Origin of the sequence: Rhizobium sp. 0TCS1.26 (assembly GCF_050455525.1) — a bacterium.
GTDB lineage: Bacteria > Pseudomonadota > Alphaproteobacteria > Rhizobiales > Rhizobiaceae > Neorhizobium.
Genome location: NZ_JBCIYV010000003.1, coordinates 1 through 113,689, shown reverse-complemented (window position 1 = coordinate 113,689; position 113,689 = coordinate 1). Strand labels below are relative to the sequence as shown.

The 113,689-nt window shown below is 62.7% G+C and carries 106 protein-coding genes and 1 pseudogene (1 of these 107 cut by a window edge); 35 read left to right on the top strand and 72 right to left on the bottom strand.

Annotation, left to right across the window (positions count from 1 at the left end):
- The 3 genes from AAIH46_RS14705 to AAIH46_RS14695 all read left to right on the top strand — a co-directional run.
- Positions 1-87, top strand: partial view of a LysR family transcriptional regulator gene (locus AAIH46_RS14705; RefSeq protein WP_430306677.1) — the final stretch only. The gene continues 813 nt to the left of window position 1, outside the view; the window shows 87 of its 900 coding nt (coding positions 814-900); its start codon lies beyond the left edge, outside the window; it ends in the stop codon at positions 85-87.
- A gap of 422 nt (positions 88-509) precedes the next feature.
- Entirely contained in the window at positions 510-1,178 is a 669-nt protein-coding gene (locus AAIH46_RS14700; RefSeq protein ID WP_430306676.1) for a DUF3667 domain-containing protein, read from the top strand.
- Positions 1,179-1,209: 31 nt separating this feature from the next.
- Positions 1,210-3,069 (top strand): TPM domain-containing protein, encoded by a 1,860-nt coding sequence (locus tag AAIH46_RS14695; protein ID WP_430306675.1) that lies wholly within the window; start codon positions 1,210-1,212, stop codon positions 3,067-3,069.
- Positions 3,070-3,103: 34 nt separating this feature from the next.
- Here AAIH46_RS14695 and AAIH46_RS14690 read toward each other — a convergent pair whose 3' ends face one another.
- The 9 genes from AAIH46_RS14690 to AAIH46_RS14650 all read right to left on the bottom strand — a co-directional run bounded on the left by AAIH46_RS14690 (position 3,104) and on the right by AAIH46_RS14650 (position 12,623).
- Positions 3,104-3,910 (bottom strand): HAD-IIA family hydrolase, encoded by an 807-nt coding sequence (locus AAIH46_RS14690; protein WP_430306674.1) that lies wholly within the window; start codon positions 3,908-3,910, stop codon positions 3,104-3,106.
- Positions 3,911-3,917: 7 nt separating this feature from the next.
- Positions 3,918-4,823, bottom strand: coding sequence for an ABC transporter permease (locus AAIH46_RS14685; RefSeq protein WP_430306673.1), 906 nt, complete (start codon positions 4,821-4,823; stop codon positions 3,918-3,920).
- Positions 4,820-5,761, bottom strand: a complete 942-nt coding sequence (locus AAIH46_RS14680) for an ABC transporter permease (protein WP_430306672.1) — start codon at positions 5,759-5,761, stop codon at positions 4,820-4,822. Before AAIH46_RS14680 ends, AAIH46_RS14685 begins: the two co-directional genes overlap by 4 nt.
- Complete coding sequence (locus AAIH46_RS14675) at positions 5,758-7,170, bottom strand: alkaline phosphatase family protein (RefSeq protein WP_430306670.1); 1,413 nt, start codon at positions 7,168-7,170, stop codon at positions 5,758-5,760. The genes AAIH46_RS14680 and AAIH46_RS14675 overlap by 4 nt, the downstream gene beginning before the upstream one ends.
- Positions 7,167-7,898 (bottom strand): glycerophosphodiester phosphodiesterase, encoded by a 732-nt coding sequence (locus AAIH46_RS14670; RefSeq protein WP_430306668.1) that lies wholly within the window; start codon positions 7,896-7,898, stop codon positions 7,167-7,169. Before AAIH46_RS14670 ends, AAIH46_RS14675 begins: the two co-directional genes overlap by 4 nt.
- Entirely contained in the window at positions 7,895-8,743 is an 849-nt protein-coding gene (locus AAIH46_RS14665; protein WP_430306667.1) for an ATP-binding cassette domain-containing protein, read from the bottom strand. Before AAIH46_RS14665 ends, AAIH46_RS14670 begins: the two co-directional genes overlap by 4 nt.
- On the bottom strand, positions 8,740-9,699 hold the full coding sequence (locus AAIH46_RS14660; protein WP_430306666.1) for an ABC transporter ATP-binding protein: 960 nt from the start codon (positions 9,697-9,699) through the stop codon (positions 8,740-8,742). Before AAIH46_RS14660 ends, AAIH46_RS14665 begins: the two co-directional genes overlap by 4 nt.
- Before the next feature lie 92 nt (positions 9,700-9,791).
- Positions 9,792-11,360, bottom strand: coding sequence for an ABC transporter substrate-binding protein (locus tag AAIH46_RS14655; protein ID WP_430306665.1), 1,569 nt, complete (start codon positions 11,358-11,360; stop codon positions 9,792-9,794).
- A gap of 240 nt (positions 11,361-11,600) precedes the next feature.
- On the bottom strand, positions 11,601-12,623 hold the full coding sequence (locus AAIH46_RS14650) for an SDR family oxidoreductase (protein WP_430306664.1): 1,023 nt from the start codon (positions 12,621-12,623) through the stop codon (positions 11,601-11,603).
- A gap of 238 nt (positions 12,624-12,861) precedes the next feature.
- Here AAIH46_RS14650 and AAIH46_RS14645 point away from each other — a divergent pair, with 238 nt between their 5' ends.
- The 4 genes from AAIH46_RS14645 to AAIH46_RS14630 all read left to right on the top strand — a co-directional run bounded on the left by AAIH46_RS14645 (position 12,862) and on the right by AAIH46_RS14630 (position 16,495).
- Positions 12,862-13,254 (top strand): ester cyclase, encoded by a 393-nt coding sequence (locus AAIH46_RS14645; protein ID WP_430306663.1) that lies wholly within the window; start codon positions 12,862-12,864, stop codon positions 13,252-13,254.
- Between the two features lie 130 nt (positions 13,255-13,384).
- Positions 13,385-13,936 (top strand): N-acetyltransferase family protein, encoded by a 552-nt coding sequence (locus AAIH46_RS14640; RefSeq protein ID WP_430307322.1) that lies wholly within the window; start codon positions 13,385-13,387, stop codon positions 13,934-13,936.
- Positions 13,937-13,969: 33 nt separating this feature from the next.
- Positions 13,970-14,428, top strand: a complete 459-nt coding sequence (locus AAIH46_RS14635) for an MgtC/SapB family protein (protein ID WP_430306662.1) — start codon at positions 13,970-13,972, stop codon at positions 14,426-14,428.
- 66 nt (positions 14,429-14,494) lie between these two features.
- Complete coding sequence (locus tag AAIH46_RS14630; protein ID WP_430306661.1) at positions 14,495-16,495, top strand: protein-L-isoaspartate(D-aspartate) O-methyltransferase; 2,001 nt, start codon at positions 14,495-14,497, stop codon at positions 16,493-16,495.
- A gap of 63 nt (positions 16,496-16,558) precedes the next feature.
- Here AAIH46_RS14630 and AAIH46_RS14625 read toward each other — a convergent pair whose 3' ends face one another.
- Positions 16,559-17,458, bottom strand: coding sequence for a LysR family transcriptional regulator (locus AAIH46_RS14625; protein WP_430306660.1), 900 nt, complete (start codon positions 17,456-17,458; stop codon positions 16,559-16,561).
- A 123-nt stretch (positions 17,459-17,581) separates the two neighbouring features.
- On the opposite strand from AAIH46_RS14625, the gene AAIH46_RS14620 reads away from it, so the two are divergent.
- Both AAIH46_RS14620 and AAIH46_RS14615 read left to right on the top strand, forming a co-directional pair.
- The gene (locus AAIH46_RS14620; RefSeq protein ID WP_430306659.1) at positions 17,582-18,055 is read left to right on the top strand and encodes an AtaL-like protein; all 474 of its coding nucleotides are present in this window, start codon (positions 17,582-17,584) and stop codon (positions 18,053-18,055) included.
- A gap of 66 nt (positions 18,056-18,121) precedes the next feature.
- Positions 18,122-18,790 carry an NAD(P)-dependent oxidoreductase gene (locus tag AAIH46_RS14615; RefSeq protein WP_430306658.1) on the top strand — a complete coding sequence of 223 codons (669 nt, stop codon included), beginning with the start codon at positions 18,122-18,124 and terminating at the stop codon, positions 18,788-18,790.
- A 16-nt stretch (positions 18,791-18,806) separates the two neighbouring features.
- Here AAIH46_RS14615 and AAIH46_RS14610 read toward each other — a convergent pair whose 3' ends face one another.
- Complete coding sequence (locus tag AAIH46_RS14610) at positions 18,807-19,745, bottom strand: LysR family transcriptional regulator (RefSeq protein ID WP_430306657.1); 939 nt, start codon at positions 19,743-19,745, stop codon at positions 18,807-18,809.
- Between the two features lie 106 nt (positions 19,746-19,851).
- Between AAIH46_RS14610 and AAIH46_RS14605 the strand changes: the two genes are divergently transcribed.
- Both AAIH46_RS14605 and AAIH46_RS14600 read left to right on the top strand, forming a co-directional pair.
- Positions 19,852-20,574 carry an SDR family oxidoreductase gene (locus AAIH46_RS14605; RefSeq protein ID WP_430306656.1) on the top strand — a complete coding sequence of 241 codons (723 nt, stop codon included), beginning with the start codon at positions 19,852-19,854 and terminating at the stop codon, positions 20,572-20,574.
- 110 nt (positions 20,575-20,684) lie between these two features.
- Positions 20,685-21,059, top strand: coding sequence for a DUF427 domain-containing protein (locus AAIH46_RS14600; protein WP_430306655.1), 375 nt, complete (start codon positions 20,685-20,687; stop codon positions 21,057-21,059).
- A 109-nt stretch (positions 21,060-21,168) separates the two neighbouring features.
- Here the strand turns inward: AAIH46_RS14600 and AAIH46_RS14595 are convergent, their stop codons facing one another.
- From AAIH46_RS14595 to AAIH46_RS14555, 9 genes are read right to left on the bottom strand one after another with little or no spacing between them, the layout of a single operon-like run.
- The gene (locus tag AAIH46_RS14595) at positions 21,169-21,831 is read right to left on the bottom strand and encodes a flavin reductase family protein (RefSeq protein ID WP_430306654.1); all 663 of its coding nucleotides are present in this window, start codon (positions 21,829-21,831) and stop codon (positions 21,169-21,171) included.
- Positions 21,821-22,780 carry a LysR family transcriptional regulator gene (locus AAIH46_RS14590; RefSeq protein WP_430306653.1) on the bottom strand — a complete coding sequence of 320 codons (960 nt, stop codon included), beginning with the start codon at positions 22,778-22,780 and terminating at the stop codon, positions 21,821-21,823. The genes AAIH46_RS14595 and AAIH46_RS14590 overlap by 11 nt, the downstream gene beginning before the upstream one ends.
- Positions 22,777-23,448, bottom strand: coding sequence for an aspartate/glutamate racemase family protein (locus tag AAIH46_RS14585; protein WP_430306652.1), 672 nt, complete (start codon positions 23,446-23,448; stop codon positions 22,777-22,779). The genes AAIH46_RS14590 and AAIH46_RS14585 overlap by 4 nt, the downstream gene beginning before the upstream one ends.
- Positions 23,445-24,905 carry a dihydropyrimidinase gene (hydA, locus tag AAIH46_RS14580; protein ID WP_430306651.1) on the bottom strand — a complete coding sequence of 487 codons (1,461 nt, stop codon included), beginning with the start codon at positions 24,903-24,905 and terminating at the stop codon, positions 23,445-23,447. The genes AAIH46_RS14585 and hydA (AAIH46_RS14580) overlap by 4 nt, the downstream gene beginning before the upstream one ends.
- A gap of 13 nt (positions 24,906-24,918) precedes the next feature.
- Positions 24,919-25,845, bottom strand: a complete 927-nt coding sequence (locus AAIH46_RS14575; RefSeq protein WP_430306649.1) for an N-carbamoyl-D-amino-acid hydrolase — start codon at positions 25,843-25,845, stop codon at positions 24,919-24,921.
- A 26-nt stretch (positions 25,846-25,871) separates the two neighbouring features.
- Entirely contained in the window at positions 25,872-26,537 is a 666-nt protein-coding gene (locus tag AAIH46_RS14570; RefSeq protein WP_430306648.1) for an amino acid ABC transporter permease, read from the bottom strand.
- Positions 26,538-26,539: 2 nt separating this feature from the next.
- Positions 26,540-27,217, bottom strand: coding sequence for an ABC transporter permease subunit (locus AAIH46_RS14565; protein ID WP_430306647.1), 678 nt, complete (start codon positions 27,215-27,217; stop codon positions 26,540-26,542).
- Between the two features lie 6 nt (positions 27,218-27,223).
- On the bottom strand, positions 27,224-27,967 hold the full coding sequence (locus tag AAIH46_RS14560) for an amino acid ABC transporter ATP-binding protein (protein ID WP_430306646.1): 744 nt from the start codon (positions 27,965-27,967) through the stop codon (positions 27,224-27,226).
- Positions 27,968-28,023: 56 nt separating this feature from the next.
- The gene (locus AAIH46_RS14555) at positions 28,024-28,869 is read right to left on the bottom strand and encodes a transporter substrate-binding domain-containing protein (RefSeq protein ID WP_430306645.1); all 846 of its coding nucleotides are present in this window, start codon (positions 28,867-28,869) and stop codon (positions 28,024-28,026) included.
- A gap of 301 nt (positions 28,870-29,170) precedes the next feature.
- Here AAIH46_RS14555 and AAIH46_RS14550 point away from each other — a divergent pair, with 301 nt between their 5' ends.
- A complete protein-coding gene (locus AAIH46_RS14550; RefSeq protein WP_430306644.1) occupies positions 29,171-30,040 on the top strand; it encodes a D-amino-acid transaminase in 870 nt (289 codons plus the stop codon).
- Positions 30,041-30,105: 65 nt separating this feature from the next.
- Here the strand turns inward: AAIH46_RS14550 and AAIH46_RS14545 are convergent, their stop codons facing one another.
- The 4 genes from AAIH46_RS14545 to AAIH46_RS14530 all read right to left on the bottom strand — a co-directional run bounded on the left by AAIH46_RS14545 (position 30,106) and on the right by AAIH46_RS14530 (position 34,683).
- Entirely contained in the window at positions 30,106-31,266 is a 1,161-nt protein-coding gene (locus tag AAIH46_RS14545) for a hypothetical protein (RefSeq protein WP_430306643.1), read from the bottom strand.
- A 15-nt stretch (positions 31,267-31,281) separates the two neighbouring features.
- A complete protein-coding gene (locus tag AAIH46_RS14540; RefSeq protein WP_430306642.1) occupies positions 31,282-32,595 on the bottom strand; it encodes an HlyD family type I secretion periplasmic adaptor subunit in 1,314 nt (437 codons plus the stop codon).
- Positions 32,596-32,604: 9 nt separating this feature from the next.
- Complete coding sequence (locus tag AAIH46_RS14535; RefSeq protein ID WP_430306641.1) at positions 32,605-34,290, bottom strand: type I secretion system permease/ATPase; 1,686 nt, start codon at positions 34,288-34,290, stop codon at positions 32,605-32,607.
- 69 nt (positions 34,291-34,359) lie between these two features.
- On the bottom strand, positions 34,360-34,683 hold the full coding sequence (locus tag AAIH46_RS14530) for a hypothetical protein (protein ID WP_430306640.1): 324 nt from the start codon (positions 34,681-34,683) through the stop codon (positions 34,360-34,362).
- 569 nt (positions 34,684-35,252) lie between these two features.
- Between AAIH46_RS14530 and AAIH46_RS14525 the strand changes: the two genes are divergently transcribed.
- On the top strand, positions 35,253-36,848 hold the full coding sequence (locus AAIH46_RS14525; RefSeq protein WP_430306639.1) for a hypothetical protein: 1,596 nt from the start codon (positions 35,253-35,255) through the stop codon (positions 36,846-36,848).
- Positions 36,849-36,950: 102 nt separating this feature from the next.
- Here AAIH46_RS14525 and AAIH46_RS14520 read toward each other — a convergent pair whose 3' ends face one another.
- The 4 genes from AAIH46_RS14520 to denD all read right to left on the bottom strand — a co-directional run bounded on the left by AAIH46_RS14520 (position 36,951) and on the right by denD (position 44,106).
- Complete coding sequence (locus tag AAIH46_RS14520) at positions 36,951-38,651, bottom strand: GAF domain-containing sensor histidine kinase (RefSeq protein WP_430306638.1); 1,701 nt, start codon at positions 38,649-38,651, stop codon at positions 36,951-36,953.
- A gap of 128 nt (positions 38,652-38,779) precedes the next feature.
- The gene (locus AAIH46_RS14515) at positions 38,780-42,058 is read right to left on the bottom strand and encodes a DEAD/DEAH box helicase (protein WP_430306637.1); all 3,279 of its coding nucleotides are present in this window, start codon (positions 42,056-42,058) and stop codon (positions 38,780-38,782) included.
- Positions 42,059-42,232: 174 nt separating this feature from the next.
- On the bottom strand, positions 42,233-43,126 hold the full coding sequence (locus AAIH46_RS14510) for an NAD(P)-dependent oxidoreductase (protein WP_430306636.1): 894 nt from the start codon (positions 43,124-43,126) through the stop codon (positions 42,233-42,235).
- Positions 43,123-44,106 carry a D-erythronate dehydrogenase gene (gene denD, locus AAIH46_RS14505; protein WP_430306635.1) on the bottom strand — a complete coding sequence of 328 codons (984 nt, stop codon included), beginning with the start codon at positions 44,104-44,106 and terminating at the stop codon, positions 43,123-43,125. The genes AAIH46_RS14510 and denD overlap by 4 nt, the downstream gene beginning before the upstream one ends.
- A 173-nt stretch (positions 44,107-44,279) precedes the next feature.
- Between denD and AAIH46_RS14500 the strand changes: the two genes are divergently transcribed.
- From AAIH46_RS14500 to AAIH46_RS14475, 6 genes are all read left to right on the top strand, one after another.
- A complete protein-coding gene (locus AAIH46_RS14500) occupies positions 44,280-45,725 on the top strand; it encodes an FAD-binding oxidoreductase (protein ID WP_430306634.1) in 1,446 nt (481 codons plus the stop codon).
- A 21-nt stretch (positions 45,726-45,746) separates the two neighbouring features.
- A complete protein-coding gene (locus AAIH46_RS14495) occupies positions 45,747-46,466 on the top strand; it encodes a FadR/GntR family transcriptional regulator (RefSeq protein WP_430307321.1) in 720 nt (239 codons plus the stop codon).
- A gap of 148 nt (positions 46,467-46,614) precedes the next feature.
- Positions 46,615-47,775 carry a fumarylacetoacetate hydrolase family protein gene (locus AAIH46_RS14490; protein ID WP_430306633.1) on the top strand — a complete coding sequence of 387 codons (1,161 nt, stop codon included), beginning with the start codon at positions 46,615-46,617 and terminating at the stop codon, positions 47,773-47,775.
- Positions 47,776-47,794: 19 nt separating this feature from the next.
- The gene (locus AAIH46_RS14485; RefSeq protein ID WP_430306631.1) at positions 47,795-48,328 is read left to right on the top strand and encodes a TRAP transporter small permease; all 534 of its coding nucleotides are present in this window, start codon (positions 47,795-47,797) and stop codon (positions 48,326-48,328) included.
- A gap of 1 nt (position 48,329) precedes the next feature.
- Positions 48,330-49,607 carry a TRAP transporter large permease gene (locus AAIH46_RS14480; RefSeq protein WP_430306629.1) on the top strand — a complete coding sequence of 426 codons (1,278 nt, stop codon included), beginning with the start codon at positions 48,330-48,332 and terminating at the stop codon, positions 49,605-49,607.
- Positions 49,608-49,659: 52 nt separating this feature from the next.
- Positions 49,660-50,667, top strand: coding sequence for a TRAP transporter substrate-binding protein (locus AAIH46_RS14475; RefSeq protein ID WP_430306628.1), 1,008 nt, complete (start codon positions 49,660-49,662; stop codon positions 50,665-50,667).
- An 80-nt stretch (positions 50,668-50,747) separates the two neighbouring features.
- Here AAIH46_RS14475 and AAIH46_RS14470 read toward each other — a convergent pair whose 3' ends face one another.
- From AAIH46_RS14470 to AAIH46_RS14455, 4 genes are all read right to left on the bottom strand, one after another.
- Positions 50,748-51,662 carry a DMT family transporter gene (locus AAIH46_RS14470; protein WP_430306627.1) on the bottom strand — a complete coding sequence of 305 codons (915 nt, stop codon included), beginning with the start codon at positions 51,660-51,662 and terminating at the stop codon, positions 50,748-50,750.
- A 7-nt stretch (positions 51,663-51,669) separates the two neighbouring features.
- The gene (locus AAIH46_RS14465; RefSeq protein WP_430306626.1) at positions 51,670-52,872 is read right to left on the bottom strand and encodes a mandelate racemase/muconate lactonizing enzyme family protein; all 1,203 of its coding nucleotides are present in this window, start codon (positions 52,870-52,872) and stop codon (positions 51,670-51,672) included.
- A gap of 160 nt (positions 52,873-53,032) precedes the next feature.
- Positions 53,033-54,865 carry an ABC transporter ATP-binding protein gene (locus tag AAIH46_RS14460; protein WP_430306625.1) on the bottom strand — a complete coding sequence of 611 codons (1,833 nt, stop codon included), beginning with the start codon at positions 54,863-54,865 and terminating at the stop codon, positions 53,033-53,035.
- A 234-nt stretch (positions 54,866-55,099) separates the two neighbouring features.
- Positions 55,100-56,296 carry an aminotransferase class V-fold PLP-dependent enzyme gene (locus AAIH46_RS14455; RefSeq protein ID WP_430306624.1) on the bottom strand — a complete coding sequence of 399 codons (1,197 nt, stop codon included), beginning with the start codon at positions 56,294-56,296 and terminating at the stop codon, positions 55,100-55,102.
- 112 nt (positions 56,297-56,408) lie between these two features.
- Between AAIH46_RS14455 and AAIH46_RS14450 the strand changes: the two genes are divergently transcribed.
- Positions 56,409-57,233 carry an IclR family transcriptional regulator gene (locus AAIH46_RS14450; protein WP_430307320.1) on the top strand — a complete coding sequence of 275 codons (825 nt, stop codon included), beginning with the start codon at positions 56,409-56,411 and terminating at the stop codon, positions 57,231-57,233.
- A gap of 17 nt (positions 57,234-57,250) precedes the next feature.
- Here AAIH46_RS14450 and AAIH46_RS14445 read toward each other — a convergent pair whose 3' ends face one another.
- The 7 genes from AAIH46_RS14445 to AAIH46_RS14415 all read right to left on the bottom strand — a co-directional run bounded on the left by AAIH46_RS14445 (position 57,251) and on the right by AAIH46_RS14415 (position 65,499).
- Positions 57,251-57,748 carry a RidA family protein gene (locus tag AAIH46_RS14445; RefSeq protein ID WP_430306623.1) on the bottom strand — a complete coding sequence of 166 codons (498 nt, stop codon included), beginning with the start codon at positions 57,746-57,748 and terminating at the stop codon, positions 57,251-57,253.
- A 48-nt stretch (positions 57,749-57,796) separates the two neighbouring features.
- Positions 57,797-59,002: an amidohydrolase/deacetylase family metallohydrolase gene (locus AAIH46_RS14440; protein ID WP_430306622.1), complete on the bottom strand. Its 1,206-nt coding sequence runs from the start codon at positions 59,000-59,002 to the stop codon at positions 57,797-57,799.
- Position 59,003: 1 nt separating this feature from the next.
- Positions 59,004-59,882 carry an ABC transporter permease gene (locus AAIH46_RS14435; protein ID WP_430306621.1) on the bottom strand — a complete coding sequence of 293 codons (879 nt, stop codon included), beginning with the start codon at positions 59,880-59,882 and terminating at the stop codon, positions 59,004-59,006.
- Positions 59,883-59,894: 12 nt separating this feature from the next.
- Positions 59,895-60,836, bottom strand: coding sequence for an ABC transporter permease (locus tag AAIH46_RS14430; RefSeq protein WP_430306620.1), 942 nt, complete (start codon positions 60,834-60,836; stop codon positions 59,895-59,897).
- A 96-nt stretch (positions 60,837-60,932) separates the two neighbouring features.
- Positions 60,933-62,459: an ABC transporter substrate-binding protein gene (locus tag AAIH46_RS14425; RefSeq protein ID WP_430306619.1), complete on the bottom strand. Its 1,527-nt coding sequence runs from the start codon at positions 62,457-62,459 to the stop codon at positions 60,933-60,935.
- A gap of 110 nt (positions 62,460-62,569) precedes the next feature.
- The gene (locus AAIH46_RS14420; protein WP_430306618.1) at positions 62,570-63,898 is read right to left on the bottom strand and encodes a GH1 family beta-glucosidase; all 1,329 of its coding nucleotides are present in this window, start codon (positions 63,896-63,898) and stop codon (positions 62,570-62,572) included.
- Positions 63,899-63,972: 74 nt separating this feature from the next.
- Complete coding sequence (locus AAIH46_RS14415) at positions 63,973-65,499, bottom strand: ABC transporter substrate-binding protein (RefSeq protein WP_430306617.1); 1,527 nt, start codon at positions 65,497-65,499, stop codon at positions 63,973-63,975.
- Positions 65,500-65,852: 353 nt separating this feature from the next.
- Here AAIH46_RS14415 and AAIH46_RS14410 point away from each other — a divergent pair, with 353 nt between their 5' ends.
- Positions 65,853-66,800, top strand: a complete 948-nt coding sequence (locus AAIH46_RS14410) for a 3-hydroxyacyl-CoA dehydrogenase NAD-binding domain-containing protein (protein ID WP_430306616.1) — start codon at positions 65,853-65,855, stop codon at positions 66,798-66,800.
- 115 nt (positions 66,801-66,915) lie between these two features.
- Here the strand turns inward: AAIH46_RS14410 and AAIH46_RS14405 are convergent, their stop codons facing one another.
- The 8 genes from AAIH46_RS14405 to AAIH46_RS14370 all read right to left on the bottom strand — a co-directional run bounded on the left by AAIH46_RS14405 (position 66,916) and on the right by AAIH46_RS14370 (position 74,639).
- The gene (locus tag AAIH46_RS14405) at positions 66,916-67,824 is read right to left on the bottom strand and encodes an SDR family NAD(P)-dependent oxidoreductase (RefSeq protein ID WP_430306615.1); all 909 of its coding nucleotides are present in this window, start codon (positions 67,822-67,824) and stop codon (positions 66,916-66,918) included.
- A gap of 29 nt (positions 67,825-67,853) precedes the next feature.
- Positions 67,854-68,789: a 3-keto-5-aminohexanoate cleavage protein gene (locus tag AAIH46_RS14400; RefSeq protein WP_430306614.1), complete on the bottom strand. Its 936-nt coding sequence runs from the start codon at positions 68,787-68,789 to the stop codon at positions 67,854-67,856.
- 17 nt (positions 68,790-68,806) lie between these two features.
- Positions 68,807-69,595: an SDR family oxidoreductase gene (locus AAIH46_RS14395; protein WP_430306613.1), complete on the bottom strand. Its 789-nt coding sequence runs from the start codon at positions 69,593-69,595 to the stop codon at positions 68,807-68,809.
- A 39-nt stretch (positions 69,596-69,634) separates the two neighbouring features.
- Complete coding sequence (locus AAIH46_RS14390) at positions 69,635-70,345, bottom strand: ABC transporter ATP-binding protein (protein WP_430306612.1); 711 nt, start codon at positions 70,343-70,345, stop codon at positions 69,635-69,637.
- A complete protein-coding gene (locus tag AAIH46_RS14385) occupies positions 70,342-71,097 on the bottom strand; it encodes an ABC transporter ATP-binding protein (protein ID WP_430307319.1) in 756 nt (251 codons plus the stop codon). The genes AAIH46_RS14390 and AAIH46_RS14385 overlap by 4 nt, the downstream gene beginning before the upstream one ends.
- 8 nt (positions 71,098-71,105) lie before the next feature.
- Entirely contained in the window at positions 71,106-72,389 is a 1,284-nt protein-coding gene (locus AAIH46_RS14380; protein ID WP_430306611.1) for a branched-chain amino acid ABC transporter permease, read from the bottom strand.
- A 1-nt stretch (position 72,390) separates the two neighbouring features.
- Positions 72,391-73,332, bottom strand: coding sequence for a branched-chain amino acid ABC transporter permease (locus AAIH46_RS14375; RefSeq protein WP_430306610.1), 942 nt, complete (start codon positions 73,330-73,332; stop codon positions 72,391-72,393).
- 74 nt (positions 73,333-73,406) lie between these two features.
- Positions 73,407-74,639 carry a branched-chain amino acid ABC transporter substrate-binding protein gene (locus AAIH46_RS14370; protein WP_430306609.1) on the bottom strand — a complete coding sequence of 411 codons (1,233 nt, stop codon included), beginning with the start codon at positions 74,637-74,639 and terminating at the stop codon, positions 73,407-73,409.
- A 286-nt stretch (positions 74,640-74,925) separates the two neighbouring features.
- Here AAIH46_RS14370 and AAIH46_RS14365 point away from each other — a divergent pair, with 286 nt between their 5' ends.
- A complete protein-coding gene (locus AAIH46_RS14365; RefSeq protein ID WP_430306608.1) occupies positions 74,926-75,660 on the top strand; it encodes a GntR family transcriptional regulator in 735 nt (244 codons plus the stop codon).
- Between the two features lie 26 nt (positions 75,661-75,686).
- On the opposite strand, the gene AAIH46_RS14360 is transcribed toward AAIH46_RS14365, so the two are convergent.
- The gene (locus tag AAIH46_RS14360; RefSeq protein WP_430306607.1) at positions 75,687-76,937 is read right to left on the bottom strand and encodes a M24 family metallopeptidase; all 1,251 of its coding nucleotides are present in this window, start codon (positions 76,935-76,937) and stop codon (positions 75,687-75,689) included.
- 223 nt (positions 76,938-77,160) lie between these two features.
- Here AAIH46_RS14360 and AAIH46_RS14355 point away from each other — a divergent pair, with 223 nt between their 5' ends.
- The gene (locus AAIH46_RS14355) at positions 77,161-78,096 is read left to right on the top strand and encodes a lytic transglycosylase domain-containing protein (RefSeq protein ID WP_430306606.1); all 936 of its coding nucleotides are present in this window, start codon (positions 77,161-77,163) and stop codon (positions 78,094-78,096) included.
- A gap of 125 nt (positions 78,097-78,221) precedes the next feature.
- Here the strand turns inward: AAIH46_RS14355 and AAIH46_RS14350 are convergent, their stop codons facing one another.
- Positions 78,222-79,190, bottom strand: a complete 969-nt coding sequence (locus tag AAIH46_RS14350; protein WP_430306605.1) for an alpha/beta hydrolase family protein — start codon at positions 79,188-79,190, stop codon at positions 78,222-78,224.
- A 160-nt stretch (positions 79,191-79,350) separates the two neighbouring features.
- Here AAIH46_RS14350 and AAIH46_RS14345 point away from each other — a divergent pair, with 160 nt between their 5' ends.
- On the top strand, positions 79,351-79,986 hold the full coding sequence (locus AAIH46_RS14345; protein ID WP_430306604.1) for a TetR/AcrR family transcriptional regulator: 636 nt from the start codon (positions 79,351-79,353) through the stop codon (positions 79,984-79,986).
- A gap of 104 nt (positions 79,987-80,090) precedes the next feature.
- Here the strand turns inward: AAIH46_RS14345 and AAIH46_RS14340 are convergent, their stop codons facing one another.
- Positions 80,091-80,894 (bottom strand): transporter substrate-binding domain-containing protein, encoded by an 804-nt coding sequence (locus AAIH46_RS14340; protein WP_430306603.1) that lies wholly within the window; start codon positions 80,892-80,894, stop codon positions 80,091-80,093.
- A 167-nt stretch (positions 80,895-81,061) separates the two neighbouring features.
- Between AAIH46_RS14340 and AAIH46_RS14335 the strand changes: the two genes are divergently transcribed.
- A complete protein-coding gene (locus AAIH46_RS14335; RefSeq protein WP_430306602.1) occupies positions 81,062-83,356 on the top strand; it encodes a putative bifunctional diguanylate cyclase/phosphodiesterase in 2,295 nt (764 codons plus the stop codon).
- A 21-nt stretch (positions 83,357-83,377) separates the two neighbouring features.
- On the opposite strand, the gene AAIH46_RS14330 is transcribed toward AAIH46_RS14335, so the two are convergent.
- On the bottom strand, positions 83,378-84,274 hold the full coding sequence (locus tag AAIH46_RS14330) for an alpha/beta fold hydrolase (protein ID WP_430306601.1): 897 nt from the start codon (positions 84,272-84,274) through the stop codon (positions 83,378-83,380).
- A 318-nt stretch (positions 84,275-84,592) separates the two neighbouring features.
- Between AAIH46_RS14330 and AAIH46_RS14325 the strand changes: the two genes are divergently transcribed.
- Complete coding sequence (locus tag AAIH46_RS14325) at positions 84,593-84,907, top strand: hypothetical protein (protein WP_430306600.1); 315 nt, start codon at positions 84,593-84,595, stop codon at positions 84,905-84,907.
- Positions 84,908-85,038: 131 nt separating this feature from the next.
- Here the strand turns inward: AAIH46_RS14325 and arsK are convergent, their stop codons facing one another.
- From arsK to AAIH46_RS14265, 12 genes are all read right to left on the bottom strand, one after another.
- A complete protein-coding gene (gene arsK, locus AAIH46_RS14320) occupies positions 85,039-86,229 on the bottom strand; it encodes an arsenite efflux MFS transporter ArsK (RefSeq protein WP_430306599.1) in 1,191 nt (396 codons plus the stop codon).
- Entirely contained in the window at positions 86,226-86,933 is a 708-nt protein-coding gene (arsH, locus tag AAIH46_RS14315; protein WP_430306598.1) for an arsenical resistance protein ArsH, read from the bottom strand. Before arsH ends, arsK begins: the two co-directional genes overlap by 4 nt.
- Positions 86,926-87,348, bottom strand: a complete 423-nt coding sequence (gene arsC, locus AAIH46_RS14310; RefSeq protein ID WP_430306597.1) for an arsenate reductase (glutaredoxin) — start codon at positions 87,346-87,348, stop codon at positions 86,926-86,928. The genes arsH and arsC overlap by 8 nt, the downstream gene beginning before the upstream one ends.
- A 2-nt stretch (positions 87,349-87,350) precedes the next feature.
- Positions 87,351-88,391 (bottom strand): ACR3 family arsenite efflux transporter, encoded by a 1,041-nt coding sequence (gene arsB / locus AAIH46_RS14305; protein ID WP_430306596.1) that lies wholly within the window; start codon positions 88,389-88,391, stop codon positions 87,351-87,353.
- Positions 88,391-88,921: an arsenate reductase ArsC gene (locus AAIH46_RS14300; RefSeq protein WP_430306595.1), complete on the bottom strand. Its 531-nt coding sequence runs from the start codon at positions 88,919-88,921 to the stop codon at positions 88,391-88,393. The genes arsB and AAIH46_RS14300 overlap by 1 nt, the downstream gene beginning before the upstream one ends.
- Positions 88,918-89,274: an ArsR/SmtB family transcription factor gene (locus AAIH46_RS14295; protein WP_430306594.1), complete on the bottom strand. Its 357-nt coding sequence runs from the start codon at positions 89,272-89,274 to the stop codon at positions 88,918-88,920. The genes AAIH46_RS14300 and AAIH46_RS14295 overlap by 4 nt, the downstream gene beginning before the upstream one ends.
- Before the next feature lie 955 nt (positions 89,275-90,229).
- Entirely contained in the window at positions 90,230-91,006 is a 777-nt protein-coding gene (locus AAIH46_RS14290; protein ID WP_430306593.1) for an SDR family NAD(P)-dependent oxidoreductase, read from the bottom strand.
- On the bottom strand, positions 91,003-91,989 hold the full coding sequence (locus AAIH46_RS14285; protein WP_430306592.1) for an NAD-dependent epimerase/dehydratase family protein: 987 nt from the start codon (positions 91,987-91,989) through the stop codon (positions 91,003-91,005). Before AAIH46_RS14285 ends, AAIH46_RS14290 begins: the two co-directional genes overlap by 4 nt.
- On the bottom strand, positions 91,986-93,497 hold the full coding sequence (locus AAIH46_RS14280; protein ID WP_430306591.1) for an amidohydrolase family protein: 1,512 nt from the start codon (positions 93,495-93,497) through the stop codon (positions 91,986-91,988). The genes AAIH46_RS14285 and AAIH46_RS14280 overlap by 4 nt, the downstream gene beginning before the upstream one ends.
- Positions 93,455-94,705 carry a TRAP transporter large permease gene (locus AAIH46_RS14275; protein WP_430307318.1) on the bottom strand — a complete coding sequence of 417 codons (1,251 nt, stop codon included), beginning with the start codon at positions 94,703-94,705 and terminating at the stop codon, positions 93,455-93,457. The genes AAIH46_RS14280 and AAIH46_RS14275 overlap by 43 nt, the downstream gene beginning before the upstream one ends.
- A gap of 50 nt (positions 94,706-94,755) precedes the next feature.
- Positions 94,756-95,355, bottom strand: a complete 600-nt coding sequence (locus AAIH46_RS14270) for a TRAP transporter small permease subunit (protein ID WP_430306590.1) — start codon at positions 95,353-95,355, stop codon at positions 94,756-94,758.
- Positions 95,356-95,410: 55 nt separating this feature from the next.
- Positions 95,411-96,391, bottom strand: coding sequence for a TRAP transporter substrate-binding protein (locus tag AAIH46_RS14265; RefSeq protein ID WP_430306589.1), 981 nt, complete (start codon positions 96,389-96,391; stop codon positions 95,411-95,413).
- Between the two features lie 361 nt (positions 96,392-96,752).
- Here AAIH46_RS14265 and AAIH46_RS14260 point away from each other — a divergent pair, with 361 nt between their 5' ends.
- On the top strand, positions 96,753-97,487 hold the full coding sequence (locus AAIH46_RS14260) for a maleate cis-trans isomerase family protein (protein ID WP_430306588.1): 735 nt from the start codon (positions 96,753-96,755) through the stop codon (positions 97,485-97,487).
- A 27-nt stretch (positions 97,488-97,514) separates the two neighbouring features.
- The gene (locus tag AAIH46_RS14255) at positions 97,515-98,288 is read left to right on the top strand and encodes a GntR family transcriptional regulator (RefSeq protein ID WP_430306587.1); all 774 of its coding nucleotides are present in this window, start codon (positions 97,515-97,517) and stop codon (positions 98,286-98,288) included.
- A 240-nt stretch (positions 98,289-98,528) separates the two neighbouring features.
- Here AAIH46_RS14255 and AAIH46_RS14250 read toward each other — a convergent pair whose 3' ends face one another.
- The 8 genes from AAIH46_RS14250 to AAIH46_RS14215 all read right to left on the bottom strand — a co-directional run bounded on the left by AAIH46_RS14250 (position 98,529) and on the right by AAIH46_RS14215 (position 107,352).
- Positions 98,529-98,939: a DUF3830 family protein gene (locus AAIH46_RS14250; protein ID WP_430307317.1), complete on the bottom strand. Its 411-nt coding sequence runs from the start codon at positions 98,937-98,939 to the stop codon at positions 98,529-98,531.
- Between the two features lie 22 nt (positions 98,940-98,961).
- Positions 98,962-100,386 carry a dihydropyrimidinase gene (gene hydA, locus AAIH46_RS14245; protein WP_430306586.1) on the bottom strand — a complete coding sequence of 475 codons (1,425 nt, stop codon included), beginning with the start codon at positions 100,384-100,386 and terminating at the stop codon, positions 98,962-98,964.
- Positions 100,387-100,395: 9 nt separating this feature from the next.
- Positions 100,396-101,124, bottom strand: coding sequence for an amino acid ABC transporter ATP-binding protein (locus AAIH46_RS14240; protein ID WP_430306585.1), 729 nt, complete (start codon positions 101,122-101,124; stop codon positions 100,396-100,398).
- A complete protein-coding gene (locus AAIH46_RS14235; RefSeq protein ID WP_430306584.1) occupies positions 101,121-104,021 on the bottom strand; it encodes an FAD-dependent oxidoreductase in 2,901 nt (966 codons plus the stop codon). Before AAIH46_RS14235 ends, AAIH46_RS14240 begins: the two co-directional genes overlap by 4 nt.
- A gap of 15 nt (positions 104,022-104,036) precedes the next feature.
- Entirely contained in the window at positions 104,037-104,930 is an 894-nt protein-coding gene (locus AAIH46_RS14230; RefSeq protein WP_430306583.1) for a dihydrodipicolinate synthase family protein, read from the bottom strand.
- A 21-nt stretch (positions 104,931-104,951) separates the two neighbouring features.
- Entirely contained in the window at positions 104,952-105,644 is a 693-nt protein-coding gene (locus AAIH46_RS14225; protein ID WP_430306582.1) for an amino acid ABC transporter permease, read from the bottom strand.
- 69 nt (positions 105,645-105,713) lie between these two features.
- Positions 105,714-106,538 (bottom strand): ABC transporter substrate-binding protein, encoded by an 825-nt coding sequence (locus AAIH46_RS14220; RefSeq protein WP_430306581.1) that lies wholly within the window; start codon positions 106,536-106,538, stop codon positions 105,714-105,716.
- A 172-nt stretch (positions 106,539-106,710) separates the two neighbouring features.
- Positions 106,711-107,352: a GntR family transcriptional regulator gene (locus AAIH46_RS14215; RefSeq protein ID WP_430306580.1), complete on the bottom strand. Its 642-nt coding sequence runs from the start codon at positions 107,350-107,352 to the stop codon at positions 106,711-106,713.
- A 119-nt stretch (positions 107,353-107,471) separates the two neighbouring features.
- On the opposite strand from AAIH46_RS14215, the gene AAIH46_RS14210 reads away from it, so the two are divergent.
- Both AAIH46_RS14210 and AAIH46_RS14205 read left to right on the top strand, forming a co-directional pair.
- Positions 107,472-108,155: a GntR family transcriptional regulator gene (locus tag AAIH46_RS14210; protein WP_430306579.1), complete on the top strand. Its 684-nt coding sequence runs from the start codon at positions 107,472-107,474 to the stop codon at positions 108,153-108,155.
- A 103-nt stretch (positions 108,156-108,258) separates the two neighbouring features.
- Positions 108,259-108,840 (top strand): GntR family transcriptional regulator, encoded by a 582-nt coding sequence (locus tag AAIH46_RS14205; RefSeq protein ID WP_430306578.1) that lies wholly within the window; start codon positions 108,259-108,261, stop codon positions 108,838-108,840.
- A gap of 6 nt (positions 108,841-108,846) precedes the next feature.
- Here AAIH46_RS14205 and AAIH46_RS14200 read toward each other — a convergent pair whose 3' ends face one another.
- Positions 108,847-109,869: a phosphotriesterase family protein gene (locus AAIH46_RS14200; RefSeq protein WP_430306577.1), complete on the bottom strand. Its 1,023-nt coding sequence runs from the start codon at positions 109,867-109,869 to the stop codon at positions 108,847-108,849.
- A 161-nt stretch (positions 109,870-110,030) separates the two neighbouring features.
- Here AAIH46_RS14200 and AAIH46_RS14195 point away from each other — a divergent pair, with 161 nt between their 5' ends.
- The 5 genes and pseudogenes from AAIH46_RS14195 to AAIH46_RS14175 all read left to right on the top strand — a co-directional run bounded on the left by AAIH46_RS14195 (position 110,031) and on the right by AAIH46_RS14175 (position 113,599).
- A complete protein-coding gene (locus AAIH46_RS14195; RefSeq protein WP_430306576.1) occupies positions 110,031-110,906 on the top strand; it encodes an ABC transporter substrate-binding protein in 876 nt (291 codons plus the stop codon).
- A 20-nt stretch (positions 110,907-110,926) separates the two neighbouring features.
- Positions 110,927-111,751: an aspartate dehydrogenase domain-containing protein gene (locus tag AAIH46_RS14190; protein ID WP_430306575.1), complete on the top strand. Its 825-nt coding sequence runs from the start codon at positions 110,927-110,929 to the stop codon at positions 111,749-111,751.
- A gap of 9 nt (positions 111,752-111,760) precedes the next feature.
- Positions 111,761-113,074 (top strand): M20/M25/M40 family metallo-hydrolase, encoded by a 1,314-nt coding sequence (locus AAIH46_RS14185; protein ID WP_430306574.1) that lies wholly within the window; start codon positions 111,761-111,763, stop codon positions 113,072-113,074.
- Positions 113,075-113,173: 99 nt separating this feature from the next.
- Positions 113,174-113,373 (top strand): annotated as a pseudogene (locus tag AAIH46_RS14180) (IS5/IS1182 family transposase); the annotation flags it as partial.
- Between the two features lie 49 nt (positions 113,374-113,422).
- A complete protein-coding gene (locus AAIH46_RS14175) occupies positions 113,423-113,599 on the top strand; it encodes a hypothetical protein (protein ID WP_430307359.1) in 177 nt (58 codons plus the stop codon).
- Positions 113,600-113,689: the final 90 nt, after the last annotated feature.

Below are 113,689 nucleotides of genomic sequence, written 5' to 3'. Positions count from 1 at the left end.
CGGCTCGTGCTGCCCAAGGTCAAGGTTTTCATCTCGGCACTTCGCAGCGTTCTCGATGCCTCCGAGGCTGGCTCGCCCATAGACTGACCGCGATTCGCAATTTCTGAACCCTGATTTGCCGGTCTGACCGATATCGGGGGAGACTTGGTCGACCTCGCTCGGGGTTAATCCCTCGGCCTCGGTTCAGGGCTCTCCACTACGACCCTCTGTCTGCTGAGCAACGACACCGAACTTTGCAGGCTGCAGCGTGGACCCAAATTGCTGCGTAGGGCGTTTGCCGTTGCCGGAAACTTCATGTCCTCCTTGCACCTTGGGATAGCGTGGTGAACGATCAGCCAATTGACGCAATGAAGTTGCCGAAGGACGCGCCAGTCGCTCCGCCTGAGAGCGCGGCTACGGCCGGCAGTCCCGCGTGTCAGATCGGCCAGTCCCATTTCGATCTCCCTCTATGCCGCAACTGCGGGGCAGCGTTGAACGATCTCTATTGCAAGGTGTGTGGTCAAAAGAAAGTGGGACGGCTCGGCGCCGGGCATCTGCGTGACGAGGCCTGGGAAAAGATACGCTGGTTCGAAGGGGATCTCGTCAAGTCGGCGCTCAGGGTCGTGTTTCGGCCCGGCATCGTGGCGCGAGAATACGTCTTCGGCCAACGCAAGAGCCACACACATCCGCTGAAGCTCCTGCTGGCGGCGATCGTCGTGCTGCTCCTCGTGATCGCGCAGACGGATTATCTCGGCACCGACGACGAGACGCTCAGCCGGGCCGTGGAACTGGTCCGCAGCTATTCGAAGTGGTCGTTTTCGCTCGGCATCCTTGCCATCCTGATCGCCTCCAACATCGTGTTCTGGTCGCGCCGCGGCTTCAACATCATCGAGCATCTGGTGCTTGCGACCTACACGCACTTCGTCATCCTGGTCGCCAGCATCCTGTCTCTGTCGCCGCTTCTCCTCGATTCCTCGCGGCAAGCGGTTGCTGCGCATCGCGCCGCCTCCGCTGTCTACATGGGCTGGATCGAGGCGGGCATCGTGTTTCTCGCGTTCGGCCAGTTTTTCGCCATCAGTTGGCGGCAACAATGGTGGTGGCCGGCTCTTGGCGCTGCGGTGTTCTTCGTCGCCAAGCAAGGACTGTTCTATCTCTATGCGCGGGCGGTCATTCGTATCGTCTTGGCACAGATATCCTGATCGAGGTCGACACGAACGATAGGGAGGTTTCATGAAACGTTATGTTCTGCTCTGCGCCAGCGTTGCCGCTGCGTCGCTCCTGCCTCTGCAATCCCAGGCCGCCGGTGCCGGCAACCTCTGGGCAACGCCTCAAGACAAGGCGATTTGCGATCCCATCTTCTCCAGGCTCCAACAGTCGGAACGTGGCACCCTCGTTGCCCAGGCTGAACCGGCCAAGCCTGCCAGCGAGAGCAAGGGAAAAGACCAGCCGAGCGAGGAGGAATTGACGACGCAGCTCAGTGCCATGTTGCAGGCCTGCTCCTACGACGGCAAGGCGCTGACGGTGAAAGCTGCGGCGATGGATGGCGCCGCCGATCTGGAGGGCAAGGCAGCGATCGACAGGATCATGCGCTTCACGGGCCTGCCCCAGAACTTCACCATCATGGAGACCGATGTTCCCAATGCGGCAGCAATGGTCGTGATCGGCAATGACGGATTCCCGAAGCGCGTCATCGCCTACAGCCGCGATTTCATGCGTCAGGTGACGAAAGCGACAGGAGAGGACGGCTGGCCCGGCACGTCGATCCTCGCGCACGAAATTGGCCATCACCTCTCGGGGCACACGCTGATGCCGGGCGGCAGTCAGCCACCGACGGAACTGGAGGCGGACAAGTTCTCCGGCTTCGTTCTGTTCAAGATGGGCGCAACGCTGCCGCATGCCGAGAAAGCGATTGCCACCCTGATCCCCGCGACTGATGGACCGACCCATCCAGGACGAGCCAAGCGTCTGAAGGCGCTGCAGGCGGGTTGGTTGCAGTCCTGCGAGCAGCAGCAGCAATGCGAAGCAGGCGCAGTCGTGGCAGGAAGCACGCCCGCGTCGCAAACCGCTCCGCAGCCAGAACCGCAGCCAGATCCGCAGACTGCGGCGACGGCGGCGGGATCACGTCAGACGCTTGCAGCTCCGCAGGTGGCGAACGCTGCGATGCCGGACATCCCCGGTCCGGGCGACATCGAGATCCCGAATGCCAAGAGCCCGGCAAAGACGATCGGCCCGGCCGTCATTGATCGGCTGCCGCCGCTCCAGGCGGACGCCACGTCGTCGAAGTTCGACCGCTTTGTCTACGACGAGGTGGGAATCTTCGACCCGGCCGTCCGCGACAAGCTGCAGCAGACGGCTTTCGCGTTCGCCGCGGCAGCCAATGTCGAGGTTGTCACCGTCGTGACGAAAGACCTTCGCGGGCGCACGCCGGACCAGTTTGCGCTCGACGTCATGCGTCAGATGCGGGTCGGGAAGATGGACGTCGGCAACGGAGCTGTCCTTGTCATCGCACCAAATCAGAAGCAGGTAGGGCTTGCGTTCGGCCCGGGCCTCAAGGTCCTGTTCGAAAACGATCCCTCGCCACGCAAGCGGCTCGACGACTTCATCAAGATCGCCGATGGCGGCGGCGACCCGCAGCGCGTCAGTTCCACGATTGCCGGCGCCGCCTACCGCGTCATGAACCAGGCCAAGACGCAGGATTGGGTTATTCGCTACCCGGACTTTGCCGCCTATCGTGCCGCCGATCAGAGGAACTCGCAGGATCGCTCGAAGGCGACCGGCTCTTATGATGCGAGTAAAGATCCGGTGGCCAACAAGCTGCTGCGGCTGGAAGCCACGCTCATCGATACCACGCCGGACATCAACGATCGCACGCTGATGGTCAACGCGCCGCGCGCGCGTCAGGTCGGCCCTGCCATGTGGGCTCGCACGCCGGAGGGACAAGACGTGGTTCTCTACGTCAGCCGGGATCTTTCCGAACTGATGCCCGTGCCTCTGGAGCAGGGACGTCGCTATTCGTTCATTGCCCGCGACACCATCCTCAGAACCGGGGCACCGCAACTCGACCTGATCAGCTATGACCTGCTGGAGTAGCTGCTTACTCCAGCGACCGACGCTGGCCGCGGAGCTACGCTTTAACGCGGCCCGCCATGATCGCTTGCAGATCCGTCAGCGTCGACACTGTAAGGTCCGGCGTGATGCCGCTGCCCGACGGATTAGGCACACCTGTTTCGACGAGCACGGCAAACACGCCAGCGCGCTGCGCGGCGACGATATCGGTTTCCAACTGGTCGCCGATCATGATCACCTGCCCATGGTCGATCCCCAGCCGGGCGACGGCGTCCTGGATAAGATGAGGCTGGGGTTTTCCGACGATCAGCGGCTCTGCACGGGTCGCGGCTACGATGGCCGCCAGAATGGACCCGGCGCCCGGCTCGAACCCGCCATCCTTCGGCAGAAGGACATCCGGATTGGTCCCGATCAGTCTGGCTCCGCCCATGACAAGGCTCACCGCCCGGTCCAACCGCGCATAGGTGAACCCCTTGTCGAGGCCGGCCACGACGCAGTCGACGCGCTCCTCGGCGATCTCGAAGCCCGCCTCCACAACGGCCTGCTCCAGGGAGGGAGCACCGAGCACGTAAGCCCGCCCACCCTTCGGCCAGGTCCTGCGCAAAATGCCGCGGGTGCCGGTGGCAGTGGAGATCACCTGGCCCGGATCCGTCAGGACGCCCATGGCGGTCAGCTTGGCCGCCACCTCTTCGGTGGTGCGGGTGGAATTGTTGGTGACGAAACAATACGGAATGCCGGCCTCGCGCCATGCGGCGAAGCTCCGCACCGCGCTCTCGATCGGCGTGTCGCCGCGGAAAACGACACCATCGAGATCGGCGATGATGCCGCGGATGTCGGGCAGGTTCCTGCCGGAAGACTGTGTCATGCGTATCCTATTCGCTCTTGGCCGCTGCTGGGTCGAGAATATCACGCGTCCAATCGCCGATGATGCTGATCGACAGGGTGGTGAGGAAGATCACCATGCCTGCCGGAATGCCGATCCACCAGGCGGTGGCAATATAGTTGCGCCCCTCGCCCAGCGTCAAACCGAGGCTCGTCCCCGGCGGCTGAACACCAAGGCCGAGAAAGGACAACGAGGTTTCCAGCAGCACGATCTCCGGGAAGTTCAGTGTCACCTGCACCACCAGGATGCTCATGATGTTCGGAAGAACGTGGCGGATGTAAATGCGTGCCGGATGGACGCCGAGGGTGCGGATGGCCCCGGCGTAGCCTTGGGAATTGACGCCAATGACGAGGCCGCGCGTGAGGCGTGCATAGGTTTCCCAGCCGAACAGCCCAATGATGACGATGAACAGCTCGAAACTGTTGCCGAAGAAGGCGAGCACCGCAAGCGCCACGATCAGGAAGGGCACGCTCGCCTGGAAGTCTACCAGCACCATGACGACGTCGTCGATCCAGCCCCGGAAATGCGCCGCGAAGATACCCATCGTCGTGCCTACCACAGCACCTATCACTGTGCCGATGAGCGCGATGATGACGCTTGTGCGGACCGCGAAAAGCAGACGGCTAAGAACGTCACGACCAAGTGGGTCGGTCCCCAGGATATAATCGGGATTACCGCCGAGGAAGGCGGGAGGCTTGAGCCGGTTGAGCAGGCTCTGTTCGGCGTACCCGTAGGGTGCCAGCACGTCGGCAAAAATGGCGGACAGCGCCACCACAACCAGCCAGGCGATGCACAGGCCAACCAGAAGCGGGGCACGCGGCCAGCGGATCTCAAGGAAGGGGATGGAACGTGTTGGCCTGAGGCGGCGGTTCCTACCAGCGGACACCTCGCTCATGTCGTGGCCTCCCTCTCTTGCAGGGCGGCGATGCGGGGATCGAGCCAACCGTAGGCGAGATCAACGATGAGATTGACCACGACCATCGAGAAGGCAATCAGGAGAACGACAGCTTGCACCACGGCAAGGTCCCGTTGCGCCACCGAATTGACCAACAGCAGGCCGACGCCGGGATAGCCGAAGACGGTTTCGACCACGGTCGCACCGCCGACCAGAGCGCCGAGGCGCAAGCCGATCACGGTGACGATGGGTATCGCCGCATTCGGCAACGCATGGTGGAGCACCCGATTGCGGTTGCTGACGCCCTTGGCGCGGGCGGTCCGCATGAACGGCTGGTCGAGCACTTCCAGCATCGAGGAGCGGGTGAAGCGTGCCACGGTGCCGGCAAATGCTGTACCCAGCGTCAGGGCCGGCATCACCAGATGCTGCCAGGTTCCGATGCCGGAACTGGGGAGCCAGCGCAACGTCATCGAGAAGCAGAGGATCAACAGGATCCCCAGGAAGAAATTCGGCAGGCTGTGGCCAAGGATCGTCGCGCTCATCGTAGCGCGGTCGAGCCACTTGCCCTTGTTCAGGGCCGCGAATATGCCGGCCGGCACGCCGATGAAGAGGGTGATGGCAAGTGCGAGAAACCCGAGCGCCAGCGTCGCCGGGATCCGCTCCGTCACCACGTCGAGAGCCTCGCGGTTGTCTCTGAAAGAAATACCGAAATCACCGCGCAGGACGCTGACGATGTATCGGACGAACTGCTCGGGCATGGACTTGTCGAGCCCCCACATCTGCCGGTAGGCATCGATCACCGACGCATCGATATCGTCCGGCAGCATGCGCTGGGCAGGATCGCCGGACAGCCGCAGCACGATGAAGACGAACGTGACCGCCAGGAGCAGCGTCACGAGGCAGCGGATGAGCTTGGAGATAACGAATCCGGGGTTCATCGCCAGGCTCCGCTGCCGCTCGTCCAGCCGCAATCGACGATGGTCCTGTTACCGATCTGCCAATAGCTCAGATGCTGCTCATGACCGAGATGGCAGATGGAGTGCAGCTTTTTCTCAAAAGCCGGCGCGGCCGGGCCGCCGACAAGCCCCTCGCCCAGCACCCTGCCCTCCATACCCTCCGCGCCAAGTCCGAGGATAGCCATCACGGTGGGCGCGATGTCGGGAAGCCAGCACGGTACATCGGACTTGAAGCCGGCCTTGAAGGCCGGGCCGGCCCCGGCGAGGACCGTTGAAAGCTCGCCACGGTTCAGGCCGCCATGCATGCCGCCACCGGGCTGGATATGGGCGGAGAAGTAGCATTCATCTCCTGCCGCGTCGGACGGTGGCGTGGCACTCAGGGTGAAGCCGACATCGGGGCCGCGCGGATGACCGTTGCCAACCAGCGACCATGGCATTGCGCCCTCGAGTGGCTTGCCCGCGTCTGCGTCGGCGAAAATCAAGCCGACCCAGTCGAGGTCGCTCAGCACGTCGATTGCTGCCTGCTTGCCGCCGGATGACCTATCGTCAAGGTAGATTCCGTTGAACGAGCCGGTCGACATCCTGCTCGCCCACTGTGGAAGCAGGCGAGCCGGTTCCACCTGGCGAGAGCCGGTGATCTGGCCGTGGTCGGACATCACGATCAGGTTCTCGGGTCCCCGGCCCGCACGCCACAACTCCAGGATTTTGCCGAAAGCTGCGTCGGCATGCGCCTGCGCCTGTTCGGTCTCAGCACCGAATACGCCGAACCCATGCGAGGTGATGTCAGGATCGGAGAGCCACAGGATGCACACGTCTGGCGTCTCGCCGGCATAGACCAGTTCGGTCAGAACCCGCGTGGCGTAATCGATCCGGCCATTGTTGGGCGTTCCGGCCTCGGGAACCGGACCGAAGGCTGCAAGCGCTGCCTCATGCAGCGGGCTGGTGCTGACCGGCGGCCCATAGACGGAGAAAACAGGATGGCCGAGGGTGCGGGCGTTCGGGTTCATCATCCATGTGGCGCCGGGCGTCGCGGTGCTGACCACAGCCATCGTTCGCCCCGCCGCCGCCAATCGGTCTCCGAGCGAAGGCCGGTCGATCAACTGGCCCAGGGCTGCGGCCGCCATCAGGTCGCGATAGTCGGCGGTCTGGAAGGGGCGTCCCGGTGTCGCCGGATGAAGGTATTGGTTGGCGACGAGACCATGGGCAGCAGGCGGGCAGCCGGTCGCGGTACTGGTCACGGCAACACGCGTCTCGCTCGGAAAAACGCTTCGCGAATTGATGAAATCGCTCCCCTCGGTCATGAACCGGGCAAGGTTCGGCATCAGTGAAGGTGTTGCGCGGTCGCGGCGCAAGCCATCGAAGGTGACGATCAGGCAGGAGCCGGCCTTCATGAATTTGCTCCAAGAGCCGCGCGCGCGCCAAGGGGATCATTGACGAGGAACCCGGTCACACCGAGTGCGGCGATGCGACGGAGGTTCTCGGCATCGAAATCGCCGACCAGCCGCTCCGCACCGCTCTGCGTCTTCATCCCCTTGTCGCCAACCGTGCTCCACACCGGAACCGACCGCGCCAACAGCGGCGCCAGCCTCTCTGTGCTGACATCCGCCTCCCAGACCCGGACAATGTTGGCTCCAGCGTCGATAAAGGCTTGTCCCTCGTCGCGGTCGAGCGTCAGCGCGAGAATACGGCTGTGGCCACGGCTGGCCATGAACCTGACGCTGTCGATACGGTGAAGGCCGAAAATGATGTCGCGGCCGACGGCATCGGTCACAAGGCCGTGGAGACGGTAGAGGCTTCGCGGGCTCTCGTCCTTGACGTCGAGCAGCAAGGCGGTGTCGACCGGCACCGCAGCAAGAGCGTCGGCAAACAGAGGCGCGAGGGGTTCGCCGCCAGCCGTCAACCCCGAGAGTGCAGCGTAATCGACGGTGGCGATAGCTTCGTGGCGACCGGCCAGGCGATGCAGGTCCGCATCGTGGACGCAGACGGCGCACCCATCAGCAGTGAAGCGTATGTCGACCTCGACCACGTCGGCTCCAGCTTCGGCGGCCGCGCGCCATGCCGTCGGCGAGTTTTCACGGAAACGGGCGCTGTAGCCACGATGGGCGATGATCTTGATCATGCAGATACCTCAGTGAGTGCCGCCGTCGACAGCGCAGCGTCGCGGGCGCGACGCGCTGCAGGCGAACTGGCGGGAATGGCCGACAAGAGTTTGCGGGTATAGTCGTGACGCGGCGCAGAAAAGAGCGTCGCAGCATCGTTCATCTCGACGATCCTGCCCCGGTGCATCACTGCCACGTTGCGGCTGATGTGACGCGCCACGCTCAGGTCGTGAGTAATGAAGATCATCGACAGGCCAAGCTGTTCACGCAGCGACACAAGCAGGTTGATGATTTGCGCCTGGACCGAGACATCGAGTGCGCTGACCGCCTCGTCGCAAATCAACAGACTTGGACGCATGACGAGAGCCCGTGCGATCACGGCACGCTGCAACTGGCCGCCCGAAAGCTGTTGCGGCACCCGTTGCGCCAGGTTTGCGAGGCCGACGAGGTCGAGCATCTCGATGACGCGCCGGTCGCGCTCGCTCCGCGCCAGCTTCTCGTGGGCGTCGAGTGCTTCGGTCACCTGATCGTAGATAGTCAGGCGCGGATCGACCGCACCTGCCGGATTCTGAAAGACGAACTGCACACCCTGCCGCTGGCGGCGCCAAGGGGCGGACCCGATCCGGGCGTAAGCCTCGCCGCGGAAGCTGACGCTGCCCGAACTCTGGCGGTCGATGCCTGCGGCGATGCGCCCAAGAGTGGACTTGCCGCTGCCGCTCTCACCCACGATGCCGAGCGTATCGCCAGGCGCCAGCGCAAAGCTGACATCGTCTACTGCCGTGAAGAACTTCGCAGGCCGAAACAGGCGCTTTTCCGTCCTGTAGAGGCGGCTGACATTGGTGACGACAAGTCCCTCGTCGCTCATGGCTGGGCTCCGGGGAAATGGCAGGCCACGCGGTGCTCTTGCGCAGCCAGCCCGTTGAGCACCGGCTGCGTGGCACACATCTTTCCTTCCCGCGAGCAGCGCGGCGAGAAGGAGCAGCCGGCGGGCCGGGCGCTTGGTGCCGGTACCGTTCCCGGGATGGTCGCCAGAATGCGTCCCGCCTGCCGTTCCGCGTCGACACGGCAGTTCATCAGAGCCTGGGTGTAGGGGTGCTGCGGTGCCTCGAAGAGCGCGTCGACCGGCCCCTCCTCTACCACGCGACCTGCATACATGACAGCGACCCGATCGGCGACCTCGGCAACCACGCCGAGATCGTGCGTCACCAGAACCATCGCCATGCCGGTCTCGGCCTGCAGCTCTTTGAGTAGCTTCAGGATTTGCGCCTGGATCGTCACATCGAGGGCGGTGGTCGGCTCATCGGCGATCAGCAGACGTGGGCGACAGGCGATGGCCATGGCGATCATCACCCGCTGGCACATGCCGCCAGACAGTTGGCTGGGATAGGACCGGGCATGGCGTTCCGGCTCGGATATGCCGACGCGGTCGAGCAGCGACACGATCTCGGTCTGGCGCTGGCGGGCGGACATGCCGGTATGCAGTGCCAGCGTCTCGTCGATCTGTTCGCCGATCCGCCGAATCGGATTGAGCGAGACCATCGGGTTCTGGAAGATCATCGCCGCATCGCGGCCGCGCATCTGGTTGAGCGGCCGCTCCGGAGAGCCGATGACCTGATGGCCGAAAAGTTCGATGCTGCCGTCCGCAACAAGCGAATCCGAGAGCAGGCCGAGCGTTGCCATGCAGGTAAGGCTTTTGCCGCACCCGCTTTCGCCGACCAGGCACAGTGTCTCGCCGGCAGCAACGGACAGCGACACCTCCTCGACCAGCCGCACCCCATGGCGGCGGATGGCGAGCTGGCTGACCTCGAGGACACGCGACACGGGCCGTGTGTCCGTTCGGCGATGGACCGCAGGTGCGACGGGCTGCTGGGAAGCAACGACGGCGCTTCCCTTGATGTCGGACGACTGCACGATCACTGGCTGGATGCCGTGTCGACTAGGTTATAAGGGCGGAGATCCATATAGTAGAAGGTGTAAGGCTGCCACTTCAGCGACTTGCGCACGCCGTAGGTCTCAAGCGGCTGGTAGAGGATCGTACCGGGGGCGTCGTTCTCCCAGATATCGAGCATGCTCGAAGCGAGCTTCTGGCGAGTGGCAAGGTCTATCGTGGTCTCGAGCTTTTTGCCTAGATCGTTGAAGTCGGCGTTGGCCCAGCTCTTGAACGTCTTCTGCGCCGAGCCGAACGGGCCCCACGCCACCCATAGGCCGCCCAGCGGGTCTGGATAGCGTGTCGAGTTCGACCAGTTGCGGACCATCAGGTCATTGCCCTTGATGTTGTCCAGATCCTCGGTGACGTTCAGCTTGGCATTGATGCCGGCGGCCTTCCACATCTCGACGATGACCTGGGCTGCAGGCACGGCATTCAGGTAATAGGTCGGGTGGGTCGAGTAGACGATCTCCTCGCCCTTGTAGCCGGCGGCAGCAAGCAGGGCCTTCGCCTTTTCAACGTTGTATTCCATGCCGGGACGGCTGGCGTCGAACATGGCGCCGAATTCCGGATACTGGTGGCTCTTCGGCACGATCGCCTTGTTGTCCCAGAGCGCCTGGACCAGAAGGTTGCGATCGATGGCGAGATTGAGGGCCTGGCGAACCCGCGGGTCGGCCAGCACCGGATGCTTCGTGTTATAGACAAGCACGTGCGAGTTGGCGAGCACGACGCTGCGGGTCTCGATGTCGCCGTAGCCGTTGATCTGGGCGATCTGGTCCGGCGCGACATTGGTGATGATGTCGAACTCGCCGCTGACTAGACCGGCGATGCGTGCGGCAGGCTCCGGCACTTCCCGGAAGGTCACCGATGACGCGGTCGGCTTGCCGCCGAAATAATCGTCATTGGCGACAAGCCGGATCTGCTGGTCGGCCTTGTAGTCGTCGAGCTTGTAGGGGCCGGTGCCGACCGGAAAGCGTGGCAGCTTGCCGCCCTCGGCCTGAGCCTGCCAGTCGGCCTTATTGATGATCCACGACGCCCACGACGACAGGCGCTGCTCCAGCAGCGGATCCGGCGCCTTGGTGACGAAACGCACCGTCAGTGGATCGATCGCTTCGACGCGATCAAGGATCGAGAAATAAGCGCGGCCTTCCGGCAGCAACGTCTTCTCGCCGGTCATCCGCTCTGGCGAAAATGTGAAGACGACGTCGTCCGCCGTCAGCGCTGCACCGTTGTGAAACTTGACGCCCGGCCGCAGCTTCATTTCCAGAGTTAGGTTATCGACACGCCTCCAGCTTTCGGCCAGGCTTGGCACCAGCGCTGCACCGCTGCCACCTTCAGCGGACAGAAAGTCGCGACGGATCAGCGTGTCAAAGACCGAGTAGCTGACACGCGTGCCGACGTTCGAAAGTTCCTTCGCCGGCTCGAGCGTCGGCGGCGTGTCGGCAACGCCGATCACGATGTCAGGACGCTGCTGTGCGACCGCCGGCAGAGATATGGCGGAGACGGTCAGTGCAGCAAATGCTGCGAGAAGACGACGGGGAGTGGCAGCTAGCATCGGTGGACATCCCTTGCTGTAAGATGCCCGCTGATTAGCCATGGAGCATAACCGTTCCGCGACACTCCTGTGAAGGATTTGCGTCAGTGCGAGCAAGACGCGTGCCCTGCGCGACGGATGGCTGCGCTTCAAACTGCCCGCCCACCAGACGCTGTCGCCACGTTTCGTCTCGTTCTCGAAGTTGTTCGAGCAGGAGCCGCCGACCTTCGTCATTCCCATCTACTGCCGATAGGGCGTTTATCAGCGGTGGCGCGACAGCCAGTCCGACAGGGCGTCGATAGACCGGCGGCGGCGATGGGAACCGGATGCGACAGCCGCACCGGCAGCCAGGGCCGCGATGGCGGTCAGCGCCAGGACCACGTTTCTCGAGGTGTGCGAGGTCTCCGATCGGAAGCCGCCGTCGATGCCGCCGGCCCTTGCCGGCGGTCCGTAGAGGTTGCCGCTGCTGACCTCGACCCGCGGCGCACGCTCGAAATAGCCCTCCATGAAGCGGCCGAGAGTTCTGGCTGCGAAGTTCGGCGCCACGAGATGGGCAAGCCTCGTCATTGCCGTGACCGAGCCGACGGTGGTGCTTGGCCTGGGCGAGATCGCCACCTCGACGATCGCCCGTGCAACGCGACGCGCGTTGATGACCGGCGGCGGTGCGGTGATTTCCCGGCCGACATAATTCGCCCCGTGGCGAAGCCCCGGCGTGTCGACGAAGGCCGGATAGATGTCGCAGATATGGATATTCGGCTTGTCGGCAAGCTCGGCACGCAGGGCCTCGGCAAAGCCGCGAAGGCCGAACTTGCTGGCGCTGTAGGCTGCGGCAAAGGGTGCTGCGGCAAAGCCTCCGAGCGAGATCATGTTGATGAACACGCCGTGTCCCTGGCGCAGGAAGATCGGCACCACCGCATGCGCATCATTGATGTGGCCGAGCAGGTTGGCGCGAACCACCTGCTCGTGCGCCTCGATCGGCGTTTCATGAAAGCGGCCGACGGCGCCGATGCCGACATTGCTGACCCAGACGTCGATCCGGCCAAACTCTTCGGCTTTTGAGGCAAGCGCCACCACCGCCTGCGGATCCGTGACGTCGGTCTCGACGGCGACCGCCTCGGCGCCCAGCGACCGGCAGGTCTCGGCAACCTTCTCCAGTGCCTCCAGGCTCCGGGCCGCAAGCACAAGCCGGCTGCCTCGGCGGGCAAAGGCTTCCGCGGTCGCCTGGCCAATGCCACTCGACGCTCCGGTAATGACGACGACGGCATGGGCGAGATCGATGGACATGCAAACTCCTGTCGGGCTTCGGGGGTCTGCCGGCACTGAGAGCCTGGCGCGCCGCTAACCGCTCGCCACCTGGAAAGTTGCGCGAGGTCCCACCGCAAGCCGTCCGCAGTTTTCCCGGTCCGTCGCCGGCGACCGCGCGGCTCTCGCTCTTGGAGGCCCGGCTCCAAGCGCTATCTCACACCCTGTCGGTCGGTGACACGGGCGACCGACCCCTCCAGCTTGGGAAAGACTGCTACCGATGGCCGAACTTGCCGATGTCTACCGCGCCTATCTCGATTGTCTCAACCGCCAGGCCTGGGACGAGCTTGGCCGGTTCGTCGACGACGAGGCGCGTCACAATGGCCGGCCGCTGGGACTTTCCGGGTACACGGAAATGCTCGAGAAGGATTACCGCGACATCCCGGACCTGCGGTTCGAGGCAGACCTGATCGTCTGCGAGCCGCCGCGTCTCGCCGCACGCCTATCCTTCGACTGCACCCCAAAGGGAAAATTCCTCGGACTGCCCGTCAACGGACGCCGCGTACAGTTCACCGAAAACGTCTTCTACGAGTTCGCCGGGCTGAAGATCGTCGCCGTCTTGTCGGTCCTCGACAAGGCCGCGATCGAAACACAACTGGCTGGCCGGGATTGAACGCCACGTCCGCAAGCACCCAACCAGATGCGCGGCACATGAAGATCATGGCTCAGCGACGATCGTATCTTGGGGCAGGCACCCAACAACCGACCGAAAGCTGCCACAACTCTTTCAGGATGCAGTCGTGATGAAAGAACCTGCGGCCGCCGGCCCTGCCATCAGAACCGCGACGCCCTCGGATATTCCAGCGCTTGGGAGATTCGGCGCCCAGCTGATGGCGCTTCACCATCAATGGGACCGCGAACGGTTCATCCCCGCAAAGACCGGCACGGCCGATGCCTATGCCGACTGGCTGTCCGGCCAGCTTCGCCAGAGGGACGTGATCATCCTCGTGTCGGAGGTCGACGGCATTCTCACCGGCTACACCTATGCTGGTCTCGAAGGCTACGACTACATGTCGCTGCGCGGGCCGGCCGGCGTCGTCCACGACATCTTCGTTGATTCGTCCGCGAGAAACCGGGGCGTCGGCGGCATGCTGCTGGATGCCGTCGTGGCAGAACTGACGGCGCGCGGCACCGAACAGGTCGTGCTGTCGACGGCCTACCGGAACGAGGCGGCACAACGGCTGTTTGCAGCCGCCGGCTTCCGGCCGACCATGATGGAAATGACGCGCACCGGGACCTCGCGCTCAGCCAAAGGCCCGTCCTCCCCGGGAACTCGGAAAGACCGCAGCAGTTAGGATCCTCCTGATACGCGCTGCATGGGACCACAGATGACGCTGGAGGAAATCGTCTTCCGCCTTGGACTTGCAAGCCTTGCCGGGCTGCTTCTCGGGCTCGACCGGGAATTCCGCGGCATTGCGGCAGGTATCCGGACACATGCGCTCGTCGCCCTGAGTTCGGCCCTGATCACCGTCTCGGCAATGATGATCCACCACGATCTCGCCCTGCACGATGCGCCGGGCAGTGATCCGTTGCGGGTCATTCAGGGGCTGGCGCAGGCTGTCGGCTTCATCGCCGCCGGAGCAATCTTCGTGTCGCGCGGCAATGTGCACAATCTGACATCGGCAGCGAACATCTGGCTGGCTGCTGCCGTCGGCATCGCTGCCGGTGCCGGACAGACCATGCTGCTGATCGTCGGTGTCGGCTTCGGCGCCGCGATTGTCACGATCGTGCGTGTGCTGGAGCGGCTGATCCCCGGGAGCATCAAGTCGGGAGGGGATGAGAGGTGAGCGGCTGGCGCCGGTCACTTGCGTCCGTTACCGGCGGCCGAATGCTGCACCGCGCAGGGAGGCATCATGTTTGACTTCGAATATACCCGGCATCGGATGGTGGAGGTGCAGCTCGCGCGTCGCGGCATACGCGATCCGCGCGTGCTGGATGCAATGCGGCAGGTGCCGCGCGAGCATTTCGTCGAGCCAGGTTCGGAGGAATTCGCTTACGAGGACACGCCGCTCGCCATCGCCGAAGGCCAGACGATCTCGCAGCCATACATGGTGGCGCGGATGATCGAGGCGGCGGAAATCGGTGCAGGCGACCACGTGCTGGAGATCGGCACCGGCTCCGGCTATGCGGCCGCGGTGCTCAGCCGCCTAGCCGCCAAGGTCAGCACCATCGAACGCCACGCACTGCTGGCGGACATTGCGCGAAGACGGCTCGACGCGCTTGGCTGCGACAACGTCACGGTGCGGCACGGCGATGGATCACGAGGCTGGCCGGAAACCGGCGCTGAATTCAACGCGATCCTGGTCGCGGCAGGGGCGCCCGTCACACCGCAGGCGCTCAAGGATCAGCTGGCGATCGGCGGACGCCTGATCATCCCGGTCGGCGAACAGGAAGACCGGCAGATGCTGAAGAAGATCACCCGGCTCGCCGATCAGGACTTCGAGGAGGAAGACCTCGAGCCGGTGATGTTCGTGCCGTTGGTCGGCGCCGAGGGATGGAGCGAAGACGGCACCCGGGCTGCAAGAAATCACCGGGCCGCACGGATCGAGCAGCGGACGCTGCCGCAGATGATCGCCGATGCCGTCGATGCGTTGCCGGATCCCGACGATGCCGGTTTCGGCAGGCACTTCGAGCGCTTCGCCCATCATCGCATCGTGCTGCTGGGGGAGTGCAGCCACGGGACCTCGGAATTCTATCGCGCCCGGGCCGCCATCACCCGGCACCTGATCGAGCATCACGGATTTACCGTGGTCGCAGTGGAAGCCGACTGGCCGGACGCCAGTGCCGTCAATCGCTACGTCCGCCATCTGCCGTCGCCGCGCGCGCAAGAGCCAGGCTTCCAGCGTTTTCCGACCTGGATGTGGCGGAACACCGATGCTGCCGCGCTGATCGACTGGATGCGCAACTTCAACGCCGGCAAGTCGGCCGAAGCGCAGGCGGGTTTCTACGGGCTCGACCTCTACAGCATGAGCGGCTCGATCGCAGCCGTGCTGGCCTATCTCGACGAGGTCGATCCGCAGGCGGCGGCCGTTGCCCGCGAACGTTATGGATGCCTGACGCCCTGGCAGCGGGAGCCTTCGACCTATGGGCGCGCCGTGCTGACAGGCGGCTATTCCAAATGCGAGACGGAGGTCGTGCGGCAGTGCCGGGAACTGCTGGAAAGGCAGATGGAGTACGCCGGCCAGGACCGGGAGGCCTATCTGGATGCCAGCCAGAACGCGCGCCTGATCGCCTCGGCGGAGCGCTATTACCGCGTCATGTATTACGGCGGCGCCGAAAGCTGGAACCTGCGCGACACGCATATGTTCGAGACACTCGACAACCTGCTCAAGGCGCAGGGCCCGAACTCCCAGGCAATCGTCTGGGCGCACAATTCGCATATCGGCGATGCCCGCCACACGGACATGGGCGCCGTGCGCGAGGAGATCAACATCGGACAGCTTTGCCGCCAGCGCTTCGATGGCGATGTCGCGCTGATCGGCTTCGGCACACACACGGGAACGGTGGCTGCAGCGACCGATTGGGACGGCGACATGCAGGTGAAGGACGTGCGGCCGTCGCGCGCCGACAGCTACGAGCGGCTCTGCCACGATAGCGGGTCGGAACGCTTCCTGCTGGACCTGCGCAGTGGCGTGCACGACGCTCTCCGTCAGCGGCTCATGGAGCCAAGGCTCGAACGCTTCATCGGGGTCATCTATCGACCGTCGACCGAACTGCAGAGCCATTATGCGCAGGCGTCGCTGCCGCAGCAGTTCGACGCCTATGTCTGGTTCGACCGGACCAGCGCGGTGACCCCGCTCGGCCCGCAACATGCCAGGCCGGGTGCTCCCGACACCTATCCCTTCGGCCTCTGACGCCGGGACCTGTCCGCCGAAAACCATTCTCGGTCTCTGCTCGACCGAGGCAGCGGAAGGCGATCAGCCCGATGCCGCGACATAGGCTGCGAGCTCCTCCGGCGTCCCATGCGGGAAGCTCTGTTTCAGATGATCCAGGAATGCCGAAACCCGTGCACTGAGCAAGCGCCGGGACGGGTAGAGGGTCCAGAGCGCAATCTCCGGCGCATCCGCATCGCCCCAGTGGACCAGCCGCCCATCGGCCAGATCGTGCGCGACGAGCGACACCGGCAACCGCGCCGCGCCGACGCCGGCGCGGACGGCATCGCGCACCATCAGCAGCGACGACAGGCAAAGGATCGGTTCGACCGCGATGCTCGATCGTCCGGCGGGCGCGATCATGTGCCATGCAGTCGCTCTGTCGCTGGTGCCACGAACGACCGCCGGAACCGCGACTTCGTCCGTTGGCCGGGCCATCTGCGGGCTTGCCACGACCACCAGCCTGTCACGCAGGAAGATGCGGCCAACAAGGCTCTCGTCCGGATCCGGGTTGACACGGATCACCAGGTCATAACCTTCCTCCACCATATCGACCGTGCGGTCTTCCGTGGTGATTTCCAGCCGGACCTCGGGGTACTGAAGCGCGAAGCCGGCAGCAAGCTTGCCCATCGCAGTCTGCGAAAACAGCATTGGCGCGCTGATCCTCAACCTGCCGCGCGGCTGATCGCCTCCGGATGTGATTGCCGCCGCAGTCTCGTCAAGCTCGGTCAGCAGAGCCGCCGTCCGTTCAAATAGTGCCCGCCCCTCCTGCGTAAGTTTCAGCGTACGGGCTCCGCGCTCGAAGAGGCGTATCCCGAGGCTGCCTTCCAGGTCCGCGACCCGGCGCGAGAGCGTCGCCTTGGGTCGTCCGGCGGCCCGAGCGGCTTTGCCAAACCCGCCATACCGCGCAACGAGGTTGAAATCCGACAGTGCGAGAAGATCCATGATCGTTCCACCAGTGAGACAATCCGTCCAGATCTAGCGCCTATCGGACCGAATGTGAACCTAGCACATTGACGGGGCGATCTGGACATCGCCCATCAGAACCCACAGCCAAGGAACACGATCATGATCTACTCAACCGCCACCGTCCCCGTAAATCCGGATGGAGAAGCGCAGCTCAGCCGGGCGCAGGCATGGGCCGGCCTGATGCTCAAGGCCCGCGACGCGCGCGAATTCCTCCCAGCCAACCTCTGCACCTATTGCGAAGTCGTCGAGGACAGCTCGACGCACATCGTCCGCGACGCAACGATTGCGGGCCAGGACCTGCGGGAGATCATCGCTTTCGAGCCGGAGAACAAGGTCACCTTCTTCCAGGTCAGCGGTCCGCGCGAAGGCGCGATCATCAACGAGCTGTTCGAGGATGATGCCGGAGCGCTGCAGCTGCGCTTCTATTGCTACATCGGCCTGCGCGGCAAACAGCCGAACGGCCCGGAAGAAGCCGCCGAACAGGCCTGGCTGGACGGTGACAAAGGCTACCGCAGCGCCCTTCTCTCGACACTCAAGCGTACCCGCGAACTGGTCGCCGAAGGCAGGCTCTGATCATCACGACGAAGATTGACGGGGCGACCTCTAGATGAGGCGTCCCGCTGCCCGAAGGAGGCAATCATGAAGAACGAGACAACTGACATCACCCATACCGAGCCTTTGAAGGTCCTCGTCCTCGGCGCGACCGGCGCCACCGGCCGGTTGATCGTATCTCAGGCGCTAGCCCGCGGCGATGACGTCACGGCGCTGGTCCGATCGAGGGACAAGGCAGGCGATATGTCCGGCGCGAAAGTGATCGTCGGAGACGCGCGCGACGGAAGTGCATTGCGCGAGGCCCTCGCAGGACGGAACGCCGTCATCAGTGCACTGGGAACGCCGGCGAGCCCGTTCCGGGAGGTGACGCTTCTGTCGTCTGCGACGCGGGCGCTGGTGAAGGCGATGAAGGCAGAGCAGGTGTCACGGCTGATCGCCGTGACGGGAATAGGCGCCGGAGACAGTGCCGGGCATGGCGGCCTGCTGTTCGACAAACTGATCTTCCCGCTTCTCCTGCGCAAGGTATATGCGGACAAGAACCGGCAGGAGGACATCGTTCGGGATAGCGGGCTCGACTGGGTTCTCGTCCGCCCGACCGTCCTCAACAACAAGCCCGGCCATGGTACCGTCCGGGCACTCACCGATCTCTCCGGCTACGACGGCGGAACGATCGCCCGCGCCGACGTCGCGCGCTTCGTTCTGGACCAGGCCCGAGCGCCCGAGTGGCTGCACGGATCACCCCTGATCACCTGGTGAGACCGGTTGGCGCGGCTCAATCCGGCGTCGCTGCGGAACCCGATGCCTTGCGATCCTCGGCCACGAGATCGACGAAGGCCCGCAGCGGCGCCGGCATGAAGCGGCTGGAGAAATACAGCCACGGACCTTCGAACTTCAGCCACCAGTCGGGCAGGACCGGCACAAGTTCGCCGCTCGTGAAACACGGATCAAGGAAGTCCTCGAACGTCGCGATGATGCCCCGCCCCTTGCCGGCAAGGTCAATCGCTGCCGGGACAGCGTCGACGCCGATCACCAGTCGGCCAACGGGATCGACGGTGACGGTCTCATCTTGTCGTTCGAACTCCCATTCGACAAGCGCGCCGCTTGAAAAGCGCAGCCGGATGCAATCGTGACCAAGAAGATCGCGGGGATGCCGAGGCATACCTTTTGCCTGCAGGTAGGCTGGCGCTGCCGCGAGTGCCAGGCGTTGCGTCCTCGGGCCGATCGGCACGGCGATCATGTCCTGCGCCAGGTGCTCGCCGTAGCGGATCCCGGCGTCGCACCCCGAAGCCGTCACATCGACGAGACGATCGTCCACCATGACCTCGACGCGAACCTTCGGATGCCTCTCGACGAAACGATCGAGGAGCGGCGGCAGGATGTCCACCATCACCGCGCCGGTGACATTTAGTTTCAGCAGTCCCCTCACCTCGCTCTGCGAGCTGGAGGCATCCTGCAAGGCTGCACGTGCTTCGACGAGCAGCGGTCCCATCCGTTCGGCCAGCGCCCTGCCAGCCTCCGTCGGGACGACGCTGCGAGTGGTCCGGATCAGCAGCGGCACCCCCAGCCGCATCTCCAGCTGGACGATCTTGTCGCTCACCGTCGAGGGCGCCAGCCCAAGCCGCTTTGCAGCCGCGCGAAAGCCGTTCAGCTCGCAGACCGCGAGGAAGATCGACAGATCGTCGAGGGGGGCCTGGTTGTCGTTGTTCGCCATGCCGATCAGACTATCCGATGCGAGCTGTATTATCAAAGCTGGACGAACATCTACATTTCTCTTGGATGCGGCATTCGGAGCCGTCCATTTAATCAGGGACCTAGAGATGACACAGAAGACGATCCTCATAACCGGCGCCAACAAGAGCATCGGCTTTGAAACCGCACGCCAGCTCGGCGCACTTGGACACCGCATCTGGCTCGGCAGCCGTGACGGGGCGCGTGGACAGGCTGCGGTGGAGCGGCTCGTCGGCGAAGGTCATGACGTGCGGCTGCTGGAGATCGACGTCGTCGATGACGGCAGCGTTCGGCAGGCAGTTGGACGCATGCAGCAGGAGGACGGAAGACTGGACGTGCTGATCAACAATGCCGGCATCCCCGGCGGGATGTCCAAGCCCAGCCAGCAGGAACTCGCCGACATCCGCACCGTCTACGAAACCAACGTCTTTGCGCCGATCCGGGTGACGCAGGCGTTTCTGCCGCTATTGCGCTCGGCAGGCGGTGGCAGCGTCATCATGGTCAGCAGCGGGCTCGGTTCGCTCGGCTGGGTCAATGATCCGTCGCACCCGTTCCATGCCGTCAACATTCTCGGCTACAACAGCTCGAAGACCGCCCTCAATGCAGTGACTGTGGCCTTCGCCAAGGAACTGGCTGCCGAGAGCATTCACGTCAACTCGGTCGATCCAGGCTATACCGCGACGGATTTCAACGGACACAGCGGCTACCGGAGCGCCGAGCAGGCGGCGGCCGGCATCGTCTGGCTGGCCTCCCAAGATGGAACGGGGCCGACGGGCGGCTTCTACTTCGATCAGGCCGTCGTGCCCTGGTAAGGGCGCACGTATTTCGCGGCTTGCTGATTGTCCGCAGACGCTGGTCGCCGCCACCGTCTGATCCTATCTTAGTTCTCTATGTCGTAGATCCGGGACGAAAGGACACCCTCATGGCCGACCGGAAACACCTCATTCCCGACGCATCGCATCCCATCACCATCGAAAGATCTTCATCGACGATTGTTCTTGGACGACGGTCGCTGCGCATCGGCGAAACAAGGGACGCTCTGACGCTTGCGGAAGCCTCCTATCCACCCGTCCACTACATACCGCGCCGCGACGTCGACATGTCGCTGCTGGAGCGCTCGGCGCACACCAGCTATTGCCCGTACAAGGGGCAAGCGAACTACTACAGCATCCCAGCACTCGGAGAAGCCGGGCTGAACAGCGTCTGGACCTACGAGACACCTTTCGACGCCGTTGGGGAAATCGCCGGCCATCTGGCTTTCTATCCTGATCGGGTGTCGATCGAGGTGACTGGCTAGACCGCCCCTGCACGGTTGACTGCACCCGCATACGAGATAGGCGGGCTCTGATCGACGTGATCAGTTCCCGTCGCTGCTCCCGCTGCTTGCCCCACGACCCAGCAGTCGGTCATTCGGTGTCGCGCTCCGCGCTTCGACGGAATTCGTCGACCGTCTGCGTACGCACCTCGAACTGCTCCTGTGTTCGGGTGTAGAGGAAGCCGCCGAGCCTGCCGACTGCATCCATCATCGTCTGGTCGACATGCAGGTTCTGTGGGTCGACGGCATCGCTGCGGACGAAGACGCCGAGAACTTCGCCGATGATGATCTCCCGGGCCGGGCCCACCTGCAGCGTCGTATGGCGGCGGCATTCGAGTGCCGCTGGCGCTGCAAGAATGCGCGGGCTGCGGACCATCTGGCCCGGCACCGTGGCGAGCCCCGCCTCCTTCAACTCATCGACATCCGGCTCGAACTTGATCGCACAGATCTCCATCTGCGCCACCAGGCTGGTATCGACGATGTGGACGGTGAATTCGCCGGTTTCGCGGATGTTGCGGGCGGTGTCCTTGAACCGCATGTCGGCATAGTTCTCGACGCCGATGGCGACCAGTGCGGGATCGTGGGTGAGCACGTTGAAGAAACTGAACGGGCCGGCATTCGGCTGCCCCGAGCGGTTCAGCGTCGTGACCAGGGCAATCGGCCGAGGAATGACGGTGCCGATCAGAAGCTTGTACCTCTGCCTCTCCGTCAACTCGGAGAAGTCGAAGTGGGTGTGCCCGACATCATCCATCATTGCGCGAACTCCTGACCGGGCTGGTGCGAACGCCGGCCGTTTCGAAATCGGAAAGTGCCTTTCTCATCTCGGAGATGAAGGCATGCTGGAGCCGCGAGCGCGGAATGCCCTTGCGGGTGATCAGCACGGCCGCCACCTCGATCGGCGGCAGAAAGGACCGCTCGACGATGCCGATCGACCGGTTGAAGGCAGCCGTGTAGGGATCGATGACGGCGTTGGCGATGCCCGCCGCGACAAGCACGGCGGCGGTCGCACAGTAGCGCACCTCGACGCGCGGATTGTAGGCCGCTCCATCGCGCTCGAAGGCGGAGCGCACCATCTGGCCGAGGCGCGATTCGATCTCGAGGCCGATGAAGTCGCTGTCCGCCAGGGTCGCGGCGCTAACCGTATTGCCGTCCGTCTCCTGCCCCTTCGGCAGAACCGCGACCATGTGGGTGCGCGCCAGCACCTCCACATTGACCGCCATGTGCCGATCAAGCCCCAGCGCGAGCCCAAGATCAGCATTGCCGCTTTGGACTGCTTCCACCACATGTTCGAGACGCCGCACGTCATAGGCGACCGATACGCCTTTACGGTCCTTCAGAAAGCGCCGCATGGCGATAGGCGCCACTGTGTGACCGAGTGGCGGCGTGGCAATGACCCGCAGCCGCCCCGAAATCCCCTGGCGCATATCCTGCGCCCGCGACGCAAAACCGCGAAGCAGGCCGAACACCGGCTTGATGTCTTCGTGGAGGGCCACCGCCTCTTCCGTCGGCTGCAGCCGCCTGTGCAGGCGCTCGAACAGGGTCACGCCCGTCTGCGCTTCCAGTTGGCGGATGCCGTTCGACACGGCGGGCTGCGAGATGCCCAGTTGCTCGGCGGCCTCGACTGTCGTGCCGCAGCGCATGATGGCGTCGAAGATTTCCAGAAGACGGATCGAAATGTCGGATTTGGCAGAGGATCCGCTCATCGCGAGCTCGTCACCAGATGTCCGAATGCCATGGCCACCGCCGCCTGCGTCGGATCGATGATGGCAAGGCCGAGTTCTTCCTCCAGCCGTTGTCGATGGCCGGACATCCCGGCGCATCCCAGAACGATCGCACCGGCGCCGAGTGCTTTCAGCTTCTGCGCTGCCCGCAGCAGCAGTCCATAGCTCTCCTCGCCGTGCCCGCTTTCGGCAACACTGACCGAGCCTTCCAGCGCAACCTCGCCGGCCAGCCGGTTATCGACGCCCAGGCGTCGGAGGTTGCGCAGATGCCGCGGTATGGAGGCCTCGGCCACGGCGATGACGCCAAACGTGTCGGCAAGCGCCAGCGCCGACAGGACGCCAGCATCCTGAATGCCATAGACGGGGCGCCGGGTGATCGAACGGGCGAGATCAAGGCCAGGCTGGGAGTAGCAGGCAAGCACGTAAGCCGATGCATCCGGCCGGGCCTCGATTACCGCCGCCGTGTGCAGCGCCGCCTCGTCCACATGCCGCTGGGTGACGACGCCCGGCGGGCCATGGCGGATCGTCACACATTCGATCTGCGGGCCGCCGGGGAAGGAGAAGCCGGACAGTGCCTGGCGCAGGCCCTCGGTGACGGTTTCCGAACTGTTGGGATTGATGACGAGGATGGGACCCAATGCGGCACTCACGGTGCGATCTCCTTGCCGTAGCTTGCAGCCACCTCGAACTCGACCGCGCGGTGGCCGGGCATGGCGCCGGTGTCGACGGGCTTGCGGGCGATGAAGCGGCCTTCGCCACGGGAGGCCTTCAGTTCGCCCCGCTCCACAACGACGCGGCCGTGGTTCATGACCAGCTCCGGCCAGCCGGTGATTTCCATGCCCTCGAACGGGCTGTAATCCATGTTGTCGTGCTGATCCTCCAGGGTCACCCTGCGGGCCTCCTCCGGGTTCCAGATGGCGATATCGGCATCGAAACCGGGGGCGATGGCGCCCTTGCGGTCAAGGCCGAAGACGCGGGCCGCGTTGAGGCTGGAGAGACGCACGAAGTTCCCCAAGGTGATCCGGCCTTTGACGACGCCCTCCGAGAACAGATAGGGGAGACGCATGGCGATCCCCGGCATGCCGTTGGCGATCTTCGGATAGGGCGCGTCCGCACCGTTCAGGAACTTGCCGGTGGCATCGGCCCGGTATGGGGCGTGGTCGGACGAGACGCTTTCGAAGGTGCCGGAGCGGATGTGCTGCCAGAGGCCTTCCTGCGTCGCTTCATCGCGCAGCGGCGGCGAGCAAATATACTTGGCGCCTTCCGTTCCCGGGCGATCCAGGTCATCGCGCGTCAGCGCGAGATACTGCGGGCAGGTCTCGGCGAACAGCTTGGTTCCGGCAAGCTTCTCCCGGCGAACGATTTCCGCGCCGCCGCGCGTCGACACATGCACGATGAACAGCGCCGCATCGACAAGCTTGGCAAGCGAAACAGCCCGGTTGATCGCTTCCTCTTCGGCAAGTTCCGGCCTGCTCAGCGCGTGATACTTGGCCGCGGTCAGGCCGGCATCGGCAAACCGACGGTTCATCCATTTGACCATCTCATTGTTTTCCGCATGCACCATGGTCAGCGCGCCGTGCGTCTTGGCGACCGTCAGGATGTCGAGCATTCCGGCATCGCCGATGTTCATGAGATCGTAGGTCATGAACACCTTGAACGAGGTGATGCCCCGCGCAAATACGCCCGGCAGTTCGTCGAGAACGGCGGGTGTCGGATCGGAAATGATCAGGTGGTAGGAATAATCCAGCACCGAGTTCGGCGCAGCGCGGCTGTCATAGGTGGCGATGACGTCGGCAATCGACTGTCCGCGATGCTGGGCGGCGAAGGGAATGAAGGTCGAATTTCCGCCGAAGGCCGCAGAGACCGAGCCGGAATAGTAATCGTCGGCCGTCATCACACCGGAAGAACTCTCCTGCGCGATATGACAATGTGCCTCGATTCCGCCGGGCATGACGAGCCTGCCGCCCGCATCGATGCGCCTCTCGCCTCCGGCGATGCGGTCGGCGATGGCGGCGATCGTGCCGCCATTGATGCCAATATCCGCCTTGAACATCTCGGAAGGCGTAACGACCGTGCCGCCGTGAATAACCGTCTCGAACTGCATCATGATAAACCGCTCCTCAGACCTCGACGATCGCTCCGGTCTGCGATGTTATCCGACCATAGTGCTCGATGCGACGGTGACGGGCGAAATCGAAGATCGTCGTCTTGCCGAACGCGCATTTGTCGAAGTCGCAGTCCGCGAGGATAAGTTCGTCATCCTCGGTCTGCGCCCGGGCCAGCACGAAACCATCCGGATCGACGATGATCGATCCGCCCATCAAGGGGTGGCCGTCCTCGATGCCGGCCTTGGCGACACCCACCACATAAGTGGCATTCTGATAGGCGCCCGACTGCAGCGAGAGGTCGGAGTGAAACAGCCGCTTCTCCACGCCTTCGGCATCCATCTGGCTGTTCACCGCCGGCGTGTTGTAGCCGATGGTCACCAGTTCCACGCCCTGCAGGCCCATGCAGCGATAGGTCTCCGGCCAGCGGCGGTCGTTGCAGATCGCCATTCCCATGATGACGCCTTCGTTGCGCCAGACGTTGAACCCGAGATCGCCCGGTTCGAAATACCGCTTTTCCAGATGCTGGAAGGCGCGCCCGGTGTCGTACTCGTCATGCCCGGGCAGGTGGACCTTGCGATACTTCCCAACGATCTCTCCCTTACGATCGGTGAGGATCGACGTGTTGAAGCGATGACCGTCCGGTGTCAGTTCCGCGTATCCGAATGTCATCGCAACGCCGAGTTCGCGGGCGCGCTCGAAGAGCGGCATCGTCGCGCCGTTCGGCATTTCGCGCTCGAACCAGGTGTCGACCTCATTCCAATCCGGCATGTACCAGCGGGGGAAAAAGGTGGTCAGCGCCAGCTCGGGATAGACGACGAGTTCGGCTCCCTTGTCGGCCGCCATGTTCATCAGGTCGATCATCCGCGCCACGACGGCTTCGCGGCTTTCCGCCCTCTGGATGGCGCCGAGCTGCGCACCGGCAATGATCATTCGGGTCATGGTGTTATCCTTCCTGAATTCTCTCGTCACGTCGCAAGCTTGCGCTGGAAGCGGCTGACGAGCCGCACCACGGGCCAGAGGATGACGAGGTAGATGAGCGCTGCCAGAACCAGCGGCGAGGCGTTGTAGGTGATCGATCGAGCCATGTTGGCGTTGTAGAGAAGCTCCGAGAGCGACACGACAGAGGCAAGCGAAGTCAGCTTGACGACCTCGATCGTGTTCGACAGGAGGTCCGGCAGCACGTTGCGGATCGCCTGCGGCAGCACCACTGAGGTCAAAGTCTGGGTCTTTGTCAGGCCGGTCGATCGCGCCGCTTCCCACTGGCCCTTGCCGACCGAGAGGATCCCGGCGCGATAGACTTCCGCATAGTAGGCGGAATTGTTGAGAAGGAAGGCAAGCGCGACCGCGGCAAACGGCGAGATCTCGACACCCGCAAATGGCAGGCCGGAATAGATGAAGATCAGCAGCACGAGCGGCGGCAGCGCCCGGAAGATATCGGTAAAGACGATGGACGGCAGCCGCAGCCAGCGGCGCGGGCTGAGATTGGCAAGTGCCACCATCAAGCCGCCGGCAAGACCGAGCAGGATGACGGCGGCGCAGAGCTTTGCCGTCATCCACAAGCCCTGCAGCATCAGCGGCAGCGTCTTGATCATGATGGGAAGGTTGAAGAACTGATCGGCAAGGCTCTGCATCGTCATCTCCCCCGTCGCTGCATCTGCCGGCCTTCATATGCGCGGGCGACGAACACCAGCGGCAGGAAGAGAAGCAGATAGGCGATGGCCGCCAGCGACAGCGGCGTGGCGCTGCCCGAAAAGCTTTGCGCCGTCGTTGCCGCCGACAGGATTTCCGAGACGCCGATCACCGAACCGAGTGCCGTCATCTTGGTGATCGCCAGGACACGGTTGACCAGCGGCGGCGTGGCGAGCCGAACCGCCTGTGGTAGCGCGACGTAGAAGAGCGTTCCGCCGAAGCCGAGACCGGTCGAGATCCCAGCCTCCCACTGACCCTTTTCGACGGACGAGAAGCCGGCCCAGAAGATCTCCTCGGCGAATGCGGCAAGCGTCAGCGCCAGAACGATGAACAGCACCATCGGGCCAGACAGCCGGATGCCGACGCCGGGAAGCCCGAAATAGAGAAGGAGGATCAGAACCAGCGGCGGCAAAGCCCGGAAGATGTCGGCAAAGCAGATGATGAAAAAGTTGCACAGGCGGATCCCGCAGGTGCGCAGGCATGCAAGGGCAAGCCCGGCCGCGACCCCTGCCACGACCACGGCCAGCCCGATCCAGACGGCAACCAGCACGCCCGCCAGGATGTCCGGCAGGTAGCGCTCCATGACGACGGGATTGAAGAAGGTCTGGAGAAAGTTCTGCATCGACGCCTACCGCCTGACCCGCGACAGGAAGGCGCGCGTGCGCTCGGCCTTCGGTGCTCCAAAAATCTCGTCCGGCGTGCCCTCTTCCAGGATGACGCCTTCGTCCATGAACACGACACGATCCGCGGTTTCGCGAGCAAACTCCATTTCGTGGCTGACCACGAGCATGGTCATGCCCTTCGACTTCAGGTCCTTCATGACGGCCAGCACCGATCCTACCAGTTCCGGATCGAGCGCCGACGTCGGCTCGTCGAACAGCATCACGAGGGGATCGAGGGCGAGCGAACGGGCAATCGCCACGCGCTGCTGCTGGCCGCCGGAAAGTTCGGCTGGCATGGCGCTCGCCTTGTGGGCAAGGCCCACCCGTTCCAGCATGTCCATGGCACGGGCATCGGATTCTTCCACCGAACGGCCGAGCGCCTTGCGCTGTGCCAGCGTGACGTTCTTCAGAACGCTCATGTGGGGATAGAGGTGGAAGCCCTGGAAGACCATTCCGACCTTCAGCCGCATCAGGTCGAGGTCTCGCCGCGTTCCGCTCATGATGTTGCGGCCATCCACGACGATGTCGCCACCGGAAGGCTCTTCCAGCCGGTTGCAGCACCGGAGCATCGTACTCTTTCCGGAGCCCGAAGGACCGATCACGAAGACGAGTTCGCCGCGCGCGGCCTTCAGGTTGATGTCCCGCAGGATGATGTTGTCGCCGAAACGCTTCTGCAGTGAAACGATCTCCAGCATGGGCCGGTTGGTCATCGGGCGCTCCCTGACGCTTTCGGCGGCAGGGATCACCCCGCCGCCGGCAGCGCTGCTCACTTCAGTTCGCAGGACGGCTGATGATCGTCTTCGACATAGCCTTCAAGGCCCGGCACGCCATAACCCTTGGTGGGCGTGACGATCGTCGTGCCGGCTGCCGGCTCGACGCCGAACCACTTCTTCGAGAGCTCGGCCATGGAGCCGTCGATCTTCAGGCATTCAATCGCCCGGTCGATCATCTTGCGCCCTTCCAGATCGTCCTTGCGGAAGGCAAGACCCCATACGAGCCCGGTCGGATATTCGTAGGAGAGCTTCACCTGCGGGTTCTGCTTGGCAGCCCACGCGGCAACCGTTGCACCAGCCAGATTGGCATCGGCGCGGCCGGCGACCACGGCAGCGACCGCATCAGTGTTGGTGCCGTAGCTCTCGATCTTCCAGCCGTACTGTGCCTGCCGCTCGCGCAGGAAGCTGTCATAGGCCGAGCCCTTATTGACTGCGATGGTCTTGCCCTTGAGGTCGTCCAGCGATGCATAGTCCGGCGCATTGGCCGGCACGACGAAAGCGAAGTTGGTGTCCATGAAGCCTTCGGTGAACAACAGGTTCGCCGCGCGTTCGGCGTTGACCGTCACCGGAGCGGCCAGAAAGTCATAGGTCTTCGCTTGAAGGGCCGGGATGAGGCCCGAGAACTGCGCCGATGTCAGTTCGATCTTCTTGCCCAGTCGTTCGCCGATCAGGTTGACGAGGTCGACGTTGAACCCTTCGACCTTGCCGTCGAGTGTCGGCATGGCGTGCGGGGCAAAGGTGCCGTCCAATGCCGTCTTCAGAGTTCCTTCGGCATGTGCAGTGCCGATGGCAATACAGAGTGATAGTCCGGCGATACCGGATTTCAACAGGTTCTTCATTCCGTTCTCCTACTGGAAGTGCCGGTTTTCCGGCTTGTTATGGAGCGGATGATTTCACGCTGCCTGCCGCACCGCAATATAATTTCATATTATAATCTGAATTGAATTATTCGGAATTCGTATAGGAAAGGCGGCATCAATCCCGGCAGTTTCCAACGCGAATTCAGACAGTTAAAAGTTATTCCGATCACTGAGAGCTTCGCAAGCCGGACGGGCTCTGAGCAGTCCCAGCAAACCCCTCCCTTGTGCACCGATTTCGGCGATGCAAAAATGGCGACAGGAATTCAACATGAGGACGATGATGAGCAGGACCGTTTACCTGAATGGCGACTGGCACGCGGAAGCGGATGCGAAGGTCTCCGTGTTCGACCGCGGCTTTCTGTTCGCCGATGCCATCTACGAAGTCACGGCCGTGATCGACGGAAAGCTCATCGACTATCCAGGACACGCCGCACGGCTGAAGCGTTCGCTCACGGCCCTCGACATCCCCATGCCCGTGGATGACGATCAGTTGCTGGCGCTCCACAAGGAGATCGCCCGCCGCAACGGGATCACCGAGGGCCTGATCTACCTGCAGGTCTCGCGCGGCTCCCAGGATCGCGACTTCGTCTTCCCGTCGGATCTGAAGCCGACGCTGGTGATGTTCACCCAGGCAAAGCGCGTCCTCGACAATCCGAAATGGAAAACCGGGCTTTCGCTTGAGACGGTCGCCGAAGGTCGCTGGTCGCAGCGCCAGATCAAGACGGTCCAGCTGCTCTACTCGTCGCTGATGAAGACGGAAGCCGCTCGCCGGGGGTTCGACGACGTTCTGTTCGTCGAGGATGGCCATATCACCGAAGCCAGTTCGGCCAACTTCCACATCATCACAAGGGACGGGACGCTGGTGACGCGCGACCTGTCGAACGTTCTCCTTCACGGCATTACCCGTGGCTCGATTCTTGACCTTGCCCAGCGCGCCGGTCTGAAGGTGGAGGAACGTGCCTTCACGGTAGACGAGGCAAGATCTGCCGCCGAAGCCTTCCTCACCTCTGCGACGAGCTTCGTGATGCCGGTCGTCAGCCTCGACGGACTGCCAATCAACGGCGGTGCCGTCGGCCCCCACAGCCAGCGGCTGCTCGAACTCTACATCAGCGAACGTCTGCAGACCGGCGATCCGATCGCGGAGACCTGATCGACGCTGGCCGGACCCGGCCGGCATCGATTCTCCGTGTCCGGTTGGACGTCCGTCATCCGGGCTTAAACGAGATGCAGCGCGCTGCTGCCATGGAAGATGCCGGTGAGTTCCTCGGCTCCGGACAGCGGTTGACCGAGAAATCCCAGGTCGGCGGGCTTTGTGGCATCGGCCATCGTATCGACGGTTGCGCCGATGTCTGAGCCGCCACCGTCATCATAGAAGACCTGGGTCAGGATGCCCTTCTCGCCGTCGGCCCCGCCGAGAACGGAAGAAGGGATCGCGGCAACATCGGACACCGCCCCGGCAAGACCTGTGGTGATCGCGGTGGCGCTCCCGGTGAGCTGCCCCACCAGTCCGTCGGCAGCAAGCGGCGGCGGATCGAAACCCGTTCGGCCGTCGAGAAGATCGATTACCGGGACGGATGAAACGACCTGCGGGATGTGTGCTGTTGCCTCCTGCACATGACCGACGAGGTCAGGTAGAGCGCCGACGGTATCCTGCACTGTTCCGGAGATCGTACCGAGGGTATTTCCAACCGCATCAGCAGCAAGATGTACCCCGTCCCCGATGTCCGACAGGTCGCCGGCGCCGGGGATCTGCGCGCGGATGCCTTCGACGATGTTTGTCGCCGTCTGCAGGATGTCGCGGGCAAGTACGTCGCCGATCCCATCGCCGTCACCGCCCTGAGCGGCGGCAACCACCGACTGGACGGTGGAGGCGATCTGTTCCGCGACCCGCGTCACGACCTCATCGGGGACCGCTGGGACGTCCGATGCGCTGTCGTACGACACGGCGTGGGTTGCCGCCAGGTCAGGCGCACCCGTCTCATGCTGGTCGGCCGCCGGTGCAACAGCAGGCGCTGCGGCAACATAGACCGGCGTGGACGCATCGGTTTGGGAGCCCGGGTGGTAGCCTGACGCAAGCTGCATGCCCGGGACCTGAAGCTGCTGATGAGTGCCGTCTGCGAGCAGTTCCAGACCACGAACGGTCGAACTGGACTGACCGCCATCGTCGGCAGGTCTTGTCCCAATGTCTGTCTTCGGTGTTGGGCTTCTGCCGTTCGCGGCATGTGTTTCGCCCGCCTGCAGCACGCCAAGCGTTGCGGCGCCTGCCGCTGCAAGGAAGGCCGTCGTATCGACCGGCTTGCCGGCATTGAAGACAGAATTGCGCGCCACTTCGTTGCGGTCGCGATACGCCTCCTTTTGCGTCTGTTTCCTGCTCATATCGATCTCCATCAATCAGCGCTCGCGAAAGGAGCCGCTTATCTCATCCATCAATGGACTGGTCAGATAGCTCACCAGCGTCCGAGGCCTGGTCTCGACGATCACCTGCACCGGCATGCCAGGCTGCAGCGAAAGCCTCGCGCGGTCGACGTCGTCGCGGTCGAGAGAGACCTGAACAGCATAGTAGCGCTCTCCCGAGCCAGTCTCGGCGAGACTGTCGGCGGAAACGGTGGTGATCTCGCCGGCAATCTTCGGCCGCATGTTGCGCGGCACGCCGATCAGCCGCACGTCCGCCGCCTGGCCCTTGCGGACGTCGCTGATGTCGGACAGCTTGAGTTTGGCGTCGACGAACAGCGGGTCGTCCTGCGGCACGATCTCCATCAACGAGGATCCTGCCTGGATGACGCCGCCGACGGTGAAGACGGTCAAGCCGACGACGTTGCCGGTGGCGGGCGCGCGGACCTGGGTTCGATCCAGCATATCTTTTGCCGTATCCAGGTTCGGCTGGAGTTCGGCAAGGCTGGCATCGACCTCCTGCAGACGCGTCGTGACTTCCGCCGTCCGCTCCCGCTCGATCTGGGTGATCTTCAGGCGCGCTTCGCCGATCTTCGCCTGCGCTGCCGCGAGATCCGAACGGCGCGCCGAGAGTTCCGCTTGCGCGGTATCGACGCGCCCCTCCAGAGCAAGCACCCGACTGCGCGAGACAGCGCCGGACTGCAGCAGGTTGCGTCCGCTTTGGGCCTCGTTCTTCGCAAGCTCCACCTGCCGCTGCAGGCCGTCTATCTCGGCCTCGAAGCCCCGCGCCTGCTCTTCCGTCTGGCGGATCTGGCTGCTGACTGAATCGACATTTGCGGCATACTGTTTCTGCCGCGCCTGCATGAGGGCAGCCTGATTGTCGATGAGCTGGCGCGCATCGCCTTCGGCCACGGATCCTTCCAGCACTTCGCGGAAGTCCGGTTGCTGGACGCCGTCCCGCTCGGCGATCAGCCGGGCCTTTTCCGCCAGCAACGTCACCCGGTTGTGCTGCAATATGCTATACTTCGCACGGTGCTCGGCATCCGAAAGCGTCATCAGCACGTCGCCGCGCTGGACCATCTGCCCCTCGCGCACCTCAATCGTCGCAACCACGCCACCATAAGGATGCTGGACCTTCTGGCGCCGTCCCTCCACCTGCAGGCTACCGCTGGCGATCACGGCTCCCGAAAGCGGCGCGGTGGCGCCCCAGGCACCGAGCAGCACGACGAAGGCCGCAATGGCAGCCAGCCCGTAACGCGCGGGCCGCCAAGGATTGGAGTAGTCCTGGCGAGACGAAGCCGGTTTGCGAGCCATCACCATCTCCTATGCCGCCGTCACGGGCGCTGCGGGTTCGACCATGGTTTCCTTGATGTGCGCATAGACCTCGTCCGGCGCGCCGTAACGCTCGACGCGGCCCGCCCGCATGAACATCAGCCGGTCCATCACATCGAGCACTGCCTGTCGGTGCGTGACGACGATCACTGTCGATCCATGCTTCTTCAGCGCCTCGATGGCTGCCCTAAGCCCCATCTCGCCCGCCGTATCGAGATTGGCGTTCGGCTCGTCGAGGACCAGCAGCGACGGCGCGCCGATCAGGGCTCGCGCCAGGCCGAGACGCTGGCGCTGACCACCCGACAGACCGACGCCCTCGGGCCCGAGTTCCGTGTCGTATTGCTGCGGCAGGGCCATGATCATGTCGTGAATACCGGCAACCTTGGCTGCACCTATGATCTTCTCGATTTCCGGCGTGCCGAAGCGCGCGATGTTTTCCCGCACCGTACCGGCAAACAGCCCGACATCCTGCGGCAGATAGCCGGCCTGCTGACCGAAGCGCGTATGATCCCATTTCGTGTATTCGATGCCGCCATAGGTCAGGGTGCCGGCGTCGGGACGCGTGGCACCGGCGAGCAGGCGCGCGAGAGTGCTCTTTCCCGAACCGCTGGGGCCGACGATGCCGACCGCACAGCCGGCCGGGATATCGAACGAAACGCCCTTGAGCACGGGCTTCCTTGCATTCGGAAACCTATAGACGATCTCCCGCGCGCTCAGCGCATTGCCGGCTTTTGGCACAATCGTGTGGACATTGCTTTCCGGCATGTCGAAGAGCAGCTTCTTGACCTCGCCATAGCCCAGCCGTGCCTCGGAAAACTGCTTCCAGGCGGCGACGCCCTGCTCCACCGGTACCAGTGCTCGTCCCATGATGATGCTGGAGGCGAAGATCGTCGCCGGTTGGATTGCGCCGTTGATCACCAGCCATGCACCAGTGCCCAGCATGCAGGCCTGCAGCATCAGTCTTGCGAAGCGGATCGCCGAGGAGATCGTCGCGTTCCGGTCGCTGGCGAAGGCTTGCGCCGTCAGCATCCGGTCGCGGTTGTCCAGCCAGTGGCGTTCGATGGACGGTTGCATTCCCATGGCCTGGATGACGTCGGCATGGCGCAGGATGTTTTCGGTAAAGCCATAGGAGCCGTTGGCCGCCTCCTCGGCCATCTTCAAGGTCGGCCGGGTCAGCTTTTCGTTGAGAAGCGCAAGGCCGAACAGACCGATGGCGCCAAGCGTCGCTATGCCACCCAGCAGCGGATGGATGAAGAACAGCAGCAGCAGATAGAGCGGTATCCAGGGCAGGTCGAAGGCGAAGTAGATGCCGGGCCCGGTGACGAAGGAGCGGAACTGGTCGAGCTGGCGCATCTGCTGCGAGCCGCGCGAAAATCCCTGATAGGCGGACTTCGCCACGAGTGCGCGAAACACGCGGCTGGCCATCTGCGTGTCGAACCTGATGCCCGAACGGATGAGCAACTGCGAGCGGGTCGCATCAAGCACCCCCATCGTCAGCAATGCCAGTGCCAATACCAGGGTCAGCAGCAGCAACGTCGTAACGTTCTCGCTCTCCAGCACCCTGTTGTAGATCTGCATGAGATAGAGCGGCGAGCTCAGATAGAGCAGGTTGATGAAGCCGCTGAACAATCCCGCCACCAGGAACTGGGGCGCCAGCTGCCGCAATGCGTCAGCCACTTCATTTCTTGTCTGCATAGTAAGGCCCACCTGAGAGAAGCGGCGGGACCGAAGTCCCGCCGTTCCATTTTAGACGAGGCCGCCGAGCAGACCACCGCCGCTTGAATCGGTGTCGGAGTAGTCGGCGCTGTCGCTCATGTCGCTCGACCAGTTTTCGGTCGGAGCCGACGCGTCGAGGCCAAGGCCGTCCACGAGAGTAAAGTGGCTGTCGTTCGCGCTTACATCCTCGCCGTTGCCGTCAGACGAGTAATCCGACGACGAGAAGCTGAGGATGTCGCCCGTCTCGACAGACAGGCTGGGATCGGTTGCGAAGGACGAAGTATTGTCAGACTCGTTGATCGAGCCGGATTCCTGGCTACCGTTGCTTCCCAGAAGTTCGTCGATAATAGACATGTTATAGTTCCTTACTGGTTCGTTACGTTCGCCACCGGGACCATTCGGTGCCGCTGACATGTATAGAACCAGAGGCCTTACATATTGTTTCCGAAATATTCGCCAAGGTTTGAGGTGATTTTGTGGAGATTACGGCCAAAACTTGATTCACCATATCGAGTATGCCGTAAGCGAGGCGTTTCCGTCCATCGATGCTTCGCGAAGTCGTTCGATACACTGCCGGCCCTGGGGGCCATTGAGGTACATCTACACCCGCAACAACATCTGCGAGTTCCTCCTGATGCGACACGAACTTCCTTGCGCCGTTCGGATATTAGCAACCCAACTGTCAGCTAGGCGTCAGGTTTCGCGCCTAGCCTGTCAAAATCGGTGCCGGAGGAGAATGGCACCGAGGAGGATATCCATGACAACAACCCTTGGCCGGCTGCTGCGTTACGCATAGCCGTATTTCCACGTCCCATGCTCGCACACCCCGTCGCAGCCGCTCGCTGCCGCGCGCGATCAGTTGCGACATGCGGCGGATTTAGTCCGAACACATCCCGGCAGCGATCCCGCAGAAAAGGAACCCCATGAAACAGACAATCGCCCTCGCCGCGCTCTCGCTGGCGTTCATGCCGATGCAAGCCGGTGCACAGGATGCAGGCCAGAAGATCGTCAACGACGGCACTCCGGCACCCGATTGCAGCGTGCATGTGAATGTCGACCGAAACGCCAGCCTGCCGGGCTACAAGGCGAAGTGGGATGACACCGAGGTGTGCCTGCCCTTCACCCCGACCAACCAGCTCGTCCCGGCCGGCACGACGGCGTCGCAGTTCTACGTCAAAGAGTTCTCGGACAGCCGCGTTCGCGAGAAGTGGGCGGCTTGCAAGGCCGATACCGCCTGCCGCGAGAAGACCATGACGGCGGCCAAGGGTTTTGCAAAATTCGAGCCGCGCGACACCGGCACGGTCGACAAAAAAGGCGTGATCGATTTCGATGGCAATGTGGACCTCGCATCCATTCGCCGCCCCGCCTATTTCGGCAAGGGCGCCTACTCCGAGGAGATCGCCAAGTCCGATCCGGCCGCCTATGTGGTGGAGTTCACGGCGCCCCGTGACAGCTACGAGATCCAGCACCTCAAGCTCTCCGGCGATATCAAGCTGCGCGGCTGGTATCTGAAGGGCGCCGGGATCACAGACGAAGCAGGCAACAAGCAGCGCGCGCTGGTGATCCTGAACAATGGTGGCGGCGGCGAAGTGACTGCCATCGACGATCCGGCAACGTCTCCCTTCAGCATTGACAAGGCGACCGGAAAATACACGCCGGCCGCCAGCGACAGCCTTTCGGAAGAACCCGGCATGCGCCACTGGCGCGGCTTCCTGCGGGATTTCAACGCTGCCGGCTTCGACGTGCTGATCACCGACCGCCGCGGCAACGGCATCTCCGGCGGCCGCAACGGCTTCAATACGGCCGAACAGGCGAACGACATGTTCCGCGAACTGGAGCAGCTGGACAGCGGGGACGGCCTTCGCGTCCTGGGTCCAGATGGAAAGCTGATGGCCGGGAAGGACGCCGCTAAAGTTCTGCTCGACGGCAAGTCGGCGCGTGATGTTCCGGTTGTCGTTGGCGGCTATTCGCGCGGATCGTATGCGACGCAGTGGTTCATGCACAAGAACTTCGTCGAGGACTGCAACTACGATCTCGCCGCCCCCGTCTGCGGGGCAAAGCGCGGCTTGGACAACGTCAAGGGCGCCATCCTTTACGGCCCGAATTCGGCAGGCCTCGGATATCGTCTGGCCGGCCACGATGCCGTCGAAGGCGCCCTGCGCGTTGAGTTCAACACGACCTACTACGTCGATTCCGGTGTCTTCGCGAATGTCGACAAGTGGCCCGCGCTGCAGATCGTCAAGGGCAGCTGGGACTATGTCGAAGGGCTCGAAGGATCGTTCGCCACCTATCAACGGGTCTCCGGATTGAAGGATATCTCCGTCTTCCTCGGTCCGCACATCCTGCAGACGCAGAACCCCGAGAACATGGCATTCGCCGGAGAGCGCATGGTCGCCTTCGCCAAGGCCGCGGCGCTTGGCCAGAAAACGATGCCCGGCAGCGTCGAGCCGAAGACGCTGAAGGACCTCGTCACCTCGGTGCCGCACCATTGGGAACTGTCGATGCAGAAGCAGCAGTAGCGCTATAGCGCCTGAACAGGCTCCGGCGGGCACTCCGCCGGAGTTTATCCACATCCAGTGGAGCATGATGCTTGGGAGGCCCGGCAAATTCCGATAGGCCGTTCAGGAGGCGAGACGCATCCGGAACGTGAAGCAGGTCTCCGCATCATCCGACCGGACATCGATCCTGCCGCCGTGGGCCTTGGCAATTTCTGAGGCAATGTAGAGACCGAGCCCCAGCCCCTGGACGCCGGACTTGGCATCGCCACGGCGGAAGGGATGAAAGAGCATCTCGATCTGGTCTGCAGGGATCGGACGTCCGCCATTGCTGACGGATACCTCTAGCTCGCCATTCACCATCAGTCCGGACACGTTGATCGGCTGACCTTGCGCGCCGTGGGTGATGGCGTTGGAGAGCAGGTTGGAGAACATCTGCGCCATTCGCATGTGGTCGAGCTCGACGTTCTGACCGAATGCGAAGGAAGCATTGACCTCCCGGTCCGGATAGGCGGCCTTCAGTTCATCCGTCGCGTGCTGGAGCGTCTCATTGAGATCACCATCCTGAACGTTGAGAACAATGCCCCCACCAAGCCGTGACCGGGCCAGATCAAGGATATTGTCGACCAGGCCGGACATGCGGGAGATGCTGGTCTTCATCAGCTTGAGGATCAGCGGGCTACGATCCGTAAATCCTTCCTTGATCAGCCGTGATGTTCCGGCATTGACGGCGGCGATCGGGTTTCGGAGGTCATGGCCGAGCACGGCGATGAACTGCTCGCGAAACAATGCCAGTTCCCGCTCCTGCGACAGCGACGCCTCGGTCGCCTTCAGCCGCTCGTCGGCATCGAGATGATGGGCAATCAGCTCGGCAAACAGCTTGAATGCGCCGAGCACCTGGGGATTGTTGACGGTCGCGGGATTGGGATCGATGGCGCATAGGGTGCCCCAGAAGCTCCCGTTGCCCAGGATGATCGGCACCGAAATATAACCACGCAGCCCGTAGATGCGCGGCGTATGGTGATCGCAGTAGACGCCATCGGCAGTCGCGTCGTCGAAGACGACTGGCTGGCGATGGTCGCGAATCTCGTTGCACAGCGTGCTTTCGATCGGCAGTTCGTCGCCCGGACCGAGCCCGAACCCGACGTGATCGAGCGCGCTGCAGGTAACCCACCGGCTGTCCGTCACCCGCGCCACGGCGGCAAATCCCATGCCCGTCATCCGCAGAACGACGTCAAGGATGGCGGGCACCGCGGCGATGCCGGAGACGGTTGCGATATCTCGTGAGAAGTCGCCCACTCTCTCTGCCGGAGCGGCAACCGTGTGGGCGTGAAAGCCGATGTTCTCGACAGCGATGGCAGCGGCCTCCGCCAGCGCCTCGAGCGTCTCGACTTCCCATCGGGACGGCTCGTAGGTCTGCGACCAATAGGCCCCGATCGCGCCGACCGGATCTTCAGCCCGGATTGGCGCCATCGCAACCGCCCGGACGAACGTCCGTTGGTAGAGTTCCGTAGGAATACGAGGGTCTTTCGCAATGTCTGCGATCACGACTGTCTGCCGGTGGATCATTGCCCAGCCAGAGACACAGGTTGAAATCGGAAACTTCTGCCCTTTCCAGAGCGGACCGATCGCATCTTCGTCCACGTAATGGCAAAGATCGCCTTCCCGGCGAATGACGGCAATCCCCTCGCAGCCGATCAACAGGCGCGCGCTCGCACGGATCGTCTCGACCATCTCCTCGATGCTGCGAGAACGGGCGATGCGCGACGCCGCCTTCGTCAGGCTGGCGAGCGGGGTCGAGCGGTCAGTGATCTGATCCAGAGCCATTGTCGTCCTTTCTACCAAGGAACGATGGGCGGTCGTGCTTCGGGCCCGGCATCTTCGCATGATACGGCCAGAACGGAAAGCGAAACCTGACAATGGCTTCGGATGGTCCGGGCCCGCCGACAGCCCGCTTATGGATCAGACAGGAGCGTCTCGACTAGCGCCATCCTCTCTGCCGGCGTCGCCGTCGCTTGCTCGAAGATCAGCCGGCCGTCGCGGAGGTCTGCCTTGTTGGATCGCGTCAGCAGCTTCAGCGTCTTTGCTGCGGGCTTCCCGGTAAATGTAAGTGCAAGCGCACGCGGGCCACCATCCACCTTGGCTATGCCAAGCCGGGTCGCCCTGATGCGCAGCCGGGCGAGGCGAAACAGCGTCGAGACTTCATCCGGCAGTTCCCCGAACCGGTCCTCGAACTCTTCAACGAAGCGGTCGATCTCCGCCTCGTCCGCGGCTCGGAACAAGCGGGCGTAGAGGTTGAGCCGCACGGCGGCGTCCGACACGTATTCCTGCGGGATGGTACCGGCAATTCCAAGGTTCAGGGCAGCAGCCTGGTCCTCCATTGACGTCGACTTGGCCGAAGCCTTGACCGCCCGTTCGAGGAGCTTCTGATAGAGACTGACGCCGATCAGCCGCATGTGGCCCGCCTGGTCTTCGCCGGCAATATCCCCGGCACCCCGCAGATCGAGATCCTGCATGCTGATCGCAAGGCCGGCGCCGAGACGGTCGTTCTCCACCATCGTTGCGAGCCGCAACCGAGTCTCCTCCGGGAGCTCGTCGCTCTCGGTGGTAAGGTAAGCCATGCCCTGAGCCTTGCCGCGTCCGACACGGCCGCGCAACTGATGCAGTTGCGCCAGGCCGAAGCGGTCGGACCGCCAGATGAAGATCGTGTTGGCGCGCGGCACGTCGAGACCGCTTTCGATGATGTTGGTTGACAGCAGCACGTCGCCGTCACCATCGGCGAAGCGGACCATGACCTCGTCCATCTCCGCAGCTTTCATCTTGCCGTGCGCGACGCGGAGCGACAGTTCCGGCACGATTTCCCCGAGCATCGTGCGCACAGGATCGAGGTCCTCGATCTGCGGCACGACGAGGAAGCTCTGGCCGCCGCGACGATATTCGCGCATCAGCGCGACCCGCATCGCCGCGCGATCAACGGGAGTGAGCGAGGTCCTCACCGGCCGCCGCTTCGACGGCGCAGTTGCCAGAATGCTGACGTCCTGCACGCCGATCATCGCCGATTGCAGCGTCCGCGGGATCGGTGTCGCCGACATGGTCAGCGTGTGCAGGAGCGGCGCCATCGCCTTCATTGCCTGCTTCTCTCGCGTCCCGAAGCGGTGCTCTTCATCGACGATCAGGAGGCCGAGATGCGCAAAACGCACGTCCTTCGCGAGGATGGCCTGGGTCGCCACCACGATGCCGACTGCTCCGCTGGCGAGACCCTCCTTGACTTCCTTGGCAAGCTTCGGCTCGACAACGCGTGATAGCATCGCGACGTGGATCCCGGTGCCCGCGAACCGCCGCTCGAAGGTGGTGAAATGCTGGCGCGCAAGGACGGTCGTCGGTGCGATGAGAACGACCTGACCACCGGCAAGAGCAACGGCGGCAGCGGCACGCAGCGCGACCTCGGTCTTGCCGAAGCCGACATCGCCACAGATCAACCGGCTCATGACGGTGCCGGAAGCGAGGTCCTGCAGCAAGGCATCGATTGCCGCGATCTGGTGGGCGGTTTCCGTGTAGGGGAACCGACGGGCAAATTTTGCATACTCGGCGCGCGGCGGCACGAAGGCTTCAGCCGTGGCATCCCGGCGCTGCTTGGCAAGCCGCATAAGATGGCGGGCAGCGGTGCGGATATCCGTGTCGATCTCAGCACGGCGCTTCGACCAGGCTTCGGTGTGCAGCCGATCGAGCGTCACGGCTTCCGGTTCCGATCCGTAGCGCCAGAGCTTGCCGAACTCGTCCATCGGCACGAGCAGCGATGCGCCATCGCGATATTCGAGGCGTGCCGCATCCCGGACGACATCTTCCACGGTGACGGTATCGAGGCTCTTCAGCACGCCGATGCCGTGGTCTTCGTGAACCACGACGTCTCCCAGCTGAAGCTCCGGCTCGGCGAGACGCGCCGCAACCTCCGTCGCTTCCGCCAGTTCGCCGAGGATGTCCCGCACGGTGACTACGCTCAATGGCCCATCTGCAAAGCCGCGATCCAGCGGGCATGCAAGCTTCAGGAGCGCACCCGGATCCTGCACCGCCCATTGCTTGAACGTCGCGAGCGGCTGGACCTTGGTATCCGAGTCGCGCTCCAGACGCCTTGTCAGACGGTCGACATTCTCGCCGCTGCCGGCCAGCACGACCGTGCGTCCCGACTGCTTCTCGTCCCGCACAAAGCTTAGGAACATACGGCGAGGGTTGGCGTCGTCGCTGAATTTCGGAAGCGCTCTGGCCGCGCTGAAGTCGAGATCAAACCGGGACCGATCGCTGACGGCGCTCGTCCACCCGGATCGGTTGAGATACAGCGAGTGCGCGATGCTCCTCTCCTCGCCATCGAAACGCCGGCGCGCCTGACGCGCCTCCTCGATGATGTCGAGATAGCTGCTGAGCCTGTCGTCGTAGCCGTCCTCGAAAGCGATGTCGGCATCACCGATCAGGTCAAAGACCGTCGAAAGCTCGCCATACACCTGGAACAGCCGACGCTCCGAGACGTCGCATTGCGGCACTGCCTCGTCGACGGCCTGTAAGTCGGCCTCCAGGGTAACGGCTTCCGAGGCCGGTCCGAACACCATCACTTCAGCGTTGTTCGTCGTTCGCTGGGTGCCGGGGTCGTAGGATCTCAGCTCCGAGATCGTCGTGTCCTCGTCGAGGATGATCCGCATCGGCACCGATGCGCCGGCTGGGAAAATGTCGATAACATCGTCGCGAAATGCCAGTTCGCCGGGCTCGTCGACAATGCCGTCTTCGATATATCCGGTGCGCCGGACAAACCGGTCGAATGCCTCACGATCGAAAAGATCTCCGACGGCAAGCTTGAACCAGCTATCCCGGACGACTGTCGCCGGCGGCACGCGTTGAAGGCCCGCATCGAGGGAGGTGATCAGCAATCGCGGTTTCGTCGACGGCTGCAACCAGACGCGCAGCGCGTCCATCCGCCGTCCCATGGACTGTCTGGACGGGGGCACCCTGTCATAGGGAAGACAGTCCCAGGGTGGCAGGACGACTATATCCAGATCCGGATCGAGGCAGCGGATCGCATCGGCGATCCTGCCGGCGGAACTCTCGCTCAGTGCCACGTAGACGCGCGACCGGTCGGATGTCTCGAATGTTTCGATGAGCTTAGCGGCAATCAGCGCAGCGGCGGGCCTGCTCGTCGGCTTTGGTCGATCGACCTCCGCCCGACCGGGATACTCTATTACGCGCAACGCAACCTCCAACCCATTTCGCCCTGTTCAGGAGGCGCCGGCACATGCCGTGCCCCTAAACCAAGCCAGGTGGATGATGGTTCCTTAGACTTTCACGCGTCCGGCACCGCTTGAACGTCGAGGCAGATGCGACCGGCCGGCAGGATGATGCCGGCCTTTCGCAATCTTGCAGCGTCAGACCTTGCGGTTCAGGTCTTCAAGATGGAGCAGCAGACCGCTATGGTCCTTCTCGCCACCACCGCCGGAGACGAAGTCGGTATATTCCGCCTGAACTGTGGTGGTCAGCGGAAGTTGTAGTGCAAGCTCTTCGGCGAGCGCGATGACGGCATTCAGATCCTTCAGCTGGTTCCTCGACGAGCCGCCAGGCTGGAAATTGCGGTCCACCATGCGCTGCCCATGCAATTCCAGGATCCGGCTTTCGGCAAACCCGCCCCGGATCGCATTGCGGAAGGCTTCACGCGAAGCGCCGCCCGCCTCGACCAGGATCATCGCCTCGGCGACTGCGCCGATCGTCACCGCGACGATCTGCTGGTTGGCGAGCTTGCACACCTGGCCGGCGCCGCTCGGCCCCACATGCGTCACGCGGCCAAGCGCGGCGAACACATCGCCTAGTTCCTCGACGACAGCGGCATCGCCGCCCGCCATGATCGCCAGCGTGCCGGCTTGCGCGCCGACGACGCCGCCGGAAACCGGGGCGTCGAGGTGGCGGATGCCACGCGCACCCAGCCGCGCCGCGTGATCGCGGGCGATTGGCGGGGCGATCGAGCTGGTGTCGACGACGATGGCGCCGTTCTTCAGGGCATCGACGACGCCCGCGTCGAACAGCACCTCGCCGACCACCCTGCCGTCGGTCAGCATGGTGAACACCACGTCCGCGTCGCGCACCGCTTCGACCGGAGATGCGGCAACGGTTGCGCCGTCGGCCGCAAGTGCCTCGGCCTTGGCCGGGTCACGGTTCCAGACGGTGAGCGGATAGCCGGCTTTGGCAAGCCGCCTCGCCATCGGCGCGCCCATCAGTCCGGTGCCGAGAAAGGCGATCCGCCTCGTCGGAGACGTATCGGAGGTCATAGCTTGCCTCCCAGCTCATCCTCGATGTGCACCTGGATGATTTCGTCGAAGTTCTTCTCCGAGGTGAAGCCGAGTTCGGTCGCGCGCTTGGCCTCGAAGCCGGGCGCCCAACCGGCGACCATTTTCATGATCGCCTCGTCCGGCTGGCGACGGATCAACTGTACGGCCTTCTCGCCGGCGACCCGCCGCAAGGCCTCGATCTGCTCGCCGACCGTTGCGCTGACACCCGGCATGGACAGGCTGCGGCGCCAACCGAGCTTCGACAGATCGAGCCCCGCGCCGTGGATCAGGAACCCGACGGCCGAGCGCGGCGACGTATGCCAGTGGCGGACGTCGTCGGACACCGGCAGGATCGCCTCTTGCCCGACGAGCGGCTCGCGCAGAATTCCGGAAAAGAAGCCGGAGGCAGCCTTGTTCGGCTTGCCGGGACGGATGCAGACCGTCGGCAGGCGGATGCCGATGCCATCGAAGAAGCCGCGGCGGCTGTAGTCGGCCAGCAGCAGCTCGCTGATCGCCTTCTGCGTGCCGTAGCTCGTCAGCGGCGTCAGGTGGTACTCGTCCGGGATCGGATAGGGCAGCGGCGCACCAACGACGGCGATCGACGAGGTAAACACGACGCGCGGGAAATAGCCGTCCGCCTGGTTTGCGATGCGGATGGCGTCGAACAGATAGCGCGTGCCGTCGAGGTTGATCCGGTAGCCCTTGTCGAAATCCTGCTCCGCCTCGCCGGATACGATGGCCGCGAGATGGAAGATAACGTCCGGACGCGAAACGATCAACGCCTCCGCTTCGCCGGGCGCGCTGAAATCGCATTCGCGTGCGGCAACGCTTCCGGCAAATCCGGCCGGCGCGTCCGGTTTGACGACGTCGACCAGCGTCAGCGCGTCGATGGGCTGACCGTTCAGGCCGCCTTCCGAAACCAGACGCTGGGTCAGCTTGCGGCCTACCATGCCGGCCGCACCGATGATCAGGATATGCATGTCTTCCTCCCATACAGCCGTGGATGCACCACGACTTTCTCCTTGTAAGGTTGTCTGATAACCCTGTATGCTTCGCTTGAAAACAGGTTTTTTGCCTCTGGCCCAACCAGGCGCAAGAAACACGCATACGGCCTCGGACTGGCATTGCAGATCGCGAGGGAGGAGAGGAACCGATGACTGAAGCACCGCGCTCGATCGCCGAGCAGCGCCTTTCGCTATGCTCCGTTCTGGGCGAAGACCTTGTCCTGACCGGATCGGAGGACATGCTCCGCTATTGCCGGGACTGGCACGGCGACGTCACAACCGGCGCGGTCGCGGTGATCCGACCGCGAACGACGCAAGACGTCCAGGCCGCTGTGAAGGCCTGCCGCGAACTTGGCCTGTTCATCGTGCCGCAGGGTGGCAATACCGGCCTTGTGCTCGGTGCAACGCCCGACGACCCGGAACGCCAGGTGGTTCTGACTCTGGAGCGAATGAACAAGATCCGCAACATCGACAGCGACGATTTCTCCGCCGTCGTCGAGGCGGGATGCATCCTGACTGAACTCAAGGATGCGGTAGCGGCGAAGGGCATGTTCTTCCCGCTGGCGCTGGGCGCCCAGGGCAGCTGCCGCATCGGCGGCAACGTCTCGACCAATGCCGGCGGAATCAACGTGCTGCGCTACGGCATGACGCGCGAGCTGGTGCTCGGCCTCGAGGTGGTTCTGCCGGACGGCAGCGTCTTCGACGGCCTCTCGACACTGCGCAAGGACAATCGCGGCCTCGACCTCAAGCAGCTGTTCATAGGCGCGGAAGGCACGCTCGGCATCATCACGGCGGTGTCGATCAAGCTGACGCCCTACCCCGACAATGTTGCCACCGCACTCGTGGCGCTGAATTCGCTCGACGACGCCATCACGCTCTACCGCCGGGCGCGGCGCGACTGCTGCGACCTGATGTCAGCCTTCGAATTCATGCCGCCGCTCGCGTTCACTCTGGCGCAGGAAGCGATGCCCGATCTGCCGATCCCGCTTTCCGGCGAGTTCCCGGCCTATGTGCTGATGGAGATCTCCGGCTCCGGTCTGGTGGATATCGACGACCTCATGCACCGCTTCCTGGAAGGCGTCATGTCCGACGGTCTCGTTGTCGACGGCACGATCGCTACATCACAAGCACAGGCGCGCAATCTGTGGCTGATCCGCGAAGGCATGAATGAGGGTCAGGCCAAGCGCGGCAGCCATATGCGCACCGACATCTCCGTGCCCCTGTCGCGGCTCGCTTCCTTCGTCGCCGATGCGGAGGCCGCCGTCAGCGCGGCACTTCCCGATTGCACCAGCGTCTCCTACGGTCATGTCGGCGACGGTAACGTCCACCTGAACGTCCTTCCGCCGAATGGCGCGACGCCAGAGGAACGCAACGAGCGGATCTACAAGGCGAAGAAGGTCGTCAATGTGGTGGTCGACCAATATGGTGGCAGCATCAGCGCCGAACACGGGATCGGCCGCCTGAAGCGCGACGACTTCGAGGAGCGTCTCTCGGACACTAAGCGAAGCCTGCTGGTTGCCATCAAGAAGGCGATCGACCCGGATCTCATTCTCAATCCGCATTGCCAGATCGATCTCGCTCCGGCTAATCACTAGGCCGGAGTGAGGGGAACGAGGATCGCAATGGCGGATTTCACGCAGATCAAGCGGAGCGAGCACCTGCCGATGCGCATTGCCGGGGAAATCGGCCGTGAGATCGCCGAGGGTCGCATCAAGCCCGGGCAGAAGCTTCCGACGGAACATCTTCTGGCGAGCACGTTCGGTGTCAGTCGCTCGGTCGTTCGCGAGGCCATCGCCCACCTTCGCAACGAAGGCCTCGTCGAGACCCGGCAAGGGGTCGGCGCCTTCGCAACCGAAATCCAGCAGCGTCAGTCGATTCGGATCGATTCCGGGCCGCCAGGCGACCGCGACGCATTTCGCGACCTGTTCCAGGTGCGGTATACCCTGGAAACCGAAGCCGCCGGGCTCGCAGCCCTTCATCATTCGGAAGACGACCTTGCCCGGCTGGATGAACTGCTGAGCCAGATGTCGGGCGCCGAGCGATGGACGGACCAGGGGATCGTTGCCGACCTGGCGTTTCACCGGGCGGTTTCGGCAGCGACCCGCAACGAATATTTCCAGCAGTTCATCGGCTTCATCGCCGAGAGGACGCATATCGCCATCAATGCAGCACGGGCTGCCGCCATCCTCGAGGAGATCGTCGAGGTGACGATCGCCGAGCATGTTGCTATCCGCGATGCCATTGCCACCGGCGATCCGCTAGCCGCGAAGGCCGCGATGAGGCATCATCTGGACGGCGCTGCCCGACGCCTTAACCTGGAGTTGGAAATGGTCTAGATGGTAGGCCGGTCGGCTTTCCTTTGGATGAGCTTCGACCTCTTCTAGACAGAATGGAAAAGTCATACTAAAACGGCGCACTACGTTGTCGGACATCTGACAACGACGAGAGGGTGGAGGCCCTCTTGATCACCAAGGGAGGATTTTCGTGGCGCATCAGAATGCCCTGTCGTCGGACACCATCTTGCCGGTCGATGCATCGAACGCATTGCTGGTCGGACGCGTATGGTCGAAATCCGCCGATGGCCCCTGCCCCGTTCTGTTGTCGGACGGGCGTCTCCTCGACCTCTCTTCCCTCGCACCGACGCTGTCGATGCTTCTGGAGATCGACGGTCTGGTCGAGACGCTTTCCGCCAAGACCTCATTTGCCGATCTCGGCAGCCTCGACGATTTCCTGAACGGCACTGCCGGCGAACTTCTGGCGCCAGCCGACCTGCAGGCGATCAAGGCCGCCGGAGTGACCTTTGCCAACAGCATGCTGGAACGGGTCATCGAGGAACAGGCCAAGGGCGACCCCCTGCATGCGCAGGAAATCCGCGGGCGTCTGGCGCCGGTGCTCGGCGACAACCTCAAGGGTCTGACCGCCGGTTCTGAGAAAGCTGCCGAAGTGAAGGCGCTGCTGCAGGAGATGGGCCTCTGGTCGCAGTATCTCGAAGTCGGCATCGGCCCGGATGCGGAAATCTTCACCAAGGCCCAGCCGATGTCCTCCGTCGGCTGCGGATCTGCGGTCGGCATCCATCCCAAATCGGACTGGAACAATCCCGAGCCCGAAGTCGTGCTCGCCATCACCTCGAAGGGTGAGATCATCGGCGCGACGCTCGGCAACGACGTCAACCTGCGCGACTTCGAAGGCCGCTCGGCACTGCTGCTGAGCAAGGCCAAGGACAATAACGCTTCCTGTTCGGTCGGACCGTTCATCCGCCTGTTCGACGGCAGGTTCACGCTGGAAGACGTCAAGGCCGCCGAGATCAGCCTTTCGGTCAAGGGCACTGACGGTTTCGAGATGACCGGCGTCAGCCCGATGCGCGCCATCAGCCGCTCGCCGGAAGACCTCACATCACAACTGCTCAATCGCAGTCACCAGTACCCGGATGGCGCGCTGCTGTTCCTCGGCACGATGTTCGCACCCGTCAAGGACCGCCGCGGCAAGGGAATGGGCTTCACGCACGAGATCGGCGACATCGTCGAGATCTCCAGCCCGACACTCGGGCGTCTGATCAACCGGGTGGAATACAGCGATAAATGCCCGGAATGGAATTTCGGAATAACGGCACTGATGAAGAACCTGGCCCGGCGCGGGCTGCTGTAGGAGGCATCGGGGGGAGACAATGCACAAGACAATCGATCTATTTTACCGGTTCCTCGAGATCCTGCTGATCCTGCTCTTGTCAGGCATGGCACTGATGGTGTTCGGCAACGTCATCCTCCGCTACGGCTTCAATTCCGGCCTGACGGTATCCGACGAACTGTCACGCTACTTCTTCGTCTGGCTCACCTTCATCGGCGCGGTCGTCGCTTTCCGTGAATACGGTCACCTGGGGGTCGAGACGCTCGTGGCGATGTTCGGCCGCAAGGGCCGGATCTTCTGCATGATCCTCAGCAACCTGACGATCATCCTGTGCTCGGGGATCTTCTTCTGGGGCACATGGGTGCAGCTGCCGATCAACTCCAGCATGGTCGCCCCGGTGACCGGCCTGTCGATGGCCTGGGTCTATGGCGTCGGCTTCTTTACCGGCGCAGGCTGCCTGCTGATATCACTGGAGCGGCTTGTGCGGCTTGTGACGGGCCGCGTGACGGACGACGAGATTGCGGCATTCGCCGGCGAAAACATGACCATCGAGCAGATGGCGGAGCGGACCTGATATGACCCTACTCGTCTTCGTCGGCTCACTGCTTGGCGCCATGGCCATCGGCGTGCCGGTCGCCTTCTCGCTGATGTTCTGCGGCGTCGTGCTCATGTGGTTCATGGGCATGTTCAATTCGCAGATCATCGCCCAGAACATGATCGCGGGTGCCGACACTTTCACCCTGCTTGCCATTCCCTTCTTCATCCTCGCCGGCGAACTGATGAATTCCGGCGGCCTGTCAAAGCGCATCATCGATTTCGCCATCGCGCTTGTCGGCCACATCCGCGGCGGCCTCGGCATCGTCGCCATCGTTGCGGCCCTGATCATGGCCAGCATCTCCGGCTCGGCTGCCGCCGATACGGCAGCGCTTGCCGCCATCCTCATCCCGATGATGGCCAAGGCCGGCTACAACATTCCCCGTTCGGGCGGCCTGATCGCCGCTGGCGGCATCATCGCGCCGGTCATTCCGCCGTCGATGGCCTTCATCGTCTTCGGTGTCGCGGCTAACGTCTCGATCACCCAGCTGTTCATGGCCGGCATCGTGCCGGGCCTGCTGATGGGCCTTTCTCTGATCGGCACCTGGCTCTACGTCGTGCGCAAGGACAACATCCAGCCGCTGCCGAAGGCTTCCAGCAAGGAGCGGGTAACGGCGACCGGCCGTGCGCTCTGGGCGCTTGGCATGCCCGTCATCATTCTCGGCGGCATCAAGGCCGGCGTCGTGACGCCGACCGAAGCCGCCGTCGTTGCCGCCGTCTACGCGATGTTCGTCGGCATGGTGATCTACCGTGAGCTGAAGCCACGCGACCTTCCGCAGGTCATCCTGCGCGCCGCCAAGACCACATCCGTCATCATGTTCCTCGTCTGCGCCGCGCTGGTTTCGGCCTGGCTCATCACCGCGGCCAACATCCCGGCCGAAATCACCGGCTACATCGAACCGCTGATCGACCGTCCGAAGCTGCTGATGCTGGCAATCATGGTCCTCGTGCTGGTCGTCGGGACGGCGCTCGACCTGACGCCGACGATCCTGATCCTGACGCCGGTGCTGATGCCGATCATCAAGCAGGCGGGCATCGACCCCGTCTACTTCGGCGTGATGTTCATCATGAACAACTGCATCGGGCTTATCACGCCGCCGGTCGGCGTGGTGCTGAACGTCGTCAGCGGCGTCGGCCGCATTCCGCTCGGCAAGGTCACGATCGGGGTTGCGCCGTTCCTGCTCACCCAGACGGTTCTGCTGCTGCTGCTCGTGGCATTTCCGGAAATTGTTACCGTGCCGGCTCAATGGCTGCGTTGACCGGCGCCGACTTCACCGCTTCTACTTCAACTGTCCAAATGGGAGGACCAACATGAAGAAACTACTTTTTGCAACCACCGCAATCGCCATCGCGATCTCGGGTGCGGCTCCGGCCTTCGCCGAGTTCAAGAGCCGTAACATCCGCGTGTCGAACGGCATCAACGCCGATCACCCGGTCGGCAACGGCATCAAGGCCATGCAGGCCTGCCTCGACGAGAAGTCGGGCGGCAAGCTGAAGCTGACCGCCTTCTGGGGCGGCGCGCTCGGTGGCGACCTTCAGGCAACCCAGGCGCTTCGTTCGGGCGTCCAGGAAGCCGTCGTCACCTCGTCCTCGCCGCTGGTCGGGATCATCCCGGCGCTCGGCGTCTTCGACCTTCCCTTCCTGTTCTCCAGCCCCGCCGAAGCCTACAAGGTTCTCGACGGCAAGTTCGGCGACAGCATGAACGAGAAGCTCGACGCAGCAGGCCTGGTGAACCTTGCCTACTGGGAAAACGGCTTCCGCAACCTGTCGAACTCGCAGCGTCCGGTGACCAAGTGGGAAGACTTCTCGGGGATGAAGGTTCGCGTCATGCAGAACAACATCTTCCTCGACACCTTCCAGAACCTCGGCGCAAACGCGACGCCGATGGCATTTGGCGAAGTGTACTCGGCACTTGAGACCAAGGCGATCGACGCGCAGGAAAACCCCTACGTGACCATCGACACGTCGAAGTTCTTCGAAGTGCAGAAGTACGTCACCGAGACGAACCACGCCTACACGCCGTTCCTCTTCCTGTTCTCGAAGCCGATCTTCAACTCCTACGCTCCCGAAGAGCAGGCCGCCCTGCGTGACTGCGCCATGGTTGGTCGCGACGTCGAACGTCAGGTCATCGCCGACCTGAACAAGAAGTCGCTGGAAAAGATCAAGGAAGCCGGTCTGGAAGTGAACCAGCTGTCGCCGGAAGAGCAGGCCCGCATCCGCGAGAAGTCCATGGTCGTCTATGAAAAGCACAAGGCCGAGATCGGCGCCGACGTTGTCGACGGCATCCTGGCTGAGCTGAAGACGATCCGCGGCAACTGATCCGCGGACAGATCCGGACGAGACACCCGGACTCATCATCGATCGATAAGGCCCGCGCCAGCAATGGCGCGGGCCTTATGCTATTCAGGAATGGCCGGAAGCACCGCATCCCGCTTCTTCAGCATCTGCTCGCGGATGAAGATAAACAGGCCGGATGCGACGATCAGCGCAGCGCCGACGATCATTCCCAGCCGCGGCACGTCGCCGAAGAACATCCAGCCGAACACCACCGCCCACAACAGAAGCGTGTACTGGAGCGGCGCAACCGTCGCGGCATCGGATATCTTCAGGGCGCGATTGACGAGCATGTGAGCCGCCATGGCGACGATGCCGAGCAGGGCGAGCAGGCCAAGGTCGAGGCCCGACTGGATCGGCGACCAGCCGAACGGCGCGAACGCCAGCCCTGCCAGCCCCGCTCCGCTGACCTGGAAGAAGACCAGCGTCGAATCCGGCGTGCCGCGCAGGAAGCGACCCGAAATCAGCATGAAGGCAAAGGCGGCACTGCCGATGATCGAGATCACCGCAGGCATGGTGAACATCGCGCTTGACGGTTCGAGCGTGATGATGACGCCGACGAAGCCGACGGCGATCGCCGTCCATCGCCGCCAGCCCACCCGTTCGCCGAGCAGGAGCGGCGACGCCGCCGCAACGTAGATCGGCGCGGCCAGCCAGTAGGTCATCACGTCGGCGAGCGGCAGATACATGACGGCGAAATAGAAGCAGAAGACCTCCGTCGTCGAGCATGCGACGCGGGCGAACTGCATCCATGGCCGCTCGGCGGCCCTCAACGCCGGCAGGCCGGCCATCCAGACGATCGGGACGAGAATGACCAACGCCGCAAGACTGCGCAAGAGGACGACCTGGCCGAGCCCGTAGCTTGAGACGAGCCATTTACCCATCGCATCGTTCAATGCGAACATCAGCATACCGAGCAACATCAGCGCCGGGCCGGCTGCCGACAGGCTTTTCAGGCGGGACGTGTGAGACGCTTGCATCGCCACCTCACAGGATCGAAGCGTCGGAGAACCGTCGGCTGACGGTAAACGCCTTGTCCAGGTCCGGGTTCAACTCCATGCCGAGACCGGGACCGGGAGGCACCGTGATCATGCCGTTCTTCACCTCTGGCAAGGCCGTGACCAGATCGCGGTACCAGGTGTTGTAGAAAGCCCGGACGCTTTCCTGCACCAGCGCATTCGGCGCGTTGAGCGACAGATGGGTGGACGCGCACAGGACCACCGGCCCCGTGCAGTCATGCGGTGCGACAGGCAGGTGCCAGGCTTCCGCCATCGAGGCGATCTTGCGGGCCTCGGACAGGCCGCCGCACCAGGAGATGTCGAGCATGACGATGCCGGCGACCCCGGTCTCCAGATAATCGCGGAAACCCCAGCGGGTGGCGAGTGTCTCCGAAGCCGAGATCGGCGCGGGCGAGACTTCCACATAGCGCTTGAGGCTGGATAGGCTGTCCATCTTGATCGGGTCTTCGTGCCAGAACGTGCCGTAGGGGGTCAGCGCCTTGGCGATCTGCATTGCCGGCAGGAGCTGCCACATCGAGTGGAACTCGACCATGATGTCGATCTTGTCGCCGACGGCCTTGCGGATCTTCTCGAAGGGTTCGAGCGCCGTCTTCAGATCGGACGACGAGATGTACTGGCCCTTGGTCTTTTCGGCGGCGGCATCGAACGGCCAGATCTTCATGGCGGTGATCCCGTCGGCTAGCAGCGATTCCGCCAGCTCGTCTGCCCGGTGCAGGAAGCCGTTGAGATCGTCATAGGCGGTGCCGCCGGTCAGCCCGTAATTCGCAGTCGCCTGGCCGGTCGCCTTCTTGATGTATTCGGTGCCGGCGCAGGTGTTGTAGGTGCGGATCTCCTTGCGCGAGAAGCCGCCGAGCAACTGCGCGATCGGCTGGCCGGTGGCCTTGCCGAAAATGTCCCAGAGCGCGATGTCGAAAGCGGAATTGCCGCGCACTTCGGCGCCGGACGACCGGAAGCCGACATAGCCGACCAGATCCTGGGCAAGCAGATCGATCGCCAGCGGATCACGACCGATCACCCGCGGCGCCACATATTCGTGGATGTAGCTCTCGACGGTCTCGGCTCCGAAGAACGTCTCGCCGAGACCGGTAATGCCCTCGTCGGTGTGGACGAGAACCCAGAGCAGGTTGCTTCGCTCGGCGATCCGCACCGTTTCCAGCTTGGTGATCTTCATGTTTCCTCCCGGGGATTGTCAGTTGCACCCGTTCTAAGGAATTGGACCTGACACCGAAAGCCGTTTCGGCTTTAGCCGGTACACCGACCTGAAGATTTGCCCCGATTTTTAGACTGGCTCATCCGCCCTGCGAGCGAACACCAATGCACGTGCTTACACCTTACGCTTGGGCAACGAGGTGACCGGCGGAGACCTCCCGATACTGCATCGGCACGATCTTGTAGTCGACTGGCCGGATGGGGCTCTTCAGCTCCTCGACCGCCGCACCGCTTTTCACCCGGCGGCGTTCCGGATCCGGGACCGGTACGGCCGACATCAGCCGCTTCGTGTAGGCATGCTGCGGGTTGCCGAACACCGAAGCGCGCGGCCCGATCTCGACGATCTCCCCCAGGTACATGACCGCCACCCGATGGCTGACCCGTTCGACGACCGCCATATCGTGGCTGATGAACAGGAAGGCGAGCTCGAGTTCCTGCTGCAGGTCCAGCATCAGGTTGATGACCTGCGCCTTGATCGACACGTCTAGCGCCGAGACACTCTCATCGGCGACGATGACTTTCGGTCGCAGCGCCAGCGCCCGCGCAATGCAGATGCGCTGCCGCTGACCGCCGGAGAACTCGTGCGGATAGCGCTTCGCCATGTCCGGCGTCAGTCCGACCTTGACCAGCATATCGGCGACGACGTCCTTCGCCTGTTTTCCATCCCCCATCTTGTGCTCGAGGAATGGTTCGGCGATCGCTGCGCCGACAGTCATGCGCGGATTGAGCGATGCATAGGGATCCTGGAAGATCATCTGCACCGACTTGCGCATCTCGCGCATGTCCCGCTTGTCGAGCGCCAGAACCTCTCTTCCCTCGACCAGAACCGTGCCGCTGTCCGGCTCGATCAGCCGCATGATCGCGCGGCCGGTGGTGGATTTGCCGCAGCCGGATTCGCCGACCAGTGACAAGGTTTCGCCGGCCCGCAGATCAAACGAGATATTCTCGACTGCATGCACGCGGCCGGAGAGCTTTCCGAAGAGACCGGAATGGATGTCGAAACGCTTGGTGAGGTTCTTCACCTGCAGGATCGGCTGTCCATCCGCGACCGTATCGGCAACCTCGATCGGCACGTCTGACAGGCCCGTCGCCGTATCGACGACCGGAAACCGCAGCGGCCGCGCGAAGGACTGCATAGAGCCCAGCACGGGAACGGCGGACAGAAGCGCCCGGGTATATGGATGCTGGCCCCGGTGAAAGATGTCGGCGGTATCGCCGCTCTCGACCTGTTCGCCGCGGTACATCACCACCGTGCGATCGGCGATCTCGGCGACGACGCCCATATCGTGGGTGATGAAGAGAACCGACGTCCCCTCCTCTTCCTGCAGCAGTTTGATGAGGTCGAGGATCTGACCCTGGATGGTGACGTCGAGCGCCGTCGTCGGCTCGTCGGCGATCAGCAGTTTCGGCTTCGTGGCGAGCGCCATGGCGATCATCACGCGTTGGCGCATGCCGCCGGAAAAGCGATGCGGATACTCGTCGAACCGCGAGGCCGCCGAAGGAATGCGCACCTTTTCCAGGATGCGAATGGTTTCGGCCTTCGCCTCGGCCTCGCTGATCGCGTTATGCGCCAGAAGCGCCTCGGAAATCTGGTCGCCGATGGTGAAGAGCGGGTTGAGGCTCGTCATCGGCTCCTGAAAGATCATCGCCACGTCGTTGCCGCGCACCTTGCGCATCTCATGTTCCGTCAGCGCCAGAAGATCCCGGCCGCCGAGAAACACCTTGCCCTCGATGCGGCTGGAGTCAGCTTGCAGCAGCCGCATGATCGACAGCGAGGTGACCGACTTGCCCGAGCCGCTCTCGCCGACGATCGCGACCGTTTCGCCGGGAGCGACGGTGAACGAGATGTCGCGCACGACAGGCTTCCACTCGCCATCCACCATGAAGGATGTCGTCAAGTGTTCGACGGACAGGACCGGATCGGAGGCTGCAAGGGTCTTGGCGGCGGTGATCATCGGGCGTTCCTTTGGTTCTAAATTTGGCTCTCGCTCTGGCTCGGCAAGCAAGCACTTCAAAAGTGACAGTTTGCGTCCTGCGGCTGAGCAAGTCCCCTCGGGCCTGCCGGCCATCCTCCTCACAAGGGGCGAGAAGACTTGTGTCAGCCGCCCGCCTCGATCAGGATTCGGCGGATCGGCCAGGTTAAGCCCCTCCCCCTCCGTGGGGAGGGGCTGGGGCGGGCTCTATCCTGCTCAATCCGGCCAGCGCAGCGCACCATCAAATCGGTGGCGCGCCAGATCCTCGATGGGCGTGGCGATGATCTCGTTGGAGGCGCGCGCCTTGTCGAGTTCTTCCGACAGACGCTGGGCCACCACCGTCTCCTGGCCGGGATGCAGGTTGCACGGGTCGAGGTAGAAGTAGTGATGCTCAACCTCATGATCGCGCACGATGATCGGTGGGCTGCCGTTGCGCAGCGCCGCCGCCAGATCCCAGGCGGTGATATGCGCCTCCTCAGCCTTGATGATCACCCGCATGCGGTCGAGGGGGTTGTTGGTGGGGTCGGGTTCGATCAGCGCGGTGACGCCCGGGCGGCCATCCAGCGTCTGCTTCCAGAGGTTCAGGTAGCCGGTTTCCCGCTCGCGGATGCCGGCGTGATCGCGGTTTTCCCAGGCCTCCAGCGCCGCCATGACGCCAAGGATGCTTTCCTTGCCGACCTTCATGCCACGGCCGATCCCCATGTTCTGCAGGAATGCGTTGCGCACGAGGTCCTTGCGTCCGGCGACGACGCCGGAAGTCGGCCCGCCCAAAAATTTGTGGCCGGAGTAGATTACGATATCGGCGCCCTGATCGAGGAAGATCTTGAGGTCGTATTCCGATGCCGCATCAACAATCACCGGCACGCCCTTGGCATGGGCGATTTCGACGAACTCCTTGAGGTTCAGCAGGCCGTAATCGACGACATGGTGCGACACGACGTATACGGCAGCCGCGGTGCGGTCGGTGATGGCGTTCTCCATATGGTAGCGATGCGTCGATGTCGCCTGGCCGATCATCACGGTCTTGCCGCCGGCGATGCGGATCGCCTGATCGACGGGCGCGCCGTAGCTGACGACATGGCCCATCTGCAGCAGGACCTCGTTCTTCGGCGTCGAGGTCTCCGGCAGCTTCTCGATCGCCAGCAGATCCGGCCCGGTAATCGTCCCGGCAACCGCAAGGCTGATGCCCGAAGAGCAGGACGCCGTGACGAAGCCGGCTTCACCGCCGGTCAGCCTGGCGATCACCGCGCTTGCCTTGCGCTGCAGGTCGTTGACCTCGACGAACTGCGGCAGGATCGCCGTCATCGCGGCGATGGCTTCCGGCACGACGATCGAGGCGCCCAGGCCGGTCATCGTCCCCGAAACGTTGATCACCGGGCGAAGGCCGAGTTTCGTGCGAATATCGTCGGACATGTCATTCTCCAGAGTGTGACGCCGAAGCCGGCGCTGATTTCGATTGCCGGGCGAGGCCCTATGCCATAGTAATGCAATAGATAGAGTGGAGCGCAGGAGTGCGAGCTTGGATATGACGGCATCTCGGTCGGACGCACTTTCCGACGCTGCGCCTGGCGTGGCAGACGACGGCAAGCAGCGCCGTTCGCGGGTCAGTGGCATCGACCGCGCCCTGCAGGTGATCGATTACCTCTACGAGACGGGATCTCCGGCGGGAGCCTACGCGATCGCCAAGGCGGTCAAGGCGCCGCTCTCCACCGTCTACGTGATCATCGACGATCTCGTCGACAAGAACATGCTGGCCCGCAATGCCGACGGGACGCTGTGGCTTGGCGCGCGGCTCTATCATTACGGCCTCGCCTATGCCCGATCGCTGGATTTCATGAGCGTCGCCACCCACGAAATGCACGATCTTTGCCGCGAGACCGGCGAGACGGTGCAGGTCTGCGGTCGCGACGCCGAGCACATGCTGGTTCTGGCGATGGCCGATGGCCCGAGCCACTTCCAGGTCACCTCGCGCGTCGGCACGCGGGTTCCGCTGAATTGGACGGCGTCGGGTCGCCTGCTGGTCGGCCACATGGCGGAAGCCGAGCGCATCGACCTGTTCAAACGCGGTGCGCGGATCTCGCCGACCGGCCGCGCGACGATCGATCCGGCTGAGCTGTCGGAGGCCGCTGCCAAGGCATTCGAGGAGCGGCTCTCGGTCCAGGCCGGCGAATCCGACTACGCCGTCGCGTGCATCGCTTCGCCGATCGTCGACGGCAAGGGCGACTGCGTCGCGACCATCTCCATCGTCCTTCCCGAACAGAAGGCCTTCGCCGACGAAACCGGCTACGCCGAACGCGTCAAGGCCTCGGCGGCTCGGATCGAAAAGCTGATGGGCTGGCGCAACCACTGACCGTCTCTCCCCGCTGATCAATCGTGCAATGCAACGATCGCTTCGATCTCGACCGTGATGTTGCCGGGCAGCGAACCGAAACCGACGGCTGAGCGCGCATGCCGCCCGGCTTCGCCGAACACGGCATTGAACAGGTCCGAACAGCCGTTGATGACCTGCGGGTGATCACCGAAATCCGGTGCGGCATTGACCATGCCGAGGAGCTTCACCACCCGCTTGACGCGCGACAGGTCGCCAAGCGCGTCGTGCATGACGGCCAGAAGGTTGATCCCCGTCAGGCGCGCGTCGTCGTAGGCCTTCTCGGCACTCACGGCGGCGCCGACCTTGCCGGTGTGCATGAAGCCATCCGCCTCGCGTGGTCCCTGCCCCGAGAGATAGAGCATGTTGCCCTCGATCACGTGGGTGACGAAATTGGCGATCGGCGGCGGCGCGGGCGGCAGCTCGATGCCCAGCGCGGCGAGCCGTGCGATCGGCGTGGTCGCCTCGGCGCCGGTTTTGGTCGATACCTGTGTCACGCGAACTCCTGTGTCATGCGAATTGGGTCATGCGATGTGTTGGATGGCTCAGCGATAGGAATAGCCGTGGCTATGACGAACCAGCTTGCGTGCCCGCGGGATATAGCGGCTGGCGGTGATCGCTTCTGATCCGATGATCGCGTAGCGCGGCTCGAACAGCTGCTTCAGCTGCGAGACATCGCCGTTGGAATCGGTCGCCTCGAGATCGGCATTGATCAGGTCGAAAATCGTGAAATCGGCGCGCTGGCCGACCGACAGCCGGTTTTCCATGTCGAGACGGATGACTTCTGCCGGTCCGTGGGTCACGGCGTTGACGACCTTGTCGAACGGCATGCCGACCGACAGCAGTTTCGACATCGTCGTTGCCAGGTCCCAGACCGGAAAGTTCATCGAATGGCCGTGCAGGTCGGTCGAGATCGAATGCGGCAGCAGGCCCCTGGCGATCGCTGCTTCCGCCACCTTGAACGAAAACGACGCGCCGCCATGGCCGATATCGAGACGCACGCCCTCCGAGGCGCAGCGTTCGGCGAGGTTGAAAAGATCCTCGTCTTCCATGATCGACGAGCCGGACTTGCCGTTGAAGCAATGGGTGACGACGTCGCCGGGGCCGAGAATTTCCAGCACCTCGTCGTAGAGCGCCGGCGGCTCGCCGACATGCACCATCATCGGCACCTTGAGGATCTTGGCGATCTTCTTGCCGAGCTTCACCGGCGTCACGCCCCAGGAACCGGTGATGACGTGACTGGCGCGCACCTTGATGCCGACGATGTGCTCGCTGTTTTCGGCGTAGCATTCGAGGATGCGATCGAGATCGATGTCCTTGATGTCGCGCAGTTCCGGCACCCGGTTGCAGGCGACGAGACCGATCGAACCGAGGTTCAGGAACGCCTTGATGCGTTCACGCGACGGCTCAATGATGTACTCGCGAAAGCCGTGGAAGTTGGCCTCGCCTGCCGAACCGGCATCGACCAGCGTGGTGACGCCACGCTCGGCGCCGCATTCCGACGGACGGATCGAGATGTCGGTGCCGCCGTGCCAGATATGCACGTGCAGATCCACCCAGCCGGGCGAGATCCAGGCGCCCTTTCCGTCGATGCGCTCCGCGTCGGCGGGAGCGTCAATCGATTGGCCGATCGCAGCAATCTTGCCGTCGCCGCCGATCAGGATATCGGTGGTGCCGCCTTGAGCAGTGGCGCCGAAGGCCATCGGTTTGATGTTGGTGAGGAGGAGCGGCTTTCTCGTGTGGCCGTTCATATCACAAATCCCTTCGCAGTCTTGGATCGAGCATGTCCCGCAACCCGTCGCCGACCATCTGCAGCGAGAGCACGGAAAGAATGATGGCAAAGCCCGGGAAATAGGTCATCCAGTCGGCCTGCCCGATATACTGGCGGCCGCCGGCGATCATGGTTCCCCAGGTTGGAATTTCGGGACTGACGCCGAGGCCCAGGAAGGACAGGCCGGCCTCCGCCAGCATGGCGCTGGCAAACAGGAAGGTCCCCTGGACGAGGATCGGCGACAGCAGGTTGCGCAGCACGTGGCGCGTCATGATGTGGAAGGTCGAGATGCCGAGCGCCTGCGCCGCCTCCACGTAAGGCAGTTCGCGGATCACCAGGGTCGAGGCGCGCACGATGCGGGCAAGCCGCGGCGAGTAGACGATCGACAGCGCGACGATGACCGTCGTCAGCGACGGACCGAGCGCTGCCACCAGAGCGATGGCGAGCAGGATGTCCGGAAACGCCATCATCGCATCGATGAGGCGGGCAATCGGGGTGTCGAGCTTCTGGAAGAAGCCGGCAAGCAGGCCGAGCGTTACGCCAATCGCTGCCGACAGCACGACCACTGAGGCTCCGACCAGCAGCGACAGCCGGCCGGCATAGATGGTGCGCGAAAACACGTCGCGGCCGAATTCATCGGTTCCGAACCAGAACAGTTCGCTCGGCGGCTTCAGCCGGTTGACGATCGACAGCTTGGACGGCGAATAGGGTGCGATCCAAGGCGCGAGCACCGCGAGCACGACGAAGATCACCAGCACGACCAGGCCGACCGCCACCGTCTTGCGTTTGAGGAAGCGTCGCAGGAATTTCACGTTCTCGCTGACGGCAGGTGCGGCTGTGGTGGTCGCGATATCTGTCATCGGTCACGCCCCTCAGTAACGTACGCGCGGATCGATCAGCAGATAGAGCATGTCGATCGCGAAATTGATGAGAACGTAGAGCGCCGCAATGACCAGCAGCGCGCCCTGGATGACCGGATAGTCGCGCCGTAGAACGGCGGAGACGACGAGGCTGCCGACACCCGGAAGCCCGAACACCGTCTCGGTGACGACGGCACCGGAGATCAGCACGGCAGCGGTCAGGCCGATGACGGTGAGGATCGGGATCAGCGCATTCTTCAAGGCATGCTTGAGGATGACGCGGCGCTCGATCAGCCCCTTGGCTCGGGCGGTGCGGATATAGTCGTCACCCAGCACGTCGAGCATCGAGGCGCGGGTAAACCGCAGGATCAGCGCCGAGGAGACGATGCCGAGCGCAAACGCCGGCAGCGTCAGATGATACATGCGGTCGGCGAAGCTGGAGCCCGGACCACCGTAACCGGAGACGGGAAACAGGTTCAGCCGCACGGCAAAGAACTGCATCAGGATGAGGCCGAGCCAGAAACTCGGAATGCTGGCGGCCAGCATGGCGATCGTGGTCGCGGCCTGGTCGACGAAGGAGCCGCGCCGATAGGCGGCATAGATGCCGATCGGCAGCGCGATGACGGTGGCGATGGCCAGCGAGAAAAGCGTCAGGAAGAAGGTCGGCTCAGCGCGGTCCAGAAGAGCCGATGCGACCGGCATGTTGAGGAAGATCGACTGCCCCAGATCGCCTTTCAGCATCTGGCCGATGTAGTAGACATACTGCACCACCAGCGGCTGATCGAGACCCAGTCGAACGCGCAGGTCGGCGATGTCCTGCGCCGAGGCATCAGGCCCGAGCATGACGGCGGCCGGATCGCCGGGGGTAACGCGGACGATGACGAAGACGATGGTCACGACGAGGAACATCACGACGATCATGCCGGCCAGGCGCTGGAAAATGTAACGGATCATGTATCTGGCTTCCCGTGTCTTCGCGACGGCTGCCGCGAAGAGAACAGTCTTGAACCCGGCGCCGCCCGATGGCGGCCCCGGGATCGTCGATATGGATTACTTCTTGATGGAGGCGTTCCAGAAGTAGGGCCACGGAGCGGGCTCGACGCCTTCGACCTTCTTGGATTTTGCCGAGACGGCGTTGAAGTCACCGATCTTCATGTAGGGGATTTCCGCATACATGGCCTTCTGCACGTCGGCCCAGAGAGCGACCCGCTTGTCGGCGTCCGGCTCAGCGGAAAATGCCTCGACCGTCTGCTTGCGCAGCGGCGTATCCCACCAGCCCGGCGAGGTGGGCGCAAGCGAACCGATCAGCGCCGGCTCGGGCAGGAAAGGACTGTGGGTGATGTAGATATCCCAGAGGCTCTTTTCGGCGCGCCGCTGGGTAAGCGTCGCCCAATCGACGACCTGCATGTCGACGGTGAAGCCGGCAAGCTTCAGATACTCCGCCGCAACCTGCGCCATCTTGTAGTGGAATTCGTATTGGCGGCTGGTCAGGATGCGGATCGGCTTGCCGTCGTAGCCGGCAGCCTTGGCAGCCGCGGCTGCACCCTCCGGATCAGCGAGGTTATAGCTGCCCTCGACCCCGGCATCCGTGCTCCAGACGAAGTTCTTCGGATAGATATTGCCGTCGAGCGCGTAGAAGTCCGTGCTGCCAAAAGCTGCAGCCATCATGTCTTCCATGCTAAGCGCCTGGCGGATCGCCTTGCGGATGGCAACGTCCTTGGCAACGCCTTCGGCCGTGTTGAAGACGAAGACCGGATAGCCGAACGGCTTCAGGACCAGCGGCTCGACAGCCGACGACGCCTTCACCTTCTCGAAGGATTCGACCGGAATGGAGTCGATATAGTCGTATTGACCGGAGATCGCCGCCTCGACGCGGGTATTGGCGTCCGGCACCGGCACGAAGCGGATTTCGTCGAGATACTGATGGCGGGCGCCGCCGTATCCGTCGCTTTCGCCCGAACGCGGCGTGTAGCCGTCGAAGCGGGTCAGCTGGATATACTGGTCGGCCTTGCGTTCCTTCAGCATGTAGGGGCCGGTACCGATGAAATCCTTCATCGGCTCGTCCTGCTTTTCCGACGGCAGGATGATCGCCGCGGAATTGTTGAAGGCGAGCAGCGAAACGAGCGGCGCATAGGGCTGCTTCAGCGTGATCGTCACGGTAGAGGGGTCGGTCGCAGTGACCTTGTCGAGGAAGGCTGCCGCCTGCTTGCCGCGCGAGGCGACCTTCACCCAGCGGTTCAGCGAGGCGACGACGTCGTCCGACGCCATGTCCGACCCGTCATGAAATTTGATGCCGTTCCTCAGCTTGATCGTGTAGGTTTTGCCGTCGGCGCTGATCTCCGGCATGGCTTCGGCCAAAAGCGGCACCGTCTTCCAGTTCTTGTCGAACGTGTAGAGCGTTTCGAACATGTGCTGGGTAACGATGCCGACCAGATCGGCGGTCGAGGCCATCGGATCGAGCGTCGGCGGTTCACCAATCGTCGCAACGTTGATGACGCCGCCCTTCTCGGCAGCAAGTGTGAGGGACGGTGCGATGATCAGCGCCGTGGCGGCAAGGAACGCAAGTTTCATCCTCATGTCGAAGTCTCCCGGTTCGTTGTTCCATTATTATGTATTATGCTTGTTAATTGTAGAATATCGCAGTGGCGGCCGGTGTCAATCCGCCACCCGCTTTGCCGCCGTCGGCATCAGATGGCATTGGCTGTGATAGTGTCCCGGAGCCAATAGTAGGACTTCTTCGGGATGCGCTGCAGCGTCGGGTAATCGACGTAAACGAGGCCAAACCGCTTGGAGAAGCCGCGCCCCCATTCGAAATTGTCCATCAGCGACCAGGCGAAGTAGCCGCGGATGTCGTGCCCCTCGTCGATCGCGTCGAGAAGCTTGTCGAGATACTGGTGGAAGTAGGCGATGCGGTCGTTGTCGATCACCTGGCGTGCGCCGGTAAGCGCGTCCGGGTAGGAGGCGCCGTTCTCGGTGATGTAGATGGTCGGCTTTCCATAGCGGGAACTTGTATCGCGGATCTGCTCCAGGAAAGCTGCCGGATCGACGACCCAGTTGACGTCCGTCAGCGGCCCCATGCCCGTCGGCGGCGCGGTTTCGGCGACGCCGAAGGTCGTATTGGGATTAGGTCCGACGAACACCGGATTGTAGTGGTTGAGGCCAAAGAAATCCATCTTCTGGCTGATGTCCTGCATGTCGTTCTGCTGGATCAGCGGCTCCATCGCGTCGGCGAGCGGTTCCGGATATGTCCCGAGCCACAGCGGATCGACCAACATCCGGCGCCAGAGGCAATCGCCGAGAATGCGGGCCTCTTCATGCGCGGCATCGTCGTAGTGGGGGCGGACAGGCCCGAGCGAGACGATGTTACCGACCTCGGCAGTGGGAGCTTCGGCGCGCACCGCCTTTACCGTCAGTCCGTGGGCAAGATTGAGGTTATGGATCGCCTTCAGGCTCGACTGGTAGTCCTGCCTGCCCGGCGCATGACGGCCGACATTGTAGGCGACCCAGGGAATGACGTTGGGCTCGTTGATCGGCGCAAACCGCTTCACTCGGTCGCCGAAGTGACGGATGACGGTGGCGCTGTAGTCGGCGAACATTTTCGCCGTATCGCGGCTGCGCCAGCCGCCCCGTTCTTCCACCGAGACCGGCATGTCCCAGTGGTGGAGGCAGATCCACGGCTCGATACCCTCGTGCAGCAGGAGGTCGATCACCCGGTCGTAGAAATCCAGACCGCGGCTGTTCAGCTGTCCGTCGCCGTTGGGGTAGATGCGCGGCCAGGCGGTCGACAGGCGGTAGGCCTTGACCCCCAGTCCCCGCATCAGTTCGATGTCTTCCGGGTAGCGGTGGTAGTGGTCGCAGGCGATGTCGGCGGTGTCGCCGTTGGTCGTGCGCCCGGGCGTGTGGGCATAGGTGTCCCAGACGCTCTGTCCGCGGCCGTCCGCGTGGACGGCGCCCTCGGTCTGGAAGGCGGAGGCGGCCACGCCCCAGAGGAAGTCGGCAGGAAAGGCTCTCGTCATGGCTATCGCTCAAAAATCCAGAAAACAGGCATTCAAGAAAAAGCCGGCGCAAGGGGATGCGCCGGCGCAATGGTTCACTTTTTGTCGGTGGTGACGTTCCAGAAATACGGCCACGGCGAGGGCTGGACGTTGTGCAGCGTCTTCGCCTCGGCACTCAGCGCGTTGAAGTCGCCGACCTTGAACACCGGCGCCTCCTCGTAGAAGGTTTTCTGCACGGCGCCGAACAGCGCGATGCGCTTCTGCAGGTCGGGCTCGGCGAGGAACGGATCGACGGCCGCATGCTTGGCCTCATTGGCCCACCATCCCGGATAGCTGTCGGACATCCAGCCGTTGAGTGCCGGGTCGGCCGGGAACGGGCCGTGGGTGATGAAGATGTCCCACTGGGCCGGGTCCGCCCGACGCTGCGTGAGCGTTGCCCAGTCGAACACCTGCAGGTCGACGGCAAAGCCCGCCGCCTTCAGGTACTCGGCGGCGACCTGCGCCATCTTGTAGTGGAACTCGTATTGCCGGCTGGTGAGGATGCGCACCGGCTTGCCGACGTAGCCGGCTTCCTTCATCAGCTTGGCGGCGGCCTCTGGATCGCCGGACCCGTAGCGCTCGATGCCTTCCTTGGTGTGCCAGACATAGCCTTCCGGATAGAGGGCGCCGTCGACGGCGAAGAATTCCGGATTGCCGAAGGCGGCGAGAAGCATGTCTTCCGGGTTCAGTGCCACCTGGATGGCATGGCGCAGCACCTTGCTGGTCATCATGCCCTCCTTCATGTTCATCACGAAGACGGGCGCGCCGAACGGCTTCAGCACCACCGGCTGCGAGGCGGTGGAGGCCTTTAGCCGGTCGAAATTCTCCGGTGCGATCGAATCCGTGTAGTCGAACTGCCCGGAGACCGCCCCCTGAAGGCGGGTGTTGGCGTCGGGAACCGGAACGAAGCGGATCTCGTCGAGGATCGCCTTGCGCGCGCCGCCAAAGCCCGAAGCCTCCTCGCTGCGGGCCTTGTAGCCATCGAAGCGGACGAGCTGGATATACTGGTCGGCTTTGCGTTCCTTCAGCATGTAAGGGCCAGTGCCGATGATCTTGGTCAGCGGATCGGTGAGGTTGGCCTTCGGCAGGATGACGGCGGCCGAGTTGTTGAAGGCGAGCAGCGACATCAGCGGCGCGTAGGACGATTTCAGCGTGATCTTCAGCGACAGGTCGCCGGTCGCCTCCACCTTTTCGATGTAGGGTGCCGCCTGCTTGCCGCGCGAGGCGATCGACATCCATCGTTCGATGGAGGCGACGGCATCGGCCGAGGTCATCACCGTGCCGTCGTGGAACTTGACGTCCCTGCGTAGGGTGATGTCGTATGTCTTGCCGTCGGCGGAGATGACGGGCATCGTTTCGGCCAGCAATGGGATGACCTTCCACTCCGCGTCGAAGGTAAACAGCGTCTCGAAGATGTGCTGCGTCGTCATGCCGACGAGGTCGGCAGTCGAAGCCATCGGGTCGAGCGTCGGCGGTTCGCCGATCGTCGCGACATTGATGACGCCGCCGTTTTCCTGGGCCGAGAGGATCGACGGTGCGGCAACCAGGGCTGTCGCCAGTAGCAATGCAATCTTGAACTTCATCTTATGCTCCCGTTTCATTTGTTCCGCTATTATGTTATATAACTTTTTATAAGAGAATAGCGGTGAGGCTGGAACTGTCAATCCCGCCGTCTGTCAAAACGGGTTCCACCCTCCGCCCAGGAAGGATCCGGGGGAACGGCCTCAGGCGCGAACGCCTCGATCGTTACCTCTATGCCCCCCAAGCAGACCGTGCCTTCCACAGGCGCAAATAGAGTGTCGGAGCAACCCAAAATTCGATGGAAACCCTTGGGGCCTCAAGGCCTTGCATGCTATCCAAGACGCCAGGGACTCGATGGCGGAGGATAGCGTCAGATCGGATCCCGATCGCTCGGCGCGTAACGGGAGGGTTGCTTGTGGAGACGGACGACATCAGCACGGTCACGGTGGTCGGCACCGGTATCATCGGGGCAAGCTGGGCCTGCCTGTTCCTGGCGCACGGTCTGAACGTGGTTGCCACCGATATCCGCGACGGAGCCGAAACTGCGCTCACCGCAGCAGTCGATCGCTGCTGGAAATCCCTGCCGCAGTCCGTGCTCGAAACTGCCCGGCGTGGATCGCTGCGCTTCACCGCCGATCTTGAAGAGGCCTGCGCGGAGACCGGATTTGTCCAGGAAAATGCCATCGAGCGGCTGGATGCCAAGATCGAGCTGATGCGCCGCATCGATGCCGCGACACCTGCGGACGTCGTCATCGCCTCCAGCTCTTCGGCGATTTCGGTGACCGACATGCAGAGCGCCTGCGCGCATCCGCAGCGCGTCGTTCTCGGCCACCCATTCAACCCGCCGCATCTGGTGCCGTTGGTGGAAGTCGCGGGCGGCGCAAAAACGGCGGAGGCTGCACTGTCTCGCGCCGAAAGCTTCTACACACGCCTCGGCAAGGTCCCCGTGCGGCTGCAGAAGGAGATCTATGGGCATGTCGCCAATCGACTGCAGGCGGCGATCTTCCGCGAAGCCATCCACCTGCTCGACAGCGGCGTAGCATCGGCCGAGGACATTGACCGGGCGGTGACCGAGGGTCCGGGCCTGCGCTGGGCGCTGATGGGGCCGCTCCTCACCTATCGGCTAGCCGGAGGCGACAGAGGCATGCAGGGGTTCTGGGACATGTTCGCGCCGATGCAGGACAAGCTATGGGGCGAACTTGGAGCGCCGGTACCCAACAAGGCGCTGCAGGCGCGGGTCACGGACGCTGTCGAGCACTGCTACGCAGACCGCTCGGTGCAGGCACTGGCCGAAGAGCGCGATACCCGTCTGCGCCAGATCCTCGCTGTAAAGTCACCGAACACGAACGACGGATCCAGCTAGGTCAGCGGCGCTCGTCGGCCCGGCCGGCACGCAGACCGATGCTCCTGGGTCACCGCGCTCGGAATTTGCTTTGCCCGCCTCCCCTCCGTCCTGACAGCCAGCCTGCGTCCGCGCTTCAGGCGGCGGCGCCCCTCGCCCGATTGGCCGTCTGGATGAAGCCGGCCGCCTGGTCGAAGCCGGTGTCGAAATGGCGCGCCGTGGAAATATCGCTCATCGCCGCGAAGGCGGCGCGGAAGTCCTGCGGACTGCGCGCTTCCGGCGGCAGGTAGACGCCTTGCGTCTCGACAAGGTGGACGACGGTGAAGACGCCGGCGCCGGCGCCGATGATCGTCTTTTCGGGAGCCTGTTCCGAGGCCATGAAGACGACCGCCGGAGAAACAGCTTCGGGCGCGAGCCGGGCGGCATCTTCCGCCGCAAACAATCCCTCGGTCATGGTCGTCGTCGCCAAAGGCGACAGGCAGTTGACCCGGATACCGTATTTCGACCCCTCCTGCTGCAGCGTCGCCATCAGGCCGATCATTCCGGTTTTGGCGGCAGCGTAGTTCGCCTGGCCGAAATTGCCGTAGAGGCCGGAACAGGAGGTGGTGAGGACGATCCGCCCGTAGCCCTGCCGGCACATCCGCTCCCATACCGCGCGACAGCAGTTGGCGGACCCGAGCAGATGCACGGCGACGACCTTGTCGAAATCCGCCATATCCATCTTGGCGAAAGAGCGGTCGCGCAGGATGCCGGCATTGTTGACGAGGATGTCGATCCGGCCCCAGCGTGAAGCCACGCGCGCCATCATCGCCTCGACGGCGGCGAAAGACGAAACGTCGGCAGGCTCGGCCACCGCTTCTCCTCCGGATGCCTCGATCTCGAGTACCACCGATCGTGCCGCCTCTCCGACGGAACCGTCCGGCCCGGCCATGTCGTTGACGACGACTTTCGCACCGGCACGGGCAAGCGCCAGCGCGTGACATCGGCCGAGGCCGGCACCGGCGCCGGTGACGATCGCCACCCGTCCCTCGAATTCACCCTGCATGCCTTGTCTCTCCTGTTGTCGTCCGGCGCCTAGAAGTTCACCCGGTCGGCGCCCTTCAGCGCCAGCATGTCGCGCGCTTCGTCGGGCGTTGCAATCTCCAGGCCGAGACCGTCCAGAACCTGGCGGATGCGGCGGACCTGAACGGCATTGGAGGTCGCCAGCCGGCCCGGACCGTCCCACAGCGAATCCTCCAGGCCGACCCGGACGTTGCCGCCCATCGCCGCCGCCATCGCGGTGATCGGCAACTGGTGGCGCCCGGCGCCAAGGACCGACCAGATATAGCTGTCGCCGAACAACCGGTCGGCGGTGCGCTTCATATGCGACACGTCGTCCGGATGGGTGCCGATCCCGCCGAGAATTCCAAACACCGTCTGGATGAACAGCGGCCCCTCCACCAGCCCGCGGTCGCGGAAATGCGCCAAGGTGTAGAGGTGGCTGGTGTCGTAGCATTCGAATTCGAACCGCGTGCCGTTGCCGCCGCAGTGCCGAAGGATGTGCTCGATGTCCTTGAAGGTGTTCTTGAATACCGTATCGCGGGTCTTCTCCAGATACTCCGGCTCCCAGTCATGCTGGAATTTTTCGTACCGGCCGAGCATCGGATAGAGGCCGAAGTTCATCGATCCCATGTTGAGCGACGCCACCTCTGGAGCGAACTTCAGCGCTGGCTGCAAACGCTCTTCGACCGTCATCGTTGGGCTGCCGCCGGTCGTGAGGTTCAGCACCGCGCCCGTCGCCTGCTTGATGCGCGGCAGGAAGGCGGCGAAGGCGGCGGGATCCTGCGTCGGCCGGCCGTCAGCGGGATGGCGCGCATGCAGATGGAGGATCGCGGCGCCGGCCTCCGCAGCCTCTATAGCATCCGCGGCAATCTGATCGGCGCTCACCGGAAGATGCGGAGACATGCTGGGGGTATGGATGCCGCCGGTGATGGCGCAGGTGACGATGACCTTGCGGGATGATCTGGCCATGTTCTCACTCCTTGCTGTCAGATATTTTCGACATTGCCGCACACGCTGATCGCCTGGCCGGAAATGTTGGCGCCTCCCGGAGAGGCGAGGAACAGCGCGGTGGCCGCGACATCCTCCTGCTCGACCATGCGGCGGAGCGATATGTTGGAGAGATATTGCGCCTCCATCTCCGCGTAGCTGACGCCTGCGGCGATGGCCCGATCACGGATGACGCCTTCGATGCGGGCACCGCGCACCACCCCCGGCAGGATGGCGTTGACGCGGATCCCGTCCGGACCCATCTCCTTGGCGAGGCTCTGCGTCAGCCCGACAATGCCCCATTTGGCTGCCGAATACGGCGTGCGCAGCGCATAGCCCAGGCGTCCGGCAACCGACGAGATGTTGAGGATCAATCCGGCATCGCTGACGCGCAGCAACGGCGCGGCACGCCGCAGCACCAGGAACTGGCCCATCAGGTCGATATCGAGGGTACGGCGGATGTCTTCAACCGAGAGTTCGTCGATGGCACCGGTCGGCCCGGCGATCCCGGCATTGTTGACCAGTACGTCGAGCCCTCCGAGCCGAGTGGAAGCGGCGTCGAGCAGCGCGTCGACCTGCGCCTCGTTCGAAATGTCCGCGAGGAGCGTCTCCACCTTTGGATGTTGTTCGGCGAACTCGGCAAGCGCCACCCCGTCGATGTCGCAGATCAGTACCTTCGCCTCGGCTTCGAGGAAGGCGCCGGCGATCGCCGCACCGATCCCCGAGGCGCCTGCGGTGACAAGAACCCGGAGGCCGGCGCGCGGCCGCATCCTTTCAATCATGCTCATTTTCTATCCCGTCGATGCATGTCTAGAAGCAAGGCCATGTCAGGCGACCTCAAGCCAGTTGCGGCGCACCTCGGGTGCCGCGTCGAGTTCGCCGGGCGTGCCCTGAAACACCAGTTCTCCATGGCCCATGACCATGACCTGCTGGGCGACCTTGAGCGCGATGGTGAGCTTCTGTTCGACCAGCAGCACGGCGACGCCGCGCCGGCCGATGTCGAGGATCACTTCCATCACCACCTCGACGATCTTCGGCGCCAATCCCTCGGTCGGCTCGTCGATCAGCAGCACACGGGGATTGCCGAGCAGCGACCGGCAGATGGTCAGCATCTGCTGCTCGCCTCCCGACAGGTAGCCCGCCCGGATGGCACGCCGCTCCTTCAGCCGAGGGAAATAGTCGTACATTTCTCCCACCGACCAGCGATGGGCTCCGGGCGCGCCCTTCTGGACACCCATTGCCAGATTTTCCTCGACCGTCAGGTTGGGGAAAACCAGCCGTTCCTCGGGCACATAGCCGATGCCGTGGCGGCAGATGCCGTAGGGCCGCTGCCCGGCGAGCGGCAGTCCGTCCAGCGTCACCGTTCCGGCCGTCGGCGGCACGAGGCCCATGATCGCCTTCAGCAGCGTCGAGCGGCCCGACCCGTTGCGACCGAGCAGCGAAACAATGGTGGATTGGGGGATCTCCATGTCGATCCCATGCAGGATGTGGCTCTTGCCGTAGTGGGCGTGCAGCCCCTTTACTTCGAGCAGGCTCATGACGCCTCCTGGCCAAGATAGGCTTCCTGTACGTCGCGGTTTGCGCTGATCCGTTCGGGCGTATCGGTCGCCAGGATGTTCCCGTAGACCAGCACGGAAACCCGGTCGCAGAGACTGAAGACGACGCTCATGTCATGCTCGACCATCAGCAGCGTCTTGCCCTCGGTGACCGAGCGGATCAGTTGCACGGCCTGCGCGGTCTCCTCACGGGACATGCCGGCGGTCGGCTCATCGAGCAGGATCACGTCGGCCCCGGTCGTCAAGGTCATGCCGATCTCCAGTGCCCTCTGTTCGGAATAGGTGAGATCGCCTGCCAGATCGTGACCACGCGCCTCCAGGCCAACCCGCGACAGCACCTCGGCGGTTTCAAAGTTGACCTCCCGCATGAGCGACACGGGGCGGAACAGCCCATAGCGGATCCCGTGGCAGGCAAGCACGCCGATGCGCAGGTTCTCGAACACGCTGAGGCGGTGGAAGATGTTGGTGATCTGGAACGATCGCGCCAGTCCGGCACGGTTGATCCGGTGCGGCGAGAGGCCGCCGATGCTGCGTCCGTTCAGCGAGACCTCGCCTGACGATGGCTGGAACATGCCGGAAATCAGGTTGAAGAGCGTGGACTTGCCGGCCCCGTTCGGACCAATCACCGCGTGGCGTTCACCTGCCCGGATGTCGAGGTCCAGGCCCTGAATGACCCGTATCGGACCGAACGACTTGGTCACGGCGGCAAGCCGCAGTGCCGGCTGGTCTGTCATCATTTCAGTCATACCACACCTCGCACGGAAGCAGGCTCAGCCGCGTCGCCGACGTCCTCGCTCTTGTGTTCCCACAGGGCAGCGACCCGCCGCCTCGCGTAAAAAAGGATGGCACCACCGCCGGCGAGCAGCACCAGGGGCACAAGCCAGGTGAGAATGCCGGTCGGATGCCAGTCTGCCCCGAACAGCTGGTAATCGGGCAGGCCACCGCCGGCGCTCCGACGCATCCTGGCGTATTCTTCTCCGAACAGGACGGCGACGGTCTCGGTGAGGAAGACCACGCCTGCCGTCAACAGCAGCCCTGCGCCGAGCGCCAGCAGGTAAGGCCGCGAAAGGCGTGGCCAGTCGAGGCGGTGCCGATTGTGGATGTGATGCTGCACGACACCGCCGATACCGGTCGGCGCGAAGAGCATCACCAGCACGAAGATCAGGCCCTGGTAGAAGACCCAGGATCGCGTGAGGTCGGATACCAGAAACGAGAACAGCGTGAAGGCCACGGCGCCGATCACCGGACCGAGGAAGACGGTCGAGCCGCCGACGAACGTGTGCAGGACGACCTGCGCCGAGACGTCGCTGGCAAACAGCGAGTAGTTTGCGGTTTCGTTGGAGATGGCCAGCAGCGAGCCGGCGATCCCGGCCGTCATTGCCGAGATCGAGAAGACCACCACCTTGGCGGAATGCGCATTGTAGCCGAGGAAGCGCACGCGCTGCTCGTTGTCGCGCAAGGCTAGCGTCAGCCGGCCGAACGGTGTGCGCGTATAGGCCCAGAGGCCGAGGCCGCAGAGCAGAACCCATTCGAGCGTCAGGTAATAGACCTCGATCGTCGAGCCGAAGATGATACCGCTCCAAGGCATCCTCATCGACGAGACGCCGGATTCGCCGCCGAACATCCCTTTCAGCTGCGGCGCCAGCGAGTGGAAGAGCTCGGCGATCGCAAGCGTCACCAGAGCGAAGTAGACGCCGGATCGCATCGTGGCGAAATAGCCGGCGCAAAGCCCGAGAAGAAGGCCCGCGGCGGCCCCTGCCAATGGCACCAGCGGCGTCGGGAAGGCGAACCCGCCCTCGATCGCGATCATCAGATGCAGGGCGGCGAATGCCCCTATGCCGAAATAGGCTGCGTGCCCGAACGAGAGCAGCCCGGCCTGCCCCATCAGCAGGTTGAATGCCAGCGCGAAGAGGCTTGCGATCAGCAGGTTGACGAGCGCGTTCTGCCAGGCGGCGCCCAGGAACGGTGGAAGGGCGAGCATCAGCACCAGAACGACGACAATGAAAATGTTTCGCATCGAGACCATCTCAGTTGCGCTCGCCCATCAATCCCGCCGGTCGGACCAGCAGCACGAGCAGCATCAGTGCGAAGGGGATCGTGGCGCTGATCGACGACAGTTGGAGCGTCATCAAACCACCAACCGAGGTCGCCCAGTCACCGAGGCCGACGAAGCCGAAGAGGTTTGCCAACGACCAGTCCAGGCCGACCGCGAAAGACGAGAACAGGCCGATCAGCAGCGAGGCGACCAGTGACCCCTTGAGCGAGCCGAGCCCGCCGACGACGACCACGACGAAGACGATGACCCCGAGCTCGATCCCCATGTTCGGGTTGGTCGGATAGAAGGCTCCCGCCACGGCGCCGGCCAGTCCGGCAAGTGCGGCGCCGGACCCGAAGACGAACATGAAGACGAGCGGGATGTTGTGACCGAGCGCCTCTGCCATGGCCGGCAAGCGTTCGGCAGCTCGCACGACGATGCCGGTCCGGGTCCGCGTCAGCAGCAGCCACAGGAGGGTGAACATCAACACCGCCACGCCGCCGATGAACAGCCGATAGAAGGGATAGTCGGCGCCGAAGATCTGGAAGGCGGAGAACCGCATGCCGCTCGGCATCTGGTAGTTCACCGGAAAATCGCCGAAGAACAGCTTGACCAGCTCCTCGATGATCAGCGCCAGCCCGAACGTCAGGAGCAGTTCGTGGGCATGACCGTGCGCATGGACCCGCGGCAGCAGGAAGCGCTCGACCGCCATCCCGGTCAAACCGACGAAGATCGGCGCGACGAGGATGCCTGCCCAGAAGCCGAACAGCGACGAGGCGGCGTAGGCGACGTAAGCACCCAGCATGTAGAACGACGCATGCGCGAAGTTCAGGACGCCCATCATGCCGAAGATGAGCGTCAGGCCGGCCGAGACCATGAAAAGCAGCAGGCCGTAGGTTACGCCGTTCAGCGTTGAAATGATCGCAAATTCCATGGGACTTCCGAAGTGGGAAACGGCAGAAATGGTCCGGCCGGCGGCGACGCCCGCCGGACCACGAGCTGCGTGATCTACTGCTTGGGGCGTTCCATCTTGCAGCTTTCCTGGACCGGATAGATCGCCGCATCACCGGCGATCACCTTGACTGTCTGGAAGCCCATGTCGGTGTCGTCCGCCGGGTACTTCGGCTTCTCGACCACCTTCGAGACGACCACCGGACGGATGGTCTGGTGGTCTTCCTTGCGCACCGAGATGGGGCCGAGCGGGGTCTCGTAGGTGGTGTTTTCGAGCGCCAGCGCGATCTTCGTCACGTCGATCTCACCGCCGTTGAAATTGACAGTGCCCAGCGCCTGCTGCAGCGCGCCGAGCGCGAATGCCGAGTGTCCCTCGACGAAGATCGGGTAATGGCCGGTCGCCGTCTTGAAGGCTTCAGCGAACTTGCCGTCGGTCGCGGCGTTGTCGTAGTTGTTGGCGATATAGTGGCCGAGTGCGGTCTTGCCGGCATTGGCGATGTTGCCGGGCTGATCGAGAAAGGCTGTGGCAAAGGTCACGTCCAGCCCGGCATCGCCCGCAGCCTTCATCAGCAGCAGCAGGTCATTCGACCAGTTGCCGGTAAAGACGGTGTCAGCGCTTGCCGCCCGGATCCGCGCGACGAACGGCGCGAAGTCCTGGATCTTGTTGACGTCGTGCAGCACCTCGCCGACGACTTTGTACCCGCCGCCCTCAGCGGCTGCCGCGACGGCTGCCTGCATGTCCTGACCCCAGGAATAATTCTGGTTGATGGAGTAGACGTTCTTGCCGAGATCGCCGGCTTCCTTCATCGCGCTGACCAGCGCGTTCACCCGCATCGGCGCGGTCGCGGTGTAACGAAAATGGTAGAACTGGCACTTCGCGCCGGTGAGTTCCATGGCGTCGGCGCCAAGGTTGATGAAGATCACTTCCTTGCCGGGATTGCGGATATTGTGCTTGCGCACGTCCTCGGTCAGCTGCCCGGCAATTGCTGAGGACGCACCCTGGAAGATGACGTCGACGCCATCGGCAACCGCTTTGCGGAACTTGTCGGCAGCCTCCGGCGCACCGCCGGCATTGTCGTATTCGGTGACGACCACAGGCTCGCCGTTGAAGCCGCCCGCGGCGTTGATGCGGTCCACGCCGTACTTGACGGCGTTGGCGTAGAGACGGCCCGTCGATGTCTGTGCGCCCGACAGGCTTTCGATGATGCCGATCTTCAGGGGTTCGGCGAAGGCCGAAGTTGCGCTGAGCGCCGACACGGCAGTCGCCGTGGCCAATACCAGACGTTTCATGTGTTCTCTCCTCCCAGAGATGTCTATCCGCGTGCCACCTCCGCGCTGGTCGCTCGACCTTGCGGAGCCTCCTCAGGCACTGGCCAAATCTAAACACACCCACCGACAGCTGTAAAGCTATAAGATATGTGATCACACTTGTGCTCAGCGTGGGCCGCTCGCCCCCGTTGCCTGCAACGCCAATTGAACGTAGAACCCGATTGCGCGGGAGGCTGGAGGTTGTCCGCTGTCCGTTCCTTCACAGACGCGCGACCTCTTCGACGCAGCCCAGCGAGGCCTCGAGCACGTGAACAGTTTCGATATGATGACGAAAAGCCCGAGCACGCTGGTACCGGTCGACGTGACGACGGTACAAGAGCGGGTCTACCAAAGCCTCAGGCTCGGTCTTCTGAAGGGGGAATTCCTGCCGGGCGAGCAGGTGTCGATCCGGTCGCTGGCAGAAGTCTTCGGTACCAGCCCGATGCCGGTGCGCGAGGCGGTGGCCCGCCTGATCGCGGAACGGGCCATCGAGCAGACCGGACCCCGGACGCTGCGCGTTGCACCCTATCTGGCTTCGGACCACGAAAACTATATCCGGGTGCGCATGCAGCTCGAGGGATATGCCGCGGAGCGTGCGGCGAGCGGGCCGAAGAACCCGGAGCTCATCGACGTTCTGCGGCGCCACAACGACAGCATTGCCAAGGCGCTCGAACGCAACGACTTCGACGCTGCGCTCGCCGGCAATCAAGCGTTCCACTTCGAACTCTACCGGGCCGGCGGCTATCCGCAACTGCTGGACATCATCTCGACGCTGTGGCTGCGAACCGGTCCGATCGTCGCTTCGGCGCGCAAGGACGAGGACATGTTCAGGCGGATCTTCAAGATCGGCGTCCGCATCCACGATGACGCGATCGATGCGGTTGCCCAGCGCGACAGAGCGGCAGCCCGCCGCGCCATCAATCTCGACATCCGCTCCTCGCACCTGTCGATCCGCCGCTTCTACAAGCAGCTTTCAAGCCGCCCGGCCGTCACCGGCGAGTAATCTCCGGGCGTCTTATGGCGGGAGTGTCAGCCGCGCGTCCCGGCGAGCGGATCGGCGAGGTCGACCATGTGTCGCGGCAGCGTGTTCATGCAGTCAGCGCCGCTTTCGGTGACCAGGAACTGGTCCTCGATCATCAGGGCGCCGAGCCCCTGGCCGTAGAAAGGTGCCTCGAGCGCCAGCACCATGTTCGGCTCGATGATTTCCTCGTTGCCGGCGGAGAAGAACGGCCACTCCTCGATGCCGACGCTACCGCCGACCGAATGGCCGAAATGGCCGCGATGATATTCAGCAAAGCCGTCCTTGCGCATCGAGCCGAGCATGGCGGCATGAACGGCGCCAAAACTGTTGCCCGGGCGGACAAGCTCGAGTCCCGCGGCGAAGGCGGCTTCCAGCGCCTTGAAGATGTCCTGCGCAAGCGGTGCCGGCGGACCGAAGGTGAAGGTCCGCGCCCCATCCGACGAGTAGCCGTCGACCAGCGTACCGACGTCCGCCTTGATGATCGCGCCGGGCCTCACCATTGCCTTCATGTCGGAGAGGTCTGGACCAACGGAGATGAAATCCCAGTGGCCGCTCAGGACAAAGCCATTTTCCTCCCCATAGGCTTTTGCTCCCGCCTGCCACGCCAGCGACAGATCGGCCAGACGCGCGCCGGGGCTCACGGCTGCCGCCATGCGCAAGAGGCCTGCTTCGGAAGCATTCGCCGCCCGCCGCAGTCTCTCGATCTCGCCCGGCGTCTTCACCGCTCGCAGGCGGCGCAGGACCAGCGATCCGTCTGTCCATCTTATGTTCGGAAGCGCATCCTGTAGCGCCGCGAAATCGGCCGCCGGCATGAATTCGAGATCGACACCGATGGTCGCGCCATCAAGACCGTGCTCACTGAGGATGTCTCCGAGAAGGCCGAAACTGGTGGAGCGATCGAAGGTCTCGGGGCGCGGTCCCACGACGCCCTGTCGCCGATAGGCTTCATCGACCTCTGCAATATGTCCCGCGCCACTGACATCGAGCATGTCGATCCAGATGCGGTGGACGCGCAGATCCACATCCGGGGCCGCCCGCTGCACCGCACCCGCAGCGTGGTCGCTGACGACTGTCGCAAGCTTGGCCCGGCTGTCTGCCGGCACCACTGCGATCGCGGCCCCTGCCCGGCCCCACATGGTCGCGACGCCGGCCGAGGCACCGATCGCATAGCGGAAGGCCTCCGGCTGGAAGAGCACCAGCGCATCGAGATGTGCCGCCCGCAACAGGCGTTCTGCATGATGTCTGTCGATATCGCTCATTGCTTCCACCTGATCCTGTCCGCGGGAAGAATTAGCGGCTGCAAGCAGCAGACGCCAGAGCCGAAGCAGTCTCTGGAATCCGAGCTGACGCCGGACTGCGGGAAGCTCGAGGCGATTGCTAAAGCCTGGCGGGACCCTAAGTGTAGCGGAAACCTCCGGAACGCGGGCAACACATGCAGCCGAGACCACAGGCAATCGAGACAGCCGCAGCGGAAGGCGGCAGATGATCGGTATCCGCCGACGGCTCTGTGTTCGGCCGGCGATGTGCGCGCTGACCGGAATCCTCGTCCTTGGCACGTCGGGCATCCGCGTCGCAGCCACGCCGGAAGAACCACCAGAATGCCTCTATGAGCGCGGGAGTGACGACGCCCGCATCTGCATCCGCCGCGACCATTTCAACACCGACCTTTGCCGTACCATCGAGCGGTTCGCCACATCGCACGATCTGCCTCCCGCCTTCTTCGCCCGGCTGATCTGGCGCGAAAGCCTGTTCCGACCCGAGGCGGTCAGCCCGAAGGGTGCCGAAGGCATCGCCCAGTTCATGCCCGAGACCGCGCGCATGCGGGGCCTCGCCAACAGCTTCGATGTCATCGAGGCGCTCGAGGCCTCCGCCGCCTATCTGAAGACTCTGCAGCTCCGTTTTGGCAACTTCGGTTTTGCCGCCGCAGCCTATAATGCCGGAGAGAACGGCCTTGCCCGCTTCATCGCCTCAGAGCGCCTGCCGATCGAGACGAGGGATTACGTCTTCGCCATCACCGGGAACACCATCGAGACATGGCGAGACGCACCACCGGACGTCGCGGCACCGGCGCTCGACGACACATTGCCGTTCGAAGAAGCCTGCAGGGTTCTGGCCGATACGCGCCGTCTGCGCGAACCCGTGCTTGCGGGCTCTGCCGACTGGTCGCCCTGGGGCGTCCAGCTTGCAGCACATTACAGGCCGGCGGTCGTCAGTTCCCTGTTCAACCGGGCGATGGGCTCACTGCCGGAACCGCTGCGCGCCGAGCGCGCCCTGATCGTCAGACAGCGTGGCGGCAACTTTGGGTCCCGGCCGCGTTACGCAGCAAGGATCGGCCGCGAGACAAGACAGGAGGCGGCAGAGCTCTGCGCAAAAATCAAGGCGGCATCGGTCCCTTGCACCGTCTTCAGAAACCGCTAGTCGAGACCTCTTCCCTCGTCCTGGACAACTGGAAAGGACGCAAGGCTGACACCTGCGTTGCGTCCTTTCTTTCTATGTCTTGGGCAGTAACCCGATGATGCCGGACCATTCGCCCGGCGATGCGATTACTTCTGCTCGACGCGCCCGTGAGAGCTCGCATGGGTTTCGAGCGCTCGGCAGGCATCTGCCCATGCCGTGTCGTCCGCGTAGAGAGACGAACGGAGATAAGCCCATGTCAGCCGCTGCACCACGGCCAGCCGGTCGGGGTTCTCGTCATCGGTTTCCTTCGCATCATAGCCGGCGACGCCACCCAGTCCGTGCTTGCCGCCGAAAAGGGTGAGCAACGCATCGCTGCCGGGACCGGAATGGTAGGCATCGGCATGCCACTCGGCACCGCGGACGTTCAGATGGGGCGAAACATCGCTGTCGCCGACGACGACCAGCGTCTTCGTCTTCATCTGCCCGTAATCGGGATTCATCGAGGTGTAGTTTTCGGCTGCAAACGTGCTCAGGCTGTCGCCGCCATTGCCCGGAGCAGCCAGAAGCACGCCGGCCTTGATGCGCGGCTCTACCATGTTGACGTTCTGTGCGGCCTCGTCCTTCGTGTCGGTCAGGAGCGCACCGAGCAAGATGCCGGCCGTCTGCCCGCCGAGGGAATGTCCGACGACTGCGATCCGGCTCCGGTCGAGCCGGCCGGCGATCACCGGCGCCTGGGCTTCGATCTCATCAAGCTGGTCGAGGATGAGCTTCATGTCGTCGACGCGCGACCGCCAGAACAACGGGCCGCCCGGCGCATCCGGCCCGAGCCCCGCGACCTTCGAGTTGACGTGGGTGGGCTGGATGACGACGAAGCCATGCGCCGCGTAGAAATCAACGAGAGGACCGTAGCCGTCCTTCGACGGGATGTAGAGCGACGGTCCATGTCCGTGCGACAGCAGAATGATGGGCAGGTTGTTGCCGGTCATCGGCGCGGTGACCCGCATCTCTAGCGGCAAGCCGCGAGCCGGCGCCGCAAGTGTCACCGGATTGATAGAGACGGTAGGAACGGCATCAGTGACGGGGATGTGGCGGGTCTGGTCAATCAGATTGTTCATGCGACTTTCCTTTGTCGTGTAGCCAAAGCGTGGCGATTGGCGTATTCCTATCGAAACGGAACTACGATCCGGAATATGTGGACCGTTGTTCCGCTTACAGGATAGATACGGAACGTTGATCCGCTTAGCAAGGGCGTGACGGCGATTTTTGGTGATATCGATGAAGTCCGCAGACCATTTAGAGATTTCGCCGACCGAGGTGTCCGACGGCAACCAGCCGCAGAGGCGGATCCGCGCCGATGCTCTGCGTAATGAGGATGCCATTCTCGAGGCTGCCAAGGCGCTGTTTAAAACCGCAGGCGTCGACGCGCCCGTCCGCGAAATTGCCACCAAGGCAGGCGTCGGCATCGGCACACTCTACCGCCGTTATCCAAACCGTTCGGATCTGGTGGCCGCCGTCTTCCGCCGGGAGGTCGATGCCTGTGCCGCGCAAGCCGCGCAGCTGGCGGCCGCGCTGCCGCCCGAGGAGGCCCTCGTTGCCTGGCTGAAGCATTACACCGACTTCATCGGCACCAAGCGCGGTCTTGCGGCGGCGCTCCATTCCGGCGATCCGGCCTTCGATGGCCTGCCCGGCTATTTCAGGGAAAATTTCGAACCGGCACTCAAATCGCTGCTCGATGCGGCAGCGGAGGCCGGACAGGTTCGCGGCGACATTGCCGCCTACGATCTCTTGCGCGCAATCGGCAATCTCACGGTGGCATCCGGCGAAAACGCCGCAGCTCATACGGCGAGCATGGTCGGCCTGTTGATCGATGGCTTGCGGTTCGGCGCAGCAGAGCCCTCAAAGGGCGCATGACTCCTGGCTGTCTCAGCACCAAGAGCGTCGTACGACGGCCGTAACCTGACGACGGCGGGCGTGCAGGCCATCGGTCCCGCGCCGCCTCACTGCCGCCGCTCACCTCACCGGATCGAGAACGGAAAGTATTTCGCGTTGATCGTGTCGTAGGTGTCGTTTGCCTGGATGGCGTCCAGCGCGGCGTTGAATTTGGCAAGCAGCGCGTCGTCGGTCGGGCGAACCGCGATCCCCGCCCCATCGCCGAAGTACTCGGCGTTCTTGATGTCGCCGCCCTTGAACTCGCAGCAACTTCCGGCCTTCGTATTGGCGAGCCAGTCATAGACCGCGAGCTTGTCCTCCAGGATGATATCGACCGTTTCGTCGGCCAGTCCCTTGTAGAGGTCGGGGCTCGCCGGAAAGACGGTCGTGGAGACGGATCCGTAAAACTGCTTGGTATAGGCCTGCTGCGAGGTTGCCGATGTGACGCCAAGCTTTAGATCCTTCAGGTCATCCGCCGAGGTGCCGGTCACTGCTGATCCCTTGCGGACGATGAAGACCGACGGGCTATCGTAGTACTTCCGGGTGAAGGCGACCTTGGCACGTCGCTCGGCGCTCATCGACATCGAGGAGACGATCGCGTCATACTGTCCGGAGAGGAGATTGGGGATCATGCCCGTCCATTCCTGGATCACGAACTCACACGTGAGTTCGGCAGCCTGGCAGAGTGCCTTGGCAACATCCACGTCGAACCCTTGGAGCTGATTGGCTGAATCCAGATAGTTGAAGGGCGGGAAAGCACCCTCCACCGCAATCCGCACGGTGCCGGCCTTTGGCGCGGCGCTTGCGGCTTGGGCTCCACCACATGCAAGGTATGCAAGACAGCCGAACGCGGCAAGCCTGAGCAGGGTGACGGATTTCGATCGCAGCATCAGGAGCCTCGTGGTTTGTGAGAGGGTGTGCAGCGATCACTCGCCGTTTCAAGAACAAGCAGAACACGAATTGATTAAACCGCATTCTATTTCTCTGGTTGAATTCGCGATTCCTTCAAAAGACTTTCGTAAACAATAGAGGGCAGGATGGGATTGGGAGACCTCACGTGCCTGCTGCTGAACCATCGAGCCTCATCGTTCAAAAAACCGCCTGGACGTCGTCCGGCGCGCTATTGCTGCTGCTTGCGATCAGTGGACTTGCCATCCTCGGGCTGGTTTTCCTTGCAGCGATCTGGGCCGGTACGCAAAGCGACGCAGTGGCGCTCGATCGGCAGCGTCAGTTGGTCACCGGCCGCCTGCGGGACCAGGTGCAACGCGTGTCGCAGGAAGTCCAACTGATCGGCGCGGGCTACGCCTCGCTGTTGCGGACGGACACTGCGTTTTCCGACCGGGACGCAATCTCCGGCAATCGTTCCGTTGAGGCGTTCGCGCATGTTGCAACGACCGTCTTCGGCTACAATGCGGCTTTCCTGGTCGCACCCTCTGGCGAGCTTGCGCTGCCGACCGATCCGGAAAGCGTCCGGCGGTTCAAATGGGTCCGACCGCTCCTCCAACCCTTGATACGGGATCTCGAGACCAAGCGGAAAAGCGCGCCAGAGCACGCGCCCTCCACTCCTGAACCCAGCCAGGTCGAATTGCTGCGACTGGAAGGCCGTCCGTCGGTTGCGGGTATCGTTTCGCTGTCGGACGTCGCCTTGGCCGACCGCTCTCGCGGCAACCAGTACTACCTGATCGTCTTCCGCTTCCTCGACGGCGATACGCTCGATGAAATCAGCCGCGAGCAGGGCCTCGCCGCGGCGCGATACGCCCGGACTGCCGATCAGGAACACAACGAGGTTGCCTACCAGATAGAAGCGACGGCGACTGGCGAACCAATCGGCTTCATCATCTGGGAGCCGGACCTGCCGGGTTCGCGTGTCATCGGCTGGTTGGTGCCCGTGCTTTCGGCAGCCGGCCTGGTGATCGCGGTGCTGTTTCTGGCGCTGGTGGCCCGGCTGCGGCGCAGTCTTCGGGAACTGAGCGTCAGCGAGCAGCATGCGCGACATCTGTCGGTGCACGACGTTCTGACCGGGCTTCCGAACCGTGCCTTGTTCGCGGCCTCGTTCGAAAGCTGTCTGGCCGCCGTGGGTTCGGACAATGACCGTGGCGCCATTGCTCTGGTTGATCTCGATCGGTTCAAGGAGGTCAACGATACCTACGGGCATGCCGCCGGAGACGAACTGCTACAGGCTGTCGTCGTCCGGATCAGCGCCCTCATCGGCACGCGCGACGTCTTTGCCCGTTTCGGCGGCGATGAATTTGCGCTGCTCTTGCCGGCCATCGGTGCAAGCGGCGACGGTCACCTGGGGATCTGCAGGAATGTCATCGACAGCATCGGACAGCCGTTCAAGCTTCAGACCGGGGATGCCGTCGTCCAGATAGGATGCTCGATCGGCGTTGCCGTCTTCAATGAGGCCAGCCACGCTCCGAGCGAAATCATGCGGCGGGCTGATGTCGCCCTGTACGACGCCAAGCACGGGGGTCGTGGCCGGGTGATCGAATATCATCCATCGCTTGATCACCGGATCGTCGAGCGCGAGAACCTCAAGAACGAGCTTCGCTTTCTGCTGGAGGAACACGACGAAGAGCTTCCGGTCGCGGACGATCCGCCCGCCGGTCCCGTGGGCCGGCTGGAAGTCTTCTACCAGAGCATCCATCGCTGCAATGAGAGCGCCGATCTGGTCGGCGCCGAGGCGCTCGTTCGTTGGCGCCATCCGACGCTTGGGCTGCTTGCGCCGGATCGCTTCATCGAGATTGCCGAAGAGACCGGCATGATCGGGCCCTTGGGGGAATGGGTTCTTCGCAGCGCTGCTCTGGCTGCGGCGAGCTGGGCGATCGAGGTGTCGATCGCCGTCAATGTCTCGCCATCGCAGATCCGCCATCATGACTTCGAAGCCCGTGTGCTGAAGATCCTGCGCGAAACAGGCCTGTCACCGTCAAGGCTCGAACTGGAACTCACCGAGGCATCGGTGTTTGACGTCGATGAACAGGTACAGGCGACGTTGAGGCGACTGCGACTGCATGGGATCAAGATCGCCTTGGACGATTTCGGAACCGGATTTTCCTCGCTCAGCCATCTCCTCCAGCTGAATTTCGACAGGATCAAGATCGACCGCTCATTTGTCAGCCTGCTGGGCAGCAAGGCGGAAGGCACCGCCATCGTGTCTGCGGTGCTCGACCTCAGCCGCACGCTCGGCAAGGAGACGACGGCAGAAGGCGTCGAAACGGAGAGCCAGAGGGATTTCCTGGCCGCCGCCGGATGTAGCCACCTGCAGGGTTATCTGTTCTCCCGCCCGGTTCCACTTGCCGAGTTTGCCGCTCGGCTTCAGTCGATACGGTCAGACCGCCCGACCGCGATCTGACCAAGGCTTTCAGCCGCCGGATCAGCCGGTCTCATCCGATTGGCCCGGATCCGGCCGATCCAGTTCATGGTCCTCCCCGAGGAACCGCAGAAGGTGGCCGTTCACCCATTCCGGCTCTTCCAGGTGAAGCCAATGCGTGGCGCTCCTGTGCATCGACATCCGGCCGTTCGCACATTGGAGCAGGCTTGCCTTGGCGAGTTCCGGATCCAGCGCATGATCCTTGCACCCCCAGAGGATGAGCGTCGGGGGCACGATCCGGCCAAGCGCCTGACGCTGTCGCTGAACAAGCGCCCGGTAATAGTTGAGCATTGCCCGCAGGCGGCCCGGACGCGACCACTGCTCCACATAGCGAGCGAGTTCACCTTGCGTGAACGTGCCTGGCCTCGACGTAGACATCAGCGCATGGCAGAGCAGCCGATAGCTGCGCCTCGACAGCGCCACCTCCGGCAACAATGGGATCTGGAAGAACCCGACATAGGCGCTACGCATCAACTGCGAAGGTCGCCTGAAGATCACCGGAGACATCACGTCGAGATGCGGTGCGTTGAGGATGACCAGCCGCTTCACCAGAAGCGCATGGCGCGCTGCAACTGCCCAGGCGACGATGCCGCCCCAATCATGCCCGACAAGATTGAAGCGCTCGAGGTTGAGCGCTTTGGCAACAGCCACGACATCCTCGACCAGCCGATCGAGGCTGTATGCGTCGATCTCGGGCGGCGCGTCGCTCTCGCCGTAGCCACGCATGTCGATGGCCACAACCCGGAAGCCGGCGCCGGCAAGCTCCGCCATCTGCTTGCGCCAGCCCCACCAGAATTCCGGGAAGCCGTGCAGGAGCAGCACCGGGTCGCCGTTCGCTGGGCCGTCGCAGACGCAGTGGATCCGCATTCCGCCGATGTCGATGAGCTTCTCGTCTGCCATGTGGATGACTTGACTTTCCGGATTGATCGACGCGGTGACCAACCCGCAAATGCCTCCGGCGTTCCTCGGGTCAGCTGTTTTTCGTCGACGCCACTGGCTATCGGGCATTCCAACATGCCGACGCGAGGCGAGATCGGGCCTCCCGGCCGGACGATAGCCACTCTCGCAGAAGCATCCCGCCAGTGGGGATGATCGATCCGGCTGAGACGCCAACGTGTGTCTGCGGAACCCGTTGACCAACAAGAGGGCTGCGTCTTCGGCCGCTCTTGACCTGCCGCTTGTGACGGCCATCTTGCGTTGATCGAACAGGAGATGCGTGTGACCCAACCCAATGGCCTTATGCAGGAGCTCGTCCGGGCAGCGACCGAGACCGGCAATGTCCGCGATCAAGAGAAGCGGCGGCTTCTTGAGCGCGCAGTTGTCGCTATTCGCGATCTGCGGGATGAGATACAGCGCTGGCCCGGGCCGCATGTGGTCGACGCTGTCGATGGGCTCGAGCGGACGGCGGCACTGTTGCGCGAGGATGACGCGACGGAAGAGCAAGTCCAGGCGGCCCTGCTCGACGCTGCCGACATGATCCGCGACCTGCTTGTCGTGCGCGAGGTGGGGACGGAGCCGAAGATCGAAGAGTAGGGCAGCGTATCGCTGCCCTGATCCTTCGACGTCTGCAACAGGGCGGGCGCCAGCGGGGAACCGTCAGCAACTGAGATCGATCTGCACGTCGGTCATCCCTGTCGCGCCGGGGCGCGTCACGCGCGTATCACTCATCGATGAGGCTTGCTGAACCGCCCTAAAGCGACGAATAGCGCCAAGGCCATCAATCCGAGCCCGACGATGCCGACCAGCGATATCCAAATCCCCAGCCATTCCATTCCGAGCGCCATCACGAGCGGCGCCGAGGCCGAGACGATGAGCCGTGCCGCCATCATCTTGCCTTGCAGCTTTCCGTAACCTGCGCTGCCGAACAATGTCAGTGGCAGTGTCCCGGTCACGATGCTCAGCAGACCATTGCCCATCCCGAAGACGATGGCGAAGATCATGGCGCCGGGTATCGCCGGGGCGGTGGCGAGCAACAGAAGAGCGCCGGCCGGAATGAGCGTGGCCGAGATGATGGCAAGGTGCAGCGCGTCGAGGCGTCTGCCGAACAGCATGTTGATCAGCCGGCTGGCAACCTGGGACGGACCAAACAAGGCACCGACCATCGCGGCCGCTGAGCCTAATCCGAGCCCCGCAAGCAGCGGAACCATGTGCACCAGCACCGAGGCGCTGGCGAGGTACTGGATGGCGAACGCCGTGGTCATCAGGGCGAAGCCAATCGGGCGGCGTGCCGCTGGCAAGGAACCCGGAACTGCCGTCAAGGGATTGGCGGCCGCCTGTCTGCGACTGTGCATCAGCCCGAGAGACAGCCAGGCATGGATTGGCAGGCAGACCAGCAGGTTCAGTGCGGCAAACACCAGATAGACGTCCTGCCAGGACAGGTGGGCGTGCAGAGCCGCCGTGATCGGCCAGAAGATCGTCGAGGCGAAGCCGGCGATCAGGGTCAGATAGGTGATGCTCCGCTGCGCCACAGCCGGCCGGAGCTGAACCAACAGCGCGAACGCTGCGCCGTATTGAACGAGATTGGCCGAGACCTCGACGGCGATCAGAGCCGCCGCGTATGTCGACCTCCCGGGAGCGCAGGCGCAGGCGACCAGCGCCAGTGCGGCGACCGCGGAACCCATCGTCATCACCCGCCCTGCCCCGATCCGGTCGATCAGCACACCGAGCCAGGGCGCCGTCAAGCCGCCGATCATGAGGGCGATCGACAGCGTGCCGAAGATCCATTCCGGCGACCAGGAAAAGCTTGCCGCCATATCCGGTGCCAGGATGCTGAAGCTGTAATAAAGGGTGCCATAGCCGATGTTCTGCGTGACACCAAGGGCCAGGATGGCGGCGACCGGCAGCCGCTCGGTCATATCGAGTTGAGGCTCACGCGTTGCTCAAGCTTATCGGCATTCTCCTTCCGCTCGCTGTAGCGGTCGGTCAGATAGGCCGAAGCATCACGCGTCAGCCATGTGAACTTCACCAGCTCTTCGCAGACGTCGACGACCCTCTCATAGTAGGCAGAGGGCTTCATCCGGCCCTCGGTGTCGAATTCCTGAAAGGCTTTCGCCACCGACGACTGATTGGGAATGGTGATCATCCGCATCCAGCGGCCGAGGACGCGCAGCTGGTTGACGGCGTTGAACGATTGCGACCCGCCCGACACCTGCATGACAGCCAGCGTCTTGCCCTGGGTCGGCCGGACCGAACCGACCGAAAGCGGGATCCAGTCGATCTGCGCCTTCATGAGGCCGGTCATGGCACCGTGCCGTTCCGGGCTTATCCAGACCTGGCCTTCCGACCAGGCTGACAGCTCGCGCAGCTCCTGTACCTTGGGATGGCTGACCGGCTCGGCATCCGGAAGCGGCAGACCCGCGGGATCGAAGATCGTCACCTCGCAGCCCAGGAACTCCAGCAGCCGGGCGGCTTCCTGCGCCAGGAGGCGGCTGTACGACACGGTGCGGAGCGACCCGTAGAGGATCAGGATGCGCGGCTTGTGAGTGGAGAACGCCGGGCGCAGGGCATCGAGATCCGGTCGGCGCAGATGCGCCGGATCAGCCGCCGGAAAGTCAGTCAATGCGTTTGCCCTCCGCGTCGAGAACCTGTTCGCCGTCTTCCTTGGTGAACGGCCCCTTGTGGGTGTCCGGCAGAATGTCGAGAACCATTTCCGAGGGCCGTGTCAGGCGCGTCCCCAGAGGCGTGACCACAAACGGCCGGTTGATCAGGATCGGGTGCGCCAGCATGGCGTCGAGCAGCCGATCGTCGGTGAGCTCTTGGTTATCGAGGCCGAGTTCCGCGTAGGGCGTGCCCTTCTCGCGGATCGCCTGGCGCACCGTCAAGCCGGACGCAGTGATCATCCTGAGCAGCTGGTCGCGGGACGGCGGTGCCTGAAGATATTCGATGATGGTCGGTTCGATGCCTGCGTTGCGGATCAGCGCCAGCGTATTGCGCGACGTGCCGCAAGCCGGGTTGTGGTAGATGGTGACATCCATGATCATACCTTCGTGGTGGTGGCGGGGGCGGTTCGAACGGCGGCGCCGCGCTCATACCAGCCCTTGCTGCAGTTGACGATCCAGACAACCGACAGCATGACGGGCACCTCGATCAGCACACCGACGACGGTGGCCAGCGCCGCCCCGGATTTGAAGCCGAACAGGCTGATGGCAGCCGCCACCGCCAGCTCGAAGAAGTTCGAGGCGCCGATCAGCGCCGAAGGACCCGCCACGCAATGGGCTTCGCCGCTCGCCCGATTGAGCAGGTAGGCAAGGCCCGAGTTGAGGTAGACCTGGATCAGGATGGGAACGGCCAGCAGGCCGATCACAGCCGGCTGGGCAATGATCTGCTCACCCTGGAAGCCGAACAGCAAGACGAGCGTCAAGAGAAGCGCCACCAGTGACACCGGCTGCAGGGTCCCGGCCAGGCGGTTGACATCGGTGATCCGCCGCAGGACCTGCGCGGCGATGACCGGCAGGATGATATAGAGCACGACCGAGAGGATCAGTGTGTCCCAGGGTACGGTGATCGCCGAAAGTCCGAGCAGGAAACCCACGATCGGTGCGAAGGCAACGACCATGATGGCGTCGTTCAGCGCGACCTGCGACAGGGTGAAATTCGGCTCGCCTTTGGTGAGGTTCGACCAGACAAACACCATGGCGGTGCACGGTGCCGCGGCCAGGATGATCAGGCCGGCAATGTAGCTGTCAATCTGGTCGGCCGGCAGATATGCGCGGAACAGCCAGCCGATGAACAGCCATCCAAGCAGCGCCATCGAGAACGGCTTGATCGCCCAGTTGATGAACAGCGTGACACCGATCCCGCGCCAGTACCGGCCGACCTGACCGAGCGCGCCAAAATCCACCTTCAGCAGCATGGGAATGATCATCAGCCAGATCAGCACTGCCATCGGCAGGTTGACATTGGCGATCTCAGCGCCGCCGATCACCTGGAAGACGCCCGGCATCGCATGCCCGAGCGCGATCCCGGCAAGGATGCAGAGGAACACCCAGACGGTCAGATAGCGTTCGAAGGTCGACATCAGGCGACCTCTCCGTTCGGCGACGTCGACCCTTCCATCGCACCGATCCCGCGCAGTTGGGTTGCCAGTGCAAGCCTGTCGATGGAGGCAAGCGGCAGGCTGATAAACGCAATAATCCTGTTCTTCAGGAAGCGGGCGGCCTGCGAGAACGCCTGGCCCCTCTCGATCAGGCTGCCTTCGACGGCCGCCGGATCCTCAACGCCCCAGTGGGCTGTCATCGGATGGCCGATCCAGACCGGGCAGGCCTCTCCGGCCGCCTTGTCGCAGACCGTGAAGATGAAATCCAGCTGCGGCTCACCCGGTTCGGCAAACACATCCCAGCTCTTGGAGTTCAGACCGGCAGTGTCATAGCCGAGGCCGCGCAAGGTATCGAGCGCCAGCGGGTGCACCTCGCCCTTCGGATGGCTGCCGGCAGAATACGCGTGGAAGCGGCCCTTGCCTTCGGCGTTGAGGATCGATTCCGCCAAGATCGAACGGGCGGAATTGCCGGTACACAGAAACAGGACGTTGTAAACGCGATCGGCCGTCATTGCAGGTTCTCCTTCGGGGCTGGCGCGCAGCAGGCGGCCAGATCACTGACCGGTGCACAGATGTCCGGATGGCCGGCGCAGCAGTCCTCCAGAAGGAAGCGCACCAGTGCGCCGAGGCCGTCGTAGTTGGCGGTGTAGATGATGGAGCGGGATTCACGCTGCTGGTTGATGAGCCCGGCCCGCTCCAGCTCCTTCAGGTGGAAGGAAACGTTCGATGGCGAGACCTTGGCCCTCTCGGCGATGAGGCCGGCGGCTAGTCCGTCCGGCCCTGCCACTACAAGCATCCGCACGATGTGCAGACGGGTTTCCTGCGACAGTGCCGCGAACGACAGCAGGGCTTGGCGCTCTTCCATTATTCTACAATCCTTGAAATATTGAAATAGTGCTTACCGCAGATGAGCGCGGCCGGCAAGAGTGTGCCGGCCATCAGGCGGTCTGCACCGGACGAACCCTGCGACCGGTCTTTGTGTGCGAACTGGCGCAGCGACTGCGGTGACCGACGCCCGCAGGCAGGAGGTGGCTGGCATCGATCGAAATCGCTCGGACACGCAACCGGCGCCGGGCTGCGGTCTCAAGCCGCCGCTATGGTTCACTCCGCACCCGCCGCTACCAAACAGAGACAGCAGCCAAAACCCGCGGGAGCGAGCGCGAGACCGGCTCAAATGTGGGAGAAGGTCAGTTCAGGTCAACAAGGCCGGACCATACGGCGATGGCAAGTTTGCCGAGAACTCGACCGTCGGCAGCCTCTCCGTAATCCTCCCGTTGATGCAGACGTTGCAGGACTACAGCGCCGGCGTGCGAGAACCGCCCGCAAACGGGTGCGCCCGCTGGGCAAGGGCGGGTATGTCGAATGTTGGGGCTGCTGGGGAGGCGAAGCTGGATGCCGGAAGGGCTGCGCGCTGTCGTGGAGGAGACGGCGGGCTGACGAGCACAAATATAGTTGTGTGGTCGTGTATCACACGGGCCGTCGCGGGTCGGTGCGGCTATCGGCACGCGGTTTAGCCTCTGGGCCTTTCTGCTGAGTTGAGCGCAATGAGAGCTTCAGGCCTGGCGATCGGGGAAATGCCGGCACTTGTCCGGCGATGTTTGCGGTTTGGCTTTTGGTTTGGTGTTTTTTGGGGGATTTGGTTGGGGGGCTTGAGACAACGGAGACTTAAAAAATCGTCCGCGCTGATAGGATCTGCACCAGAAACCCTCAAGATGAGCATGCTGATCCGTTGAATGTTTATGAGCGCAAAATTGGCATGTCGAAGATGAAATGTCCTGCCTTGATGCGATCTAAGTTCAGACTGGAAGAGCGAAGGACGATTACGCGGCCATCCAACCGCCATCGACAAAAAGATTGTGCCCCGTGATGTAGGTGGCTTCATCACTTGCAAGGAACAGTGCGGCATTCGCGACATCCTCCGGCGTGCCGAGGCGAGGCCACGGCGTTCGGGAATGGGAATAATCCAGCCAGCGCGGTTCAACCGCGCGGCCGCCCTTGCCGGTGAGGATCTTGCCAGGCGCAACGGCATTCGAGATGATGAAGTCTTTGGCATAGTCGGCCGCAATCTGTCGCGTCATATAGGCGATACCAGCCTTGCTGACCCCATAGGCGAAGTCCTCCGGAGCGCTGATATGACCATGCTGCGAGGAGATGTGCACAAGGCGGCCTCGAACGTCTGCGACAAGATCCTGCTTCAGCATCTGACGGACGGCTGCGCGTGCGCAAAGATAGGCTCCCTTGAGGCTGACGTCCATGACGCGATCCCACTCGTCTTCTTCTGTCTCCACAAGCGGCTTGCCAGCGCGAAGCACGGCATTGTTCACCAATATGTCGAGCCGGCCGAAGCGCTCCACCGCACTGTCCACGAGTGCATCGACCTCTTGCGCCTTTGAAACATCGGTCTTGATGAAGACGGCATCGCCGCCCTCCTCTGTCACGAGATCGCAAACCGGACGGCCCCCTTCAATGGCATCCGTGGTGATGTCGGCAACAAGGACACTGGCACCGTGACTTGCGAACTTTCGCACGATAGCGCGGCCGATACCGGACGAGCCGCCGGTGACAATTGCCACTCTGCCTTTGAGACGTTGTGTCATGAGGTTTTTCTCCCGGAATTGGCTGGGCTGAAACGATCGAGCCAGGCAAGATAATTTTCCGCCGCTTCTGCGAGCGAAACCGTTACGGACGGCGAGATCGCGTCGATCCGGCGGTTATCGAGCGCCGGACGATCGGTGAGATAACTGTAGCGGACGTTTGCGGTCGCGCTGTCGACGCGCCACTGAAATCCGGGAATGTGGAGGGTCAGCGCCCTGCACCAGTCAACAAGTGTCGTGATCCGGCCACCGCCCAGATTGAACAGGTCGGCGTCAATCTGTTCGGCAAACAGCACATCGACGATCCGCCGTGCGGCATCGCGAGCATAGATCCAGTCTGCCGGAACGGCGCGAGGCAGAATGCAGTGCATGCCGCTCCGCGCCATTGCCGTGATCTGGTGATGGGGGCTCAACACGGCACGAGAGTCCGACGCATGCTCCCAAGGCCCGAACACAGGACCGAGCCGAATGACACGCAGATCAAGACCCTGTAGATGCGCGAGGCGATGCATCGCCTGTTCCGCCGCCCGTTTGCTGATACCGTACAATGTCTCGGGCAATGGCGGGCTCAGCGCGTCATCGAAGCGTCCCTCTCCGTTCACGGTCGCGCCTCCATAGGCGGAGATGGACGAGAGGCTCACGATGCGGCGCAGTTGAACATTCTTGGCCGCCGCCATCAGTCGGCAACCACCGGATACATTAACATCGATTACGATCTCGGGCGCCGTCCGCTCCATCGCCTCATCCGGCGTCACCGCCGCCGCATGCACGATATGGGTGACCGGGTATTCCGCGAACAATTGCGCCAGAGCTGCAGCATCATGAAGTTCACCCGCCACGAAACGCATACCCTGTGCCCGAGCCGCACTGGCGAAGAACGGCGGCGCGCGATCGAAACCGACCACCGCCACACCCCTTGCAGCCAGCGCCTCACAGATCGCAGAACCAATGAAACCCGACGAGCCCGTCACCAGCGTACAGGTCATGCGCTTGCACCACGATAATGGCTCCGCAAGGCTTCCGCGAACTCCTCGCTGGCATGTCGAGCCGTGTCTCCAATGGAACGGGCCGACATGACCGTTGCCGCTGCCATGTTGGCAGCATCGCGCCGCCGCTCGTTTGCGCCTCGGCTATAGCGTTCGACGCCGGCGACGAGGGTCAGCAGGACATCCGCGCCTTTACCGCGAGCCAGCACCGCTTCGAGGATATCTGCGTCGGCATCCAGGTAGCTGCCCGAAATTCGCGACAGATCGAGAGCAATGAGATCAGCTCTCATTCCCACGTCCAGACAGCCTACCTGAGGATTGAAGGTGGCCAAGGCACCCGCGGACGTGCCCATTTTCAGCGCTGAAGAAACGCCGTCATAGGGCCTGCCCCCCTCGTCGAAGCGCCCGAGAAGACCTGCAAGCCGCAGTTCAGAGAGATAGTCCTCGTTATCATCCAGCGCACAATTATCGGTGCCGACAGCCACGGACAGGCCTGCCCTGCGCCAGCTTGCGATGGGCGGCGGCCCATTATGAAGGCGCATGTTCGAGCCGGGATTGGCGACGATGACAAGTCCCAACCGCACCGCGTCCTCGACGTCTCTCCGCGCTGCCTGAATAAAATGCGCGGCGCTGGCACGGGTCTCAAAGACGCCCAGTGATTCCAGGCGACGCAGGACGCCTTCCGGATAGAGCGTCCTTGCGCAACGCTCCTGGGCTGGCGATTCCAGCAGGTGAAAATGGATGCCGATACCACGCTTTGCTGCGTCCCCGGCAAGCCTGCGCCATGCCTCGTCGCTAACCCATTGCGGGCCGGCAGGGCCGTAGGCCAATGTAATGGTGGGATGGCCGGAGAATTCATCGGCAAGCCGTGCCATCAGTCGGAGTGTATCGTCGAGCGGCAGATAAGCGGGCCGCGCTGCAGCGAGCAACATTTGCGCCTCGGGCGACAAAGCAGCGCAAAATTCCGCCTCGTCTTTCGAAGGGTAGATCACCCCCCCACTGTCGGCATAACCGATGCAGACTGTCGCACGCAGGCCTGAGTCCTGATAGGCACGAAGGACGCCCCGCAACTCGGCCTCGTAGTCGCCGGTCGCATAGCTGTAATTGGCGTGCAGCGTAGAGGTCACGCCATTGGCCAGCATCTCCTCTGCGGCCAGCCGCGTCAGTGCGTAGCTGTCGGGCCAGCCACGACCCCGGCGTCGGGCAATCCAAGGCTCGAGCGCATCGTCAGGATAGCCGAGTTGGATCTGGCTCAATCCCCGCCCATGCTGATGGGCATTGACGAAGCCCGGCAGCAGCAAGGCATTGTTAAGCCGCTGACGGCGCGCATCGGGAAAGCGCTGTACGATATCGCAGGTTGAACCCAGAGCCCTGATCGTTCCTTCGCTGACGACGACGGCGCCGTCAGCGATGATTTTGGCGCCGGCCTCGGCAAGCAGGAAGTCGGCCTCCAGGATGCGCATGGTCAAAACAGCTGCCGCGGCAACCAAAGCGCCATGTCCGGCCATGCAATGAGCAGTCCGGTAAAAGCGAGCATGAGCAGAACGAAGGGGGTCGCACCGCGAATGACATCCATGATCGAACCATGCCCGCGCACGCCTTGAACCACATAGAGGTTCATACCGATAGGCGGCGTGATGAGACCAATCTCCATCATGAGCACTAGGAAGATGCCGAACCAGACCGGATCGATGCCCAGATGCACGATGAGCGGGAAGACAACCGGCAGCGTTGCGATCATCATGGACAAAGTTTCCATGAAGCAGCCGAGGATCAGGTAGAACACGATGAGGAGCAGCAGGATCTCGACGGGACCGGCGCCGAACTGCGACACGAATGTCGTCAAGGCCTGCGGGATGCCGAGCACGCCGATGACGAAGTTCAGGAATTGCGCTCCAACCATGATCAGCAGGATCATTGCCGAAATCCGGACGGTCGAGATCATCGACTCGTGCAGAAGGGTTATCGAGAAGCGTCGCTTTGCAATGGCGACCATAATCGAGCACACGACGCCGATCGCCGCCGATTCCGTCGGTGTCGCCCAGCCCAGATAGATCGTCCCCATGACCACGACGAAGATGAGGAAAGGCGGGAACATATCGATCAGGCTCGCCATCTTTTCCGGCCAGCTGCGATCCGGCAGCGCTGGCCCTGCCAGATGCGGCTTGACGATGCAGATCGCGATGATCAAGGCCATGAAAAAGGCAGTCAGCAAAATGCCCGGAATGACGCCGGCGGCAAACAGCTGACCGATGGAGGTATTGGTCATGGAGCCGTAGATGATCATGTTGATCGACGGCGGGATCAGAATGCCGAGCGTGGCGCCCGCCGCAATTGAGCCCGTTGTCAGGCGCTCGTCATACTGGCGCTCCTTCAGGATCGGCAGTGCAACAGTCCCGATGGTGGCAGCCGTCGCAACCGACGAGCCGGACACCGCTGCAAACACCGCGCTGGCGCCGATATTGGAATGAAGCAACCCGCCGGGCAGCTTCCGCATCCAGTCAGACAGGCAACGGTAGAGACCGTCTGCAACACCCGAACGGACCAGTATCTCGCCGAGAAAGACGAACAGCGGGATGGCCGTCAGGATGAAGTCGTTCTGGCCGCTCCACATCTGGTTGCCGAACCCGAGCAGTGTCGGCCAACCAAGGAAAGCCCAGGCGCCGATAAAGGCGGTGAGAAAAAGGGAGACGGCAACCGGAAGCCCGACCAGCATCAGCCCCAGCATCATCAGAAAGCCGATAGCGGCTCCAGAAACCCCGATCATCAGCGGAAGGCCTCCGGGCTGCCCTGCAATTCCACCCGCTCTTCCTCGATGATTTCCTCGAGGGTCTTGATACCATAATGGCGGTTCAGCCGGCGACGGTTGCGCACGATGAGCAGAGTGGCATGCACGGCGATGCTGGACGAGACAATAGCAAAGAACGACAGGCCAACGACCCACACGAGCTGTGGCATCCAGAGCGGCGTCATCAACGGCGTGCCGGACAACGAGCCGAATTCAAGGCTTTCCACGAGGGCAGCGTTTCCCCGCCACGCGATGAACACCGCCAGTAGAGCGACGCACCAGCAGGAAAACAAGTTCAGGGCCGCTTGCATGCCGGTGCCGACGCGCTCCACGACGATCTCGACGCGCGTGTGCGCCCGCTCCAGAAGCGCATAGGAAAAGCCGAAGCTGGCCAGGATCGCCAACGCATAGCCGCCATATTCATCAGAGCCCTGGAGGGAGAAGTTGAAGAACGTCCGCAGGACCACTTCGAGCGTGATCAGAAGTGAAAGGCCAAGCACCAGATATCCTGCAATCAGCGCCATCAGGCGAGCCACAGGCATAAGGGACCTTGCCAACGGATTGTCATTCGTCGTCATGGAAATATCCCGCGTGAAAAAGGGCCGCTCCGACAAGGAACGGCCCGAGGCAGATCTACTTGATGGTCAGGCCGGCTGCGGCGCCGGCCGTCTTGTTCCATGTTGCAGAGCAGGCCGGGTCAATCGCGTCACAGGTCTTCTTCCAGATCGGCAGCACGGTATTTTCCGCGACGGCCTTGATCTTCTGCCGATCCTCGTCGCTGATCGTCACAAGCTTCATGGCGAACTTCTTGTGGTTTGCGCAGCTCGCGTCGCCGGTATTGCACGCGACCGCATCTTCGTTCGCTGAGGTCGCCAGATCCCATAGCTTGTCCTCGAGCGCCTTGAACTGCGTCATCAGCGCATCCTGCTGAGCCTTCGGCAGCTTGTTCCAGGTGTCGAGGTTCATGAAATGCCCCTGCACTGAGCCGGACACCGAAAGCGGCAGCAGATAGGAGGTCACTTCCGGCCAGTTGCCGGTATTGCCGGATGTCGGCGAGGTCACGCCGCACGACGCAACGCCCCGCTGAAGCGCGGGATAGACTTCCGAAAACTGCAGAGTGACCGGCGTGGCGCCGAAGCTTTCCAGCATTGCCGACATGGACGGCGTAAACGAGCGCACCTTGAGGCCCTTGAGATCGGCAAGAGATGAGATCTCCTGGTTGCAGTAGAAGACCTGCGGGCCGAACGGCCATAGCGTCAGCACCTTCGCATTGAATTTCTGCTGCAGGCGCTGATCGAAGGCATCACGATAAGCATCGACGACCTTGCGCAGAGATGGCATGTCAGTAGCAACGCCGATGAGATCCACACCTTCAAAGAAGGGGTCGTCACGCGATGCCATGCCGATCTGAACAGACATCACGTCGAACGATCCGCCGCGCAGCATGCGCAGCGCATCCGGCGCCTTCACGCCGACAACATCCATCGGATTGTAGTTGACTGCGAGATCAACACCGGACGTCTTTGGAAGACCTTCGAAGAAACTGCGCTCGATATCCACCTGCTTGTTGTTCTGCGAAAAGTTGCCCGCCACCCGCAGAGGGGTTTGCGCCATTGCAGAGCTTGCGACTGCGAACAGCCCGGCAGCAAGCAGCAAAACTGACAAAGTACTACGCATCGAGTTCCCCATTTTTGAATTCATTTTCCCGCAAACCTTTACAGATTATTCTCATCGCGCCAATGCCAATCTGCAGCCTGGTGCGAAAAAAATGGCCTACCCTCGAAAGAGCCTATTATTTAATCGTCATCGATCATAAAAGCGCCAGAAATCAGGCTCTATACGCAGCGTGTGCATTTTCACAAACCGCAGAATTCGGCTTGCCAGGCGCGATAGTTTCCGACCATAAAGACCTAAACGTCATCGTCGGCATCGCCAGCCAGCCTGCACCCATCAGACGTAGCCAGCGGAATTTTGAATGCAAAAAAGCCCCCACCGAACGGTCGTAGCCATGTTGACGCCTTCGTCAAACACGGTCGTCGAACCCTATACCAGCGCCCTGGCGTGGCCGCTCTTTCCGGCGGTGAGCATTCACTTCGGCCGCTTTCGCGTCACGCGTATCGCCATCGACGGTAATTCGGACCAGCAATTCGCACTTCAGCCAATCCTGCATGCGACGGAATTGCTGATGGATGCCAAGCCGGACATCGTCGCCTGGAACGGCACATCGGCGAGTTGGCTGGGCTTTGAAACCGACGATCGGCTGTGTGCAACCATACGCGAACGCTTCAACGTCAAGGCCACGAGTGCAATCCTGAGCCTGAACAGGCTTATTCAGCAGTTGGGGGTGCGCCGACTAGGCCTCGTCACGCCCTATACCGAAGACGTCCAGCAGCAGATTATCGCCAATTATCATGCAATCGGCGTCGAGACTGTTGGCGAAAGCCATAGTGGCCGCTCGGACAATTTCTCCTTTTCCGAAGTGACGGAAGACGAGATCGCCGCAATGTGCCGACAGGTGGCGCAGTCCCGACCCGATGCCATTGTCATTCTCTGCACCAATATGCGCGGCCCGCTCGTCGCTGCAGAACTCGAGCGCGAACTTGGTATTCCCGTCCTGGATTCCGTGTCCTTCACACTTTGGGGATGCCTGAAAGAGACCGGAGTTTCCATGACGCCGCTCCGGCAGTATGGCAGCATGTTCGACAACTAATGCGTTGCGATAACATCAGGAAAGAACATGCCTGGAGGCGAAGCAGAAATGGCGGGGAACAACGTCCTCGAAATGCTCGCACCGGAAGGCTCTTCAGGTGACGTGCAAGATAGCGAAGCAACTTTACACGGCAATCTCGTTGCGCAGTTGCGAGCGATCCTCATGGAAGGTGAGCTACCGGGCGGCACCCGCATCTCAGAAGCTGAGCTCTGTGGACGATTCGGCGTCTCGCGAACCCCTCTGCGCGAAGCATTGAAGGTTTTGGCAGCGGAAGGGTTTGTCATCCTTCGTCCCAACCGTGGCGCGATCGTTGCGCCACTTGACCCGGATGAGATCGGTCCTCTTTTCGAGTTCAAAGGCGCATTGGAGCGCCTGATAGGCTTGACGGCTGCAGAACGCGCCAGCAGCGATGAAATCAAGGTGCTTGAAGCTATCCATGTCGAACTGAACGCGGTCCTGCAGCGTGGCGACCACGATAGATATACGCGCCTGAACTACGAATTTCACCGAGCCCTCGCGCAGGCAACCCGCAATCCGGTGCTGATCCAGAACTATGAGACGGTTCAAAAGCGCATCTGGCGTTACCGCTTCCTCGTGAATGAGCATGAGAGCCGCCTGCAGCAATCCTTCGCCGAACATGAACGCATCGTCATTGCGCTCAAGGCACGCACGCCACTTGATCTGGCCGAACGGCTGGAGACCCATAATCGCGTGACTGCTCAGGCGATGATGGAAATGCTCCGGAACAGGGCCGGGTCTGAACGCTCGACGAACGCCGAAACCATCCGGAGGCGCGGTTAAGCGATGTTGGACACGTTCATCCACACACGAGGACGAGAGGCCTGGATCCGGATGGCGGTCACGAATCAATGCCGGACGCCAATTGCGCTGCATCAGTTGCAACAAAACGATGTCCAAACAGATCGGCCGACCAAGGTCGGCCGATCTGGGATATTCAACTGCGAGGTTCGCGCCTGAACAACCCTCAGTTTCAAGGCGCGCGCCACGTGTTCTGTCGCTGTGGAGCAACTGTACGCCGCGTCAAACCAGCTCGAAGCGGATCTGCTGCGCGCCTTCCCAGAGCGTCTTGTTGCCAAGCACCGCCAGCTTGTCGAGGTTGGAGGTGATGGTGATGAAATGGTTGCCGGCAAGCTGGCCCATTTTGGACGAGAAATCGACGCCACCATAGGCCAGCAGGATTTCCGTTTCACTGATGCCGCCCGGATAGAGGATGATGTGGCCGGGGGCCGGATGGCTGGTGTGGTTTTCGTATCCGACGCCGAAGTTATAGTCGCCGAGCGGTATCCATACGCCCTCCCCTGACCAGCGCACATGGACGATCTGGCCTTCGAAAGGCAGGCGCTCTACGAAAGCCTTGCAGGTCTGGGGTGCTTTTTCCGTTTCAAGCACGGCATCGAAAACGAACGGGCCGGCGGTGACTTTCAGTTGCATGGTTTCTGATCTCCTGATCGGTTCAAACGGATTTCGCGCCGCGCGCACGGGCTGAACGATAGGCCCCATCGCCCTTCTTCCCGACGAGTTTGCCGTCGCTGATCATCACGCGGCCACCAAGAATGACCGTAGTCGGCCAGCCGGTGATCTCGATACCCTCATAAGGCGAATAGTCGGCGCCGTCGTGCAGGTCGGCGTGGCGGATCGTGCGGGTGACGGACGGATCCCATATGGCAATGTCAGCATCGGCTCCGATGGCGATCGTGCCCTTCTCGGGATAGAGGCCATAGGTCTTGGCATGATTGGTCGCCGACAGTGCCACGAAACGCGGCAGGTCTATGCGGCCCTTCATGACGCCCTCCGAAAACAGGATTGGCAGGCGTGTCTCGACCCCGGGAATGCCATTCGGGATGTGGCGGAAGCTTTCCAGCCCCTTGGGCGTGCGCTTGCCGCGTTCATCATCGTAGCGGAACGGGCAGTGATCGGAGGAGAACAGATCGAACAGGCCGGTCTCGATGCCTCTCCAGCATTCCTCCTGGGCCGCCTTGTCGCGCGGCGGCGGCGAGCAGACGAATTTTGCCCCTTCCCAGTCCATGCCATCCAGATCATCGGCAGTCAGCATCAGATATTGCGGGCAAGTCTCACCGACAACCTTGATCCCGCGGGCACGGGCACGGGCAATCTCGTCCATCGCCTCGCCGTTCGAGACATGCACGATCACGATGGGCACATCGACAATTTCGGCAAGTGTCAGCGCACGATGCGTGGCTTCGCGCTCAACCGCAACCGGCCGCGTCGAGGCATGGGCACGCGGTGCAACGTCGCCGGCGACTTCGTGCCGGGCAATCAGAAACCGTATCGCTTCCTCGTTCTCGCAATGAACCATGACGGTTGCGCCGGTGGAGCGGGCAACGTCCAGCGTCTTCAGGATCTCGGCATCGTTGAGCCGCAGACCCTCATAGGTCATGAACACCTTGAACGAGGCATAGCCGTCAGCGGCAAGCGCCGGCAGTTCCTGGCTCAAGAGCGTATCCGTCGGATCCGAAACGATCAGGTGGAAGCTGACATCCGTATAGCAATTGCCCTCGGCAAGCTCGTGATAGGCATTCAGCGCCGCACGCATCGGCCCGTTCTTTTCCTGAAGGCAGAAGGGCATGATCATGGTGTTGCCACCGAAGAGTGCCGAGCGGGTGCCGCTTTCAAAATCGTCGGCCATCACGATGCCTTCGCCGGACGGCTGGGAAATGTGGACATGGCTATCGATGCCGCCTGGCAGGACATATCTTCCGCTGGCATCGATGATCTGGACGTCGCCGGCCTGCGCATTTTCGACAAGGTTCTCACCGATCTGGACAATCCTGCCGCCGACGATGCCGACGTCCGCCTTGAAGATGTCAGAGGCGGTTGCAATCGTCCCGCCCTGGATGATGAGGTCGAATTGGGTCATCTGAAATTCTCAATGATGGAGGATTTTGCTGAGGAAAGCCTCTGTGCGGGGATTATGGCAGTTGTCGAAGAATTCTTCTGTCGGCCGATCTTCCACGATCTCGCCCTGGTCGATAAAGATCATCCGGGTCGCGACACGGCGGGCAAAGCCCATTTCGTGGGTGACGACCATCATTGTCATGCCGTCGCTGGCAAGACTTGTCATGACGTCCAGCACTTCGGAAATCATTTCAGGGTCAAGCGCCGAGGTCGGCTCGTCGAACAGCATGGCTTTTGGATTCATGGCCAAGGCCCGGGCGATCGCGACGCGCTGCTGCTGGCCGCCGGACAGCTGGCCCGGATATTTGTGGGCGTGCCCGGGCATGCCCACCCGCTCGAGCAGATCCATCGTCCGCCGTTTGGCAATGCTTTCGCTGCGGTTGAGGACAATGCGCTGCGCCAGCATGATATTGGCCTCGATTGTCAGATGCGGGAAAAGTTCGAAATTCTGGAACACCATCCCAACGCGCGAGCGCAGGTCCGGCAGGTCCGTTGCCGAGTCGTTGACCTCGATGCCATCGACACGGATCGAACCCTCCTGGATTGGCTCCAGCGCATTGACGCATTTGATCAGTGTCGACTTGCCAGAGCCGGACGGGCCGCAGACCACGACAACTTCACCCTTAGAGACACGCGTCGAGCAATTCTTGAGAACGGCGAAATTGCCGTAATATTTGGTGACGCCGGTGATCTCGATCATGATCGCCCTCCTTGGAAACGGGTGATGGAAAAAGCCGAAAGGTCGCGGCCGGGGTCGCGGCTCAGCACCAGGTCGGCCGTGAGCTGGCCAACGATCGGCCCGAGCGTATAACCGTTGGACGTGACAGCATTGAAGAAGCCGGGCATGCCGGGATGCTCGCCCAGGATCGGCGCGCCGTCGATATTGATGTTCATGGCGGCCCAGCTGCGGATGACATGCAGCTTGCGCAGGCCCGGCACGACATGCTGCGCCACCCAGAGATTGCCCTCAAGGCTGGACAACATGGGGCGCGGGTGACGGTGAACAGGATCAAGCCCTGCCGTCCAACCGCCACCAATCAAAAAATTGCCATTGGCCGCCTGTTTCAGGGTCAGGTGCCGATCAGCATGGGCAACCAGATGCGAGATTGCCGGTGCGGCCGCTTCGGTCACCACCATTTGCAGAGGCGCACCGAATACCGGAACATCGAGACCCAGCATGGCGCCAACGCGGGCAGCAAAAGCACCCGCTGCGTTGACCACCCGCCCTGCCCGCAAAATTCCTCTTGAGGTTATGATTTCGAATACGCCTTGGTCCTGACGGATCGACAGCACTTCTGTCCGGTCGCAGATCCGGGTACCGGCGGCCACAGCCCCGTCAAGCACATGACGGGTCGCAACCAGCGGATTGATCTTGCCTTCGAGCGGGCAGTAGGACGCGCCGATCATCAGGGGCGAGAGCTGCGGTTCGAGGTTGCGCAAGTCGTCACGGCCGATGACGTGGCATTCGATACCGCTTTGCCGTTCGAGCTGTGTCTTTTCCTCCAGAAACCGCATATGCGCGTCGGTTTCGGCCACCATGAGGCCGCCGGTGATCTTCATCTCGAAATCCCGACCGAGCTTCTTTTCCAGCGCCTGCCATAGGAAAATGGAATCCCGTTGAAGGCCCAGCGTTCGCGCCGCCGCGCCGCCGCCACCTTCAGCGCGGGCACCGTGATCGAACGACAGCAGCTGGGCATGCAGACTTCCGGCATTGCCACCCGAGGCCAGCCCGCCTGGAAAGCCGCGTTCAAGCAGGACGACATCCTCGCCAGCTTCGGCTAGAAACAGCGCGGTGGAGAGCCCCGCAATGCCTGCACCAATGACGACGGTCGATGCTTCACCCAGTGGCAAGGGATCCGGATGCGGCAGGGGCGGACGCTCCGGCAAAAGCGCGCGTTTGTGGCCTCCCCATTCGGGTTTCTCGACCGCGAGCGCGGCAATGGGCACAGGGCGTAGCGGTATCTGTGGTGCAAGCAGACCATTGGTCTCGCTTGTTGGCCGGCCGGCCAGCGCCGTCAGCGTGTGGCCACAGTAGCGGCTCTGGCAACGGCCCATGCCGGCACGCGTCAGGCGCTTCAGCGTGGCGATATCCGGCAAGCTCTGACGGGCGACCTCCTTCAGCGTGCCGATCGCTACGCTTTCGCAGCGACAGGCGAGAACGGCATCCGACGGCGCCAAGGGCGCTGCCGCAGGTTCGAACAACTGCCACAGCGCGGCTTGAAAGCTTTTGGCACGTGCCAGCTTTTGACGAGCCGCACTGTCTGGGGAGATCTTGAGCCCGAGCTTGGCAGCAATGGACTGACCAGCCAGCCTGCCTTCGGCCATCGCAACATGGGCACCGCCGAAACGCGCGGCTTCGCCGACAATGTGAATATGAGGCAGCGAACTTTCACCATCTTCGCTGCAATCGGCCTTGAGGCTTCCGTTTTGCAAGACGGAGTGGGTGCAACCCAGCAGACGCGACAACTCGTTGGACGCCGTAAACCCGCCACCCAGCAGGACGGTATCGATATCGACCGTGGTCTCGCCAGCCGGACCCGAAAGCGTCACGGCCTCCACGCGCCCGTCTCCGTGGATACGGGACACCTGCGTCTGCCATGCGAGCCTGACGCCTGCCCGCTCGAGCCTGGCGATGTCCTTCAGGCCTTTCAGCGCAAGCGCCGGGTCATGCCGCAGGAGAGCGAGTGCTTCGACGGGACGGCTCCATGGTGCCTTTGCGCGTTCCGCCAGACGGACAACGTCGCCACCGGCCTTCACGATCTCGCTTGCAACCTGAATGTTCAGCGGACCATTGCCGGCGATCAGGATATGTTTGCCGGGAAGCGTGCCATAGCTGCGCAGCAAGGTCTGCGCCGCACCCGCCGTCATGACGCCGGGCAGCGTCCACCCGGCAACGGCAGTTGGTCGTTCGAAGGCACCTGTGCCGATGACGAGCATTGTTGGGCGACAGTAGAATGCGCCATCGGGGCCAAGGCAGGAAATGACCGGTCGGCCATCCTCGCCGTGCGCTGCACCCCAGACGGTGACCCCTGAACGGAAGGACACCCCGAGGGAACGGGCTTTTGCGATCAGCTCGGCACCCTCGCCGGCCTGACGGTCTCCGCTCAGGGCCAGGCGTGCAGCAGCGGTATTGGGCTGCTTGTAGAACTGGCCACCGGAGGTGTGCCGCTCATCAACCACTGTGACGGAGGCGCCTGCCTCTGCTGCAGCCACGGCCGCAGCCAGACCACCTGGACCGGCGCCGATGACCAGCAGATCCATGCGAAGTTCATCAAGGCTTGCCGGCACCGGCCTGAGGTCAGCGAGGTCGCTCGACGCAATGTCAGGGCGCGCCTGCTGGCGCGCGATGCGCATGCCGTCCTCCACCGGCGTCATGCAAGATCGCTGGCTGGTGCGGCCATCCACCGTGACCAGGCAGTCCTGGCAGACGCCCATGCCGCAGAACACACCGCGCCTGGCGCCGGCAGCATCTGTGGAAAAATCGACACGACCGAGCCCTGTGAGGACTGCGGCGACCGATAGGCCCGCATCGACACGATGCGCGACGCCATCGATATGGACGGTCGGTCTGGCATCCTTCAAGGTCGCTGCGGGCATGCGTTCGTCTCCGGCTCAGTGTTGCTGGAAACGCAGGTCGAAACGCTCGACCAGTGCCTTCATGGCGGCATCCTGCTCCGCCGGCAGAGGCAGACGTGGTGGTAACGGCGATCCGGCGTCAAAACCCATATGGTTCAGCAGCGCCTTGGAACCGGCAACATAAGCCTGTCCGCCCACCGCCTGGATGATCGGCAACCAATCCAGATAGAGCGCACGTGCCTCGTCATATTTCTTCTCGTCCGCTGCCAACGTGAAGATGCGCGCCATGGCTGCCGGTGCGACATTCGATGCGACGGCCACCCAGCCCTGCGCCCCCATAACGAAGGATTCAAAACCGAGGATCCCACCAAACGGAGTCATGGTGTCGCCGGCGAGACGCACGATATCGCGGATGCGGGTTACTTCGAGCGTCGATTCCTTGACATAGTCGCAGCCGTCGATCTCCGCGATACGGGCCAGAAGCTCCGGCTTCATATCGACATTGGTGGTGGCCGGATTGTTGTAAACCATGATTGGAATGGAGATAGAGCTGGCGATGGTGCGGTAATGGGCGACCAGTTCGTCATCGGTCGGCGTCGAATAAAACGGCGGGATGATCATCACGCCGTCAGCGCCCATCGCTTCGGCCTTGCGGCTCAAGCGGACAGCTTCGCGGGTGTCTTCAGCGCCGGTCCCAATCAATACGGGAACGTGACCGGCGGCGGTTTCGATCACAGTGCGTGCAACTGCATCCCATTCCTCTTCGGATAGAGAGAGAAACTCACCCGTCGAACCAAGCGGGATGAGCCCGTGTACACCTTCACGTATCTGCCAGTCGGTAAACGCGGCAAGCGCCTCCAGGTTGACCTTGCCGTCTGCATTAATGGGCGTGATCATCACGGTGAAGACACCGCGAAACGTCTTAGACATGCACTTTATCCTTTATTGAATTCAACGCTTGTCGGTAAGCTGGACCTGTGCGGTCGACTGGCCGAAGCGCTTTTCGATGCGCCGCTGAACGAAATCCCAAAGTGTCGTCAGCAGGAGGTAGTAGATGGCTGCAACCGCGAAGAGTTCGAGCACCATGAACTTTTCCTGGATCAGCACCTGGGTCCGACGCAGCAACTCTTCCATGGAAATAACGGAGGTGACCGACGTCGTCTTGAGCAGGCCGTTGACCGAGTTGCCGAGCGGCGGGATGATGACCTTGAAGGCCTGCGGCATGACGATATAGCGCATGATCTGGCGCTCCGTCATTCCCAGTGCCCTTGCCGCACGCGACTGGCCTTCGGACACGGCTTCGATTCCCGAGCGGATGATTTCCGCAAGATAGGCCGCCTCATTCAGCGCAAGCCCGATCAACGCCGCCTCGACAACCGAAAAACGAATGCCGAGCTGTGGCAGTGCCGTATAGATTACGATCAACTGCACCAGCAACGGGGTGCCTCTGAACAGCCAGATATAGAACCAGCCGACGCTCCGGATAACCCTGAGCTTTGAGCGGCGCATCAGCGCCACGATGAAGCCGAGGAGCAGACCGAACACCAAGGAGATGCAGGTCAGCCAGACCGTGGTGACAACGCCGCCCAAGACGAACGGATTGACAAGGTAATCGAAGAAGCCGGACCAGCTCCAGAATGACATGGCAGGGACCTTCTAGCTGTTGCGGTGCCGGCTGGAGCCGGCACCCATCAGAATGGTGAACCGTTCAAATCAGCGGCCAGGGCCCTTAACCGAATAGTCGCTCGTGACCATGGGCATGCCGTAGCTGTCAAACAGCTTGCCAAGAGAACCATCGGCCTTCATCTCCTTCAGGACCCCCGACACGGCGTCCGCGAGCGTCGTGCTCTTGAACGCCACGGCAACCGGTGCAGGATACAGGCCGCTGACTGCACGGCGGAAGTCGCCACGGGTGTCGTATTCCTTTGCGACGCCGTCGATCGAGACCACGCCCTCGACCTGGCCGGCACGCAGTGCCTGATAGGCCAGTGCGAAGTTGTCGAAGGTCTGGATTGTGAGACCCTTCTTGCCGGCGGCCTTCAGTTCGGCATCAAGCGCCCGGGTCTTGGTTTCTTCGAACCCCCCGATTTCAACGCCCACACGCAGTCCGTCGAGGCCGTCCTTGTCTTTGACGGCGGTATTGCTGGTGGCGACGGACACGCTGATTGCCTGGTCTTCGTAAGGGATCATCTGCATCATCGCAGCGCGTTCAGCGGTGAAAAAGATGCCGGTGTTGATCATGTCCCAGCGACCAGCCTGAAGGCCGGGGATCATCGCCGAAAATTCGATGCGGATATAGTCCGGGGTGAGGCAAAGGCGCTTGGCGATTTCTCTGCCAAGCTCGACGCGCATGCCCTTCAGCTCGCCCGTGGAATCGACGAACTGCAACGGCGGCAGGGTAGGGTTGGTCGACATGGTGAGCGTACCGGGCTTGACCAGCTCGGAATCGGCAATCTTCGGCGTGCAGGTCTGCGCAAAGGCGGACGCTGCCGTGGAAACCAACAGAACGGATGCGAGTGAAATGGTGCGGAATGACATAAAAACCCTCTGGCTTTCTGTGATCTTCTAGCGGACCAACCGGTGAATGCTTGCAAGCTTGGCATTCATTTGGTATACCAATTTCATACACAAGGGTCGGTTTCTCTGCAACATGTTTCCGTCAGGCGCGCGAAATTTGAAATGTCTGTACAAAGAGACCGGCGTTCGCCGCTCAATAGGTTGCGAGGATGTTCTGGCGTACCCGTTCAAGGTGGAGCGCCATCGCGGTGCGGGCCGCGTCGGCGTTTCGATCGATCAGCGCCTGGATGATGCCCTGATGATCGGAGAGACCGGGCTTGCGCTGGGCAAGCTTGCGCTGCCGCTCGAAGATGGTGGTGTAGCGGCGCATCTGGAGGATCGTGTCAGCCATGAACGGATTGCCGCTCGCTTCGGCAATTGCCTGATGCAGCGCGTCGTCGAAAGTCCAGACGACGTTGGGATCCGGATCCGGATCCGCCTCGATGGCATTCAGCATGGCGGACAGTTGCGCAATGGTCTCCGTAGCAATCGACGGGCAGGCCTGCGCTGCAGCGCTTGGCTCGACGAGCATGCGCATGGCGACGCTGTTGAGGTAATCGGCAAGCGTAATCACCCGCACGGTGAGAACACCTTTGGCATTGCGGACCAGGAGCCCCTGTCCCTCAAGACGTCCCAGCGCATCGCGCATGGGCGAGCGGGAAACGCCAAGGCGTGCTGCAAGCCGCCGTTCTTGAACGACTGCACCGCCAGCCAGTTGCGCCGAAAGGATTTCCTCAAGCAGTGCCCGATAGGTTTCATCGGCAAGGCTTCTGTCTGCCGTGATGCTCGCATCCATGGGCTCGAATCCACTATATTTGACAACCTTGCTCGGTATGAACCATGCGTTGGGGCAAGAAAAGGCTTTCGGGCGATATCCACCCGGAATAGAAATGGCAGCTTGGGGGGCGATGCATCGTGACGCAGCCTGATATCAATCTTTGGATCGCAAAGGCGCCAAAGGAGGTCGGCCACAAGCTTGCCGCCCTCGCCTATAGCGCCGTATCCGACATGATCCGCCATCGCCGCCTTGGCGGCGGTCACGTGATCGTCGAGGCAAGACTTGCCGAATTGCTCGGTGTGTCGCGGACACCCTTGCGCGAAGCCCTGCAGCGGCTGGAAGGCGAAGGCATGGTTCATAAGGGCGACGGTCGCAATTATGTGGTGCGGCAGGTCGATATTGGCGAATATATTCAGAGCCTGAAGCTGCGTCTTCTCATTGAACCGCACGCGGCGGTTCAGGCCATGCCGAACATTCCGGGTCGCAAGCTCATCGAGGTGCGCCGCGAAATCGACGAGCTCATGGGCGCAACCGCCTACCACACAGATGCACACTGGTTTTCCGATGATCACCTGCACAACCTGATCATCGACTATTGTGGCAATGAGGTCATGGCCGTGGTGCTGCGCAACCTGCGCGCCTCCACGCGCCTGTTCGAGATCGGCCAGTTGAAAGATCGTCTGAAACCGGATTCAACCGAGCATCTGTTGATCATCGACGCCCTGCAGCGCAAGGATCCTGAGGCAGCCCTGAAGGCAACTGCGGCGCATATCGAGAGCCTCCTGGCTTTCGCGCGCATGCACCTCATCGTCAATGAGTGAGGGCCACAGAAGGGGTGTGACGGGGATGAGGGCGATATCAGATGCGACGTGCACAGGGGAAAAGCCGAGGCTTTCCCTCAAGGCGCACACGGTGATTGCCGACATGATCCGCAAGCGCGAGCTTCGCGGTGGCGCGCTGATCTACGAAGCACGGCTTGCCGAGCACTTGAATATTTCGCGGACGCCCCTTCGCGAAGCCCTGCAGCGCCTGGAGGGAGAGGGTCTGATCGTCAAGGCATCCGGACAGTCTTACAGCGTCCGGCATGTGGATCTGGGTGAATATCTGCAGAGTCTGAATGTGCGTGAACTCCTTGAGGGTGAGGCCGCAATGCTTGCGGCTGGACGCATCCCGGACCGGGAACTAGCTTCCGTGCGCGCGGAAATCGATCTGCTCGAGACAACGAGTTGGTACGACATCGAAAGCCACTGGGTCTCCGACAACCGGTTCCATCAATTGTTTAGCAAGCATTGTGGCAACGAGGTCCTGGCAAGGCTCATCCGCGAACTTAGGGTTACAACGCAGATGTTTGAGATTGCCAGGCTGGCCGAGAGGTCGAAACCCGACCTCAGTGAGCATCTGGCGATTCTTGACGCACTTGCAGCTGGAGACGGAAGCGCCGCCCGCGCGGCCGTTCAAATCCACATGCGAAGTCTCTGGCGCTTTGCGGTTGATAGCGCGAGCTGACGTCCGTCAGGCAAAGGTCAAAAGCCGTGCGGGCGTATCGATTAGCATCTTGTCGATATCGCTCTGAGCGAACCCTCGATCGCGCATCAGCGGGACGACGTTGCGCAACATGTGCCCATAGCCATGGCCGCCATAGGACTGAAGGCGGGAGCGGGTGCAAATATCGTGGGCAGCAACGACATTGTCGGCCAGCCCCTCGTCGAAGAGGCGGCGGATCGCATGGATCCGCATCCAGTCGGTTGGAAGGTCCGCGGTACCGAGCCAATATTGCGATTGCTCAATGCCGAAGAAATCATACTCGACCACGCAGCCGCGCCGCGCCAGCGCCACGACCTGATCGACACTGGTGAATGTCCTGTCCATGTGATCGATAATGACCCGGGCGGGATCGGCGCCAGCCCGCTCGAGAATGTCGAGGATTTGCGCCGGGGCGTCCGGATGCCGGCCGGGATGCACGGTGATGGCGGCTCCTGTTTGAACCTGCGCACGGGCACCCGCCTGCAACGACCACCGCTCGAATGGGGTCAACGGCCAGGAACAGCCGATTTCCCCGATAATGCCACAGCAGACATCGGTGCCCCACGCGCCCTCGACAAGCTGCGAGACAATGATCTCGGTCAGCGCCTCCACGGACAGGCTCAAGGTCTGCGCGTCCTGATAAGCCTCCGTGTAAAACCCGGCGCCAGCCACAATGTGGACGCCCGTCTGCTCGCTGATATGTCGGAGATTGTCGACATCAGGCGAGAGACCGCCCGTCGTCATCTCGACGATCGTGCTGCCACCCACGGCACGGTAACGCGCGACCTCGCTGGCTGCGATCCCCAGATCCTGCAGCCGATGGTTTCCAGGGTAATCATTGGGCCGATAGGTCACGTCAAAGACGTTGTCCAGCGTGATCACCACCTCTTTCGCAGGCGCGACGCGGCGTGCCGCAGGCGTCAGATCGCACAGTATGTGCTCGTGCATGAGGACCATTCCAAGCTCTTGCGCGTGAAGCGGTCCCCGCACCGTCTGTACCCTGTCCGGCATGTCGTTGCTCCGAATGTCCCACACCTGATCTCGGGTGCTGATGTGATGTGCCGCAAACGGGCGCTACAGCAAACTGGCCGCTTGACTCCGCATATAACTGGTATACCGTCATAATACAACAGGCATCAGCATCGTGGCCAGAACCAGAGTGGGACAAAACAATGAGCACTGATCGCAGACATTCGACCCATCATGCCAAACTGTCTCGTCGCCACCTTTTGATCGGTGCTGGGGCCACCGGCGCAGGTCTTGCATTGGGTGGGCGCGCTGCCTTTGCCCAGGGAAAGCTTGCCCCGCCCCACATCATCAAAGCCGGCACGCTCGTAATGAGCACCAACCCGACGCTGCCGCCGCTGCAGTTTGTCGATCAGACCGGCGAAGTGAAAGGCATGCGCATCGAGCTCGGCAAGGAGTTGGCCGCCAGGCTTGGCCTGACGCCCGAATACGTCAAAGTGGAATTTGCAACCATGGTCCCCGGACTTGCAAGCGGCCGCTGGGACATGATCAATACCGGCATCTACTGGACCGAAGAACGCTCCAAGCTGATGTACATGATCCCCTATGAGCGCGCCGCGATCAGCTTCCTCGTGCCGAAGGGAAATCCGAAGAACGTCACCAAGTGGGAAGAGATGGCGGGCCTTGCCGTTGGCGTCGAACTTGGCGGCGTGGAAGAGCGGCGTACCCGTGAAGTCGATACCATGCTGAAAAATGCTGGCCTTCCAGGCATCACCGTGCGCGTCTTCAACAACTTCTCGGAAGCCTTTCAGGCTCTTCGCGCTGGCCAGGTCGATGCGGCGACCTCCATCGATGCGACGGCAAAATACCTTGAAGACCGAGACGATTTTACCCGCGCGGTCTCAGGACTTTTCCCTCAGACAGCAAGCCTCGCTTTTGCCGACAAAACTCTGGCCGAAGCAGCAGCCGATGCCCTGAACGGGCTGCGGAAATCCGGCTACTATGATGAACTGTTCCAGCGCTATGGTGTCTTGACCATCGAAGAGCAACAGTTTGCGATCAAGGGCTCGGGCCCAGCCTGACCGAGCATCAGATGAATGACATGCTGAACGGCATGCCTCAGAGCCGGGAGCGTCTGGGCATCATCGGATTTGGGCCAATCGGCATGCGGTTGGCCGAGCGCTTCTCCGGGTCTGCAGACGGGCCGCATCTTGCGGCTCTTCTCGTCCGTCAACGCGATATCGAGATGGCAACGAAAATCGCACCGGATGCGATCATCTGCACCGATATCCAGCCCTTTCTCGAGGCAAGGCTGGATGTCGCGGTCGAATGTGCATCGGCGGAAACTCTCAAACATGACGGGCCACAGCTTCTGGCTGCCGGCTGCGACATCATTCCGCTGTCGCTCGGCGCCTTTGCAGACGTGCAAACGGAGGCCCTGCTTTTCGCTGCGGCCTCAAGAGGGGCAGGCAGGATCGAGATCCCTGCCGGTGCGCTGGGATCGATCGGCTTTCTGGCTGCCGCCCGTGAAAACGGACTGACGGGGGTCACGGTGACGGTCGGCTATCCGACCGAACGGTGGCGGGCCATGAAGGCCGGACATCTTGTAGACCTGAATGACCTCCAAAGCACCTTCACCTTTCTGGAAGCCAGCGCCCGCGAAGTTGCGAGGCTCTTTCCCGGCCATCTGAACGTCGTGACCGGGGCCGCACTCGCCGGCCTTGGCCTTGACCGCACAACGGTCGCACTTGTCGCGGATCCCACCGCGACACAGGCATGGTTTCACATAGAAGCCTTGTCCGACTCCGGGCCGGTGTCTTTGCACGTTGGCGGCCGGAACGCGCCGGTCGACCACGACCCGATCGACTACACGACATTTAGCGTCATTCGCCTTCTTCGAAGACGCTCCGCTCCCCTTGCAATCTAGGATGCCTGCATGACACCGATGATCGATCGAATCCGAGATGAGGCGCAGCGCCGCAGCAGCTCGATCGTCTCGTCACTGCAGGAATACATCGCGACCGGCGGCCAAGGTGAAGACGCTGTCCAAAATCTGTTCAGCCGAAACGCCAACGCGCTTGGATGCGCGGTTGCCGCCCATGAGTACAATCCCGCCGATGTCAAGATGATCGAAGAGTTTGCGGGCGAGGCGGCGATTGATCCGCAACCCCGGTCCAGCGTTGTCGCCCACTACAAGGGAAATGGCAGCGGCCGCAGCCTGATCTTGTTTGCGCATCCCGACGGCGAGCCCGTGGCCGGCATTGACCGCTGGAAGTATGATCCGTTCAAAGGCGCAATCGAAGGCGACCGACTGTATGGGTGGGGCGTCGCCGACGATCTTTCCGGCATTGCCGCCGGCCTGCAGGCGCTCGACCTGCTCCTATCGCTTGGCCTGCAGCCGGCAGGTGACGTGTTCATCGCCAGCACTCCCAGCAAACGCCATGCACGCGGCGTTTCCCACCTTCTGCAGAACGGGCTGCTTGCGGATGCAGCCGTCTATCTTCATCCGGCAGAATCTGGCGTCGGCATGAAAGAGATAAAAGCCTTCACATCGGGCCAGGTCGAGTTCCGCATCGTCGTCGACGGGAGGCAGCCGCCAACAACGGAGCCGCTGCAGACTGCGTTCGCGCATCTCGGAATCAATGCAATCGACAAAGCCTTCATCATCTGGAGAGCGTTGACCGAGTTGAATGCCAGACGCATGCAAACCGTCAGCCATCCCCGGCTCGAGGCTCAGGTCAACCGGTCGACGAACCTGATGATGTCTTCCATCTCAGCCGGAGATCCGAAACGGCTGTCGCGGCTCGCCCAGCAATGCACGCTCGGCGCAGCGCTGGCCTTTCCGCCACCCGAGACACTCAGCCAAGTCTGCTTGGCCATTGAACAGACCGTTGCGGACGCCGCCAATGCTGACGAGTGGCTGCGCGCAAATCCCCCGAAGATCATTTGGGATTCAGGCGTGACCGGCGCTGAAGTCGATGCCGACCATCCTCTGGTGGCGGCCGCGCGATCGTCGGTGCTGGCTGTCTCCGGACAAGAACCCTGGATCAACCCGATGCACACCGGGAGCGACATCCGAAACCCGATTGTCCAGAAAGGCGTTCCCACAATCGGTCTTGGTCCGCTCTGCGGAGACCTCAGCCAGAATGGCGGGACAGACGAATGGGTCAGCGCCGATGATCACGTGCGCTTCGTGGCAGCCACGGCCGCCATTATCGCCCAGTGGTGCGGCTGTTCCCCCAGCTCTTAACCGGCGACAGCTGTCTGGTCTCTTGAGAGACGGTCCACATTGAACTTGAATGATATGAATAGGTTGTGATTCCTTGCAGTTCACTTGTCTTGGCGGAGCATGGAAGCAACGTGGACGAAGGCAAACCGTGGACAGGGACATACAACCGCGATGGTCTGTGCTATCCCAGGAGTTTGACGCAGGCGGATTGGGCGCTGGGCGGGCCTTGGATCCCGCCTGCCAAACGCGGAGGCCACGAGCGTGAGGTCGATGTGCGTGAGGTCGTCAGCGGCCTGCTTTATGTTCTCGGTACGGGCTGCCACGGCGCGCCGCCGTCCCGAACCCGGCAACCAGCCGGCATCCCTGCAGGTGCATGGCGACATCGCCAACATCATGGCATCAATGGATGTGATCGATGTGGTGCAGCAGCAGTCCGTGGCCGCTGCCCGGAACGATCTGCTGGCGCGGATTGCGTCCGGCGAGATCGACACGGAGCACAAACGCAAAAAGCTCCTCGACCGTTATGGCGAGGAGCTTGAACATTGATATTCAGAGTGGGGAATTTACAAGTGTCGTTGGTTGCGGGGGCAGGATTTGAACCTGCGGCCTTCAGGTTATGAGCCTGACGAGCTACCG

Coding starts and splice junctions, on each gene's coding strand:
- AAIH46_RS14695 (WP_430306675.1), top strand. CDS start 1,210: ATGAAACGTTATGTTCTGCTCTGCGCCAGCGTTGCCGCTGCGTCGCTC.
- AAIH46_RS14690 (WP_430306674.1), bottom strand. CDS start 3,910: ATGACACAGTCTTCCGGCAGGAACCTGCCCGACATCCGCGGCATCATC.
- AAIH46_RS14685 (WP_430306673.1), bottom strand. CDS start 4,823: ATGAGCGAGGTGTCCGCTGGTAGGAACCGCCGCCTCAGGCCAACACGT.
- AAIH46_RS14680 (WP_430306672.1), bottom strand. CDS start 5,761: ATGAACCCCGGATTCGTTATCTCCAAGCTCATCCGCTGCCTCGTGACG.
- AAIH46_RS14675 (WP_430306670.1), bottom strand. CDS start 7,170: ATGAAGGCCGGCTCCTGCCTGATCGTCACCTTCGATGGCTTGCGCCGC.
- AAIH46_RS14670 (WP_430306668.1), bottom strand. CDS start 7,898: ATGATCAAGATCATCGCCCATCGTGGCTACAGCGCCCGTTTCCGTGAA.
- AAIH46_RS14665 (WP_430306667.1), bottom strand. CDS start 8,743: ATGAGCGACGAGGGACTTGTCGTCACCAATGTCAGCCGCCTCTACAGG.
- AAIH46_RS14655 (WP_430306665.1), bottom strand. CDS start 11,360: ATGCTAGCTGCCACTCCCCGTCGTCTTCTCGCAGCATTTGCTGCACTG.
- AAIH46_RS14650 (WP_430306664.1), bottom strand. CDS start 12,623: ATGTCCATCGATCTCGCCCATGCCGTCGTCGTCATTACCGGAGCGTCG.
- AAIH46_RS14645 (WP_430306663.1), top strand. CDS start 12,862: ATGGCCGAACTTGCCGATGTCTACCGCGCCTATCTCGATTGTCTCAAC.
- AAIH46_RS14640 (WP_430307322.1), top strand. CDS start 13,385: ATGAAAGAACCTGCGGCCGCCGGCCCTGCCATCAGAACCGCGACGCCC.
- AAIH46_RS14635 (WP_430306662.1), top strand. CDS start 13,970: ATGACGCTGGAGGAAATCGTCTTCCGCCTTGGACTTGCAAGCCTTGCC.
- AAIH46_RS14630 (WP_430306661.1), top strand. CDS start 14,495: ATGTTTGACTTCGAATATACCCGGCATCGGATGGTGGAGGTGCAGCTC.
- AAIH46_RS14625 (WP_430306660.1), bottom strand. CDS start 17,458: ATGGATCTTCTCGCACTGTCGGATTTCAACCTCGTTGCGCGGTATGGC.
- AAIH46_RS14620 (WP_430306659.1), top strand. CDS start 17,582: ATGATCTACTCAACCGCCACCGTCCCCGTAAATCCGGATGGAGAAGCG.
- AAIH46_RS14615 (WP_430306658.1), top strand. CDS start 18,122: ATGAAGAACGAGACAACTGACATCACCCATACCGAGCCTTTGAAGGTC.
- AAIH46_RS14610 (WP_430306657.1), bottom strand. CDS start 19,745: ATGGCGAACAACGACAACCAGGCCCCCCTCGACGATCTGTCGATCTTC.
- AAIH46_RS14605 (WP_430306656.1), top strand. CDS start 19,852: ATGACACAGAAGACGATCCTCATAACCGGCGCCAACAAGAGCATCGGC.
- AAIH46_RS14600 (WP_430306655.1), top strand. CDS start 20,685: ATGGCCGACCGGAAACACCTCATTCCCGACGCATCGCATCCCATCACC.
- AAIH46_RS14595 (WP_430306654.1), bottom strand. CDS start 21,831: ATGATGGATGATGTCGGGCACACCCACTTCGACTTCTCCGAGTTGACG.
- AAIH46_RS14590 (WP_430306653.1), bottom strand. CDS start 22,780: ATGAGCGGATCCTCTGCCAAATCCGACATTTCGATCCGTCTTCTGGAA.
- hydA (WP_430306651.1), bottom strand. CDS start 24,905: ATGATGCAGTTCGAGACGGTTATTCACGGCGGCACGGTCGTTACGCCT.
- AAIH46_RS14575 (WP_430306649.1), bottom strand. CDS start 25,845: ATGACCCGAATGATCATTGCCGGTGCGCAGCTCGGCGCCATCCAGAGG.
- AAIH46_RS14570 (WP_430306648.1), bottom strand. CDS start 26,537: ATGCAGAGCCTTGCCGATCAGTTCTTCAACCTTCCCATCATGATCAAG.
- AAIH46_RS14565 (WP_430306647.1), bottom strand. CDS start 27,217: ATGCAGAACTTTCTCCAGACCTTCTTCAATCCCGTCGTCATGGAGCGC.
- AAIH46_RS14560 (WP_430306646.1), bottom strand. CDS start 27,967: ATGACCAACCGGCCCATGCTGGAGATCGTTTCACTGCAGAAGCGTTTC.
- AAIH46_RS14555 (WP_430306645.1), bottom strand. CDS start 28,869: ATGAAGAACCTGTTGAAATCCGGTATCGCCGGACTATCACTCTGTATT.
- AAIH46_RS14550 (WP_430306644.1), top strand. CDS start 29,171: ATGAGCAGGACCGTTTACCTGAATGGCGACTGGCACGCGGAAGCGGAT.
- AAIH46_RS14545 (WP_430306643.1), bottom strand. CDS start 31,266: ATGAGCAGGAAACAGACGCAAAAGGAGGCGTATCGCGACCGCAACGAA.
- AAIH46_RS14540 (WP_430306642.1), bottom strand. CDS start 32,595: ATGGCTCGCAAACCGGCTTCGTCTCGCCAGGACTACTCCAATCCTTGG.
- AAIH46_RS14530 (WP_430306640.1), bottom strand. CDS start 34,683: ATGTCTATTATCGACGAACTTCTGGGAAGCAACGGTAGCCAGGAATCC.
- AAIH46_RS14525 (WP_430306639.1), top strand. CDS start 35,253: ATGAAACAGACAATCGCCCTCGCCGCGCTCTCGCTGGCGTTCATGCCG.
- AAIH46_RS14520 (WP_430306638.1), bottom strand. CDS start 38,651: ATGGCTCTGGATCAGATCACTGACCGCTCGACCCCGCTCGCCAGCCTG.
- AAIH46_RS14510 (WP_430306636.1), bottom strand. CDS start 43,126: ATGACCTCCGATACGTCTCCGACGAGGCGGATCGCCTTTCTCGGCACC.
- denD (WP_430306635.1), bottom strand. CDS start 44,106: ATGCATATCCTGATCATCGGTGCGGCCGGCATGGTAGGCCGCAAGCTG.
- AAIH46_RS14500 (WP_430306634.1), top strand. CDS start 44,280: ATGACTGAAGCACCGCGCTCGATCGCCGAGCAGCGCCTTTCGCTATGC.
- AAIH46_RS14485 (WP_430306631.1), top strand. CDS start 47,795: ATGCACAAGACAATCGATCTATTTTACCGGTTCCTCGAGATCCTGCTG.
- AAIH46_RS14480 (WP_430306629.1), top strand. CDS start 48,330: ATGACCCTACTCGTCTTCGTCGGCTCACTGCTTGGCGCCATGGCCATC.
- AAIH46_RS14475 (WP_430306628.1), top strand. CDS start 49,660: ATGAAGAAACTACTTTTTGCAACCACCGCAATCGCCATCGCGATCTCG.
- AAIH46_RS14470 (WP_430306627.1), bottom strand. CDS start 51,662: ATGCAAGCGTCTCACACGTCCCGCCTGAAAAGCCTGTCGGCAGCCGGC.
- AAIH46_RS14465 (WP_430306626.1), bottom strand. CDS start 52,872: ATGAAGATCACCAAGCTGGAAACGGTGCGGATCGCCGAGCGAAGCAAC.
- AAIH46_RS14460 (WP_430306625.1), bottom strand. CDS start 54,865: ATGATCACCGCCGCCAAGACCCTTGCAGCCTCCGATCCGGTCCTGTCC.
- AAIH46_RS14455 (WP_430306624.1), bottom strand. CDS start 56,296: ATGTCCGACGATATTCGCACGAAACTCGGCCTTCGCCCGGTGATCAAC.
- AAIH46_RS14450 (WP_430307320.1), top strand. CDS start 56,409: ATGACGGCATCTCGGTCGGACGCACTTTCCGACGCTGCGCCTGGCGTG.
- AAIH46_RS14440 (WP_430306622.1), bottom strand. CDS start 59,002: ATGAACGGCCACACGAGAAAGCCGCTCCTCCTCACCAACATCAAACCG.
- AAIH46_RS14435 (WP_430306621.1), bottom strand. CDS start 59,882: ATGACAGATATCGCGACCACCACAGCCGCACCTGCCGTCAGCGAGAAC.
- AAIH46_RS14430 (WP_430306620.1), bottom strand. CDS start 60,836: ATGATCCGTTACATTTTCCAGCGCCTGGCCGGCATGATCGTCGTGATG.
- AAIH46_RS14425 (WP_430306619.1), bottom strand. CDS start 62,459: ATGAGGATGAAACTTGCGTTCCTTGCCGCCACGGCGCTGATCATCGCA.
- AAIH46_RS14420 (WP_430306618.1), bottom strand. CDS start 63,898: ATGACGAGAGCCTTTCCTGCCGACTTCCTCTGGGGCGTGGCCGCCTCC.
- AAIH46_RS14415 (WP_430306617.1), bottom strand. CDS start 65,499: ATGAAGTTCAAGATTGCATTGCTACTGGCGACAGCCCTGGTTGCCGCA.
- AAIH46_RS14405 (WP_430306615.1), bottom strand. CDS start 67,824: ATGCAGGGTGAATTCGAGGGACGGGTGGCGATCGTCACCGGCGCCGGT.
- AAIH46_RS14400 (WP_430306614.1), bottom strand. CDS start 68,789: ATGGCCAGATCATCCCGCAAGGTCATCGTCACCTGCGCCATCACCGGC.
- AAIH46_RS14395 (WP_430306613.1), bottom strand. CDS start 69,595: ATGAGCATGATTGAAAGGATGCGGCCGCGCGCCGGCCTCCGGGTTCTT.
- AAIH46_RS14390 (WP_430306612.1), bottom strand. CDS start 70,345: ATGAGCCTGCTCGAAGTAAAGGGGCTGCACGCCCACTACGGCAAGAGC.
- AAIH46_RS14385 (WP_430307319.1), bottom strand. CDS start 71,097: ATGACAGACCAGCCGGCACTGCGGCTTGCCGCCGTGACCAAGTCGTTC.
- AAIH46_RS14380 (WP_430306611.1), bottom strand. CDS start 72,389: ATGGTCTCGATGCGAAACATTTTCATTGTCGTCGTTCTGGTGCTGATG.
- AAIH46_RS14375 (WP_430306610.1), bottom strand. CDS start 73,332: ATGGAATTTGCGATCATTTCAACGCTGAACGGCGTAACCTACGGCCTG.
- AAIH46_RS14370 (WP_430306609.1), bottom strand. CDS start 74,639: ATGAAACGTCTGGTATTGGCCACGGCGACTGCCGTGTCGGCGCTCAGC.
- AAIH46_RS14360 (WP_430306607.1), bottom strand. CDS start 76,937: ATGAGCGATATCGACAGACATCATGCAGAACGCCTGTTGCGGGCGGCA.
- AAIH46_RS14355 (WP_430306606.1), top strand. CDS start 77,161: ATGATCGGTATCCGCCGACGGCTCTGTGTTCGGCCGGCGATGTGCGCG.
- AAIH46_RS14350 (WP_430306605.1), bottom strand. CDS start 79,190: ATGAACAATCTGATTGACCAGACCCGCCACATCCCCGTCACTGATGCC.
- AAIH46_RS14345 (WP_430306604.1), top strand. CDS start 79,351: ATGAAGTCCGCAGACCATTTAGAGATTTCGCCGACCGAGGTGTCCGAC.
- AAIH46_RS14340 (WP_430306603.1), bottom strand. CDS start 80,894: ATGCTGCGATCGAAATCCGTCACCCTGCTCAGGCTTGCCGCGTTCGGC.
- AAIH46_RS14330 (WP_430306601.1), bottom strand. CDS start 84,274: ATGGCAGACGAGAAGCTCATCGACATCGGCGGAATGCGGATCCACTGC.
- arsK (WP_430306599.1), bottom strand. CDS start 86,229: ATGACCGAGCGGCTGCCGGTCGCCGCCATCCTGGCCCTTGGTGTCACG.
- arsC (WP_430306597.1), bottom strand. CDS start 87,348: ATGGATGTCACCATCTACCACAACCCGGCTTGCGGCACGTCGCGCAAT.
- arsB (WP_430306596.1), bottom strand. CDS start 88,391: ATGTCGACCTTCGAACGCTATCTGACCGTCTGGGTGTTCCTCTGCATC.
- AAIH46_RS14300 (WP_430306595.1), bottom strand. CDS start 88,921: ATGACGGCCGATCGCGTTTACAACGTCCTGTTTCTGTGTACCGGCAAT.
- AAIH46_RS14295 (WP_430306594.1), bottom strand. CDS start 89,274: ATGGAAGAGCGCCAAGCCCTGCTGTCGTTCGCGGCACTGTCGCAGGAA.
- AAIH46_RS14290 (WP_430306593.1), bottom strand. CDS start 91,006: ATGACACAACGTCTCAAAGGCAGAGTGGCAATTGTCACCGGCGGCTCG.
- AAIH46_RS14285 (WP_430306592.1), bottom strand. CDS start 91,989: ATGACCTGTACGCTGGTGACGGGCTCGTCGGGTTTCATTGGTTCTGCG.
- AAIH46_RS14280 (WP_430306591.1), bottom strand. CDS start 93,497: ATGGCCGGACATGGCGCTTTGGTTGCCGCGGCAGCTGTTTTGACCATG.
- AAIH46_RS14275 (WP_430307318.1), bottom strand. CDS start 94,705: ATGCTGGTCGGGCTTCCGGTTGCCGTCTCCCTTTTTCTCACCGCCTTT.
- AAIH46_RS14270 (WP_430306590.1), bottom strand. CDS start 95,355: ATGACGACGAATGACAATCCGTTGGCAAGGTCCCTTATGCCTGTGGCT.
- AAIH46_RS14265 (WP_430306589.1), bottom strand. CDS start 96,391: ATGGCGCAAACCCCTCTGCGGGTGGCGGGCAACTTTTCGCAGAACAAC.
- AAIH46_RS14260 (WP_430306588.1), top strand. CDS start 96,753: ATGCAAAAAAGCCCCCACCGAACGGTCGTAGCCATGTTGACGCCTTCG.
- AAIH46_RS14255 (WP_430306587.1), top strand. CDS start 97,515: ATGCCTGGAGGCGAAGCAGAAATGGCGGGGAACAACGTCCTCGAAATG.
- AAIH46_RS14250 (WP_430307317.1), bottom strand. CDS start 98,939: ATGCAACTGAAAGTCACCGCCGGCCCGTTCGTTTTCGATGCCGTGCTT.
- hydA (WP_430306586.1), bottom strand. CDS start 100,386: ATGACCCAATTCGACCTCATCATCCAGGGCGGGACGATTGCAACCGCC.
- AAIH46_RS14240 (WP_430306585.1), bottom strand. CDS start 101,124: ATGATCGAGATCACCGGCGTCACCAAATATTACGGCAATTTCGCCGTT.
- AAIH46_RS14235 (WP_430306584.1), bottom strand. CDS start 104,021: ATGCCCGCAGCGACCTTGAAGGATGCCAGACCGACCGTCCATATCGAT.
- AAIH46_RS14230 (WP_430306583.1), bottom strand. CDS start 104,930: ATGTCTAAGACGTTTCGCGGTGTCTTCACCGTGATGATCACGCCCATT.
- AAIH46_RS14225 (WP_430306582.1), bottom strand. CDS start 105,644: ATGTCATTCTGGAGCTGGTCCGGCTTCTTCGATTACCTTGTCAATCCG.
- AAIH46_RS14220 (WP_430306581.1), bottom strand. CDS start 106,538: ATGTCATTCCGCACCATTTCACTCGCATCCGTTCTGTTGGTTTCCACG.
- AAIH46_RS14215 (WP_430306580.1), bottom strand. CDS start 107,352: ATGGATGCGAGCATCACGGCAGACAGAAGCCTTGCCGATGAAACCTAT.
- AAIH46_RS14205 (WP_430306578.1), top strand. CDS start 108,259: ATGATCCGCAAGCGCGAGCTTCGCGGTGGCGCGCTGATCTACGAAGCA.
- AAIH46_RS14200 (WP_430306577.1), bottom strand. CDS start 109,869: ATGCCGGACAGGGTACAGACGGTGCGGGGACCGCTTCACGCGCAAGAG.
- AAIH46_RS14195 (WP_430306576.1), top strand. CDS start 110,031: ATGAGCACTGATCGCAGACATTCGACCCATCATGCCAAACTGTCTCGT.
- AAIH46_RS14190 (WP_430306575.1), top strand. CDS start 110,927: ATGCTGAACGGCATGCCTCAGAGCCGGGAGCGTCTGGGCATCATCGGA.
- AAIH46_RS14185 (WP_430306574.1), top strand. CDS start 111,761: ATGACACCGATGATCGATCGAATCCGAGATGAGGCGCAGCGCCGCAGC.